This window comes from Bradyrhizobium sp. BRP23, assembly GCF_020194135.1.
Lineage (GTDB): Bacteria > Pseudomonadota > Alphaproteobacteria > Rhizobiales > Xanthobacteraceae > Bradyrhizobium > Bradyrhizobium yuanmingense.
Window position 1 is genome coordinate 115,344 of the sequence record NZ_JADYVW010000006.1, and the last position, 115,104, is coordinate 230,447.

Here is a 115,104-nt window from a genome sequence, read left to right on the forward strand (position 1 = left end):
TGTGCTCCGCGCCTTGTCGTCGGCCATGATCGGGCTCGTGGCCCGCGCGCTCACGGGCGAGAGCGGCGGCAACGGCACCGCGGAAAGCGGGTTGTTCCGCCGCTTCGAGGCGCTGCTGGAGCAGCATCATCTGGAGCGCTGGAGCGTCGCCGACTATGCCGAGGCGCTGTCGGTGACACCGACGCATCTCAACCGGATCACGCGGGCGGCGACCGGCGACACCGCCTCGCATCTGATCCTCAACCGCCTGATCCGGGAGGCGCGGCGCAACCTCGTCTACACCAACCTGCCGGTCTCGACCATCGCCTACGCCCTCGGCTTCGAGGACCCCGCCTATTTCAGCCGGGTCTACGCCGCCGCCACGGGGGTCTCACCGCGCGCTTTTCGCGCCCGGCTCCATGGCGGCGAAGGCTGAACCACCGGACAAAGGATCAGGGCACGTCTGATCGACGCGCCCCGGATCCGCGATGTCTCTCGTTGCCACTTACCTTCGTATATAGCGCCCCATCCTTTGGATAGAGGCGCTTTACCTCCGTACAATTGAGCGGGGCACGCCCTCGCCCTAGCGTGACGGCATTCGGCGCCCTGGCGCTGGTGGCATGGAACCTCCCTAACCTCGGCGCAAGGCGGCCAACCCTGTCCGGTCGTCTGCGCCGCCTTTTCAGCAAAGCCATCGGCGCCTTCAGTTATTCCCGCCGATACGCCGCGCCATTTCGGCTGGACGGTCGGCTTTCGTGCCGAACCCGGGGAGTTGTGCATAATGTCTTCGCTTGGGAAGAGCGCGCTCTTTATCGACGGCTCCAATTTCCATGCCACCGCCAAGGCGCTCGGCTTCGAGATCGACTACAGACGCCTGCTCAGTGAATTTCAAAGCCGAGCTACGCTGTTACGGGCCTTCTACTACACGACCATCATCGAGGATCAGGAATATTCGTCGATCCGCCCCTTGATCGATTGGCTCGACTACAACGGCTTCACCGTCGTCACCAAACTCGCCAAGGAGTTCGTCGACCCCGCTACCGGCCGCCGCAAGGTGAAGGGCAGCATGGATGTGGACCTCGCCGTAAGCGCGATGGAGCTTGCCCAGCACGTCGATCAGATCGTGTTGTGCTCGGGCGATGGGGATTTCCGTTCGCTGGTCGAAGCCTTGCAACGCCGCGGCGTCCGCGTGACCGTCGTCTCCACACTTTCCACTCAGCCGCCCATGATCGCCGACGACCTGCGCCGGCAGGCGGACATATTCATCGATCTGGTGGAGTTGAAACCAAAAGTGGGGCGCGATCCACCCGATCGACCGGTATCGCGCGAAATGCGGCAGCCACCGCAATTCCTCGCGCGCGGAACGATCAGGCGCGACGACCGGGTGGAATGATCGGAGGACGGCCGCCCGGCACCTCACACGTCGAAGAACACCGTCTCCTCCGGCCCCTGCAGATTGATCGTGAAGGAATACACGATCTTGCCGGCGCGCTCGCTGCGGGTTGCGATCAATGTCTTGCGGCGCACCGGCTGCTCGATGAGGTTGAGCACGGGATCGGCGGCGTTGGCCGCCTCTTCGTCCGAGAAATAGAGCCGCGTGTTGAGGCCGATGTTGATTCCGCGGGCGACGATCCAGAGGTTGACGTGCGGCGCGCATTTGCGCCCCGTCCTGTCGGTGATCGCGCCCGGCTTGATGGTCTCGAAAGTGACGAGGCCGCTGTCGAAGTCGGATCCGGAGCGGCCCCAGCCGCGAAACTCGTCCTCCAGCGCGCCGGCCGAGCGATCGGCGGGATGGTTGTAGCGGCCGGCCGCATTGGCTTGCCAGATCTCCAGCAGCACGTCGCGCAACGGCGTGCCGGTGCCGTCGAGCACCTTGCCCTCCAGCGTGATGCGCTCGCCTTTGGTGTTCGGCGTCACCAGGACGTTGGAGAAGTTCTTCTCGAAGATGTCGAAGCCGGCCATGGCCGGGATCAGGCCGATATGGACGTAGGGCCCGGCGGTCTGCGAGGCGGTTTCCTTGAGATAATTGAGCGGCTGCGGCATGGGCTCTAGTTCCCTGCTGTGCGGTTTTCGAAATAGGTGGAGCGCTGGCCGCGCAGCACGATGTCGAAGCGGTAGGCGAGCGAGTCGAACGGCGTCGAGGCGTTGAGGTCGAGCGGCGCCATGAGGCGGTCGAGCGCGTCCTTGTCCGGGATCGTCGTCAGGATCGGACAGACCGGGATCAGCGGATCGCCTTCGAAATACATCTGCGTGATCAGCCGCTGCGCAAAGCCCGAGCCGAACACCGAGAAGTGGATATGGGCGGGGCGCCAGCTGTTGACGTAATTGCGCCAGGGATAGGGGCCCGGCTTCACGGTGCGGAAGTAATAGTAGCCGGTGTCGTCGGTGAGCGCGCGGCCGCAACCGCCGAAATTCGGATCGATCGGCGCCAGATAGGTGTCCTTCTTGTGCCGGTAGCGGCCGCCGGCATTGGCCTGCCAGAACTCGACCAGCGTGTTCGGAACGCCCCGGCCGGTCTCGTCCAGCACGCGGCCGTGGACGATGATGCGCTCGCCGACGGGATCGCCGTCCTTGGCGTAGTTGCGGATCAAATCATTGTCGAGCGGGCCGAGATCGTTGTGGCCGAACACCGGCCCCGTGATCTCCGAGATCGAGTTCTCCAAGGACAGCAGCGACTGGCGCGGCGAGCGCAGCACCGAGGACTTGTAGCCTGGCGCATGCGCCGGCGGATGGATCGCGCGGTCGCGCTGGAAGAAGCCGCCGTCGCCGAGCGGCGGCGTCAAGGGCTCGGGACGATTAAGGCGGGGATCCCGCAAGGCTGGCGCCTGGGCATTCATCGGCGTTGTCTCTCCCTGGGAGCCCGGGGTCGGGCGGCTTATCGGGAGAGCATGAGCCAGCCTATTCTCAAGATAAATAGATGAATTATAATGAATTGCATGAAGGAAATCGATCATTTGGCCCTCGACGGCCATGCCCTCGAGCTGTTCCTGGCGGTGCTGGAGGAAGGCTCGGTGACGGCGGCAGCGACGCGGCTCGGCCTCACCCAGTCTGCCGTCAGCCACGGGTTGAACAAGCTGCGGCGGATTGCCGGCGATCCGCTGTTCGCCAAATCCGGCCGTGGCATCGTTGCGACGGCCCATGCGCAGGCACTGGCCGGCAAGGCACGCGCGCTGATCGACGAGATGCGCAGCTTTGCCGGTGGTGTCAGCTTCGCGCCGGAGGAGGCTCAGCTGTCGCTGACGATCGCCGCCAACGACTTCCAGCGCGACCTGCTGTTGCCGCGGTTCTTCGATCACGTCGCCGCACAAGTGAAGAGCCTGAACCTGCGCGTGATCCCCTCGCAATCGCCCTCGCCCGCGATGCTGCGCGAAAACCGCTGCTACCTCCTGATCACGCCGCTGCCGCCGTCGGGCGTCGACATCGTGCAGAAGCGGCTGCTGAGGGATCACTACGTCTGCTACTACGATCCCAAAGCGCGCGCCGCGCCGGCCAGCCGCAATGCCTATCTCGCGGCGCGTCACATCACCGTGGTCTATACCGACAATGAGCGGCTCGACTTCGACCGCCGGCTGGCAGCGAACGGGCTCCACCGCGACATCGCGATCTCCGTGCCGAGCTTCTCAGGCGTGCCGTCGTTCCTGCGCGCCTCACAGATGCTGGCGAGCATGCCGAGCCTGCTCGCGTCCGGCGTAATGCGCGGCTTTGCGCAAACACCGATCCCACTGGCGTCCCGCACGAAGACCCTGGCCGAGCTGCCGATGTTCATGGTCTGGCACCAGCGCTACCAGAAAGACCCGGCCCACCGCTGGGTCAGGAGCCAGCTCGAGGCCGTCGCGGCGATGGCCGCCACGTTCTGACCTGCCGTTCTCATGCCCTGATAGCAGGCGCCGCGCTCCGCAAGACTGCCCTTCCCAAACCCACTGGTTGCGCAGGGGGAGCCGCGCTAAAATCCCCCCATGACAGTGACTGACATTGCGAACCGGACCTACAATCACAGCTGGCGGCTGGATCCCATTATCCGCAGCCTGCTCGATACCGACTTCTACAAACTATTGATGTTGCAGATGATTCGGGAGGATTACCCGAGTCAGAATGTGACCTTCTCGGTCATCAACCGCTCGCGCCATGTGCGCCTTGCCGAGATCATCGACGAGGGCGAGCTGCGCGCCCAGCTCGACCATGCCCGCACCATCCGCTTCACCAAGAAGGAGCTGATCTGGCTGGCCGGCAACACCTTCTACGGCAAGACCCATATGTTCTCGGCGGATTTCATCCGCTGGCTGGCGGAATTCCGCCTTCCCGAATACGAGCTGCGCAAGGTCGAGGGCCAGTACGAGCTGCATTTCCACGGGCCCTGGACCCACACCACGATGTGGGAGATTCCGGCGCTTGCGATCCTCAACGAGCTGCGTTCGCGTGCGGCCATGAAGGGCCGCGGCCGCTTCGAGCTCGACGTGCTCTACGCCCGTGCCAAGGCCAAGCTTTGGACCAAGGTGGAGCGGCTGCGCAAGCTCGAGAATCTGCGGCTGTCCGACTTCGGCACCCGCCGCCGTCACGGCTTCCTGTGGCAACGCTGGTGCGTCGAGGCGGTGAAGGAAGGCCTGGGATCGTCCTTCATCGGCACCTCCAACGTGCTGCTCGCGATGGACAACGATCTCGAAGCCATCGGCACCAACGCGCATGAGCTGCCGATGGTCGCGGCCGCGCTCGCCAGGGACGACGAGGAATTGCGCTGGGCGCCTTACCGCATTCTCGACCAGTGGCGTCAGACTTACGGCGGCAACCTCCTGATCGCGCTGCCCGACGCCTTCGGTACCAGGACCTTCCTCCGCGATGCACCGGAATGGGTCGCCGATTGGACCGGCTTCCGCCCCGACAGCGCGCCGCCGATCCAGGCTGGGGAGGAGATCATCGCCTGGTGGCAGAAGCAGGGTCGCAACCCCAAGGACAAGCTGCTCGTCTTCTCCGACGCGATGGACGTCGGCTCGATCGAGGACACCTATCGCCACTTCGCAGGGCGCGTGCGGCTCTCCTTTGGCTGGGGCACCAACCTCACCAACGATTTCGTCGGCTGCACGCCGGACGGCTCGATCAGCCTCGATCCGATCTCGCTGGTCTGCAAGGTCTCATCAGTCGACGGCCGTCCGGCCGTCAAGCTCTCCGACAATCCGGAGAAGGCGACCGGCCTGCCCTCGGAAATCGAGCGTTATCTGCGGGTGTTCGGCGACGCCGGTCGCGTACGCAAGCCGGTGCTGGTGTAGGACATACGTCCACGGAGAGCGTGTAGCGCCCGTCCGCCGCTACGTCGTCATTGCGAAGAGCTCTTGCGACGAAGCAATCCAGAATGATGCCGCGGAGGCAGGCTGGATTGCTTCGCTGCGCTCGCAATAACAAGGCATTGGTTCGCGATATCACATCAGCTCCGATTTCGCGGCATTTGAAACGATCTGCGCGCATCCACGTCACATTACCTTCACCCTCCGTCACAATCCCTCGCACTTTTCAGGTCCAGTTAAGCAACCATCTCGTCTACTTTGCGTTGCAGGCGCAACGCCCCTGCCGGGCGCGTCGATCGACTTGGGGACTGGTGTGTTTCGCAGAACAGCGGCGTCGGCGGAGGGCGGCAACCTCCTTCACGTCATCAAGCTCGTCTCGCCTTTCGTGATGGTCGTCGTCCTGCAGGCGGCGATCGCCGGATTCAGTCTCGAGGTGATGTCGTCGGTCCGCGCCTATGTCGCCGGCGAAGCACTCTGGTCGCGCTCGCAGAAGAACGCGGTCTACTTCCTCAATCTCTATCTGCATTCGGGCGAACCGAGCCAGTTCGCGCAATATCAGGCTTCACTCGCCGTCCCCATCGGCGACGAGTTCGCGCGCTGGGCGCTGGAACGCGATCCGGTCGACGTCGAGGCCGCCCGCGTCGGCTTTCTCCAAGGCGGCAACCATCCCGATGACGTCCCGGGACTGATCTGGCTGTTTCGCTATTTCAATCGCGTCAGCTTCCTCCAGGACGCGATCAGGGAATGGACCGCCACCGATCCCATGCTGCTGGAGCTCAGCGTGTTCGGCGAGGTCATCCGATCCGAGCTGAAGAAAGGTCCCATTCAGGACGACGACCGCCTGCAATTCCTGTCGTCGCGGCTATCGGAGCTCAATGCCCAGTTCACGGTGCACGCCAAGCAATTCTCCACCGTCCTCGGCGAAGGATCCCGGGCGATCAAGCTGACGCTGACGGGCATCAACATCCTCACGGCTGCGGCGCTGATCCTGCTCCTGATCTGGCATACGCGGCGCCTGGTGCGGCAACGGCAGACCTTCGAAGACGCCTTGCATGCCGAGAAGGAGCGCCTGGCCTGGCAGGCATCGCATGATTGGTTGACCGGCCTCTCCAACCGCCGCGCCTTCGAGGCGCGCCTGCAAGCCGAGCTGGACAATGCCGCGGCGGGTGCGCTCGCCCTCATCCTGCTCGACCTCGACCAGTTCAAGAGCGTCAACGACAGTTGCGGCCACCTCGCCGGCGACCGCCTGCTCTGCCAGGTCTCGCGCCTGCTGCAGCAGGACCGGCATGCGCATGATCTGGGGGCCCGGCTCGGCGGCGACGAATTCGGCCTGATCCTGCCGCGATGCTCGCCCTTCGATGCCGTCGACATCGCCGAGCGTCTGCGCCGGTCGCTGGAGCTGTTCAATTTCGCGTGGGACGACCGTTGCTTTGCCGTGACCGCCAGCATCGGCGTCGCCTGCATCGCCGACGGCAACATCACGCTCGAGGATGCGATGCGACGCGCGGATGCGGCCTGCTACCGCGCCAAGGAAAAGGGCCGCAACCGCGTTCAGGTCGAGAACGGGCGATCGGACGTTGTCGTCGTTGCGCCACGCCCGCGCGAAGCGGTCGCTGCACGAGGGTAATGGCATCGTCACCGCAGGGGCAGAATTCCAAGTCCTGCGAGATGGGTGTCGACGAATTGTTCGATCTGCTGGCGCAGCATCTGCGACGGCACGGCCACCATGCGCTCCTCGAGGCCGAGCGAGATGATGCCATGCACGGCGGAAAACAGCGTGCGCGACAGCAGCGCAATCTTCACGTCGTCCGCATCCGGCAATATCCGCACCAGGGGCGGATGCATCAGCGCGAACGCATCCATCACCATCTGGAGGATGTCGTCCGGATAGGGGCGATCGTCCTCCATCCGATGCTCGAACAGGGAGCGCAGCAAATTGGCGTGCGCGGCGAAGAAGTCGAGATAAGTCTCGGCGAGCCCATAGAGCTGGCGAACCGGATCCTCGGCAGGAACACCACGGAGGCGGGCCGTGAGCGCCTGAACCGTTTCCCGGTTCACTGTCAGAATGACCCCGTCGAAGTCGCCAAACTCGTTATAGACGCTGCCGACCGAGCAGCCGGCAGCCTCGGCAACATCCCGAACCTTCAACGATCTCAGCCCCTTAGCTGAGATGATGCCGCGGGCAATTTCGACGATCTGGAGCCGGCGCCGAAATTTTTTCTGGTCGCGCAGCGATTCTTCTTGAACATTGTTCATTTTCAGGCTACTCATGTGAACATTGTTCAATCTAACCCGGAGACCTGGAAAATGCAAACCCTTGCTGTCGATATCGCCACCACCTTCGTCGATGACGCCGCCGCCCTCGTCGCCGGCTTTGGCCGGGCCCTGCTGCGGCTGGCCATGGCCCCGGTCAATCGCATCGCCAACGCCTGCGACGTTGCCGGTGTGCTCGCCGAACGCCGGGCGACTCTTCGGATGTGGCGGGCGAGCCGTGCCCGTGCCCGTCACGAGGGCCGCCGGTTCAGCCTGCTCGGCCGCTTCTCGCCGTTTCGCCACCTCGCCCATCTCACCTGAGGCGCGCACGCGGGTCGGCTCGAATGCAAGCGCCGGCTGCAAGGATGGACTTAACCATGTCCGGACGGGCGTGGCCGATCCGGCGGATTTCGACGATGCGGTTCAGTCTTTCCTTCATCGCCCGGCGCCATATCCGGGCGAGCGAGGCCGCTCCGCCCGGCCTCGACCGGATATTTGCGAACCTAACGATGCCGATTGGAGACCAACAGGATCGGAGGAACCGAGGGGACAGAGCAGGCCAGCAACTTCGTTGCCGCGCAATCGTTCGCCCTATGCTTCCGGTCGTGACGTTTCACAGACAACGTAACAACCTCAGTCTGCCTTGCCAAAACAGGACCAGTCATGATCAGGGAATTGATGTCGTCACGCCGCTTTGCGCCGCTGTTCTGGGCGCAATTCTTCTCGGCGCTCAATGACAACGTGCTCAAGAATGCGCTCGTCATCATCCTGCTCTACAGCGCGGCAACGAGCCACGGCGATGCGCTGGTGACGGTGGCAGGCGCCGTCTTCATCTTCCCCTACTTCATCCTGTCCGGGCTCGGCGGCCAGCTCGCCGACAAATACGTCAAATCCGTGGTCGCAAGGCGGCTCAAATTCGTCGAGATCTTTGCAGCTTGCTTCGCCGCTGCCGGCTTCTTCCTGCATTCGGTACCGCTGCTGTTCGCAGCGCTCGCGCTGTTCGGCACCATCGCCGCGCTGTTCGGCCCGGTGAAATACGCGATGCTGCCGGACCAGCTCGAGCTCGGCGAACTCGCGACCGGCAACGCGCTGGTCGAAGGCGCGACCTTCATGGCGATCCTGCTCGGCACCGTCGCCGGCGGCCAGTTCGTCGCCGGCTCCGCGCATATGGGCTGGGTCGCATCCGCCGTGGTCGTGCTAGCCGTATTGTCCTGGGCGTTCGCGTCCCGCATTCCGCAGACGACGCCCTCCGCGCCTGAGCTGCCCGTCGACGCCAATCCCTGGACCTCGACGGTAAGCCTGCTCAGGACGCTTCGTGCCGACCATCGCCTTTGGGACGGCACCGTGATCGTTTCCTGGTTCTGGCTGGTCGGCGCCATCGTGCTGTCGCTGCTGCCGGCGCTGATCAAGGACGTCGTCGGCGGCACCGAGGGCGTCGTGACGCTGTGCCTTGCCATCTTCGCGATCGGCATCGCCATCGGCTCGCTGTTTGCCGCCAGCCTCAGCCACGTTCGCCCGAACCTCGCGCTGGTGCCGATCGGCGCCATCATCATGGGCTTTGCCGGCCTCGATCTCGCCTGGGCCATCGGCGTCACCGCAAAGGGGCACGAGATCACCGCGCTCGGCTTCGCGACTTCGTTCGGTGGCCTGCGCATGCTGGCCGACTTCGTCGCCTTCGCGTTCGGCGGCGGCCTGTTCGTCGTGCCGTCCTTTGCCGCGGTCCAGGCCTGGTCGCAACCTTCCGAACGCGCCCGCATCATCGCCGCCGGCAACGTGCTGCAGGCCGCCTTCATGGTGGTCGGCTCGCTGTTCGTGGCGCTGTTGCAGGCGGCCGGTCTGCATATCGGCTGGATCTTCTTCGGCCTCGGCGTCGCCAGCTTCGGCGCGGTGTGGTTCGTGCTGACCAAGTGGGGCAAGGAAGGCGTGCGCGATGCCGGCGGGCTTCTGTTCCGCGCCCTGTTCCGTACCGAGGTGCGCGGCCTCGAAAACCTGCCGCCTCCGGGCACGCGCATGCTGATCGCGCCGAACCATGTCAGCCTGATCGACGGCCCGCTGCTGCACGCCGTGCTGCCGATCGACGCGAGCTTTGCGGTCGACACCGGCATCGCCAAGGCCTGGTGGGCCAAGCCGTTCCTGCGCGCCGTCAAGCACTACACTATGGACCCGAGCAAGCCGCTGGCCGCGCGCGACCTGATCAAGCTCGTCGCCGCTGGCGAGCCCGTCGTGATCTTCCCGGAGGGACGGATCACCGTCTCGGGATCGCTGATGAAGGTGTATGACGGCACCGCGATGATCGCGGACAAGGCTGACGCCGTGGTCGTGCCGGTCCGGATCGAAGGCGCGCAGCGCTCCTATCTCAGCTATCTCAACTCCAGCCAGATCAAGCGGTCCTGGTTTCCGCGCGTGACGGTCACGATCCTACCGCCGGTCAAGCTTCCGGTCGACGAAACGCTGAAGGGCAAGGCCCGCCGCAACGCCGCCGGTGCCGCGCTGCAGGACGTCATGATCGACGCCCTCGTCAAGAACGCCATGCTCGATCACACGCTGTTCGAAGCCCTCGGACACGCCTATCGCGACCGCGACACCGGCAAGGTCATCATCGAGGACGCGCTCGGCACCAAGCTGACTTATCGCAAGCTGATCCTCGGCGCGCAGGTCCTGAGCCGCAAGCTCGAGAACGGCACCGCAACCGGCGAGAATGTCGGCGTGCTGCTGCCGAACTCCGCGGGCGTCGCCGTCGTCTTCATGGCGCTGCAGAACAGCGGCCGGGTGCCGGCGATGCTCAATTTCTCGGCCGGTCCGGTCAACGTGCTCGCCGCCATGAAGGCCGCGCAGGTCAAGACCGTGCTGACGTCGAAGGCCTTCATCGAGAAAGGCAAGCTCGACAAGCTGATGACTGCGATCTCCGCGGAGGCACGCGTCGTCTATCTCGAGGACGTCCGCGCCTCGATCGGCATCGCCGACAAGATCAAGGGCCTGCTCGCGGGCACGGCGCCGCGCGTGCCCCGCCAGGCCAACGATCCCGCCGTCGTGCTGTTCACGTCGGGCTCGGAAGGTACGCCCAAGGGCGTGGTGCTGTCCCACCGCAACATCCTCGCCAACGCGGCGCAGGCGCTGGCGCGGGTCGATGCCAATGCCAACGACAAGGTGTTCAACGTGTTGCCGGTGTTCCACTCGTTTGGACTCACGGGCGGAATGATGATGCCGATGCTGGCGGGCATTCCGATCTACATGTATCCCTCGCCGCTGCACTACCGGATCGTGCCCGAACTGATCTACCAGACCGGCGCTACGATCCTGTTCGGCACGGATACGTTCCTGACCGGCTATGCGCGCTCGGCGCACGCTTACGACTTCCGCACCCTGCGCCTCGTCATCGCCGGCGCCGAGGCGGTCAAGGACCGCACGCGGCAGGTCTTCATGGAGCGCTACGGCATTCGCATCCTCGAAGGCTATGGCGTCACCGAGACGGCGCCGGTGCTGGCGATGAACACGCCGATGGCCAACCGTCCCGGCACCGTCGGGCGTCTCTCGCCGCTGATGGAAAGCCGCCTCGATCCGATCCCCGGCATCGAGGAAGGCGGACGCCTCTCGGTGCGCGGCCCGAACGTGATGCTCGGCTACCTCAGGGCCGAAAATCCCGGCGTGCTCGAAAAGCTCCCCGACGGCTGGCACGACACCGGCGACATCGTTTCGATCGACTCGGCCGGCTTCATCACCATCAAGGGCCGCGCCAAGCGCTTTGCCAAGATCGCGGGCGAAATGGTCTCGCTGTCGGCGGTCGAAGCCATCGCGACGGCGTTGTGGCCGCAGGCCGCATCGATCGCCGTGTCGATCCCCGACCAGCGCAAGGGCGAGCGCATCGTGCTGCTGACGACGGAGAAGAATGCCGAGCGCAGCGCGATGCAGGCCCAGGCCAAGGCGATCGGCGCCTCCGAGCTGACCGTGCCCGCTGCGATCATGGTGGTCGACAAGGTGCCGCTGCTCGGCACCGGCAAGACCGACTATGTCACGGCCACGACGATGGCCCGCGAGCAGGGATCTCCGCCCGAGCGCGAGGTGGCGTGAGAGGTTGCGAGACGGTCGGCGCGCGGGTCACGCCGCCGTCCGCCGCTCCTGCGCGTAGCGCACCAGCGCGGCGAAGCGATAAAGGCCGTGCACGAACTTGCCGTAGGGCATGGTGATGAACAACGCGAACACGGCGCCGAGATGCAGCGCCAGCAGCGGTCCCATCGCGGCGGTCTCGCGCAGCACCAGCAGCAGCATGCCGGTGAGGCCGGTCAGGAACAGCATGGCGATGAAGCCGACGTCCATGCCGTAGCTGTATTCGTCGAGCAGCGCGGGATCGCGCCGCATCTTGGCGGCGAACAGGCCGATCGGCCCGACGATCAGGCCGATGCCGCCGAGCGTGCCGAGCACCACGGGCAGGTCCCACCACGGATACGGCGCCTCGCGGCCGAGCAGATAGTGATAGAGCGTCGCCACCGAGGTCGCTGCAAAGCATAGGAGGAAGCCGTAGAAGGTCAGGTGGTGATAGAGCTTACGCCGGTCGGTCGGCTTGTCGTCCTCGTTGTAGCAGGCGACGCCACCGCCATGGAGATAGCGCAACTCGCTGGCGTCGCGGATCGCCTGAAAGATCGAGCCACCGTCGGCGCGGCCGCCGATCGGCGGGCTGATGTCGCGCCAGAAGGCACGCACGCTCATGACGAGGGCGAGGATCGCGTAGAGGAATGCGGCGCCAAACAGCGCGACCATCGCGTTGTGCGGCATTAGCTTGTAGAAGGCGCCGGGCCCGGTGTGCACGCCGAACAGCACGCCGCGGTCATTCAAGGCGGCAAAGCCGAGAATGAAGATCGCCATGCTGAGCGCGGCGGTGAGGCTGATGACGAGGCCGTTGCGCGCGAAGGCGCCGGATAGCGGCCGCGGCCAGGCATAGGCCGCATAGGACTCCGCGCGCGCAACCGCCAACGTCTTCGGGACGTTGACGTTGAATTCGTGCGGCGGCGAGAACTGGCAGTCGACGTAGCAGGCGCCGCAGGAATGGCAGAGATTGGCGAGATAGTTGAGATCGCCGTCGGAGAAGGCGCGCCGCATCTCCATGGCCGGAAACACCGCGCACAGGCCCTCGCAATAGCGGCAGGAATTGCAGACCGTCATCAGACGGTCGGCTTCGTCGAGAATCCTAGTTCCGTGCATGTTTCGCCGCTTCCCGTCCTGCGATCCGCCCGAACACGCTGCCGATCGTCATGCCCATGCCGGCCGCATAGCCCTTGCCGAGCACATTGCCGGCCATGATCTCGCCGGCCGCGAACATGTTGGCGGACGGCTTGCCGTCCTTCATCAGCATTCGCGCCTCCTTGTTCACGCGCGTGCCGAGGTAGGTGAAGGTGATGCCGGGCCGCACCGGATAAGCGAGAAAAGGCGGCGTCTCGATCCGGCGCGCCCAATGCGTCTTGGGCGGCGTGATGCCCTCCGTCACGCAATCATCCAGAATGGTGTGGTCGAAGGTCCCGGGCCGCACCGCGGCGTTGAACTCGGTGATGGTCTGTTCCAGCGCGGCCGGATCGAGCGCGAGCTTGCCGGCGAGCTCCGCGATCGTCTGCCCGGCGATCGGCGGAAACAACGTCGGCATGAAGCTGGTCACGACGGTGGAATCGAAGATGATGTAGGCGATCTGGTCGGGCTGCGCCGCGACCAGCCGGCCCCAGATCGCGTAGCGCTTCGGCCAGATGTCCTCGCCCTCGTCGTAGAATCGCTGCGCGTGCTTGTTGACGACGATGCCGAACACCACGGAGTCGTGCCGCGTGATGATGCCGCCGTCGAATTTCGGCGCGCGGGCATCGATCGCGACCGCATGACACTGCGTGGGATCGCCGACCTCCTGCACGCCCTTGTCGAGCAGCATCTTCAGGATCGAGCCGCGGTTATAGGGCGTGCCGCGGATCAGGAAGTTGTCGGCGGCCTCGCCCCAATATTGCTTCAGCCATTCGATGTTGGCCTCGAACCCGCCGGCGGCGGCGACCAATGACGTCGCGCGGATCTCGGTCTCACCCCTGACCGGCCGCTGGAGGCGCGCGGCGAGGAACATGCCGTCCTCGATCACGAGATCGACGACTTCGGCGTCGTATTCGACGTCGACACCGAGCCGCTCCGCGGTGAGATAAAGCGCGTTCAGCATCGCCCGCCCGCCGCCCAGGAAGAAGGAGTTGGTGCGGCCGAGGCTCAGCGTGCCGCCGAGCGAGGGCTGCCAGCGCACACCCTGCTCCACGATCCAGTTCAGGATGTCCTTGGATTCGCGGATCATATGTCGGGCGAGCACCTCGTCGGTCTGCCCGCCGGTGACGCGCAGCAGATCCTCCCAGAATTCCTCCTCGGTGTAGGGGCCGGTCAGGATTTCGGTCGCCGCATCATGGGCGCAGCGCATGTTGCGGGTGTGGCGGGTGTTGCCGCCGCGATAGAATTTCGGCGCGCCTTCGAGCACGAGCACCGAGGCGCCGCCGCGCCGCGCGCTGATCGCCGCGCACAGGGCGGCGTTGCCGCCGCCGATCACCAGCACGTCGTATTTGCTGCTCATCCCGTCTGCCCGATGCGGCCAAATTAGAGACATTCTTCCAGCGGGGCCTCGATCGCGCCGATCGGCCATTGCGCACCTTTGTATACAAAGATATACATCAGCTACGCAAGCGGCATCTCTGCATGGGCAGGGTACGCATCGAGGGACAATGGCCAGGCGTCCGGCAGGCTCAAGTGGAACGATCGCGCGCGGCGGCGGCGTTGCGCTCGGCGAAGCCGTGTTCCGCTCGCTGTGCGAAGCGCTCCAGGCCGGCAGCTACCGCGCCGGCGACCGCCTTCGCGAGGAAGAGGTCGCCCAGCGGCTGAAGGTCAGTCGCACGCCGGTGCGGGAAGCGCTGGGCCGGCTCGCCGCGCGCGGCTTCGTCGCGCCTGCCGGCGGCCGCGGGCTGATCGTCCGCAATCTCGACATCTCCGAGGTGCTTGAGCTCTACGCCATGCGTGAGATCATGGAAGGCGCCGCCGCGCGCCTTGCCGCTGAGCACGCCTCACAGCCGGAGATCGACGCGCTCCGCGATATTGAGCAGGCCTTTGTCGAGGCATCCGCGACGGATGCCGCCGAGATGGCAAAAGAAATGGCAAGGCTCAACCGCGCCTTCCACGAGGCCATCTGCCGCGCAGCGCGCAACCGCTATCTCGACAACGCCTCGCGGGAATTGCAGGACTGGATCGCCCTGCTCGGCCCGACCACCTTCACGGTGGCGGGACGCTCGACGACCAGCCACGGCGAGCATCGGAAGATCCTCGATGCGATCGCCACCCGCAACGGCGACAAGGCGGAGCAGCTCGCGCGTGCACACATCCGCGAAGCTCTCCGCTGCCGGCTGAAACTGTTGCAGAAGCAGTAAGTCGTCTGCCCGATCACGCCTCGAACACTCGCGTCAGCAGCCAATAGCCGCCGAGCAGACCGATCATTGCGGAGATGGCATAGACCAGCCTTGCCGCTCGTGCCGGCTTCTCTCGGCCGGCCGCAGTCACGCGGTCCAGCAGGCCAAGTACCGGCAACATCAGCGCGACGATCGCGATCTGCCCGATCTCGACGCCGACATTGAAGGCGGCCAGCGCCGGAACGATCGCATTGGGCGGCAGGCCGATCTCGCGCAGCACACCGGCGAAGCCGAAGCCGTGGATCAAGCCGAACAGAAAAGCCACCCGCCAGCGCCGGTCGACATCGCGCGAAAAGAAGTTCTCGACCGCGACGAAGACGATCGAAGCCGCAATCGCGGGCTCCACGATGCGGCTCGGGATGACCAGGATGTTCAGGGCCGCCAGCGACAGGGTGATCGAGTGAGCGATGGTGAAGGCGGTCACGATCTTGACGACCGGCAAGAGCCGCCGTGCCCACAAGACAATCGCGACCAGGAATGCGACGTGATCGTAACCGAGGAAGATATGCTCGACGCCGGTGACGAGATAACGCTGCATCGTCGAGAACAGCGACGGCGGCGCCGTCGAGAGGGTCACCGTCGTGTTGTCGGCGTCGAGCAAGGCCTGTGTCTCGGACCTGCCCTGCGCGATCAGCACCACCTGCCGCGCCGCCCTGTCTTTCTCCGTCAGCACGGTGGAGCGATAGATGATATCGCCGGCAGCGTCGGCACAAGCAAAGCTGTTGCGGTAGACGATGCCGTCACCATCCGCCAGGATCGCTGCATTTCCGGCGGAGCAGGCCCTGGCACCTCCTGTAACAGCCAGATGCGTGACCATATAGGCGAGGATCGCGGGCTTGGCCGCTTCGACGGCGGCGGGATCGACCGCGTCCCGTTTCGGATCATAGATCTTCGTACCGATCAGGCGATCGACATCGCTGCCCTTCAACCCGAGCTCGACGCTCACCGAGCGATCAGGGCTCAGCCCCACGCGCGCGGTGACGAGATTGACCTCATGTGCCTCTGCCGGAAACGCGAGGCCGAGCAGCACCGCGAGCCACGCCAGAAGCGGCCACCTCATGATCCCGTCCCATCGCCTTCAAGCCAGCACATCCGCCACGATCGCCTTAAGAACATCCCGCACATCGGTGGGCTTGAGCCGGACCTGCAGGCCGCGCTGGCCTCCATTGAGATAGACGAGATCATGCGCAAGCGCGCTCTGCTCGATCACGGTGCGCACAGGCTTGCGCTGCCCGAACGGGCTGATGCCGCCGACCTTGTAGCCGGTGACGCGCTCGGCCTCGGGCGGCTTCATCATCTGCGCCGACTTGCCGCTCGCCGCCGCCGCCAGCTTCTTCATCGAGACTTCCTGGTCGGACGGCACGACCACGCAGACCGGCTTGCCGTCGACTAGCGCCATTAGCGTCTTCAGGACGCGCGCCGGGTCCTCGCCGAGCGCGGCCGCCGCCTGGAGCCCGATGCTCTCGGCGTCGGGGTCATAGTCGTAGGTGTGAACCGTGAAAGCAACACCGGCGGCCGTGAGTGCGCGTGTCGCGGGGGTGACTTTGGACATGAACGGTATTTACCACCGTCATTGCGAGGAGCGAAGCAACGAAGCAATCCAGAATCTTGCCGCGGAGGCAGTCTGGATTGCTTCGCGGAGCCTGTCATCGGGGCCGCGCTTCGCGCGGACCCGGTGGCTCGCAATGACGGTGTGGGTGGAAATTTCCCGCCACACTCCAGCCGTCGTTCCCGGCGAAGCCTACTCCGCCGCGTCCTGCATCACGGCGCGCTCGGCCCGCGCCGCGCAGAACTTGAACTCCGGGATCTTGCCGAACGGGTCCAGTGCCGGGTTGGTGAGCAGGTTCGCTGCCGCCTCGGCGTAGCAGAACGGCATGAACACCATGTTCTCCGGCACGTCGCGGTCGGAGCGGACCTTGACCTCGACGGCGCCACGGCGGGTCTCCAGGCGAATGAAATCGCCGGGCACCAGCTTCTTGTTGCGCATGTCCTTTGGCGACATGAACGCGACCGCCTCGGGCTCGATCTGGTCGAGCACCTGGGCGCGGCGCGTCATCGAGCCGGTGTGCCAGTGCTCCAGCACGCGGCCGGTCGAGAGCACCATCGGATATTCGTCGTCGGGAATCTCGTCCGGCGGGATGACCTTGGCCGGCACGATCTTGCCGCGGCCGCTCGCGGTCGGGAAGCCCGTGGTGAAGATGATCTCGTTGCCGGGCTTGTTCGGATCGTCGACCGGATAGGTCACCGCGCCTTCGCGCACCAGCCGTTCCCAGGTGATGTTCTTCAGCGACGGCATCAGCTCTGCCATCTCGGTGAAGACGTCGCCGGGTCCGGCATAGTTCCACGGCAGGCCCATGCGCTTGCCGATCTCCTGGATGATCCAGAGATCCTGGCGCGCATCGCCGGGCGGCTTGATCACCTGACGCGCCAGCTGCACGCGGCGGTCGGTGTTGGTGAAGGAGCCGTCCTTCTCGGCGAAAGCCGAGGCCGGCAGGATCACGTCGGCGTGGAACGCAGTCTCGGTAACAAAGAGATCCTGCACCACGAGATGATCGAGCATCGCCAGCGCATGGCGCGCGTGCTGCAGATCGGGATCGGACATCGCGGGATTCTCTCCCTCGATATACATGCCCGTGATCTCGCCGGCATGGATCGCGTTCATGATCTCGACCACGGTCAGGCCGCGGACGGGGTCGAGATCCTGCTGCCAGAGCTTTTCGAAGCTGCCGCGCAGATCATCGCGCCCCACCGGCTGGTAGTCCGGCAGGAACATCGGGATCAGGCCGGCATCGGAAGCGCCTTGCACGTTGTTCTGGCCGCGCAGCGGATGCAGGCCGGTGCCGGGACGGCCGACTTGGCCGGTGATCAGCGCGAGCGCAATCAGGCAGCGTGCATTGTCGGTGCCATGGACGTGCTGGCTGATGCCCATACCCCAGAAGATGATCGACGATTTCGCGCACGCATAGGTGCGCGCCACCTCGCGCAAGGTCTGCGCCGGGACGCCGCAGATCGGCTCCATCTTCTCCGGCGTGAACTCCTTGATCTTCTCCTTGAGGTCCTCGAAACCCTCGGTGTAGCCGGCGATGTACTGGTCGTCGGTCAGGCCCTCAGTGATGATCGTGTTGATCATCGCGTTCAGCATGGCGACGTCGGAGCCGGGCTTGAACTGCAGATGCTTGGTCGCATGCCGCGACAGCGACTGCCGGCGCGGATCCATAACGAACAGTTTTGCGCCGTTCTGCTTGACCGCGTTCTTGATGAAGGTCGCCGCAACCGGATGGTTCACAGTCGGATTGGCGCCGATCACGATGATGACCTCGGCGTCCATGGCGGCAGAGAACGGTGCCGACACCGCGCCCGAGCTGAGGCCTTCGAACAGCGCCGCGACCGACGAAGCGTGGCAGAGGCGCGTGCAGTGATCGACGTTGTTGGAGCCGAAGCCGGTGCGCACCAGCTTCTGGAACAGATAGGCCTCTTCGTTCGAGCCCTTGGCCGAGCCGAAGCCGGCCAGCGCCTTCACGCCCTTCTCGTCGCGGATCTTGACGAGGCCCTTGGCGGCGATGTCGAGCGCTTCCTCCCAGCTCGCCTCGCGGAAATGCGTGAACGGATTGGCCGGATCGACCTGATCGTTCGCATCCTTCTTCGCGTTCGGCAACCGCACCAGCGGCTTCGTCAGGCGATGCGGATGGTGGATGTAGTCGAAGCCGAAGCGGCCCTTCACGCAGAGACGATTGTGATTGGCGGGGCCGTCGCGGCCTTCCGCATAGATCACCTTCTCGTCCTTGACCTCATAGGTGACCTGGCAGCCGACGCCGCAGAACGGGCAGAGCGAATCGACCTTCTTGTCGGCATAGGTGACGCGCGTCTGCTTGTCGTCGAGCATCACGGCCGGCATCAAGGCGCCGGTCGGGCAGGCCTGCACGCATTCGCCGCAGGCCACGCAGGTGGACTCGCCCATGGGGTCGTCGAAGTCGAACACGATCTTGGCGCCGGCATTGCGGTAGGCCATGCCGATGACGTCGTTGACCTGGACCTCGCGGCAGGCGCGCACGCACAGGCCGCACTGGATGCAGGCATCGAGATTGACGCGCATCGCCGGATGGCTGGCATCGGTGGCCCAGCGCTCGGCGGCTGGAAAGCGGCTCTCGGTGACGCCAGTGGTCTCGGCCCAATGCCAGAACTTCGACTCCGGATCGTGGCTGGTCTCGCGCGCCGGCTGGTCTGCGACCAGCAGCTCCATCACCATCTTCTGCGCAGCAGTCGCGCGAGCGCTCTCGGTCTTCACCTTCATGCCGACTGACGGCGTGCGCTTGCAGGACGCGGCGAGCACGCGCTCGCCCTCGATCTCGACCATGCAGGCGCGGCAATTGCCGTCGGGGCGATAGTCCGGCGCCGGCGAATAGCAGAGGTGCGGAATGTCGCGGCCCTGGCGCTTTGCGACCTGCCAGATGGTCTCGCCGGGCTTGGCCTCGACCTGCTTGCCGTCGAGTTCGAACGTAATCTTGGTCATTCGGCCGCTTCCTTGAACTCGTCAGGGAAATATTTGATCACGGAAGACAGCGGATTCGATGCCGCCTGTCCGAGCCCGCAGATCGAGGCATCGCGCATCGCCTGGCTCAATTCTTCCAGCAAGGCACGGTTCCAGACCGGCCTTTGCATCAGCAGCGCCGCCTTCTGGGTACCGACGCGGCACGGCGTGCACTGGCCGCAGCTCTCGTCCTCGAAGAACTTCATCAGGTTCAGTGCGGCCGACCGCACGCTGTCCTTGTGCGACAGGATCACGATCGCAGCCGAGCCGATGAAGCAGCCGTATTTCTCCAGCGTGCCGAAATCGAGCGGGATGTCGTCCATCGCTGCAGGCAAAATGCCGCCGGACGCACCGCCCGGCAGATAGGCGTAGAACTGGTGGCCGTCGGCCATGCCGCCGCAATATTCCTCGATCAGCTCGCGCACGGTGATGCCCGCGGGCGCGAGCTTCATGCCGGGATTCTTGACGCGGCCCGAGACCGAGAAGCTGCGCAGGCCGTGACGCTCGTGGCGGCCATGGCCCTTCCACCAATCGGCGCCCTTCTCGACGATGTCGCGCACCCACCACAGCGTCTCGATATTGTTGATCAGCGTCGGCAGGCCGAACAGGCCCACCTGGAACGGGTAAGGCGGCTTGTGCCGGGGCAGGCCGCGCTTGCCCTCGATGCTCTCCAGCAGCGAGGATTCCTCGCCGCAGATGTAGGCGCCGGCGCCGCGCCGCAGATGCAGCGTCGGGCCGCCCGACGGAAGCTTTGCGATCTCGCGCTGGAGGATCTCGCGCGAGGCCGGATATTCGTCGCGCAGATAGATGTAGACGTCGCTCGCCTGCACCACGTGGGCGCCGATCAACATGCCCTCTATGAAGCGATGCGGATCTGTTTCGAGATAATAGCGGTCCTTGAACGTGCCGGGCTCGCCCTCGTCGCCGTTGATCGCCATCAGCCGCGGCCCGGGCTCGCCCAGCACGGCGCGCCATTTACGCCCGGTGGGGAAGCCGGCGCCGCCAAGGCCGCGCAGCGAAGCGTCGTCGAGCGCTTTCAGGAGATCGTCCTTCGACAATTCGCCGGAGCGCAGACGATTGAGCAGCTTGTAGCCGCCACCGGCGAGGTAGGCATCGTACTCGGTATATCTGGGCAGATGCGCGTGCGTGTCGCCGGCCTTCGCCGCCGCCATGACGTTGGCGATTGTTGCGTGGTCGACGAAATTGTGACCGACTTCCGCGGCGGGCGCAGTATCACAACGTCCGACGCACGGCGCGCGCACGACGCGGATGCCGGGACCTGACGCGCTCTGCAGATCTTCGAGCAGCTTCTCGCCGCCAAGCATCGCGCAGGTGAGCGAATCGCAGACGCGGATCGTCAGCGGGGGAATGTCGGGCTCGCCTTCCTTCACCACGTCGAAATGCGCGTAGAAGGTCGCCGTCTCGAACACCTCGGCGAAGGCGAGCTTCATCTCGTCGGCGAGCGCAGCCAGATGCGCCGCCGAGATCTGGTGATACTTGTCCTGGATCAGGTGCAGATATTCGATCAACAGATCGCGCCGCCGCGGCCTGTCGCCGAGCAACAGCTCGATCTCGTGCGCGGCCGTGGGATCGACCTGCCGCCCCTTGGGGGTCGCCTTGGCGCGTCGGCGTCCCTCACCGGGATGCTCGAAGGAGCGGACCTTGTGCACGTCCTCGTGGCTCATCGCTTCGTCTCGATCTCGTCCTTATCAGAACTCCACTTCTATCCTCTGGCATGCCAGATGCCAAGAAAATTATCACGCTCGCGGAAGTGGTTACGCTGCACGGCTCAACAGAGCCCAGCCGGCCCTGCGTTCTCGAGCAAGGCCGAGCCAAGCCCGAATTGGCCGGGAGATCAATAAAGGCGTCTCATGCTGCGATAGCGAAGTCCTATCGACGTCGCTTGAGGCGCGGCGGGAGCGCAAGGGCCGCCGCCGTGAACATTTCCCTTTCTACGGGGCGTCGCTCTTTTCGACCAGGAACACGATGCGCGCCTCGTTGCGCTCGGTGATCTCGACCTTGTCGCCGGTCTCGCGGATCAGATTGGGAATATCGATCACCGAGAGCGGATCGGTGCAGTGAACTTCGAGCTGGTCCCCTGCCTTGAGCGGCTTGAGCGCCTTCCGCGTCTTGAGGGCCGGCAACGGGCATTTCAACCCGGTGAGATCGAGTGTCGTCCTGGTCATGGCCGCACCATGGCGAGGCGGAGCGGCTGCGTCAACGTTAGGAGGCATCAGATCAGGCTGGCGTAGGGCAGGAAGCCCACGTCCTGCCCCGGCTCGACATTCGTAATGTCCTCGCCGAGCTCGACGAGGCCATCGGTCTCGACCAGCGAGGATAGGAGCCCGGCGCCTTCGCGCGGGAACTTGATCGCCTCGAGCCCGCCGTCCTGCGCGCGCCGCAGCGAGGCGCGCACATATTCACGCCGGCCGGACTTCTTCCTGTAGGTGAACGCCGCGCGCAGCGGGATCGCCAAGAGCGGCTCCGGCAAGGCGCCCGACAGCGCCAACGCCGTCGGTCGCACCACATGGACGAATGTCACGAAGCTCGCGACGGGATTTCCGGGCAGTCCGATCAACGGCGTGCCGTCGATGATGCCCATCGCCACGGGACGGCCGGGCTTGATCGCCATCCGCCACAGCACCAGCGAGCCGATGCTCTCCACCGCCGCCTTGACGTGATCCTCCTCGCCGGTCGAGACGCCGCCGGTGGTGAGGATCAGGTCATGGCCGCCTGCGACCTGCTTCAGGCCGCGCGCCAGCGACGCTCGCTCATCGCGCAGAATGCCGAGATCGCTGACCTCGCAGCCGAGCCGCCGCAGCATCGCCATCAGCATGAAGCGATTGGAATCGAACAATTGCGAGGCGGCGCGCGGCTCGCCGGGCGAGGCGAGCTCGTCGCCGGTCGAGAACACGGCGACACGGATGCGCCTGACGACGTCGAGCCTCGTCAGGCCGAACGCGGCGGCAAGGGCGACGTGCTGCGGCCGCAGGCGCTGGCCGGCGCGCAGCGCGACCTGACCTTGGGGAATGTCCTCGCCTGCAGGCCGCACATTTGCGCCGGGCTTCAGCCCCGGCGGCAGCACGATCCTGCCTGAAGCATCGATGCGGACGTCCTCCTGCATGAAGACCGTCTCCGCATCCGGCGGCATCGGGGCGCCGGTGAAGATGCGCGCGGTGTGGCCGGGCTTGATCGGCGCTTGCGCAAGGCCGCCGGCCTGGATGCGGCCGTCAAGCGGGAAGGCCTGCTCTGCGCTTGCCGGAAGGTCGGCATTGCGCACGGCGTAACCGTCGACGGCGGAGTTGGTGAACGGCGGCAGCGGCAAAGGCGCGGCCAGATCGCGCGCGAGCACGCGCCCGTCGGCATCGACCAGCGCCACCGTCTCGAGATCGACGATGGCGTTGACGCGCGCCGTGATGAGGCCGACGGCTTCGTCGACCGACATCATCGGGCCGCCGAAGGCAAAGCAATCGTCCGACAGTTGCGCCATGGTGCCTCGTCAGCGTGTCGCTGCGCTTCTTGCTACCGCTTCCTCGACCGGCATCGCCGCCCGTATCATCAATGCCGCCGCGCCTTCGATATCGTCGAGATGGACAGTCGGCAGCCTCGTGTCAATCGCGACGTCGGTCGCAATCCCGGCAATTCCGGGATCGTCCGGAAACAGCAGCGGCTTGCCGTTGGCGGCACGATGCACCTCGATCTTGCGGTGCGGCTCGCGCTTGAATCCTTCGACCACGACGAGATCGACCGCGGAGAGCTTGTCGAGCAGCTCCGGCAGTCGCGGCTCCGCCGCCCCGCGCAGCTCATGCATCAGCGCCCAGCGTTTCGACGAGGCCACCAGAACCTCCGCCGCGCCGGCCTCGCGATGGCGCCAGGAATCCTTGCCGGGCACGTCGACGTCGAACTGGTGATGCGCATGCTTGATCACGGAGACGCGCAGGCCCTGCGCGTTGAAGTGCGGGATCAGCCGCGTCAACAGCGTTGTCTTGCCCGCACCGCTCCAGCCTGCAAGGCCGATGACTTTCATTCCAGCTCTCTTTTCCAGCAACCAGCGCTCGCCGATGGAACCACCATCCCCTCCCCTCATTGCGAGCGCAGCGAAGCAATCCAGACTGCCGCTGCGGAAAGATCCTGGATTGCTTCGCTGCGCTCGCAATGACGACAAGGTGGCATTTCGCTCTCTCCCCGCCATGCTTATATCGGCTTGACCCGAATGTCATGCTAACCTCGCCGCCATGATGAAGATCGACAAAGCCCCGGTGCCCCTGATCGTCCCCAATCCGGACGACCCGCGCCTGACCCAGAGCGTGACCGGCACCGACCAGACCGGCGCCAGGGTCGAGATCAAGGTACCCATGGAGCGGCCGCTGACGCTCTATTTGAACGCGCAGGAGATCGTCACCATGATGACGATCGGCGACTACCCGGAATATCTGGCGCTCGGCTATCTGCTGAACCAGAACATGCTGAAATATAACGACGTGGTCACCGAGGTCGAGTACGACGACGACCTCCAGGTGGTCGTCGTGCGCACCTCACACCACACCAATTTCGAAGCCAAGCTGAAGAAGCGCACGCAGACCTCCGGCTGCGCGCAGGGTACCGCCTTCGGCGACCTCTTGGAGGCGGTCGAGAGCGTCGCGCTGCCTAAGGCAGAGCTGCGCACCTCCTGGCTCTACCAGATGACGCAGACCATCAACACCATGCCCTCGCTTTATCTGGAGGCCGGCGCGATCCACGGCTGTGTGCTGTGCAAAGAAGGGACCCCGCTCTGCTACACCGAGGATGTCGGCCGCCACAACGCCGTCGACAAGATCGCGGGCTGGATGTACCGCCACGGCGTCGACGCGTCCGACAAGATCCTCTACACCACGGGGCGCCTCACCTCAGAGATGGTGATCAAGACCGTCCGAATGGGCATTCCGATCCTGGTGTCGCGCTCCGGCTTCACCGCCTGGGGTGTCGATCTGGCAAGGCAGGTCGGCCTGACGCTGGTCGGGCGCACCCGCGGCAAACGCTTCATCGTGCTCGCCGGCGAAGAGCGCATCGTCTACGACCAAAACCTCGCTTATGTCGAAGAGGAATCGGCCAAGCACAAGCGCAAGGGTGAAGGCGGTGACGACTGACATGTCCGCGGCGCGCGTTCCCCCGACTCTCGGCGTGCTGCTCGCCGGCGGGCTCGCGCGGCGCATGGGCGGCGGCGACAAGCCGATGCGCACCATCGGCGGCCGCACCATTCTGGAACGCGTGATCGCGCGCCTTTCGCCCCAGTGCAGCGAACTGATCCTCAACGCCAACGGCGATCCCGCCCGCTTTGCCGCGTACGGCTTGCAGGTCGTCGCCGACGACGTGCCCGGCTTCCCGGGTCCCCTCGCCGGCATCCTCGCGGCGCTCGACTGGACCGCGGCGAACCGGCCGGAGATCGAATGGGTGCTCAGCGCCGCCGGCGATTGCCCGTTCCTGCCGCGCGACCTCGTCGCGCAGCTGCATGAGGCGCGCGCGCGTGAGAATGCGCAGCTTGCGGTCGCCGCATCAGGCGAGCAGTCGCATCCGGTGATCGGCCTGTGGCGCGTCGCCTTGCACGAGGAGCTGCGCCACGCGCTCGTGGACGAAGACCTCCGCAAGATCGACCGCTGGACCGCGCGCTATCCGCTCGCAACGGTGACCTGGCCGAACGAGCCGCTCGATCCGTTCTTCAATGCCAACACGGTCGCGGACATCGCCGAGGCCGAGCGGCTGGCGGCGCTGGATGACGCGTCTTAGCGACTCTATGATTTCGGAAACTCGTTGAGGAGCTGCGCCCAGATGATCGCGAAGGCGATCAGGCCGCAAATGCCGACGGCAGTGGTGAAGCGCGGCAAACGGCCGATCGCAACCAGCAGCCAAGCCGGCAGGAAGAACGCCCCGAAAACCATGCCCAGCGGAAACACCGCGAGCCATTGAAAGCCGCTGCCGTCCCCGGGCGGAACATTCGCGATGTAATGGAAGGTGTAGAGCCAGAACAGCGTGCCGGCCGCCGCGACGAGAGCAGCGATCTTGCGGAAGTTGAGGGGCGTCGATGCAGTCATGACCTGGCTCATGTTCCTTGGTCGCTGCGGCGCCCCGCCAAGTTCATGACGTCTTGAACCGGACCTGGAACGGGAGCGACCACAGGTCTGGACATTCCCCGGACGAAGCCATGGCCGCCCCTCTCTTGAATACTATCTTCGAATTCGTCGACTTCGTCTTCGATCTCTCCGAGACGATCGATCGCACGAGGCAGCTGAGCAAGCCTGACATCGTCGAGGTGCCGCCGGATCCAAAGCCGCTGCCACCCGCCGCGCGGCGCGCGCTTGCCGAGGCCGAGGATCGTGAGCGCAAGCGAGAGCAGGCCGCTCAGGCCGCCAGCCGTACCGACCAGGCATCGTAGCCGTAGACCTCTCATGGCTCGAACGCGTCGTGGTCCCTCGTCTATGCGGGCCGGAAGCCCGCTCGCGCGAGCGACGCGCGTACCTCGTTCGAGCCGAGTGCGTCGAGAAACGCCTGCACTGCCGGCCGTTGCTTTCGCGCACTCACCACCGCGAAGTCATAATGCTCTTCCGCGAGCGGAATGAAACCGAGGCCGACGGCGTGGGCGACCGGCGCAATGGTCATGCCCCAATCGGCCCGGTGCTGCGCGACGGCCGCCGCCACCGCGTTGTGCGAACGCGGCTGGTTCCAGTAGCCTTCCGGCCGCGCGCCGCCGAGCAGCCGGTCGATCAGGATGCGCGTGCCGGCGCCCTGGTTGCGGTTGACCATGATGCAGGCGGGATCAGCGAGCGCCGCCGCAACGGCGTCCTTTCCACCAAGACCTTCGAAACGTTTGTCGTCCTTGCGGAAGACGATGCCCTGCATCCGCCGCCAGCCTGGCACGAGCTCGAGACCTTCGACGAGATAGGGCGTGTTGTAGGTCTCGCTTCTATCGTCGAACAGGTGGATCGGCGCGAGATCGCATTCGCCACGTTTGGCTGCTGCAAGCCCGCCGAGGCTGCCGACCGCGATCGAGCGCACGGTGAGACCAGCATGCGCGAGCTGTGCGGTGACGAGATCGAGGCCGGTGCAATGGCTGCCGACGATGACGAGATCCGGCACGCGCACATGCGGCGTGAACAGCGTCACCTCGGTCTCGGTGCCGGCCGGCATCTGGTCGGCAAGTGCGTCGATGCGCAGAAAGCCGTCCGCCTGAGCAAAGGACGTGATCGCACCAGACCCCTTGCCGGAGGGATAGGCGATGAGGCCCTCCCTGCCCTCAACCAGCGAGACCATGACGAATTCGGTGCGGCCGAGCTCGGAAGCGATGCGTACCGGCACGGTCGCGTTCACCTTGGCATCGGAGCGCCGCGGCAGTCCGGCCATCCTGCGCAGCACCGGCACGATCATGTCGTGGAAGGTGAACATCGCCGAAGTCGGAAAACCCGGCAGGATCACGACAGGCTTGCCGTCGCACACCGCAAGACACAACGGCTTGCCGGGCTTGAGCGCGACGCCATGGGCGATGATGCCGGGTGCGCCGAGCCGGCTGATGATGCGATGAGAGAGGTCGCCCGCGCCTTTCGACGTGCCGCCCGAGAGCACCAGCATGTCGGCTTCCGCAAGCGCGTTGCGCATGGCGGCTTCGAGCCTGGCTTCGTCGTCCGGAACAGCGCCGAGGAAGACGGCCTCGCCACCGTTTTCGTCGACCGCGGCCGCGACGATGGCGCCATTGGTATCGTAGATCTCGGCGGGCCCGAGCACCTCGCCGGGCTGAACCAGCTCATCGCCGGTGGAGATCACGGCAACCCGCGGCCTGCGCGCGACACCCACCTCGGCGATGCCGCAAGCCGCCAGCATGCCGATCTCGCGCGAGCCGATGATGGTGCCGGCGCGCAGCAGCGCCTCGCCCCGCGCGATGTCGGAGCCGGCATACGAGACGAATTGCCCCGGCGAGACGGCGCGACGGACATCGATCGCATCCTGGCCGGCCGGCTGGGTGTGCTCGACCATCACCACGGCATCGGCGCCGCGCGGCAACGGACCGCCGGTGGCGATCGCCGTTGCGGTTCCGGCCGCCACCTGCAGCGTCGGCGCGGTCCCGCAATGAACGGTCTCGCCATTCAGCGCGAGGCGCACGGGCGCGCCCTCGCCGGCCGCCGCAAGGTCGGCGGAGCGCACGGCAAAGCCGTCGACATTGGAGCGGTCGAACGGCGGCACGTCGATCGTTGCCGTGATATCTTCGGCGAGGGCAGCGCCCAGCGCGGCTGCGAGCTTGCGCGTTTCAGTTCGAAGCGCGCGCGGGAACAAGGCCGCCTCGAAGCGCGCCAAGGCCTCTTCGCGCGACAGGATCTTGAGGAACTGCTCCTGCTCGAGCGCGCTGCGGTCCGGTGATTTCGGGATCATCGTCATGCCAGAACCCTTATCACGCCCGCATCAGATACGCATCGATCGGCGTACCTGCCGCAAATCCCTCGTCGCTGGCGGAAATGAGCAGCCATGCGTCCGCACGGGCGATGGCCTGAAGCGGCCATTCGCCCACGGCAAGCGGCATCCAGGCACGATGTTCCTCAGCCAGCAAAGCGATCTCCGTGATGCCGACGCTGGAGGCGATCTTTCGCGCAAGCGGCAGCGACACTTTTCGACGCGGCCGACGCGCCGACAAACGGTCCGCGAGCGGCAGCGCGAGTGCAAGCCAAGCTGCAAGCGCGGAATCGGGCGAGCCGGGCAAGGCGACGACGGGAACCCGTCCCAGCCGTCCGACCGCAGCGGTGCGTCCCGGCTGCAGCGCAAGGCCGTGCGCCATCACCTCGCCGCGCCGGGCGAGGGCGGCGATGGCGGCGTCCTGGCGGCCGACGCCGCTGCCGCCGATGGTCAGCAGGACATCGCAGGAGGACGCATCGAGCGCATCGGCAATCGACGCTGCATCGCGCGCACGCGCTGGACGCGTTTCCACATCCAGTCCCGCTGTGTGCGCGATCCCGGCAATCGTCTGCGCCGCGACCGTCCCACCCGGCACATTGACTATGCGCAGCCGCGGCCGCCTCACGGCGAGTTTGTCCCCGCCCGCCGCACGCGCCAGCAACAGGTCCGCCGCACGGATGGGATGGCCGGCGTCCCCCACGGCCCTACGCGCGGTGATGTCGCTGCCTGCGCGCCTGACACCCTGCCCCGGCGCGCCCTCTGCGAGCACCTGGGCAAGCGGCCCCGACGTCTCCACGGCGTCGGCATCGAGCACGCAGTCGCATCCCGCCGGCATCGCCTCGCCCGCCTCGACCCATGCAGGAGCCATTGCCAGCGGCACGGGCGAGTAAGCGGACGCCCCGACGAGATCGTTGGCAGATAGCGCCCAACCATCTACGGCCGCAACATCCCGGGAAGGATAGGCGGCAAGCAGCGGCGCACCCGCCGCGATGCAGCCGATTGCGTCCGCCAGCGGCACCTCCATCGGCGCGACGGGATCAACGCCCCGTAGCAGCGCGGCGAGCGCGGTGTCGAGCGGCGTGAGCGAAGGCGGCAGGCGCTGGGTCATGCGCCATGAGGACCATGCATCGTCCGGTTTGGCAACCGCCGGCGGTCCCGGCCTCAACCCTCAGCCGCCCGACCTGTCCGAATTGGGGAAGAACAATTGCTGCCCGTCCACCTTGTAGCCGGCAATCGCCGTCTGCCCCTCCGGCGATGTCAGCCAATCGACGAAGGTCTGCGCGAGGTCCTTCTTCACGTTCGGGAACTTCGCAGGGTTCACCAGCATCACACCATATTGGTTGAGCAGCCGCCGGTCGCCTTCGACGACGATGTCGAGATCGCCGCGATCGCTGAACGCGATCCAGCTGCCGCGATCCGCAAGCACATAGGCATTGGCCGCGCGCGCGGCCCCGAGCGATGCGGCCATGCCGGGCCCGGCCTCGCGATACCAGGCGCCCTTGGCGCTCGCGATGTCGATGCCGGCAACGATCCAAAGCGCGAGCTCCGCGGCATGAGTGCCCGACCGATCGCCACGCGTCACGAACGGCGCGCCTTTGGCTTCGATCGCCTTCAGCGCCGTCGCGATGTCCTTGCCCTTTACGCCCGCGGGATCGCTCTTCGGCCCGATCAGCACATAGTCGCTGTACATCACGTCGTATCGCTTCACGCCAAAGCCGTCGGCGACGAACTTCTCCTCCTGAGGCCGCGCGTGCATCAGCACGACGTCGACCTCACCCCGCCGCGCCCCATCGAGCACTTCGTCGGCGCGCCGCGCGATCACGGTGACGTCGATGCCGGTCTTGTCGCGGAAGATCGGCAGCAGATAGTCGAGCAGCCCGGATTCCTGCGTCGCCGTCGTCGAAGCGAGGACAATGCTGCGGTCCTCCGCGGCCGAAGCCGCAACGCCTGCGGCAAGGCCGCAGAGAAGCGCAAGTGCAACGGACAGGCGGCCCATGATCGGATTCCCTCAGGTTTGACGCCGTCATGATGATGATCGATTGCGCCGCACTCGTGACGCGTTTTGCGCTGCCGGCCGGGAAATTTCGGCAAGTTCATCGCGGCGCACCGGGCGCGCGATCTCTTTAGGATCGTTCACCAAAGCAGAGATCGCGCGTGCGGATGTGTTGCAAAGCAGCGAGATGATCGGGCATGGTTCCCTGCGACAAATATCTGAAATGCAGAATTCCACCTGCGTCGGACGTCAAAAAGAAGCAAGAATTTGCATAGGAATGCAGGATGGAATTCCTGACCACCAGCGAAGCCGCCGATTACCTTCGGCTCGGCGAACGCAAGCTTTACGAGCTCGTCACCACCGGTGCGATCCCCTGCAGCAAGGTGACGGGGAAATGGCTGTTCCCACGGCACGAGCTCGACCTCTGGGTCCTGTCGGGCCTCGCGCGCCCGGCCGGCATGTTGATCGCCGAGCCGCCGCCGGTCGTGGGCGGCAGCCACGACGAACTGCTCGATTGGAGCCTGCGCGAGTCCGGCTCCGGGCTCGGATCGATGAGCGAGGGCAGCGCGCGCGGGCTCGAGCGCTTGCAGCGCAATGAGGTGATGGCTGCGGCGGTGCACTTCCACGCGCTCGACGCCGGCGACAATTTCTCTAGCGATGCCAGCATCGAAGCGCTGCGGACCACGCCGGACCTGCATGATGCGGTGCTGATCGCGTTCGTGCGCCGCGAAGAGGGTCTCCTGCTGCCGCACGGCAATCCCAAGCACCTGCACAGCCTGACCGACGTGCTCGCAGCCGGGGCCCGGATGGCGATGCGGCAACAGGGCACGGGCGCGCAGATGCTGCTCGACGTGCTGCTCAAGCGCGCCGGCGCCTCGATGCGGGACTTGCGCCGGATCGAGACGCCGGCGCTGACCGGCCCGGATCTGGCCGAGCTGGTTCGCGCCGGCCAGGCCGATTGCGGCATCGCGACGCGCGCCGCGGCGCGCTCGGCCGGTCTCGATTTCGTGCCGCTGGTCTGGGAGAATTTCGACCTCGCGATGCGGCAGCGCAGCTATTTCCGCCCCGCCATGCAGGCCTTGCTCCGCTTCCTGAACGAGCGGCGGCTGCGCCAGCGCGCGGAGGAGCTGACCGGCTACGATCCCTCCCCCGCAGGACAGATCCGCTTCGCAGCCTGACATTGACGCCAGCCCCCTAATAGTTGCAAAAGAAACCAATTCGACCGGGCCATACCCGGACAAGTAACACCGGCCAATGAGCCGGATCAGGGAGGACAAGCGTGAACCCAATCAGATTTGGAGTGCCCGTCGCGGCCGCCTTGCTGGCGACCCTGCTGTCCGGCGCGGCGTCGGCGCAGGTTTCCGACGACGTCGTCAAGATCGGCGTGCTCACCGACATGAACGGCCCGGCCTCGGCGCCGACCGGCCAGGGCTCGGTGACCGCGGCGCAAATGGCAATCGACGATTTCGGCGGCAAGGTGCTCGGCAAGCCGATCAGCGTCGTGATCGGCGACCACCAACTCAAGGCCGACATCGGCGCTTCGCTGGCGCGGCGCTGGTTCGACGTCGAGCAGGTCGATCTGATCGTGGACGTGCCCGTCTCGGCGGTCGGGCTCGCGGTGCAGACCATCGCCAACGAGAAGAAGCGGCTGTTCATCACCCACTCCACCGGCACCGCCGATTTCCACGGCAAGTTCTGCTCGCCTTACGCCATCCAATGGGTGTTCGACACCCGCGCGCTCGCGGTCGGCACCGCGGACGCCGTGGTCAAGCGCGGCGGCGACAGCTGGTTCTTCATCACCGACGATTACGCCTTCGGCCATTCGCTGGAGCGCGACGCTTCCGCCGTCGTCACCGCCAATGGCGGCAAGGTGCTGGGCTCGGTGCGGCCGCCGCTGGCAACACCCGATCTCTCCTCCTTCGTGTTGCAGGCGCAGGCCTCCAAGGCCAAGATCATCGGCATTGCCGCCGGTCCCCCCAACAACATGAACGAGATCAAGACCGGCGCCGAGTTCGGCGTGTTCAAGGGCGGCCAGCAGATGGCGGCGCTGCTCGCGCTGATCACCGACATCCACGGCATCGGCCTACAGGCGGCGCAAGGCCTGCTGCTGACCACCTCGTTCTACTGGGACATGGACGACAAGACGCGCGAATGGTCGAAGCGCTATTTCGCCAAGATGAACCGGATGCCGTCGATGTGGCAGGCCGGCGTCTATTCCAGCGTGATGCACTATCTCAACGCCATCCAGGAGACCGGCAGCGACGATCCGCTGAAAGTGGCGGCCAAGATGCGCGAGAAGCCGATCGAGGATTTCTTCGCCCGCAACGGCAAGCTGCGCGAAGACAATCTGATGGTGCACGATCTCTGGCTGGTGCAGGTGAAGACGCCGGAGGAGAGCAAATATCCGTGGGACTATTACAAGATCCTCACGACTATTTCCGGCGACAAGGCGTTCGGCCCGCCGGACCCGGCCTGCCCGCTGGTGAAGAAGTGAGATTGGCGAATATGAGGCCGCGATGACGGTGTACCCTCTCCCCTTGTGGGAGAGGGTGGATTCGCGAAGCGAAGCCGGGTGAGGGGTTCTCACCGCGAGCCCAAGTCTCATTTGAATGCGCGGAGACAACCCCTCATCCGGCGCTTCGCGCCACCTTCTCCCACAAGCGGAGAAGGGAAGTAAGAGAGCTACTTCACCACCCCTATCTCGCGAAAATACTTCATCACGCCCGGATGGATCAGCTCCGGCCTCGGCGCGGCCGCGACCGTGTTCGCGGCGGTGGTCTCGCAGGCCTGGGCGAGCTTCTTGCAGAACGTCGCCTCATTGCCGTGCAGCGTCTTGGCGAGGCGGTAGGCGACGTCGTCGGGCAGATCCTCGCGCGTGAGGATGAAGCTCCAGGAACCGAGCGAGGCGATCGGCTCGGTCTGCTTCGGGTAGGAGCCGGCCGGCACGGTCAGCGGCTTGAGGAACGCATGTTTGGCGCGGATGCGGGCGATCTCGTCCGCACTCGGCGCGATGAAGCGCGCGCCTGATGCGCTCGCGGCGACCGCGGCAAAGCCGGGCCAGCCGATGCCGGCGCCCCAGAGCGCAGCGACGCGGCCGTCCTCGACCATCGCGGGGCCGTCGCCGGCGCGGTCGAGATAGACAGCCTTGAAGTCCTCGTCCTGCTTGAGGCCGAGACCATCGAGCACATAGCGCGCCAGGATCGGCAGGCCGGAGCCCCTGGCACCGAATGCGACGGGCTGACCGACGAGATCGCGGATGGTCGTGTAGGGGCTGTCGGCGCGCACCACGAACATGCCGGGGTTGGAATAGATCGCGGTGAGGATCTTCAGCGCTACCTTCGCACGGCCGATGCCGGCGAAAGCCTCGTAGGCCGGCTCGCCCGCAACCAGTGCGAGATCGAGCTCACCCTTCTCTAGAAGCGGAATGTTCTCGTTGCTGCCCTTGGTGTTGCGCGGGGCGATGATGATTTGCGGATCGGCCGCGTTCATTACCTCCGCGAAGGCGTTGCCATAGAGCGGGAAGCCGCCGCCGGGCGTCGCTGTTCCCAAGCTGATCGTCGTGGTCGGAATGACCGTGCCTCCGGTCTGGGCGGCGGCGGGGCTGGCGAGCAGCGCCGCACCGAGAAGGATCATCGCGAATCTCATGGTCGTCCCTGACGGGCCTGCGTCAACACCGACTTGCGGGGATGTAGGCAGCCGCCGGTTTTTATGAAAGCATGCCGCGCAACGACAATAGAACAATGGGAGGTGTCATGTTGCGAATTTTGCGTCACGGTGTTTTCGGGCTCGCAGTCCTGTTGGGTCTTTTCAGCGCCACCCCTCCCGCCGCCGCAGCCTATCCCGATCGTCCCGTACACTGGCTGATCGGCTTTTCCCCCGGCGGCCCGGTCGACATCGTGGCGCGGATCATGGCGCAGTGGCTGTCGGAGCGGCTCGGCCAGCAATTCATCGTCGAGAACCGCACCGGCTCCGGCGGCAACATCGCAGCTGCCGCTGCGATCAACGCCCCGCCGGACGGCTACACGCTGCTGTTCGTCGCGCCCAACAACGCGATCTCGACCTCGCTCTACAAGAAGCTGCCGTTCGACTTTTTGCGCGACACCACCCCGGTTGCGAGCATCATGCAGCTCACCAACATGCTGGTCGTCTCCAACGCGTTTCCGCCGAAATCGGTTCAGGAGTTCATCGATTATTGCAAGGCCAATCCCGGCAAGATCTCCTATGCCTCCTCCGGCAACGGCACCTCGGTGCACATGTCGGCCGAGCTGTTCAAGGTCATGACCAAGTGCGACATGGTGCACGTGCCCTATCGCGGCTCGGCCATCGCCTTCCCCGACATCATCTCCAACAAGGTGCAGCTGATCTTCGACAATCTGCCCTCGGCGATGGAGCAGGTGAAGGGCGGCAACGTCCGCGCGCTGGGCGTGACCTCGCCGCAGCGCTGGCCGAGCGTGCCCGACGTGCCCGCGATCGCCGAGACCGTGCCAGGCTTCGAATCGGTCGGCTTCTACGGCATCTCCGCGCCGAAGGGCACTCCGCCTGAGGTGATCGAGATCCTCAACAAAGCCGTCGGCGAAGCGCTGAAGGACCCGAAGCTGGTGGCAAAGCTCGCCGAGACTGGCGGCATCCCCAAGCCGATGACGCCGGCCGAGTTCGGCAAGCTGGTCGCGGACGAGACCGCGAAGTGGCGCAAGGTGGTCGAGTTCGCCGGGGTCTCGGTGGACTAGGCAGCGGCCGTGCCGCCGAGCTCGCCCGCACCGCATCTGAGGGGGCCAAAAGGCCCTCTCAGACAAAGTTTGCGAAAACAACCCCATGCACAGTAGACGAGACCAGTGTTTTCAATGGGTTACCACCCACGTCGAAAAAACCTGCGAAAACGCGGTTTGCTTCGTCGGGCAAAACAGGGTTATACAGGCATCATCGCCAATTTCGGTTATTCGAAATTTTTCAATGATGCCGTGCCGGCGTTCCCATCCACCAGCGCCAGCATTGCACCCCCGCCTCAGGCCCTGTAAACGAACCGCGCACCGTTGCCGGCCGCGCTACCTGCGGCCGCCTTGCGGCGGGGCCTGTAGCTCAATGGTTAGAGCCGGCCGCTCATAACGGTCTGGTTGCAGGTTCGAGTCCTGCCGGGCCCACCAATAAAATCAGCAACTTATCAGGCCCCGTTTCGTCTGATCGGAATCACCGCACCAGAAACCGCACCAGATACGACCGCTTTTCGTTCGCCCGCGGGCTCGCGCTTGGCGATTTTCTCGACGGCGTCGGACAAATAGTCGGGATGGTGATGGCCATACGTGTTGAGCAGAACCTCAAGCGACATTCCGAGATAGCCTGCCGCCTGCCAAGGATCTGCCCCTCTCTGCATCAGCCAAGTAGCCGCGGTGTGTCGCAGAGTGTGAGGCGAGATGCCCGGACCAAGCCCTGCAAGCCTCACAGCACTCTTGAACGCCGTTTTGACCGAGGTAATCGGCCTTCCGTTGTACTCGACGAAATGCTTCGCCTCTGGATTAATCCGATGCCAGCGCCGCAGATGAGCTAGCAAGCGAAAGGGGATGGGCACCGTCGGTTGCCGCTTGTTGGTTTTGGCGCTGCCCTGTTTCAGACGGTAGTAGCGACCGCGCTCCAGGTCTACATAGGAGCGACCGATCGCCGGAATTGGAGACGAGGCTGCGATAGCTCCCGCACGGGTTCCGCTGTAGATGCCCAGCAAAATGAACCGCGCAAGATGGCGAAGGGGACGCTTGCTTGTGGGGACCTTCACGTCCTCCATCGGTCGGCGAGAGCCTTTTTGCATTTCGCGATAGCGCCAGCAGGTCCAAACCAATTTGGCCGCATCGCTGCGCGTCAGCCACTTGTCTCGGGGTTGCCCCTTCTCAGGCAGCGACACCTTCACGATTTCCCGATGATATCCTTCACCTGCATGGTGACCAATGGCAGCGCGGAGGTCTTCAAGGTCTCTGCGCGCGCCTCCCCTTTTGCCGCGCTTCTTGGCGTACGAGCGACATGCCTCCCCATTTACCTCGCCCAGCATTTTTGCTCCCCACCACTCGTTCAACCGTTCGATCCGCTTCTTGAACTTGCGGATATCGGGAATCGTATCTTCGCTCTCGCTATCGACCTTGAAACGACCGCGAAGCTTGTCCAGCTGCGCGTCCAAATAAATCGAGAGGACATCCGCAATAGCGATATCGTCTATGTGGCGAATTCGTCGCTTCGGGGTGTGTTTAGAGCTTATGTAGTCTCTTAGCTTTTCCTCCGCGGCCGCAATCTCATCTGCAGCGCAGCCTGTGCTGACATCCCGGCCGTTGTCTCTGATGATCCAGGTTGGCTGGTGAGTGATCTTTCCGCTCTTGTTTCGGCGGGCAGCCTTGAGCTGAAGTCGGGCGCCCTTGCTTCTTCGCGGCATAGCTCTCTCATCCGTTCTATATGAGCCAGCGTTGTAAATCTTTGCCGGCAATCTTCTGAATAATCAATTGACTCCGATCGCGCTCGCGACGCAAACCCGCGACCGTCATTCCCCTAAAGGAAATGCGATCTTCACGGCATCAGCAAGGCGAACAGAAGTACCAGGTGTAATTTCAGGTTGCGCTCGATCCTTTCGGACCTGTAACCGTGTGCGGTGTGGCGAGCCTTGCAAACGACTGCCTCGAAATGAAGCCATCACTTCGCTCATCGAACGATCGGGCATGCTAATCGTGCAATCGCGCAAGTACCTGGACGGGATCAGCGAGAGTCGCGTTGGATGGTAAGCGCTCCAAGCATCGATTACCTGCTCCGGTGGGAATGGGTCTTTCCCATTCGGCCACTCATGGTAGGAGGCTGCAGGCTGCTCGAAAGGCCAGGTTCCTGCACTCGAATTCAGCGCGTTAAAACATGGGAGGCTCTGCCGAAAAGAAGAGTCGTTTGCCTGACGACATCATCGGCATTTGGTTGAGCAGACGGCCCGCCTCTATCGCGATGACGCGACGGAATGTCTGGTTTCGGGCTTCTCACCGCTAAGAAACCAATGCCATGGTTTGTCGTCCAGGCGCGCCCTCAATCTCAGTCTCAATGTAGTGAGGCGTGAGTCGAAATGGTTGCCTTACTTGGTCGCGCCCTCGATGATCCACGCTTGGACCCGAGCTGGCGCGACCGAATAATACCAACACTCGCACCTGCAACGCGCGGTGTGAGGCGTCTATCTCGTAAGCGCCATCCAGAATAGACGAGGCTGATCAGAGGAGCCGCCGGTGATCTGCTAGCAGAGCTGGAAGAAAGCAGGCATTGGCACCAGCTTTTTCAAACCCTATCCGAGCAGTGATCGAGACATGCACTTCCCATCTATTGCGGATTACAGAGAAGGATTGATACAGCCATAGTATAAGACCGCCAATGCGCTAACTATACGGCGCACCGAAGACATACTTTTCCCGGATCGCGCCCTCCGCCGCTGGGCGTTGTAGATGCTCCTTGAACGAGCTCCTTAGCACGCGAGCTGCGAAGAGAGGTGGTCGCCCAACTGCGTCGATACCGGCGGCGATGCGGGACTATTTTCTTCAATTGATGTAATTATTGCTGCAAGCGTCGCATAGATGTTTGATTTGCTCCGGTGTAACTTTCGGGAGCGAGAATGATGGCCAACGCGCTCGAGATCTATAAGGCTCATCCGGTACGATCGCAGCTCGGCATGAGAGCGGCACAATATGTCCGCATGTCGACACAACGGCAGCAATACTCGATTCAGAATCAGGCTGCTGTGATTGCAGCATACGCGCACGCCCATAGCCTGACCATTGTACGAACCTATCGCGATGAGGGAGAGAGCGGCCTGCTCATCAAGAACAGGGCCGGTCTTATACAGCTCATCAAGGATGTCCAAACAGGAGCAGCCGATTTCGGTCATATTCTGGTCTATGACGTAAGCCGGTGGGGCCGCTTTCAGGACGTCGATGAGAGCGCGTATTACGAATTCGTGTGCAAACAGGCAGGCATCAACATCGTGTATTGTGCTGAGCAGTTTGATAATGACGGCAGCGTGCTCTCCAGCATCATCAAAAACATCAAGCGCGTAATGGCGGCCGAGTACAGTCGTGAGCTTTCGGCGAAGGTTCACGCTGCGCAGTGCCGGTTCGCCCGACTTGGCTTCAAGCTTGGAGGTCGCCCTGGTTATGCTCTCTTGCGAGAACTTGTCGATCAGAGTCAGCGGTCGCGAGGCGTGCTGAAGAACGGTGACCAAAAATACCTCATGACTGATCACGTCCGAGTGCGCCCCGGCATTCCCGAGGAAGTAGCCGTGGTCAAGTGGATCTTCGAGCGCTTTCTGCAGATAAAGTCGGAAGCGATTATCGCCCGGGAGCTAAACCGGAGGGCCATACTCACGAGCACGGGAGTTCGGTGGACGCGCGCAGCGGTTAACATGGTGCTTAGAAACGAGAACTACATTGGAAACCTGACCTTCAACCGCCGATCACGCAAGCTGCGGCGGACCTGCACCTGCAATCCTCCCGAGCTTTGGATCACCAGCGAGAGATGTATCGAGCCGATCATCGAACGCGAAGTCTTCCTGAAAGTAAACAAGATCATTGAGGAACGGCGTGTCGATATCACTGAAGAGGAGATGCTTGCCCGTCTACGCAAAACGCTGCTCAAGGAAGGGCGCCTGAGCTCTGCTATCATAGCCAGCACGGTCGGCCTTCCCTGCGCTTCCACCTATCAAACTCACTTCGGCAGCATGATGAACGTGTATCGCTTAATCGGCTACACTCCCAAGCGAAACTATGCATTTCTCGAGTCGCGCCCGCGCTGGGCAGAGCAAGAGGCCAAGCTCGGCTCTCACATCGCCATGGCCATCAGGAAAGCTGGTGGTCGCATCATCTCTAGCAACCGGACCGATTACTTGCGCGTGCGTGGATCGGTCAACATCTCAATTCGATCAGCCCTCTGCTGCGGAAGGCAAAATCGAGCGCCGTATTGGTCGATCAAGCGCAGGGCACGCCTGCCTCAGGGCTGGATCGCCGCCATCAGGCTGTCTGAGCATAACGAGTCAGTGCTCGATTACGTGCTGCTGTCGGCCGACGGGAAAGCGAAACGAACCATAAACTTTTCTGAGAGGGCTCGCGTTCGCCGTGGAATCGCTCGCTTCGATACCCCTGACGCTTTGGCTCGAGCGATCGCCAAGCTAGTAACACTTAAAGACCGTTGTGCGCCAGCACCACAGGACAAGCGATCGAGACCAAAGCAGCTCAACACCAAGAACGCCCGCACGCGGCGCTGATCAGACGCAGGCACAAAACTCCGCAAAGCAGTGCTTCTTAATATTTAGAAGCTTGTCCAGATTTCGAGCGCCTTCGCTCTTGCCGCGTGCCGCATCATGTTCCACTCCAAGTCCGTGATCATGCCCTGACCGATTTCCACGCCAGGCTGGCTGAACATACGACAGCCGATCCGACGCTCTTTGTTCAGCCGCATTTTCGGGTTTGCTCGCAATCCGGCGCCATTCACAGCAGTGGAGCACAGGGTGACCGAGCCGCGTGGCATCTCTAAAAAAACAAGCTGCGGCTTACGCTGGCTGCGAGTCGCTTTCGGCGTTCACCGAATGGGTTCGACGCGGAATCATGCCTAGACCGATTCCCGGAACCACGCAAATGGGATAGAAAAGCTATTGACGCGGCCCTTGACCGGCTATCTGGTTTACAGCCTAAGATTGAAGCTCAACTAACACCATACGACGCATGGAAGGCTTCCCAGAATGCGAGTGCGGCTGAAAGGGATCAACTGGTCCATAAAAAGCTCGCTGACGGTACATCGAAGACCTACTGGTACGCTTGGAAAGGAGGCCCGCGCATTGACGCGGAACCCGGCACACCGGAGTTTATGCGGCTCTACAACGAAGCAGTGTCGTCGTACACAACGAAGACTGCCGAGACGTTCAGCTCGCTCATCGACTACTTCAAGGACTGTAGCGAGTACAAAGATCTCGGCGACAAGAGTAAGCGCGCTTACGACGGATATCTCAAGCTCATCGAGGCCAAGTTTGGATCGATGCCAATCGGCGCTCTCGAAGAGGGGTGACTTCAAAGAGTTTCGTGATTCATTCTCCGATACGCCGCGCAAGGCGGACTACGTTTGGACAACGATCGCGCGTGTTCTGTCGGTTGCGAAGGATCGCGGCAAGATCGCAGTGAACGTTTGCGCGCGGCTTTACGACTCTGATCGATCGGAGATCGTGTGGAGCGCCGAGGACATCCGGGCCTTCTGCAGCGTTGCGTCCGTTGAGCTGCAGGCGGCTCTACTGCTTGCACTGTGGACGGGCCAGCGCCAAGGGGACCTGCTGCGCCTAACTTGGAAGGACTACGATGGCACGTACATCCGGATGCGTCAGTCTAAGGGACGCGGCAGCAAGGGCAGGCGCCGTGTAACCATACCGGTGGGGCCGACGCTAAAGGCGGCGCTTGATGCTGCGCTCAAGGAAAAGCGCTCTGCAGTGACCATTTTGGTCAATTCGTTCGGACGGCCGTGGACGGAGGACGGCTTCAGGACGAGCTGGGACAAGACCTTTAAGAAAACGTCCTTGAAGGACCTGCACTTTCATGATTTGCGCGGCACTGCTGTTACGCGCCTCGCGCTATCCAACTGCTCGGTGCCGGAGATCGCCTCGATCACCGGCCACTCGATGAAGACCGTGCAGGAGATTCTGGACGCGCACTACCTGGGTGGCCGGCTCGAACTCGCGGAGTCAGCGATCAAAAAGCTGAGCGAAGTGTACGGGTAGGAACCACGGATTGGGATCTCGGTCGCCAAGGCTTCTGCGTGAGAGAGTGCTCCACGCCGCCGCGGAAACGAGCTAGCCGCTGCGGTAACGCGCAGCCATCCCGCCATCGGCGTACGGACAATGAACAGATTTCTCAAACCGGACGTCAAACCGAATGGTCCGTTCTGACGTGCACTGCTGTAAGTGCTTGATTTGCTTGGTGGGCGCACCAGGGCTCGAACCTGGGACCCGCTGATTAAGAGTCTCGAATTGTCCGTTTTGCACTCGGGAACCGCCAATTGCCGCATGTAATGAGAGGCGCGCTTCTCGAAGAGCAGATTTCGCATACACCTTGGACGGGTGGCCGATCCGAAGGGCCTCGCGCACTCACAAGTACCGCGTTCAAGATATGCCGAAGCGTAAGATCGATAGACTCGCTCGCGCCAAAGCCCGGCCCGATCCTGCACAGTGGGGGGAGGACGAAGTGATGACGCTGATCGAGGCCGTTACCGTATTTTTTCCGCACGGTCCATTGACCTTATCATCGTTGCGCAGGGCCGCAGCGACTGGGACTCTTGAAATTGCCAAAGTGGCAGGCAAAGATTTGACCACACCTCGCGCCATCCGCAAACTGGTCAAGCCGTCATGCCGGGCCGCAAAGCCAAGCCACCACGACTCTGGTTCCGAGACGACGATGAGACCTGGATCATCCTCGACCGCGGCCGGCAGATCCGCACAGGCTTCGGCCGCGACGACATTGATGGCGCTGCGAAGGCACTCGAAACCTACATCGGCGGGCGACATACAAGTACAATCGGCGCCACTGACCCGGGCGCCCTCGCCATAGCTGATGTTCTCACTGCTTACGAGATTGCAAAGCGCCCCAAGGATAAGAGCGACCAACGCGCGTGGGCACAACACGATCTGCTGCTCATTCGCTTGCTCGACCTCAACACCTTCTTTGGCGACAAGACGGTCAGCGAGCTCAAAGCCCAACTCTGTCGTGATTTCGTAGACTGGTCTACTGGCACGCCGAACGAGAACAACAGAAAGGCAGGCATCAAGCCCCGCAACAGCTCGGTCTCAGATCAGACCGCGCGACGCCGACTTGAGGATTTGCGGGCTGCGGTCAACGTCTATCACGCAGAACACACACTTAGCGTGGTCCCAAAGATCACCCTGCCTCCAAAGGCGGAGGGGCGTCACCGGTGGCTAACACGCAATGAAGCCGCTCGCTTACTCGCAGCAGCGATTGGTTACGTGTGGGACAATGAGCGAGAGACCTGGAAGCGTGGTGAAGATGGCAAGCTTTTGAGACGTGAGCGGTGGATCATCCGCCGTCGCTATCCGGCGGCGCGTTTCATGTTGGTCGGCATTTACAGCGCGCGCCGCGAAGAGACGATCCGCCGCACACAGTGGCTATCGACAACGACTCATCCTTGGATGAATCTGGACGCGATGGTGTACCAAGGCAAGGGAGCCTTGGAGCGGTCGACCAAGAAGCGACGCCCGCCCGCGAAGATCGCCAGCCGGCTGCGCCCTCACCTAGTCCGCTGGCGTAAGATCGACGAGAAGCGTTCCTCCGAACTCAGAGCAGCGGGCGTCATGAGGAACGGCGAGCAGATACGATTCATCGTCAACCGCATCCACGATGGCCAGCCGCTTGCCGGCAAGATCAGGTCGGCTTGGGAAGCAATTCTGGAGGATGCGGGACTGGGCGATGATGTGGTTCGCCACTCCTTGCGCCACACCGCCGCGACTTGGCTCATGCAAGCTGGCGTCGATATGTGGGAAGCCGCTGGCTGGCTTGGGATGACCGTGGAGCAGCTGGAAGCCAACTATGGCCATCACCATCCAGATTTCCAGGAAGAGGCGGCCGAAGCGTTTGGGGGACGACGCTAATTCCCCTTGCGGTTAGCAACGTCTGTCAGAAAATAGAGCGACCAAAATACAGTCACCGACAAGAACGATAAAAGCATAGACAGGATCAAGCTACCGATTGCCCAGACCGCTGTTCGAGCCAACGGAGCACTTGCTGTCCAGCTGATAACCGCGTCCCTCATCAAGCCAGCGCCCACGACAGCGAATAGCGTCACAAGGCCCAAGAAGCTCAGATAACCTAGCAGAAAGCAAAGGAATTGGCGCATAGTCAGGGCGTCATTGTCCAGCCAAAGCTCAGCTCCCATTGGCCTTCGATCAATGTTGTTACCTGGCGCGCCCATCGATACTGCCGCCAGCGCCCCCACCATAAACGGTACAGCCATGATCAATAGGTCTCTGGCAAACCGCAATAACCCAGCATCGCCGAACAGTGGGGCGCGTGGTTGGACGCCTACGTAAACGATCCATGCCACCAGTGCGACGGATAATGGAACGATCACGTCATACCGGCGCTTCTCTGGATGACGGATAGAAAGGTAGCGGATAGGAGCAAGCAGGCGCAGTCGCGAATGCGTCCCGCCCTGTTCCACGTCCAGATACTCTATCCGTGACCTTTCCATAGCGAGTCTTTGTCCAGCAAGGCTTCCATCTGCTTCACGACATCGCGGTTGACTGTCGTGTACCACTCTCTGGCTGCCTGGAGAGATATTACATCTTTTGTGCAGATCATCAGATCCGAAGCGCCGGCAAGTGCATCCGGCAACGACCCGGTGATCATCGCACCGTTTACGTGCCGGAATGACACCTTAATCTTGTACCCGCGCTGTGTGTAGTAGGTTCGCAGGGCGTTCATCCATTCGAAACGTGCTTTAGGGTCGTTTGGTCCCTGCTTGGCGGACACCTTCAATTGAACTTGGGCGTCAAATTCCTCATTGATCACATGGGTTTTACCGGCAATCGATTGTTTTTCTTTGCTCTTGGTAAAGATTAGATAGGAAATTTCAGCACCTGGACCAGTGGCAAACCCGACGTTCCGTCCAACATCGGCGTGGAGTTCCAGGCGGGGATTGAATCGGTAGGGCTTGAGCACATTTCCTCGTTTCGGATCTGGCACCGGTACGTCAAATGAGAGTTCGTCCTGCGTTGCCCATCGGCGAAGCTGCCGACACAGGAAATCCTCAATCATTTTCGGTTTATTGAGTGTGCAACTTCGATCACACATCGGTAGTCGCCGCTATCAACGGCCACGACCGGGGTGCGAACGACCACATGGGCTGACACGCACCCGCGTTCATTTTCGTGGCCGGAGATATCCCGTCCGTTCAAGTTTGCCGTGTCGACGACGGAGAATGTTGTCTTTTGCTGATCAACGTATTCCAGCAGAAGCTGATAGTATCGAAAACCGTCGCGTGTATGAGACTTGAGATCTCGGAGCCAGATGAAGTTCAATCCGGCGCACCGGATTTTCCGCTCATCGTCCGTCTCTTCGGACTCTCTCTCGGTCTCTGACTTTCCGAAAAACTCAATAGCCCACGCTGCTTTTCGTCGCTCCTCGAGAGCGTCGAACATGCTCTTGCCGGAGACGATCGGAACTTTGGCGTGGCTCGGAGCCTTTGAAATCGACCGAGCAACCAATCGATTTAAAAGAACAATCCTCTGAAATGGACTCGACACTCAGCCCTCCCTGCGGAAGCTGATATGTCACAACCCACGCTTGAGGAAGAGGTCGTGAGCGCGTTATCCCCGGAGGCAAGAGGCTTTTCATTGCGCATTTCATTGCGGAACGACGCCCCGGAAACTATAAGTAGTTGAAATCTTGGTCGGAGTGGCAGGATTCGAACCTGCGACCCCTGCGTCCCGAACGCAGTGCTCTACCGGGCTGAGCCACACTCCGACAAGAAGGCGGCTTATAGCGTCGGGCTTGACGCACTGCAAGCGGCCGAGGTGAGGAATTTTATCCCTGTGAAAACGGGTGTCGAGACGCTGATTTTGCCGGCCGGCGCGGCCGGCGCGGAAGCCGCCGCCCGGCGACTTGCGGCCGGCGGGCTGGTCGCGTTTCCGACCGAGACGGTCTACGGGCTCGGGGCGGATGCCGCCAATGCCGCCGCGATCGCCCATCTCTACGCCGCCAAGGGCCGGCCGGCGTTCAATCCGCTGATCGCGCATGTCGCGGACCTCAAGGCCGCGAGGCGGATCGGGCGGTTCGATGCGCGGGCGCTGGCGCTTGCGGAGGCGTTCTGGCCGGGGCCGCTGACGCTCGTGGTGCCGAAGGCCGAGGACTGCACGGTGGCGGATCTCGCCACCGCCGGCCTCGACACAGTGGCAATCCGCATTCCCGCCCACCCCGTCGCACAGGCGATCCTGCGCGCCTTCGGCGGCGCCGTGGTCGCGCCGTCCGCCAATATCTCCGGCCACGTCTCGCCGACGCTGGCCGCCCATGTCGAGAGCGACCTTGCCGGGCGGATCGACCTGATCATTGACGGCGGGCCTGTGACGGTCGGCGTGGAATCCACGATTATCGGCTGCTTCGACGCGCCGATGCTGCTTCGTCCCGGCGGGCTGTCGCGCGAGCGGATCGAGGCGGTGCTGGGCGCGAAGCTGGCGCGGCCGCCGGCGGAGGCTGGCAGCGACGACAGCCAGCCGCTGGCCCCGGGCATGCTGGCCTCGCACTACGCACCGCGCGCCCATGTGCGGCTCAATGCACGTGAGGTCGCGCCGGGCGACGCGCTGCTGGCGTTCGGCCCGGAGCGCCTGCCCGGCCTTGACGCCGCCTCGGCCGTCATGAATTTGTCGCCCACCGCCGATCTCGATGAAGCCGCGGCCAATCTGTTCGGCTATCTTCGCAGCCTCGATGCGAAAGCGCCGCGGGCGATTGCGGTGATGCCGATTCCCGAAGATGGTCTGGGCGAGGCGATCAACGACCGGCTGCGCCGCGCCGCGGTGGCGCGTTGAAGCAAGAGACGAGGACATGAACATCAACAAGCCTGCCACCCCGCCGCTTGCGCCCGAATTGATCGAGCAATTCCGCAAGATCGTCGGCGACCGCCATGCCATCACCGACCCGACTGACATCGAGCCTTACGTCACCGAGGAGCGCAATCTGTTCCACGGCCGCTCGCCGCTGGTGCTGCGCCCGGGCTCGACGGCGGAGGTTTCCGCGATCTGCAAGCTCGCCTCCGCGCACAACATCGCGCTGGTGCCGCAGGGCGGCAACACCGGGCTCGTCGGCGGCCAGACGCCGCACAATGGCGAGGTGGTAGTGTCGCTGCGCCGGCTCGATAAGATCCGCGAGGTCGACACCGCCTCCAACACCATGACAGTGGAAGCCGGCGTGGTGCTGCAGATCGCGCAAGCCAAGGCCTCCGAGGTCGACCGGCTGTTTCCGCTGTCGCTCGGCGCGGAAGGCAGCTGCACCATCGGCGGCAACCTCTCGACCAATGCCGGCGGCACCGCGGCGCTCGCCTATGGCGTCGCGCGCGAGATGGCGCTGGGCCTCGAAGTGGTGCTCGCCGATGGGCGCGTGCTCAATTCGCTGTCAAAGCTGAAGAAGGACAACACCGGCTACAATCTACACAACCTCTTCATCGGCGCCGAAGGCACGCTCGGCATCATCACCGCGGCGACGCTGAAACTGTTTCCGAAGCCGCGGGCGATCGAGACCGCCTTCGTCGGGCTGAAATCGCCGGCGGCGGCGCTGAGGCTGCTCACCATCGCGCAAGGCGAAGCCGCCAATGCGCTGACGAGCTTCGAGCTGCTGTCGGAGCTGGCGGTGGATTTCTCGGTCCGCCACGGCATCGACGTGCGCGATCCGCTCGCAGAGAAGCATCCCTGGTACGTGCTGATGGAATTGTCATCGCCGAGCGAGGATGCCCGCACGCCGCTGGAGACGATCCTGGGCCGTGCCATGGAGGAGGAGATCGTCGACGACGCCGTGATCGCGGCGAGCCTCGCCCAGCGCGGCGCGTTCTGGAAGCTGCGCGACGAGATGTCGGCGGCGCAGAAGCCGGAAGGCGGCTCGATCAAGCACGACATCTCCGTCCCGGTTGCGGCCGTGCCCGAATTCATCGCGGAAGCCGATGCGGCCGTGGTGAAGCTGATCCCAGGCGCCCGGCCGGTGCCGTTCGGCCATCTCGGCGACGGCAATCTGCATTACAACGTCAGCCAGCCGATCGGCGCCGACACCGCCGATTTCCTCGCGCGCTGGCATGATGTGAACGCGGTGGTGTTCGAGATCGTGCTGCGCATGGGCGGCTCGATCTCGGCCGAGCACGGCATCGGCGTGCTCAAGCGCGACGAGCTCCCCGAGGTGAAGGACAAAACCGCGATCGAGCTGATGCGCTCCATCAAGACGATGCTCGATCCGCTCGGCATCATGAATCCGGGGAAGGTGCTGTGAGCGCTTCCCTTGCGATCGATGCGATCACCGATGCCGACGTCGAGGGCGTGGTCGCGCTGTGGCAGCGCTGCGGCCTGACGCGCCCCTGGAACGACCCGCATGCCGACATCGCACTAGCGCGGCGGCGCGACAATTCCACCGTGCTGGTCGGCCGCGACAATGGCGCGATCGTCGCCACCGTGATGGTCGGCCATGACGGCCATCGCGGCTGGGTCTATTACGTCGCCGTCGATCCCAGCTGTCAGAAGCACGGCTTCGGCCGCATCATCATGGCGGCGGCCGAGGACTGGCTGCGAAGCGCCGGGATTTTGAAGCTGCAGCTCCTGGTCCGTCGCGAGAACGCGCAGGCCAACGCGTTCTATGGCTCGCTCGGCTTCGAGCTGTCGACATCCCTGATGTTCCAGAAGTGGCTCGACGGCCGTGCGACCACGCCAAGCAATTGAGATCGAGGCATGACCCTTTCCGACCGCGTCCGCATCAAGGACGTCCGCGTGCTCTCGGACGGTTGGACCACGCTGAAGACCACGACCTTCGAATACCGGCGCGCAAGTGGCGAGTGGCAGACCCAGCATCGCGAGACCTATGAGCGCGACAACGCTGCCGCCGTGCTGCCATATAATCTCGCGCGACGGACCGTGATCCTGGTGCGCCAGTTCCGCCTTCCGGCCTTCATCCGCGGTTACGACGACCTCTTGATCGAGGCCGCCGCCGGCGTGCTCGACAACGCCGAGCCCGAGGAGCGCATCCGCGCCGAGGCGGAGGAAGAGACCGGCTATCGCCTGCACCATGTCCACAAGGTGTTCGAGGCCTTCATGAGCCCCGGCGCCATCACCGAGAAGCTGCATTTCTTCGTCGCCGAATACGAGCCCGAGATGCGGGTGAGCGACGGCGGCGGCCTGGAGCACGAGGGCGAGGACATCGAGGTGCTGGAGCTGTCCATCGACGAGGCGCTGGCGATGATCGCCGACGGCCGCATCATCGACGCCAAGGCGATCATGCTGCTGCAGTATGTGGCGCTGCATGTGTTCAGGTGACCTTGCGGCTGTCCTTCCTTCTCCCCTTGTGGGAGAAGGTGGCGCGAAGCGCCGGATGAGGGGTTCTCTCCACTTGTGAGATCGTTCGTGAGGATGGATACCCCTCACCCGTCTCGCCGCTATGCGGCGATCCACCCTCTCCCACAAGGGGAGAGGGGAGGAGCGCAGCTCGCTCTATCAAGCCTGCAATTCAGACCTGCGCCGCCGCTCCCCCCCGGTTGAGCAACCGCAAAACTATCTCTAGTCTGTCGTCAACCAACAACCAGGAGACGCGCCATGTCCGCTCCGCGCGACGATGAATTCGGCTTTGCGCCCGACTACGATTCCCCCGTCCCCTACATGCAGCGCACCCGGGATTATTACGCGGCGATCGGCTACACCACGCCGTACCGCTGGGCGCATTACACCGAGGCACCGTTCCAGCCGCTGAAAAAAACGCTGGCCCAATCGCGCGTCACCATCATCACCACCGCGGCGCCCTACGATCCGGCCAAGGGCGACCAGGGGCCGGGCGCGGCGTATAATGGCAGCGCGAAGTTTTATCAGGTCTATGACGGCGACACGTCGAAAAAGCACGATCTGCGCATCTCGCACATCGGCTACGACCGTAAGCACACCTCAGCCACCGACAGCGGCACTTGGTTTCCGCTGCCGCAGCTGTTGAAGGCGAGCGCCGCCGGCCGCATCGGCGAAGTGAGCCAGCGCTTCTTCGGCGCGCCGACCAACCGCAGCCATCGCGTGACGCTCGACACCGACGCGCCGGAGATCCTGGCGCGCTGCCTCGCGGACAAGGTCGACGTCGCGGTGCTGGTGCCAAACTGCCCGGTCTGCCACCAGACCACTGCGCTGGTGGCGCGGCACCTGGAGCGCAACGGCATTGCCACCGTGGCCATGGGCTGCGCCAAGGACATCGTCGAGCACGCGGCCGTGCCGCGCTTCCTGTTCTCCGACTTCCCGCTCGGCAATTCCGCCGGCAAGCCGCACGACATCGCGTCGCAGGCCCAGACGCTCGAGCTCGCGCTCCGGCTGCTGGAGAGCGCGAGCGGTCCGCAGACCACGATGCAATCGCCGCTGCGCTGGAGCGAGGACGCCTCCTGGAAGCTCGACTACAACAACGTTGCGCAGCTCTCGCCCGAAGAGCTGGCTCGCCGCCGCGCCGAGTTCGACAAGCAGAAGGAGATCGCGCGCGGCAACCGCGCCGCCTGACGTCCTCCAACAACAATAAGCCGAGGGAGAGCGAGGTGACGCGACCGTTCGAGGGCGTGAAGATCCTGGATTTTACGCAAGTGCTGGCCGGCCCCTATGCGAGCTACCAGCTCGCGCTGCTCGGCGCCGACGTCATCAAGATCGAGCGGCGCGAGGGCGAGGACATGCGCCGCACGCCGCTCAGCCGCGAATGGGCCGAGCGCGGGTTGGCGCCGGCGTTTCAGGCCGTCAACGGCAACAAGCGCAGCCTGACGCTCGATCTGCAGAAGCCGGAGGCGATCGCGATCGTGAAGAAGCTCGCAAGCCGTGTCGACGTGGTCATGGAGAATTTCCGGCCCGGCGTGATGGACAAGCTCGGCATCGGCTACGAGGCGCTGGCGGCGATCAACCCGAAGCTGATCTATTGCGCGGTCTCCGGCTTCGGCCAGACCGGCCCCGATCGTTTGCGGCCCGGCTATGACGGCAAGATGCAGGCGCTGTCGGGCATCATGGCGATCACCGGCCACCCCGAGACGGGGCCGACGCGCGCGGGATTCGCCGTGTGCGATGTGCTCTCGGGCGCCACCGCTGCCTTCGGCGTCTCGAGCGCGCTCTATCAGCGCGACCGCACCGGCAAGGGGCAGCTGATCGACGTCTCCATGCTGGAGGCGACGCTGGCGTTTCTCTCGGGCCAGATCGCCGACTGGTCGGTCGCCGGACATCGACAGCAGCTATCGGGCAATCAGGCGGTGAGCCGCCGGACCACGGCGAATTTGTTCAAGTGCGGCGACGGCCATATCCTGCTCGCCGTCAACAACGAGAAGCAGTACCGCGCGCTGATGGCTGCGCTCGGGCGCGAGGATACGCTGTCAGATCCGCGCTTTGCCGACTGGTTCTCGCGCAACGAGAACGAGGGCGCGCTGCGCGCCATCATCGAGCAGGCGCTGGCAAAACGGCCGGCACGCGAATGGGAGACAATTCTTGAGGACGCCGGCGCGCCCTGCGCCAGCATCTGGAAGGTCGAGGAGGTCATCGACCATCCCCAAATCAAGGCGCGCGGCGCGATCCAGGAGCTGGACACGGAATACGGCCGCCTGCGCTTTGCCGGCAGCGGCTTCAAGCTGGCCCATGGCGGCGGCAGGCTGGATCGCATGGCGCCGGAGCTGGGCGCGGATACGGACGCGGTGCTGGGCGAGCTGGGATTCGATGCGGGAGAGATCGCGGGCTTGAGGGCGCGGGAGATTGTGTGACGGCAGCGCCTCACACTCAGTCGTCGTCCCGGGGCGCGCGTAGCGCGAACCCGGGACCCATAACCACAGGATCGCGTTTGACGAAGACTCGTGGTGAACAGTTTGCGCCATAACCTCATCCTGTGGCTATGGGTCCCGGATCGGCGCGCGCTTTGGGCGCGCTTGTCCGGGACGACAGCGGAGTGAGTGGCGGCATCGCGCCTAGAACAACGACCCCTGCCCGTCATCCGCCGGACTAGCGGCAACCTTCCGCACCGCCTTCTTCGGCTTCGCCGCCTCGGCTTCCGCCTCGATCTCCTCCGCACTGATCGGCAGCACGAGCTGCTCGTCATCATTGGCGACGCGGTTGACGCGGGTGGAGACCGGGTGCCAGGCGAATTCGCCGGCGCGCGGGGGCCTCATCAAGGGCAGGATCGCGTCGATCTCGTCGCCCTTGCTGTCGAGCCAGCGCTCGAAGTCGTGCGGGCTGATGGTGACTGGCACGCGGTCATGCAGCGCGGCGAGATCCTCGCCCGCCGCGGCGGTGACGATCGCGACCGTGTCGAGTTCCTCGCCGTTCGGACCGACCCAGGTCTCGAACACAGCGGCAAAGCCGAGCGGCTCACCGTCGGCACGGTGGATGAAAAAGGGCTGCTTGCGGCCGGTTTGCGTCTTCCACTCGTAATAACCATCGGCCGGAATCAGGCCGCGCCGGCGGCGAATCGCGTTCTTGAACGCAGGCTTCTCCAGCACCGTCTCGGAACGGGCGTTGATCAGGAGCGTGAACCCGCGGGGGTCCTTGACCCAGCCGGGCAGAAGACCCCAGCGCATCAGGCGGAAATGGCGCGCGCCGTTCTCGAGCAGCACCACCGGAATCGGTTGCGTCGGGGCGACATTGTACCGGGGCGGGAAATTCGGCTGCTCGACATAGCCGAACAGTTGCCGCAAAGCCGCGGGGGCCGAAGTTATGACGAAGCGTCCACACATCCTTGGAGGCCTATATAGGGTCCGTTCAGGTCCTTTTAACCCCGAACGTTAACACTGCGGCAGATGAGCTCAACGGCCTCCCAACCCGCGCGGACGCATGTACAGACGGGCCCTGAGGCGACCGCCTGGGCCGAACGGCTGCGCGTGGCCAACATCAATCCGCGCACCGGGCTTGCCACCGACTATCTCAACCATTTCAATGAAGCCGTGATGCTGCTCGAAATGGTGCCAGATATGCCGGAATGCGCCGAGGACTTCCTGACCTGGACGCCGCTGTCCTATGCCGAGCATTTCACGGCGTCGAATTTCAAGGCGCGGGATTTGGCGATCGAAGCCTATGAGAAAGCCGATCCCAACGTGCGTGCCCAGTTCGACCACTTGACGGATACCATGACCTCGATTCTGACCGCGGTCGGCTCGGCTATGCGCGAGGTCGAGAAGGACACGACGCGGGTCCGCCTCGCCGAGCAGGCCACGCTTTGGGTCAAGCCCCTGATCGCAGCCTGCGGCGGCATCATCAATGGCGGGGCGGAAGCCGACGTCGACACCATCATGGCGAACTCATCCGGATAGGTGACGCGATTGGCCGCAATCGTCCATCCTGCCCATCCCCAGCTTGCGGTCAGCGCGGCGATCTTCCGCGACGGCAAGGTGCTACTGGTCCGCCGCGCCCGCTCGCCGGCCAAGGGCTTCTATTCGCTGCCGGGTGGCCGGGTCGAGTTCGGCGAATCGCTGCATCAGGCCCTGAGCCGCGAGGTCGACGAGGAAACCGGCCTTTGCATCGAGATCATTGGCCTCGCCGGCTGGCGCGAGGTGCTGCCGGCCGCGGCCGGCGCCGGCCATTACCTGATCATGTCCTTTGCCGCGCGCTGGACGGCCCGGGAGCCGGCGCTGAACGACGAGCTCGACGATCACCGCTGGATCGCCCCTGGCGCCCTGGCAAGCCTCGGCGACCTCAAGCTGACCGGGGGGCTCGAGGAGGTCATCCTGTCCGCTCACCGGCTGCTTGGAGCCTGACCGCCCGCCTTGCGCCAGCCGTCCCGAGGGGGCATACAGCCGCCGATGTCGTCGCGATTTCTGGCCATTTTTGTCCTGATTCTCGCCTGCGCCTCCGTGCCTGCGAGGGCCCAGGACGTGGCGGCGCCGTTTGACGGCGAACTGCAGCGGCTGGCCGAGATCCTCGGCGGCCTGCACTATCTGCGCGGCATCTGCGGGGCCAACGAGGGTAACAAATGGCGCAATGAGATGCAGGCGCTGATCGATGCCGAGACCCCCTCCGGCGAGCGCCGCACCCGCATGATCGCCGGCTTCAACCGCGGCTATAACGGTTTTCAGCAGACCTATCGCAGCTGCACGCCGGCCGCGATGGTGGCGATCCGCCGCTACATCGAGGAAGGCTCGAAGATCTCGCGCGATCTCACGGCGCGCTACGCGAACTAGCTACCCCGTCATTCCGGGGCTCGCGCGCGAGAGCCCGGAATCCATTCATCCACCGTCTCTGATGCCCGATGGATTCCGGGCTCGCGCGAGGCGCGCCCCGGAATGACGGCGCGGTCGACGCATGTGCGGGCCTGGAACCCTGTCATCGACTTTGTTCACAGCCGTTAACCGTTCTTAAAGATGTGGCCTAGCGGTCGTTAACGCCCGTGCTACACCTCTCGCACAGCGCATCGCCGTGGATCGCGCCCCAGCCTGACCGAGTTTCATGAGCCAGCCGATTTCCTACGCCCCCGCCCGCGCGCCGCTGCCCGATCACGAGCAGAAACAGGCCGCACTGAGCTATCTCAACGAGGCCTGGGCCGAGGCGCGTCATGACGGCGTCGACGGCGACTGCCTGGCGCAGGCGAGCCTGTTCGCGGCCCTCGCCGAGCTCGTCGGCACCTATGGCGAGGACGCAGTGGCAAAGTTCGTCGAGGGCTTTCCCGGCCGCATTCGCAACGGCGAATTCTCGGTCGGCATCTGCAGGCAGTAAGCCGTCCTGAAAATGACCCCGCCACGCGGGCGGGGCCAGTTGACGGATGAATGACTTGGCGAAAGGCGTCGCGAAGTCTGCCGCTCTTATCGCACGGAAGCCGTTGCCGGCGGACAAGCATTAGTCTCGCGATGACCGGGAGATGTTCCCGACAGACCCGGGAACGCGCGCCTCAGTCCGTCTCGATCGGCAGCGCCGGATCCCTCGCCCATTCGCCGATCGAAGCGTCGTAGAGCGTCAGCTTGTCGTAGCCGAGCTGCGTCAGCAGCAGGAGGTCGATCGTCGCCGAGATGCCGCCGCCGCAATAAAGAATCACGTTCTTTTCGCGCGTGACGCCCTGGGCGGCGAACTTCGCTTGCGCATCCGCAAGATCCGCCAGCGTCTTGTCGGCATTCACGAGTGTGGCTGCGGGAACGTTGACGCTGCCGGGAACGCGGCCCGGCCGGCCATAGCGGCTCGGCTCGAGGCCGCGGTGAAACTGCGGCCCGAGCGCGTTGACGATGATGGTTGCGGGATCGCCGATCTTCGCCAGCACGGCTTCCTTGTCGACGAAGCAGCCTGGGCGCGGCGCCGCCTTGAAGGCCGTCACCGGATAGCCTTTCGGTGCGCCCGTCTCGGTCGGCCGTCCCTCCTGCTGCCATTTGTCGAAGCCGCCGTCGAGCACGTGGGCATCGACGCCGAGCGCGCGCAGCATCCACCAGAACCGTGTTGCCCACATCATCGTCCCGATGCTGTAGAGCACGATTGTTTTGCCCGCATCGAGGCCGTGGCGGCCGAAGGCGGCCTCCAGCTGGGCGACATCGGGCATCATGAAGAAGTGTTGCGACGAGGCGTCAGAAAACTCGCCTTGCAGGTCGAGGAAATCGGCGCCGGGGATATGGCCGGCGGCGAACGTCTTGTCACCGGGCACCGCGCGATACGGCACGTCGCTGCCCGGCGGGACTGGTTCGTTGTACGTCGTGCAGTCGTAGAGGCGAAGTTTGGGATCGCCGAGCATGGCAGCGAGTTGCTCGGTGGTGATGAGGGCGGTTGGCTGTGACATCCGACTACACTCCCGTTCGAGAGGAAGTGTAGACCGCTCCTCTCGTCATTGCGAGCGCAGCGAAGCAATCCAGAGTCTTTCCGCGGCGACAGACTGGATTGCTTCGCTGCGCTCGCAATGACGTGTGGGGAAGCAGTGTGCATCCCCACACGTCACCCTACTGCTTCAGCGTCTCCAGGAACCGCACCGGCTCGCCCTGCGCGGCCGCCACCAGCTCGCCCTGCCACATCACGCGACGGCCGCGGATAAAGGTGCCGACCGGCCAGCCGGTGACGCGAACGCCATCATAGGGCGTCCAGCCGGCCTTGGACGCCACCCATTTGTTGGTGATGGTCTCGCTGCGCTTCAAATCCACGATGGTGAAGTCGGCATCGTAGCCGGCGGCGATCCGGCCCTTGCAGGCCATGTTGTAGAGGCGCGCGGGACCGGCACTAGTGAGGTCGACGAAACGTGCCAGCGAGAGCCGGCCCGCATTGACGTGATCGAGCATCACAGGCACCAGCGTCTGCACGCCGGTCATGCCGGAAGGCGAAGCGGGATAGGTCTTCTGCTTCTCCTCCAGCGTATGCGGGGCGTGGTCGGAGCCGAGCACGTCGATGATGCCCTGTTCGATGCCGCGCCAAATGCCGGCACGATGATCGGCGCCGCGCACCGGCGGGTTCATCTGCGCCAGCGTGCCGAGCCGCTCGTAGCATTCCGGCGCGACCAGGGTGAGATGGTGCGGCGTCGCCTCGCAGGAGGCGACATCCTTGTGGTCGCGCAGGAACTCGATCTCCTCCTTGGTGGAGATGTGCAGCACGTGAATACGCTTGCCGGTCTCGTGCGCGAGCTTGACGAGGCGCTGCGTCGCCATCAGCGCCGCGGTCTCGTCGCGCCAGACCGGATGCGAGCGCGCATCGCCCTCGATGCGCAGCGATTTGCGCTCGTTGAGGCGGTATTCGTCCTCGGCGTGGAAGGCGGCGCGGCGGCGGATCACCTGGAAAATGCGGCGCAGGCTCTCGTCGTCCTCCACCAAAAGCGCGCCGGTGGACGAGCCGATAAACACCTTGACGCCGGCGCAGCCGGGTGCGCGCTCCAGCACAGGCAGGTCCTGCACGTTCTCGCGGGTGCCGCCGATGAAGAAGGCGAAATCGCAATGCATGCGGTGATGGGCGCGCTTCACCTTGTCGGTGAATTCCGCCTCCGTCACGGTCAGCGGCGAGGTGTTCGGCATCTCGAACACGGCGGTGACGCCGCCCATCACGGCGCTGCGCGAGCCGGTCTCGAGGTCTTCCTTGTGCGTCAGCCCGGGCTCGCGGAAATGCACCTGCGTGTCCATCACGCCGGGCAGGATGTGCAGACCCTTGCAGTCGATCACCTCGGCGGCCGAGCCTTGCGACAGCGGACCGAGCTCGGCGATGCGGCCGCCCGTGATGCCGATATCCCGCACGCCCTCGCCGTCCTGGTTGAAGACGGTGCCACCCTTCAGGATCACATCGAAACGCTGGGTCATTGGGCCTCTCTCATCCTCAGGGCGCAGGGCTCGAGGTCTTGTCGTTTATGCGTTGCGGGCTTACGTTCCGGAGCAACATGTCGCAAGAGATTTTCGCATGAAATCGGCGTTTCTTCCCGACCGGGGCGTGATCAAAGTCGCGGGTGAGGATGCGCGCAACTTCCTCAATGGCCTCGTCACCACCGACCTGGACAGGCTGAAACCTGGTCTGGGGCGATTCGGCGCATTGCTGACGCCGCAGGGCAAGATCATCGTGGATTTCCTGATCACGGAAGCGTCCGCGGGCCACGGCGGCGGGTTCCTGATCGACTGCCCCAAGGCGCTGGCGGACACCCTCGCCACCAAGCTGAAATTCTACAAGCTGCGCGCCAAGGTCACCGTGGACAAGCTCGACCTCGGCGTGCTCGCGGCCTGGGACGGCGAGCCGACGGCGCAGCCCGACCTTGCCTTTGCCGATCCGCGGGCTGAGGGGCTCGGCACCCGCATCCTGGTCCAGGAAGATCTCAAGCAGAAACTGTCCGATCTCATTGGCGCCGAGCTGGTCGATGCAGCCGAGTACGAGGCGCATCGCATTGCGCTCGGCGTGCCGCGCGGCGGGCTCGATTTCATGTACAGCGATGCGTTCCCGCATGAGACCAACATGGACCGCCTCGCCGGCGTCGATTTCGACAAGGGCTGCTATGTCGGCCAGGAGGTCGTCTCGCGCATGCAGCATCGCGGCACCGCGCGCACGCGCAGCGTGAAGGTGCTGCTCGAGGACGCCTCGCCCGAGCCTGGCACAACCATTCTCGCCGGCGACAAGCCGGTCGGCACCATCGGCTCGACGGCCGGCGGCAAGGGCATCGCGCTGGTGCGCATCGATCGTGTCGCCGATGCACTCGATGCAGGCCAGCCGCTCACCGCTGGGGGGCTGGCTTTGACACTCGCTGAACCAGACGTCGTTCGCATTCCAGCCAAGCAGCCGATCGCATGAGCCGCGCTGCCCGCTTGCATCCCGATGGTCTGACCCGCTGCCCCTGGCCGGGCGAAGATCCGCTTTACGTCGCCTATCACGACACCGAATGGGGCGTGCCGGAATACGACGACCGCGCGCTGTACGAGAAGCTGATGCTGGACGGCTTCCAGGCCGGCCTGTCCTGGATCACGATCCTGCGCAAGCGCGACAATTTCCGCAAAGCCTTCGACGATTTCCAGCCGGAGAAGATCGCGCGTTACACGCCCAAGAAGGTTCACGCGCTGATGAACGATGCGGGTATCGTGCGCAACAAGGCCAAGATCGAAGGCGCGATCCTGAGTGCAAAGTCATATCTCGACATCATGGAGAAGGGCCCGGGCTTCTCGAAGCTGCTGTGGGACTTCATGGACGGACGGCCCAAGGTCAACCAGTTCAAGACCACGGCAAGCGTGCCGGCCTCGACGCCGCTCTCGGTGCAGATCTCCAAGGAGCTGTCCTCGCGCGGCTTCAAATTCGTCGGCCCGACCATCGTCTATGCCTTCATGCAGGCGACCGGCATGGTCAACGACCACCTGGTCGACTGCCACTGTCATGCGACTTGCAGCAAGACCCAGCGCAAGCTGCGCCTCAAGGCCAAATGACGGCGAAGAAGGCAGCGCGCAACGAAGAGGTCCGCGCCTGGCAGCGCATGCTGTCGGGCCGGCGGCTCGACCTGCTCGATCCTTCCCCGCTCGACATCGAAATCGGCGACATCGCGCACGGGCTGGCGCGGGTGGCGCGCTGGAACGGACAGACCCTCGGCGCGCACATCTTTTCGGTCGCGCAGCATACGCTGCTGGTAGAGACCGTGCTGCGGCATGAGATACCCCGCGTCGACCAGCGCGTGCGGCTCGCGGCCCTGCTGCATGATGCGCCGGAATATGTGATCGGCGACATGATCTCGCCGTTCAAGGCCGTGCTCGACGGTCATTACAAGGCCGTCGAGAAGCGGCTGCTCGGTGCCATCCATATCCGCTTCGGTTTGCCGCCGGTATTGCCAGATGACATCACGCAGGCCATCAAGGCCGCCGATCGCGGCGCGGCCTATCTCGAGGCGACCGAGCTCGCCGGCTTCAGCGCAAGCGAAGCGCGGCGCCTGTTCGGCAAGGATCCGGGTCTCTCCGACAGCGTCCGACGCGACTATCTGACGCCCTGGACCGCGGCGCGGGCCGAGAAGCAGTTTCTGGAGCGGTTTGGCGCCGTGTTTGCGTAGCATTATTCCTTCGTAGGGTGGGCAAAGCGAAGCGTGCCCACCGAACCAAGCGACATGCGCGCAATTGCGAAATGGTGGGCACGGCGCGATGCGCCTTTGCCCACCTACGAGCGCTCGCTATAATCGGGCGCAAAAAGGTTCGCCATGATCCACGTCTGTTCCCTCGCCGCGCTTCCCGAGACCGTCCGCCTCACCAAGGCCAGTCACGTGCTAACCGTGATGGCCAATGTCGAGCAGGTGGCGCGTCCGGTCTCGGTGCTCCCGGCCAACCACCTCAAGGTGTCGATGGACGACATCACCGAGGAAATGGACGGCTTCGTCGCGCCGTCGGAGACGCATATCGAGCAGGTGCTCAACTTCGTGCGCGGCTGGGACCGCAGCGCCCCGCTGGTGGTGCATTGCTACGCCGGGATCAGCCGCTCCACCGCCAGCGCGTTCGCGGCCGTTTGCGCGCTTAATCCAAATCGCGACGAGATCGAGATCGCCAGGAAGATTCGCGCGGCCTCGCCGATCGCCTCGCCCAATCGGCGCATCGTCGGCCTCGCCGATCGTGCACTCGGACGCAACGGCCGCATGCTGCGCGCGCTCGACGAGATGGGCCCCGGCGCGATGATGGTGGAAGGCCGCCCCTTCGCGATCGAGCTCGAATGACAGCTGGTTGTCACGATGGAGGTGCGCCCCCTCTCCCGCCTGCGGGAGAGGGTTGGGGAGAGGGTATCTCGGCGACGAAGACTCCCCCAGAGGATAGAGCCCCCTCCCGCCTCGCATCTGTCGATGCGACGCGACCTCTCCCGCAAGCGGGAGAGGTGCACCGAGTCCGCGGATGGGCCGTCTTAACCAAGCGGCATTCTGTTCAATTCAACGACACGGCAGCCGCATGAGCGAGACGCTGCTGACGCCAATCGAAATCGGCCTCACCGCCGCTATCGTCGCGATCGAGAACCACGAGCCGTTGATCCTCACTGCGCATAGCAGCGACGGGCTTGCCGGCCTGCCGTTCGGCCCGTTCGACGCGGTGAGCCATCGCACGTTCGAGATCGGCCTGCGCGCTTGGGTCGAGCAACAGGCGGGGCTGCGGCTCGGCTACGTCGAGCAACTTTACACGTTCGGCGATCGCGGCCGTCATGCCGAGGCCGGCGACACCGGCGCCCACATCGTTTCGATCGGCTATCTCGCGCTGACGCGCCCGGCGGGCGGCGAGCTCGCGACAAACGCGGCGAGCTTCGCGCCCTGGTATCGCTTCTTCCCCTGGGAAGACTGGCGGGACCAGCCGCCGGCGATCATCGCCCGCGACATCATCCCTGCGCTGACCGAATGGGCCGAGGAGGAGACGGCGGAGACGATTCGCGCACTGCCGCGGAAGGATCGCGTGCGGTTCTATTTCGGTCTCGACGGCGCACCCTGGGACGAGGAGCGCGTGCTCGACCGCTACGAGTTGCTCTACGAGGCCGGGCTGATCGAGGAGGCCCGCCGCGATGGCCGTCCTGCGGCATTGGCGCGCAAGACGCTTCCCCCGCTCGGGACCTCGATGCGGTTCGACCACCGCCGGATTCTCGCCACGGCAATCGCGCGGCTGCGCGCAAAGCTGAAGTATCGTCCTGTGGTCTTTGAACTTTTGCCGACCGAATTCACACTCACTGAACTGCAGCACACGGTGGAGGCGATCTCCGGCCGGCACCTGCACAAGCAGAATTTCCGCCGCCTGGTCGAGATGGAAGCCCTGGTCGAACCGACCGGGGTGATGTCGACACAGACGGGCGGACGGCCGGCAGCGCTCTACCGCTTCCGCCGCGAGGTGCTCCAGGAGCGGCCCGCGCCGGGCTTGCGCGTTCGCTCCCGGCGCTAGAGCATGATCCGGAAAAGTGCGTTGCGGTTTTCCGGTAAGATCATGCTCAAGAAATTAAGATCCTGATATCAGTGGTATCGGCCCCTGCCCGCCGATTGCCTGGAGGCTTCATGCTCGACGGCCCGTTTGACGTCTTTGCGCTGATCATTGCGATCATCGCCTTCCTGATCGCGATCAAGGCGTCCAGCCAGGCGACCGAGTTGCGCCGCCGGATCAGTTCGCTCGAAGAGATGCTTTACGCGCAGCGGACGGTGCAGCCGCCCCCGCTGATGCCGGCGCAGGCCGAAGCCCCCGCCACGACTGCAGCCGCCGAGCCGCCGCCGCTGGCGCCGGAAACCGAAACGACGCCGCCTCCGCTCGTCACGGAAGAGATTTCGCCGCCCCCGCTTGAGCCGAGCACGGGCGCCACCGCGCCCCCTCCGGTGCCGGAGGCAGCACCCGGCTTCGAGGAGCGGCTCGGCACCCGCTGGGTGGTGTGGATCGGCGGGCTTGCGCTCGCGCTCGGCGGCTTCTTCATGGTGCGCTATTCGATCGAGGCCGGTCTGCTCGGCCCCGGCGTGCGCGTGTTCCTCGGCGGCCTATTCGCCGCTGCGCTGCTTGGCGCCAGCGAATGGACGCGGCGCAAGGAGAGCATTTCGAGCATCGCCGCGCTGCCGATCGCCAACATTCCCGCGATCCTCACCGCGGCCGGCACGGCGGTGGCGTTCGCGACCATCTACGCGGCGTACGCACTCTACGACTTCCTCGTGCCTGCGACAGCCTTCGTGCTGCTCGGCATCGTTGCGATGGGCACGCTGGCCGCAGCGCTCCTGCACGGCCCTGCGCTCGCCGGGCTCGGCGTCGTCGGCGCCTTCGTGACGCCGATCCTCGTCTCCTCCGGCAAGCCGGATTATTGGGCGCTCTACATCTATCTTGCGGTCGTGACGGCCGCGAGTTTCGGGCTCGCCCGCATCAGGCTATGGCGCTGGCTTGCGGTCACGACCATTGCATTCGCGGTGCTCTGGATCTTCCCGGGTCTCGATACCGAACAGGTGCAGGTCGCGCCGCACGCCTTCCATGCCATCGCCGGCTTCGTGCTCGCAGCACTGCTCGTCGTCTGCGGTTTCATGTTCGGACCCAGCATGGAGGACGGCGAGATCGAGCCGGTCTCATCGGGCGCGCTCGGCGCCTATTTGTTCGGCGCGATGCTGGTCGTGCTGTCGAGCGCGCATGCGGATCTCGCGCTGATCGCCTTCACGCTCCTGGTTGGGGGCACGCTGTTCGTCGCCTGGCGCGCACCGGCGGCGACCGGCGCGCTGGGCGCGGCCGCGGCGGCCGTGTTCATCGTGTTCGCCGAATGGGCGGTGCGCGCCAACCCTGATATGCTGGTGCTGCCGGGCGGCCCAATGCCCGGCGTCGGCCCGGTCGCGATTGATAGCGCGGTGACGCTGCATCTGGTGACGGCCGCGATCTTCGCCGCCGGTTTCGGCGTCACGGGCTTTTTCGCGCAAGGCCGCTCGAACTCGGTGATCATTCCCGTGGTGTGGTCGGCAGCGGGCGTCGCGACGCCGATCGCCATCCTGGTTGCGCTCTATGCGCGCATTGCCCATCTCGACCGCTCGATCCCGTTTGCGATCCTCGCCGTGCTGCTCGCTGCGGCCTTTGGCGCCGCGACCGAAGCGCTGATGCGCCGCGAAGAGCGGCCCGGCGTTGCAACCTCGGTCGCGCTGTTCGCGACCGGTACGCTCGGCGCGCTGGCGCTGGCGCTGACCTTCGCCCTGGAGAAGGGCTGGCTTACCATCGCGCTCGCGCTGATGTCGCTCGGCACCGCCTGGATCTCGTTGCAGCGGCCGATTCCGGTGCTGCGCCGGCTGGCTGCGGCCTTCGCTGCGATCGTCACCGCGCGTATCGTCTATGATCCGTGCATCGTCGGCGATGCCGTCGGCACCACGCCGATCTTCAACTGGCTGTTGTGGGGCTATGGCCTGCCGGCCGCCTCGTTCTGGGGCGCGAGCATCTTCCTGCGCCGCCGCGCCGACGATCCGCCGCTGCGCGTGGTCGAGACCGCGGCGATCCTGTTCACCGCGCTGCTCGCCTTCATGGAGATCCGGCACTTTGCGACCGGCGGCCGCATGACCTCGCCGCCCTCGCTGCTCGAGTTCGCGCTGCAAGTCTGTGTCATGCTAGCCATGGCAATCGGCCTGGAGCGCCTGCGGCTGCGCAGCCACAGCATCGTGCACAATGTCGGCGCGGTCGTGCTGACGGCGATCGCCGGCCTCATCAGCGTGTTTGGCCTCCTGATCCTGGAGAACCCGCTGCTGCTCTCCAGCGTCAATGTCGGCGGCCTCGTGTTCAATCTGCTGCTGCTCGGCTATGCGCTGCCGGCGGTGCTGATGCTGCTGCTCTCCTACGCAGTGGCAGGACACCGCAGTGTCGCATATGCAAACACGATTGCGGGTGGTGCCCTGGTGTTCGCGCTCACCTATGTGACGCTGGAGATCCGCCGCTTCTATCACGGCCCGGTCCTGCTCTACGGTGGCACCACGAGCGCCGAGCAATATACCTATTCGATCGGCTGGCTCGCTTTTGGCGTGGCGCTGCTCGGCGTCGGCATCCTGGTCAATTCGGAGCGTGCGCGGCTGGCGTCCGCCGCCGTCATCGCGCTGACGATCTTCAAGGCCTTTGCCGTCGACGTGTGGACGCTGACCGGCGTCTATCGGGCGCTCTCGTTCATGTGCCTTGGCGTCGTGCTGGTCGCGATCGGCTGGCTCTACCAGCGCATCCTGTTCCGGCGGCAGATCGCACCGCCGCCGGCTGCGCCGCAGACGGGCAGCTAGACTGGATCGTCGGGCGGGCACTCCACCTCTCCCCAGCGGGGAGAGGTCAACAACGATCGAGCGGGGTGCCTCTACGCCGCGCGGACCGATTCCAGGAACTGCGCGACCTCGACCTTCAGGCGGGTGCTGTCGGTCGCCAGCGACTTCGCCGCCGACAGCACTTCACTCGAGGCCGAGCCGGTCTCGATCGCACCGCGCTGCACGTTGGTGATGTTGGACGACACTTCCTGCGTGCCGAGCGAGGCCTGCTGAACGTTGCGCGAAATCTCCTGCGTGGCCGCGCCCTGCTCCTCGACGGCGGCGGCGATCGCGGCCGACACCTCGGACAGCCGCTCGATGGTGCCGCCGATCTCCTGGATGGCGTTGACGGATTCTTGCGTCGCCGCCTGGATGCCCGAGACCTGCGCCCCAATTTCGCCGGTCGCTTTCGCGGTCTGCTCGGCCAGTGCCTTGACCTCGGAGGCGACGACGGCAAAGCCGCGGCCGGCTTCGCCCGCGCGCGCCGCCTCGATGGTCGCGTTCAGCGCGAGCAGATTGGTCTGGCCCGCGATGGTGTTGATGAGCTCGACGACGTCGCCGATGCGGGCGGCCGCCTGCGACAGCGCGTTGACGCGCTCGTTGGTCCGCGCCGCCTGCTCGACCGCTTCCGCTGCCATCCGCGCCGAATCCTGCACGCGGCGGCTGATCTCGGTGATAGAGGACGACAGCTCCTCGGAGGCCGAGGCCACCGCCTGGACGTTGGTGGAAGCTTCTTCCGACGCCGCCGCAACGACGGTTGCGAGCTCCTGGCCGCGCTGCGCGGTGCCGCTCAGCGTCGCCGCGGAGGCCTCGAGCTCGGTCGAGGCCGACGACACGGTCTCGACGACCTCCCCAATCATGACCTCGAAATTGCGGGTGATGGCATCGACACGTCGGCCGCGTTCGATCTTGGCCTCGGCGTCGCGCGCCGCCGCAGCGTCGGCCGCCTTCTTGGCGATCAGCGCCTCCTTGAAGATCTGGAGCGCATCCGCCATCGAGCCGATCTCGGTCTTCTCGCCGCGATGCGGCACCTCCACCGCAAGGTCGCCCTCGCCGAGCGACTGCATCGGGCGGATGATCGAAGCGATGCCACGCGAGACGTCGCGCACGAGATAGTAGGCGGCGCCGATCGCGATCACGACGGAGGCCACGATGATCCCGACCAGCACACGGAAGATCGTAGCGTAGCTGTCGGCGGCCTGCTTCGTCTCCAGCTCGGCGCCCTGATTGTTCATTTCGATGCCCTTCTGGAGCAGCGGATCGGCGGCCTGAGCCATCTTCGCGACCTTGGTCTGCAACATCTCGTTGGCATCGGTCGGGAAGCGGCCGACACTCTTGCGCGACAGCGCCATTACATCCTGCACGCCGTTCAGGTACTCGGCCCAGGCCTTGGTCCATTGCTCGTAGAGCGAGCGCTCCTCTGCGCGCGTGATCAGCGGCTCGTAGATCTTGCGGGTCTTCTCGATCCGTTCGCGCAAGCCTGCCAGGCGCTTCTCGGCGGCCTCCTTGCCTTCGGCAGTATCCTGCATCAGGTGCAGACGCAGCGCGACGCGGAGCTCGTTGATGTCAGCACGCATCGAGCCGAGCGCACGCACGCTCGGCAACCAGCCCTGCGCGATCTCGACCGTATGGGCGTTGATGTTCTGCATCGTGCCGATCGCCATCACGCCGACGCCGGCGAGCGAGAGCACGAGGACCGACAGCACGGTCAGCAGCTTGAAGACGATCGACAATTTCGACATCACGACAATCCCGATGATTACCCGGCAACGCGCACATCATCTGCGCCGCAGACGTCACGACGGACGACCCGGGCGAAGGTCAGTTCAACAATGCTGGCTGGTTCTTTTCCCGAAGGATTGCGCGCATAATCGCAAACAGGCGTTAACAGGAGGCTACGTAAAAATACGGCTCGTGCGCAGCGATCGTGGTTCGCTGCAACTCTCTGTTGCAGCCGCACCGGCATCTCCCGTTACGATGCGGACGCAAAGGCACGTGTCAGGCCGCGCGGACGGTATCGAGGAACTTTCCGACTTCGAGCTTCAGCCGGTTGCTGTCGCCGGACAGCGATTGCGCGGCGCCCAACACCTGCGAGGATGCCGAACCGGTCTCACTCGCGCCGCGCTGCACGTCGGTGATGTTGGACGACACCTGATGGGTGCCCGTCGCCGCCTGCTGCACGTTGCGGGAGATCTCCTGCGTTGCGGCCCCCTGCTCTTCCACCGCGGCTGCGATGGTCGAGGAGATCTCCGACAGCTTCTCGATGGTGTGGCTGATGTCCTTGATCGCGCCGACCGAATGCTCGGTGGCGGTCTGGATGCTGGCGATCTGCTGGCCGATCTCGCCGGTCGCCTTCGCCGTCTGCTCGGCAAGCGCCTTGACCTCCGAAGCGACGACGGCAAAGCCGCGGCCTGCCTCGCCGGCGCGCGCGGCCTCGATGGTTGCATTGAGCGCCAGGAGGTTGGTCTGGCCGGCGATGGTGTTGATCAGCTCGACCACGTCGCCGATCCGCGCCGCAGCAGCGGAGAGCTCCCCGACGCGATCGGTCGTGGTGCGAGCCTGGTTCACCGCATCGCCGGCGACGCGGGCGGATTCCTGCACCTGCCGGCTGATCTCGGTGATCGACGACGACAGCTCTTCGGTCGCCGACGCGACCGACTGCACGTTGGTGGACGCTTCCTCGGAAGCGGCAGCAACCATGGTCGTGAGCTCCTGGCCGCGCGCCGCGGTCGCGGTCAGCGTCGAGGCGGAAGCTTCCAGCTCGGTCGCGGCCGAGGACACGGTATCGACGATCTCACCGATCGCGGCTTCGAAGCTGTCAGCCAGCTTGTGCATCTCGGCCTTGCGCTGCGCGGCCGCAATCTGGTCCTGCCTGATCTTGGCTTCGGCGTCCTCGCGCGCCTTCTGCTCCGACACGACCTTGAACTTTTCAACGGCCGCCGCGACGCCGCCGACCTCGTCCTTGCGGCCGAGACCGGGCAGAACCACGGAGAAATCGCCGCCGGCGAGCTTGTCCATGGCGACCGTGAGCGCACGGATCGGCCGCGCGATGGTCAGGAACGACATCAGCCAGGAGCCGACGAGGACGAGCATGGCGAGTGCGCCGACCAGGATCGCGAGCTGCTCGCTCGATCTCATTTGGGCCGCGGCCGCGGAATTCTTCTCCTCGGATTTGTGCCTTGCGTAGTCGGCGATCTGGCCGATCAGCACGTCGAGCTCGCCGGCAATCGGCAGGGTCACCTCGCGTGCGATGCGAACGACGTCTTCATTGAGCTTCGCAGCGCGGGCCGCTCCGTCTGCACCGCTGGCGGCCAGGGCTTCGCCGCGCACGCCGGCGATCTGCTGCGCGGCCTTTTCGTAATTCGCAGCCAGCGATCTCAGTTTCTCCATCCGAGCGCGGTTCTCCGCCTCGTGAGAAAGCTTCAGCATTTCATCGACCAGCGCATTCGTCGATTTTTGCCGGTCGCCCAGATTCTGGACGGCCTTCTGAATGTCAGCCGGGCTATTGGCAAGACGAAGGTCTCGTACCGCGAGCTGCATGCCGCGAACCGCAGCCTCGGCCTTGACTGCGTCGCGCGCGATCTGCTGCTGCGCAAGCGCGCTCTGGCTGCTCTCGCGAATTCCCGCATTGCCGAGCATCTGGCTTGCAATCATGGCCCCAACCAGGAGCACACCGAGCGCCGACGCAATCGCCAGCTTGGTCCCGATCCTCAGATTCTGAACTAGGCTCAACATGGGCATGCTTCCCCCGAAGGAACGCGCAGCCGAGTCATTGTCGGCTTCCCCTGACTGCGCCATTGCCCAAAAAATGAGCTTCTCACATTCCGATTTGGTTAACGAAATCCCTCGCAGAAATACGGACTTTGCACGCTAAATGATTGAGCGCGAAAGGAAACGATCCCGTCATAGTTGTAAATTGCAGCTTCAAGTCGGAGCTAGGACGCTTTACATCCGATGGCCTCGCCGACGAGGCTGATTCGAAAGACCGGCTGCTTGTCCTCATCGAGCAACTCCATGCACCACTCGGCGTTCGGCTTCAGGCCGCGCGCGATGCCGCTGAGCAGATTGGCGCACACCTCGGTCATCTCGGTCCAGGCGGCTGCGCGATCCTCGAACTCGTACGGCAGGTCGGCGGCGCCGGAATAACGGCCGGTGCTGATGCGGAAGAAATAGAGCGACATGGTTGAACCCTTGCGTGGGACCGCCCCCCGGCGCGCGCAAACTGCGGCCCGAACAGCTACCAAGGCATGAAAGCCGCCGTCCGTATGACTACGGCGCAGGCGGCTTGATGTTCGATGATGCCTTCGACGATCAATGGCGCGGGTTGTCTCGCGCAGACGAACTCACTGCGTGGAGCGGCGCAGCTCCAGCGGTCCCTCGTTCTTCGCCGGCTCGGACTTCACCGGCTCGAGCCGGCTGCCCTCGACACGCGGCGTCTCGACGCGCGCGGCTACCTCGGTGGTCGAGGCGGCGACCGTGCCGGTGTGCTCCGGCTTGTGCAGCGAGCGCGGCCGCGCCGCAGCGCGCGCCATCAGCATTTGGTTGCCGCCCTGGTGACGGAAGTCGCAATAGGCGAAGCCCATGCCCGACACCGAGCCGCGGAAGCTGCGATCGTCGGTCTTTTCGAGGTTGAAACAGGGCTCGAACGGAATGCCCTTGATCGAGGCGCAGACGTTCTGGCCGCGGATCTGGAGCGTATTGCCGGGAAGTCGGAGGTGCTTGACCGGGCCCGAGCCCGAGAATTGCACCGCACCGGCGGCGCCGAGATCGTCGAGGATGCGGCCTGCACCGCGGGTGCCGTCGAAACAGGTGAAGGCGAACACCTTGCCGGCCACGAAGCGGCGCGCCTCGTCGGCGTTCATGCTTCCAGCGATGGCCGGCGCAAACGTCGCTGCCGCCGTGACAGCCCCCAACACAATACGCGCAAGCATGCTCAACTCCGAACCAACCCCCGCAGCGGGCGATGCCTTTATCTCTTTACCCGCTGCTTACCATACGAACCATGGCGAGATTGAAGCAGCTTGGTTGGTAAAGTCTGAACGCCGTCAGACAATTTTTACCACGACGCGGCCGCGAACCTGGCCGGCGAGGATTTTCGCGCCCCAGCCCTGAACCTCGCCGAGCGAAATTTCCTCTGTGATTTCAGTCAGTTTGGTCCGATCCAGATCGGAGGCCAACCGCTGCCAGGCGGCCTTCCTTGGCTCGATCGGGCACATCACCGAATCGATGCCGAGAAGGCACACTCCGCGCAAAATAAACGGCGCCACCGAGGACGGCAGGTCCATGCCGGCGGCCAGGCCGCAGGCCGCGATCGCGCCGCCATATTTCGTCATCGAGAGCAGGTTGGCGAGGGTGGTCGAGCCGACGCTGTCGACGCCGCCGGCCCAGCGCTCCTTGGCGAGGGGTTTTGCCGGGGCCGACAATTCATTGCGATCGATGATCTCGGCAGCCCCCAGCTGCTTCAGGTAGTCGGCCTCGGAGGCCCGCCCGGTCGAAGCGATGACGTGGTAGCCGAGCTTCGAGAGCACGGCGATCGCGACCGAGCCGACGCCGCCGGCAGCGCCCGTCACCACGACCGGGCCGCTCTTCGGCGAGATGCCATGCTTCTCCAGCGCCAGCACCGAGAGCATCGCCGTGAAGCCGGCGGTGCCGATCGCCATGGCATCGCGCGCCGATAGCCCTTGCGGAAGAGCGACCAGCCAGTCGCCCTTCACCCGCGCCTTCTCCGCATAGGCGCCGAGATGGGTCTCGCCCATGCCCCAGCCGGTGCAGACGACCTTGTCGCCCGCCTTCCACTGCGGATGCGAGGAGGCTTCGACCGTGCCGGCAAAATCGATGCCGGCGATCATCGGGAAGCGGCGCACCACCGGCGCCTTGCCGGTGAGCGCAAGGCCGTCCTTGTAGTTCAGCGTCGACCATTCGACTCGAACGGTGACGTCGCCCTCCATCAGCTCGGTTTCGTCGAACTGCGCGAGCTGCGCGGTGGTGCCCTTGTCCGCCTTGTCGATCCTGACAGCCTTGAATGTGGCCACGACTGAACTCCCTGACTTTGTTTGTCGGGGATGTTTAGCCGATCAGGCGGGCTGCGCAACCGCCCGCTGAACGGGTTTTTCCACGATCGGAAGATTGATCAGCGCCGAGAGCACGCCGAACAGGATCGAGAGCCACCAGATCGGCGTGTAGGACCCGAACTTCTCGAACACGATGCCGCCGAGCCAGACGCCCAGGAAGCCACCTACCTGATGGCTGACGAAGGCAAAGCCGTAGAGCGTCGCGAGCCAGCGCGTTCCGAACATCAGCGCCACCAGCGCCGAGGTCGGCGGCACCGTCGACAGCCAGGTCAGGCCGGAGATTGCACCGAACGCGATCGCCGAGAACGGCGTGATCGGGAACGAGATGAAAGCGAGGATCGCCAGCGCGCGCGTGAAGTAGATGGCCGAGAGGATGTAGCGCTTGGGAAGGTAGTTCTGGAGATACCCCACGCTCAGCGATCCGATGATGTTGAACAGGCCGATCGCCGCGATCACCCAGCCGCCGGTTTGTGCGGTGATGCCGCGATCGACCAGGAACGCCGGCAGATGCACGGTGATGAAGGCGAGCTGGAAGCCGCAGGTGAAGAAGCCGAGCACCAGGAGCACGTAGGAGCGATGACCGAAAGCTTCGGCAAGCGCCTTGGTGATGGTCTGGTCATCCGCGGGCGTTGCGCTGTTCACGCTTGTCACCGGCGGCGTCGAGAGCGCCAGCGACAGCGGGATGATCAGCAGCATCAGGAAGCCGAATACGGAGAGCGCCTGCTGCCAGCCGAAATTGTCGATCAAGGCAACGCCGATCGGTGCGAACAGGAACTGCCCGAATGAGCCCGCGGCCGTGCCGGCGCCGAGCGCGATGCCGCGCTTCTCCGCGGGCAAGAGCTTGGTGAAGGCCGACAGAACCAGATTGAACGAACAGCCGGCGAGGCCAAAGCCGATCATCACCCCGGCGCCGATGTTGAGCGACAGTGGCGTCGAGGAATAGCGCATCAACAGCAGCCCGCCGGCATAGAGCAGCGCGCCGACGCACATCACCCGGAACAGGCCGAAGCGATCCGCGACCGCACCGGCGAACGGCTGGCCCAGTCCCCACAACAGATTCTGCACGGCGATGGCGAGGCCGAACACGTCACGGCCCCAGCTGAATTCGTGACTCATCGGCTGCACGAAGAAGCCGAGCGCCGAGCGCGGACCGAAACCGAGCATGCCGATGGCACAACCACAGAGGATGATGACGGCCGGGGTACGCCAGTTGGAGGAACGCGAGGCCGGAGCGAGCTCGCCGATCTGTGTCGACATGGTTGTCCTCGTCTTGTCCTTGGCGGAGCCGCAAATCAGCAGCCGCGGGACAGCCCGTTTAATGCATATGCATGAAAATCCCAAGGCCAAAACGATTGCATTCCACGAAGAGCTGACGCGGGAGCATTGCGTTTCAATCTGACCTCGCCTGGCAGGCGCGCAGTGACGGGAATGTGTGGGGCAGGCCCTAGCGGCAAGCAGCGACGCGTGCTATGTTCGATCTACTCAGGTTGAGCATATGCCGACCGCAGCGACGTTCGCCCGGCCTCCTAGGCCGGATTTCTCGGGTCCCATATATTCTCAAACTGAGCATAACGCCACGCATAATTGGCCACACTTGGGAGGCTTCAATGCCGATCACTGCAATTTACGGTCGCGACGACTTTGCCAACCGGCCGCAAGGCCAACCCACCGTCTCCCCGCGCCCCGTCCCGGTGCCTCCGGGACCGACATGGCCGATGCCCTCCCTAGAATGGACGCCGGCGGTCGAACGCGCCACTGCGCCGCTCTATAACCGCGTCAAGCACGTGATCCCGTCGATCGAATGGCCGCTGATGGCGCCGACGATTCACGCGATCAACGAGCTCAAGCGCGCGCGGGGCGCGGTCATCCTCGCCCACAACTACCAGACCCCGGAGATCTTCCACTGCGTCGCCGATATCGGCGGCGACTCGCTCCAGCTCGCGGTCGAAGCCACCAAGGTGAAGGCCGGCATCATCGTCCAATGCGGCGTGCACTTCATGGCGGAGACCTCGAAGCTGCTCAATCCGGACAAGACCGTCTTGATCCCGGATTCGCGTGCGGGCTGCTCGCTCGCCGCCAGCATCACCGGTGCGGACGTGCGGCTGCTGCGGGAGAAGTTCCCCGGCGTGCCTGTTGTCGCCTACGTCAACACCTCGGCGGAGGTGAAGGCCGAGGTCGACATCTGCTGCACGTCCTCGAACGCGGTGCAGGTGGTCGAGAGCCTGAACGCCCCGACCGTGATCTTCCTGCCCGACCGATACCTCGCCACTTACGTGGCGTCGAAGACCTACGTGAAGATCATCGCCTGGAAGGGCGCCTGCGAGGTGCACGAGCGCTTCACGGGCGAGGAGCTGCGGAGCTTTCGCGAAGCCGATCCGTCCGTGCAGATCATCGCGCATCCGGAATGCCCGCCGGACGTGCTGGCGGAAGCCGACTTCACCGGTTCGACCGCGCACATGATCAACTGGGTACGCGCGAAGCGGCCGCGGCGGCTCGTCATGATCACGGAATGCTCGATGGCCGACAATGTCCGGGCCGAGCTGCCCGACGTGGAGATGCTTCGCCCCTGCAATCTCTGCCCGCACATGAAGCGCATCACGCTCGCCAACATCCTGGAAAGCCTGCTGACGCTTGGCGAGGAGGTGACGATCGACCCCGCGCTCGCGGAACGCGCGCGGCACTCGGTCGAGCGCATGATCAATCTGAGAAATTGAGGGCGAGCAACATGCAACACGACATCCACGACCTCGCCAGCACCGACAACGTCGTCATCGTTGGCGGCGGCCTTGCCGGACTGTTCTGCGCGCTCAAGCTCGCGCCGCGGCCAGTGACCTTGATCTCTGCGGCCCCGCTCGGGCACGGTGCTTCCTCGGCATGGGCGCAAGGCGGCATCGCGGCGGCCGTCGCCGAAGGCGATACGCCGGAGGCACACGCTGCCGACACCGTCGCGGTCGGCGGCGGCCTCGTCGACGAAGCCGTTGCGCTCGGCATTGCGCGGGAGGCTGCGCCGCGCATCCACGATCTTCTCGCCTATGGCGTGCCGTTCGACCGCGATCTCGACGGCAGGCTTGCGGTCGGACGCGAAGCTGCGCATTCCGCGAGTCGCATCGTGCATGTGCGCGGCGATGGCGCCGGCGCCGCGATCATCGCGGCCTTGAGCGAGGCCGCGCGCCGCACGCCCTCGATCCGCCTGATGGAAGGCTTCGTCGCCGAAGCACTGCTGACCGAGGACGGCGCGGTCACTGGGCTTCAATTGCGCGAGGCCGGCAATCCTGCGGCACGGCCGCTCGTGCTCGCCTCACGCGCGGTCGTGCTTGCGACAGGTGGGCTCGGCCATCTCTACGCCGTCACCACCAACCCGTCGGAAGCGAGCGGCTCGGGCCTTGCGATCGCCGCCCGCGCCGGCGCCGTGATTGCCGATCCTGAATTCGTGCAGTTCCACCCGACCGCCATCATGGTCGGCCGCGACCCGGCACCGCTCGCCACCGAAGCGCTGCGCGGCGAAGGGGCAACGCTGATCAATGGCAACGGCGAGCGCTTCATGAGCGCCCGCCACCCGCTCGCGGAGCTCGCGCCCCGCGATATCGTGGCCCGCGGCGTGTTCGCCGAGATCGCGGCCGGGCGCGGCGCCTTCCTCGATGCGCGACAGGCGCTGGGCGCGCGTTTCGCGACGAGTTTTCCGACCGTGCATGCGAGCTGCATCGCCGCCGGCATCGATCCCGCGACGCAACCGATTCCGATCGCGCCAGCCGCGCATTACCACATGGGCGGCATCGCGGTGGACGCGCGCGGTCGCAGCTCGATCGAGGGCCTCTGGGCCGCCGGCGAAGTCTCCTCCACGGGCGCGCATGGCGCCAACCGGCTTGCCTCGAATTCGCTGCTCGAAGCCGTCGTCTATGCCGCCCGCATTGCCGATGACATCGCCGGCCGCACTGTGCCCCCGCCGGCACGCCTTCCCGAGTCTTTGGTGACACCACGCGCCGGCACGCCGGATGCTGCGGAGGTGAAGCGGCTGCGCGCAATGATGAGCGCGCATGTCGGCGTGATCCGCGACGGTGATGGGCTTGCGCAAGCCGTGCGCCATTTCGTCAGGCTCGAGCGCGAGGCCGGACGCAGCGTCCTCGGCAACATGGCGATTTCGGCCCTGCTCGTCGCCGCTGCGGCCTGGACGCGGCGCGAAAGCCGCGGTGCGCATTGCCGTTCCGATGATCCGGCCGAGAACCCAGCGCTGGCGCAGAGAACGATGACCACACTCGCCGCGGCGCGCGAGGTCGCGGAGAGCCTCGACGAGCGCCCGCGGCCACGCCTTGCGCAATCCATGATCGCCTGAAGGAGGCCCCATGATCACCCCGACCTCACTGCTCTATCCCGATGCCTTCCTCTCGCCGCTCGCGATCGAGGCGGCCGTTGAGCGCGCGCTCGACGAGGATCTCGGCCGCGCCGGCGACATCACCTCGCTGGCGACGATCCCGGAGGCGACGCGTGCGCAAGCCATCCTGGTCGCGCGCCAGTCCGGCGTGATCGCCGGATTGCCGCTGGCGCTCGCGACCTTGCAGAAGCTTTCGCCCGAGATCGAGGTGCGCGCACATGTCCGCGATGCCACGGGGGTTGCGCGCGGCCAGCACGTGCTGACGATCTCGGGCCCGGCGCGCGCCATTCTCACGGCGGAGCGCACCGCGCTGAACTTCGTCGGCCGGCTGTCGGGCATCGCCACGCTCACCGCGGACTATGTCGCCCGCACCGAAGGCACCAGGATGCGCATCTGCTGCACGCGCAAGACCACGCCGGGATTGCGGGCGCTGGAGAAATACGCGGTGCGCTGCGGCGGCGGCTTCAACCACCGCTTCGGGCTCGACGATGCGATCCTGATCAAGGACAACCACATTGCGGTGGCCGGCGGCATCCGCCCGGTGCTGGAGCGCGCCCGCGCCCATGCCGGCCATCTCGTCAAGATCGAGATCGAGGTCGACACGCTGGCGCAGCTGCGCGAGGTGCTCGAGAGCGGGATGGCCGATGCGGTGCTGCTCGATAATATGGACCTTGCGACGCTGCGCGAGGCGGTGAGGCTCAACGCGGGCCGCGTCGCGCTGGAGGCGTCCGGCGGCGTCACGCTGGACACGATCGCCGCCATCGCGGCCACCGGCGTCGACTATGCGTCGGCCGGCGCCCTGACGCATTCTGCGCCGAATTTCGATTGTGCGCTGGACATCGAGGCGTGATGGCACCTCTCGCGTCATGGCCGGGCTTGTCCCGGCCATCAACGTCATGCGTTACGAAGAACGTGGATGCCCGGGACAAGCCCGGGCATGACGATCACTTGTAGGCGCTACCGCCGCTCGCCCAACTCCGCGGAGCTCTTGGCTTCCTGCGCGAGCGCGGCGGAGAGCGCGGCGGTTTGCGCCGGCGTGCCCCAGCTCGGCAACTCGCTGCCGTCGCCCCAGTTGCGCGGCCGATAGAAGGTGTGCACGCCGGTCTTGTACAGCTTCTTCATCTCGGCGACCCAGGACGGGCGCACCCAGTAGGCGTGATAGTGCGTGGACTTGCCGACCTCGGGCAGCCAGATCTGTCCGTCGAGCATCGCCTTGGAGATCTTCTTGGCGCGCTCCCACATTTCGGGCTCGCGGATCACGTCGGCATTGTTGTCGCAGGCGAAGGTGAACTGGCAGGCCAGGTGACGGTGCTTGTTCTGGTAGACCGCGCCGCACACGGTGTCGGGATATTTGCCGGAGAAGACGCGGTTCATCACCACTTGCGCCACCGCAATCTGGCCGCGCACGGCTTCGCCGCGGGCCTCGAAATAGACGGCTTCGGCAAGACACTTCTCGGACTTGGCGCGCGACTTGTCGTCGAGCGCGAGTCGCTCCGCCGGCGACTTGCCGCGCTGGTTGTCGGCGTTGACCTCGCCCTTCGGCGCGACGCTCTCGCCGCTCTCGATGTCCTTGGCGATCTCCGCCGTCGGCGGGGTTAGCGAGGCCGTCACCTTCATGTCGGGGTCGGGCATCACGATCAGCGGCTCGGCGCCGGGCTGCCAGCTCTCGATGGTCTCGAGATTGCCGCCCAGCGAGGAGCTGCCGAAGAACAGGCTCGATGTCTTGACGCTGAAAGGATCGCGCGCGGGAACAGCCGGCGCCGTGGCGCGCTTCAGCGCTTCTAGCGGCTGCACCGCGAACGCGCGCGCAGCCTCGCTCGCCTGCGGCGGATTGGAATATTGCGGCAGCGGCGGCGCGCGCATCGCCTCCTGCAGCTCGGGATCGAGCGGGGCCGCGGATTCCGGCGACATCGCCGGCGGCAATGCGGCGGTCTTGGCGCCGAACACCGAGCTGTTCGAGGTCGCGGGATCTTCCTTGGCCGGTGCTGCAGCCGGCGCGGCCGTCTCAGGCGACTGAGTCGGCGGGACGATTGCGAGGCGATCGCCCTTCAGGGCGCGATCGACCTTGGGAAAGTCGGATGCGTGGTAGCGCGGCGGTGCCTGAAGCGCCGGATTGCGGCGGATCGCGCCGGTGACGTCGCCGCCGTCGAGGCTCGCGAGCCGAACCATCGCGCTCTGCGGAACCGAGGTGCCGATGGGGCGGGAAAAACTGTAGGTGGCAAGCTGGATCGAGGACGCAGCGGAGAACACCTGCTTCTGCCACCGCTCGGCGACGCCGGGTTGGCGCGCCAGCAGCGAGGCAATGTCCTGATAGCCGGTCTCTCTCGGCATCAATGCGAAGATGCAGAGACCGATGCCGAAGGACGCGAACCGCGCGCCCTTCGGATGGTTACGCAACACAGACATCGATACGCTCACGCTACGCTTACGCTGGTTCGATCGAACTCAGTACATCCGTGCAATTCGATCTTTATTGTGAGTATCCAATTTAGGTTGCCGGGGCGTTAATCGGCGTTGCGCAGGCGGCACACTCAAGCGAATGCAGGTGTTTTCACGGGGCGACGTCGCGCATTGGTAAATGCGGCCTCACGTGAAGCGGTAAACATCGGGTCAACGCGAATGGTGAAGGAACTCTTGCGCCCCCGCGTACCATCACGGGAAGCTGTTGGGGGAGCGCCTGTGCGATGACGACGGTTGCGAGGGGCCAACGCGCCCCTCACTCGGCGATCAGCTTCAACCACTCGTCTTCGGTCAGCACCTTGACGCCGTGCTTGTTGGCGTCCGCGAGCTTCGAGCCGGCGCCGGGGCCCGCGACGACGAGATCGGTCTTTTTCGAAACCGAGCCCGACACCTTGGCCCCGAGCCGCTCGGCCGTCGCCTTGGCTTCATCCCGTGTCATCTTCTCCAGCGAGCCCGTGAACACCACGGTCTTGCCGGCGACGGCCGAATTGCTCTTCGGCTTCTCGGCGTCGACGATCTCGACCTCCTTGGTCAGGCGTTCGACAATGCCGCGATTGTGACTCTCGCCGAAATAATCGGCGATGCTCTTGATCACGGTGTCGCCGATCTGGTCGAGCGCGTCCATGTCCGCGATCGCCTCCTCGTTGCCCTTGGCAACCTTGAGGCAGGCATCATGGAAGGCGTCCCACGAGCCGTAGCCGCGCGCCAGCGCCAGCGCCGTGGTCTCGCCGACATGGCGCATGCCGAGCGCGAAGATGAAGCGCTCCAGCGCGATTCTGCGCCGGCTCTCGATGGCGCCGAACAGGTTGCGCACCGACGTCGCGCCGTAGCCATCGATCTCCTCGAGCTTCAGCTTCGAATTGCGCTTCTCCAGCGTGAAGATGTCGGCGGGCTCCTTCACCCAGCCCTCGTCGAAGAAGTACTGGAGCTGCTTCTCGCCGAGGCCGTCGATGTCGAAGGCCCGCCGCGACACGAACAGCTTCAGATGCTCGATCTTCTGGTAGGGACAGGCGAACTCGCCGGTGCAGCGGGCGCGCGAGCCCTCCTCGCCCGTCGCCGTCTCCTCGCGCACGACGTCGGTGTGCAGCGGACACGGGCACTTCTTCGGGAAGTGGAATTCCCTGGCGCTCTTCGGCCGCTTGTCGAGGACGACGTCGACCACCTGCGGAATGACGTCGCCGGCGCGCTGGATGACGACGGTATCGCCGATCCTGATGTCGCGCCCCTCGCGCAGCACCTCGCCCTTGTTGCCGATGCCCTTGATGTAGTCCTCATTGTGCAGCGTGACGTTCTGCACGATGACGCCGCCGACACCGACCGGCTCGAGCTTGCCGACCGGCGTGAACGAGCCGGTGCGGCCGACCTGGATCTCGATGTCGCGCAGCACCGTCATGGCGCGCTCGGCCGGGAATTTGTGCGCGATCCCCCAGCGCGGCGTGCGCGAGACGAAGCCGAGCCGCTCCTGCCAGTCGATGCGGTCGACCTTGTAGACGACGCCGTCGATGTCGTAATCGAGCCGCGCGCGCTGCTCCTCGATCGCATGATGAAAGGCGAGCAACTCATCCACCGAGTGACAGAGCTTGGTCAGCGGATTGGTCTTGAAGCCGCAGCGCTCGAACCAGCCGATCATGCCGCTCTGCGTGTCTTCCGGCATCGCGCTCATCTGCCCCCAGGCATAGGCGAAGAAGCCGAGCGGGCGGGAGGCGGTGATGGTCGGGTCCTTCTGCCGCAGCGAGCCGGCGGCCGAATTGCGCGGATTGGCGAAGATGGTGTCGCCTGCCGCCTTCTGCCGCTCGTTGAGCGCCAGGAACGCCTTCTTGGTCATGTAGACTTCGCCGCGCACCTCGCAGATGTCGGGAATGTTGCGGCCCTTCAGCTTCTGCGGCACGTCTTCGAGCGTACGGATGTTGGCGGTGACGTCCTCGCCGACCGCACCGTCACCGCGCGTCGCGGCGGTGACGAGCTCGCCGCCCTCGTAGCGCAGCGACATCGAGAGGCCGTCGATCTTCGGCTCGGCGGAGAAGCCGATCTTGTCGTCGTCGAGCTTCAGGAAGCGCACGATGCGGCCGACGAAGTCGCGCACGTCCTCCTCCGCAAAGGCGTTGTCCAGCGACAGCATGGGCACGGCATGCGGGACTTTCTTGAAGCGTCCTGACGGCGCGGCGCCGACCTTCTGCGAGGGCGAGTCCGCGGTGACGAACTCGGGAAAACGCGCCTCGATCGCGTTGAGGCGCTGGCGCAGCGCGTCATATTCGGCGTCGGTGACGGTGGGCGCGTCCTCCTGATAGTAGCGCTCGTTGTGCCCCTCGATCTCGAGGGCGAGCCGCTTATGCTCGACCTTGGCCTGCGCCTTGGTGAGCTCGACGACGTCGCGTAGCGGTGTTGCTTTGGATTTTGCTGCTCTGGCCATGGCGCTTGGATACGACGGAGCGGGCGGGAGGGTAAAGGCTTGTGGAAATCTCGTGCCCCGGACGCAGCGCAGCGCTCCTTCAGCGGTGCGCTGCAGAGCCGGGGCCCATGTCGCGGCAGGCATTCTGGGTCCCGGCTCGCGCTACGCGCGTCCGGGACACAAGCCTAAGCCGTCGCCGCCTTGAGCAGCCGTTCCGCCGCAGCCCTCGCCTCGGCCGTGATCTCGGCGCCGGCGAGCATGCGGGCGATCTCCTCGCGGCGGTGGTCGGCGGCGAGCGCATTGACGCGGGTGGCGACGCGCTTGCCCTTGTCGAGGGCGTCCTTGGAGATCAGCAGGTGCTGGTCGGCGCGGGCGGCGACCTGCGGGGCGTGGGTCACGGCCATGACCTGGACCTTGCCGGCAAGCCGCGCCAGGCGCCCGCCGATGGCATCGGCCACCGCGCCGCCGACGCCGGTATCGATCTCGTCGAAGACGAGCGTCGGCGCCGAGCCGCGGTCGGACAGCACGACCTTGAGCGCGAGCAGGAAGCGCGACAGCTCGCCACCGGAGGCGACCTTCATGAGGGGACCCGGCTTGGTGCCCGGATTGGTCTGCACCCAGAACTCGACGCGATCGAAACCTTGCGGCCCAGGCGCGGCCTCGTCGGTCTCGACCTGGGTCATGAACCTGGCGCGTTCGAGCTTGAGCGGGGCGAGCTCGGCATTGACCGCCTTGTTGAGCTTCTCCGCCGATTTCTGCCGCGCCAGCGACAGCTTCTTGGCGGCCGCCGCATAGCTTCTGTCCGCCTCGATCGCGGCCTGCTCCAGCTTCTTCAGGCGCGAGGCGCCGGCATCGATCAGGACGACGTCGGCGGCGTATTTGGCCGCCAGCGCGGCGAGGCCGTCGACCGGCGTCGAATATTTGCGAGATGCCGCACGCAAAGCGAACAGCCGTTCCTCGATGCGCTCGAGCTCGGCCGGATCGAAATCGGTTGCAGCCAGCGCCGCCTGGAGATGCTGATCGGCCTCCTCCAGCGCGTTGATCGCCGCGTCGATCGCCTTGACCGCCGGCTCGACCAGCGCCGGCGAATTGACGCCGCGGCGCTCCAGCCGGCGCACCGCCGCCGAGAGCGCTGCGACCGGCGAATGATTGCCGCCGACCGCCTCCTGCGCCTCGCGCAGGTCGGAGGCGATCTTCTCGCCCTGCATCATGGTGGTGCGGCGAGAGGCCAGCGCAGTCTCCTCGCCGTCCTTGGGCGCGAGCTGCTTCAGTTCGTCCGAGGCGTGGCGCAGATAATCGGCCTCGCGCGCCGCGCGCTCCATGGCGGCGCGATGCTCCTCCAGCGCGGTATTGGCGGTGCGGCGCGCGTCCCAGAGCGCTTCGACCGCCGCGACGTCCTTTTCGAGGCCGGCAAAAGCGTCGAGCAGGCGGCGGTGGGTGGCGGCATCGACCAGCGCGCGCTCGTCGTGCTGGCCGTGGATCTCGACCAGGGCGGTGCCGACCGCCTTCAGCGTCTGCACGCTGATCGATTGGTCGTTGATGAAGGCGCGGGTGCGGCCGTCGGCGAGCTGCACCCGGCGCAGGATCATCTCACCGGTATCGTCCAGACCGTTCTCGGCCAGAATCTTCGTCGCAGGGTGATTCTTCGGGACATCGAACACCGCCGTGACCTGCCCCTGCTCCGCGCCGTGACGCACGAGGCCGGCGTCGCCGCGGCCGCCGAGCGCCAGCGCAAAGGCATCGAGCAGGATGGATTTGCCCGCACCGGTCTCGCCGGTCAGAACCGCGAGGCCGGAGGCGAATTCGATATCGAGCCGTTCGATCAGGACGATGTCACGGATCGACAGACGCGCCAGCATGGAACCAAATTTCCTAGCCGAGACCCATCTTCTTGAAGGTCCGGCTGATCCAGGACCCCTGATTCTCGCTCGGCTCGAGACCGCCGGATTTTACAAGATTATAGGCGTCCTTGTACCAGCGGCTGTCAGGAAAATTGTGCCCAAGCACCGCCGCCGCGGTCTGCGCTTCGCCGACGATGCCGATCGCCATATAGGCCTCGGTGAGCCGGAACAGCGCCTCCTCGACATGGCGGGTGGTCTGGTACTGCGTGACGACGGTCTTGTAACGATTGATGGCGGCCGTGTAGTCGCGCTTCTGCGCGTAGTAGCGGCCAACATTCATTTCCTTGCCGGCGAGCTGGTCGCGCGCGCCCTCGATCTTGGCCTTGGCCGAGGTCGCATATTCCGAGTTCGGATATTTGCGCACCACCTCTTCGAGCGCGGCGATCGCCTTTTCGGTGCGGGTCTGGTCGCGGCTGATGTCCGGGATCTGGTCGTAATGGGAGGCGGCGATCAGGTATTGCGCATAGGCCGCATCCGGGCTGCCGGGATGCAGCGTGACGTAGCGGGTGGCGGCGCCGATGCAGCCGTCATAATCGCCGCCCTGATAGGACGCATAGGCCGACATCAGCAGCGACTTGCGGGCCCAGTCGGAATAAGGATGCTGGCGGTCGACCTCCTCGAACTTCTTGTTCGCCGCCTTCATGTCCTTCTTCTCGTTCATGAGGTACAGGCCCTCATTGTAGATCTTGTCGGCGGGCTCCTCGACGAAGGTGTCGTCCTTGGCGGTGAACTTGTCCCAGAGCGCGCCCGTGCCGCATCCGGCGAGCGGCAGCGCGAGCATGATGAAGGTGACGGCCTGAAGCAGCCCGCGGGCTCGCGAGGAGACCGAGAAATATCCGCGCGTCATACGCTGTGCCGACATGAGTTTAAGCCCTGACGCCCTGTGATGCGGTGTCCGCCAGCCCACGAACCCCTCATGGGCGCGAAATGTAATCGTGGTGCCTGCCATGCGACCACGCCGATGTATCCGAAAACGATCGTTAACGAACCGGATAGGGAGGCATTTCGCCCGGATTAAGGCGAACCCGCCGCAATGCTAGCCGATCATGGTTACCAGGAGTTTCCCGGGGGCCGCCAACACGTTCCAAAGGCGGCAAGGCTGCGTCAGGACACATCCGGTCCGAAGGCCGCGGCGACCCGGCCACCGACGATGCCGCGACCGACCTCGCCCACGGCACGCGTGGTGCGGCGGGCAGCCTCGCCCTCGACCACCCGCCAGGCGGTCCGGTCGGCGAGCAGCGCCGTCAGGACGGCGTGGTTGAGCTTGTGGCCGCCACGCACCGAGCGGTAGGCGCCAAGCAGCGGCAAGCCGGCCAGCGAGAGATCGCCGATCACGTCCAGCACCTTGTGACGGGCGCATTCATCGGCGTAGCGCAGGCCTTCGGTGTTGAGCAGGCGCTCGTCATCGAACACGACGGTATTGTCGAAGGAGGCGCCAAGGGCATAGCCCGCGCTCCAGAGCCGCGCGACATCGCTCATCAGGCCAAAGGTCCGGGCCCGGCCGACTTCGCGGCGGAAACCTTCCGGATTGAGGTCGAAGGCATAAGCCTGCTGGCCGATGACGGGATTGGTGAAATCGATCTCGACCTCGACGCGGAACCCGTTGGTGTGGGGCCTGATCTCGCCGAAGGAGTCGCCGATCTTGACGGAGATCGGCTTCAAAACCTGGATGAAGCGGCGCTGCGCCGGCTGGGTGACGATGCCGGCCTGGTCGATCGCCGCGATGAAGGCGGCGGCGCTGCCGTCCATGATCGGGACTTCGGGACCGTCGATCTCGATGGTGGCGTTGTCGACCCCCATTCCCCGCAGTGCAGCAAGCACATGCTCGGCGGTGGACACCAGCGGACCGTTGCGGTCGCCAAGGACGGTGGCAAAGTCGGTCGCGATCACCTGCTCGGCGGTGGCCTGAACTTCGCGGTCACTTCCCTCAAGTCCGGTCCGGACAAAAATAAAACCCGCGTCGACAGGCGCAGGCCCAAGCGTGAGAGTGACGGGAAGACCGGAATGAACGCCTACGCCTGCCACAGAGGCTTGCGCACGAAGCGTTGTTTGCCGGCTAAATTTCATCAGGAACCCGCCCCACTACGACCCACTGCGACTTATACGAGACCCGCTTGGCCGGCCAGAGCCGACGCTACCGAATCTCCGTATCCCCAAGTCACGGCAAACCATAGTTGCAGCCTCAAACAGCGCCAACTCACGCTTTTTTACCGATTGTTACCCCAAACCCGCCGTATTCGCGCCAAGGCTTAACCAAATTGCGCCGGGTTTCGGGACTGTTATCGGCAGTTTTACTGAACCACCGAAGTCGTAATTAATGATTTAAAATCAGTTGGTTGGCTGCGCAATCCGAGCATGTCCGGAGCAAAAGGAAAGGTCCCGGCAAGCTTCTCGCCGGGACCTTTTTTCGTCTGCCTTATTGTAACAATCCTCAGGTCGCCTGCCGCCGCAGGAAGGCCGGGATATCAAGATGGTCGTCACCCTGTGGCGCCGGCGCAACAGGCGCGGGACGGCCGTGGACGTCCAGACCCTGCGGCGCGGGACGGCGAGCATACTCCGATACCGGCTCATTGGACGCGATTTGCTGCGCGACGGTCTTCTGCGGCCGGCGCTCGGGCAGCGGCGGCATGGCGGGACCGGCGGTGCGGGCCGCGACCGGCGGCTCGCTTTCCTCGTCGCGACGGCCGAGGCCGACATTGGCGAGGCGCTGCAGCAGCGACAGGCGGGTCTTCTGCGGGGTCTCCTCCTCGGCTTCGCCGCGGGCCTGCCGAATCTCGGCCTGCGCCGGCATCGGCAGCTCTTCGATTCGGGGCATGCGCGGCGCGCGGGCCGGACGCTCGGCTTGCGGCGGGATGAAGGTATCGGGCGTCATGGGCTCCTGCACCGCGACCGGGGCCATGTCGGCCTCCGGGAACAGGGTCGGCTTCTGCGCGATCGGACGAACGGTGACGTCGCCATAGGTCTGCGGCGCGGGCGCTTGCGGCACCTCGGAAACGGCAGCGGCGATCGCGGCGAGCGCCGCGCGCTCGACGTTCGGACGGGGCGCGGCGGCAGCCGGAGCCGGCGCGGCGGCCGGGGTCTGGGCTTCCAGCTTCTGGGCGCGCTCGGCCAGGCGCTGGTTGTCGGCACGCAGCCGGGCGGTCAGGTCGGCGAGGCGGCTCTCGGCGGCGACGGCCGGGGCGGCAGCCTGCTGCATCTGCGGGGCCGGGTTGGCGACGGGCGCGGAGGTCGCCTGGCTGTTGCGGGCGATCGCCGCCTGCTCGATGCCGGTGGCGACCACCGAGACGCGGATCAGGCCGTCGAGCGCTTCGTCGAAGGTGGCGCCGACGATGATGTTGGCGTCCTGATCGACTTCCTCGCGGATGCGGGTCGCGGCTTCGTCGACCTCGAACAAAGTGAGGTCCTTGCCGCCGGTGATTGAGATGAGGAGGCCCTTGGCGCCCTTCATCGAGCTGTCGTCGATCAGCGGGTTGGCGATCGCGGCTTCCGCGGCGGTCAGCGCGCGCTTGTCGCCGGAGGCTTCGCCGGTGCCCATCATCGCCTTGCCCATTTCGCGCATGACGGCGCGGACGTCGGCGAAGTCGAGGTTGATCAGGCCTTCCTTGACCATCAGGTCGGTGATGCAGGCGACGCCCGAATAGAGCACCTGGTCGGCCATCGCGAAGGCGTCGGCGAAGGTGGTCTTCTCGTTGGCGACCCGGAACAGGTTCTGGTTCGGGATGATCAGGAGCGTATCCACGACCTTGTGCAGCTCGGCGATGCCGGCTTCGGCCGTGCGCATGCGGCGCTGGCCCTCGAAGTGGAACGGCTTGGTCACCACACCGACGGTGAGGATGCCCATGTCGCGCGCGGTCTTGGCGATGACGGGAGCAGCGCCGGTGCCGGTGCCGCCGCCCATGCCGGCGGTGACGAACACCATGTTGGCGCCCGACAGATGGTCGCGCAGCTCGTCGATCACCTCTTCCGCCGCCGCGGCGCCGACGTTCGGCTGCGAGCCGGCGCCGAGGCCTTGCGTGACGGCCGTGCCCATCTGCACGATGCGCTGCGCCTTCGACATCGTCAGCGCCTGCGCGTCGGTGTTGGCGACCACGAAGTCGACGCCCTGCAGGCCCGCCGTGATCATGTTGTTGACGGCGTTGCCGCCGGCGCCGCCGACGCCGAACACGGTGATCCGGGGCTTCAGTTCGTGAATATCAGGAACATTGATGCTGATGGTCATGGTTGCCTCTCGATCACGCGCGCGTGGGTTCGCCCCGGCCGGCGGCCGCGGGAGTTGGTGAAAATCGAAGATTGCGGAAAGCGGTCATCAGAAGCCCTCGCGTAGCCATCGTCCGACCTTTCCGAAATATCCGCCGGTCCCTGTCTTGATCTGCTGCCGCGTATGCCGCGGTTCGACATGTTCGAGGTGAACATATTGCGGGTAGACCAGAAGTCCGGCCGGCACCGCGAACGCGGCGTTCTTCGCCTCGTTGGGCAGCCGGCCGAAGCCGAGCGGACGACCGACCCGCACGGGCCGGCCGAGAATCCGGGTGCCGAGATCGACGAGGCCGGTCAGCTGCGAGGCCCCGCCCGAGAGCACGACGCGGCCGTTCGGCTCTGCGGCGAAGGGCGAATCCTTCAGCTTGTCCCGAACCATTTCGAAGACTTCCTCGGCACGGTGCTTGACGATGTTTGCGATGGTGGCGCGGGAGACGATCTGCGGCAGATCCTGCTCGTCACCGGCTGTCGGCACAGACATCAGCTCACGCGAGTCCGATCCGCCGGTGATGACGGTGCCGTATAAGGTCTTGATTCGCTCGGCATCGGCAATGGTCGCCGAGAGTCCGCGCGCAAGATCCATCGTGATGTGTTGCCCGCCGACCGCAAAACCCGCCGCATGCACGAAGCGGCCGCCCGAATAAACGGCAATCGTGGTGGTGCCGGCGCCCATCTCGACGACAGCGGCGCCGAGATCGGCCTCGTCGTCGGTCAGCACCGAGAGTCCGGCCACATAGGGGCTCGCTGCCATGGCTTCGACATTGATGTGGCAGCGCTCCACCGCCAGCATCAGGTTCCGCGCCACGGTGGCGTCGCAGGTGACGACGTTCATGTCGACGCCGAATTGGTGCGCGACCATGCCGCGGGGATCGCGGATGCCTTTGACACCGTCGAGCGTGTAGCCGACCGGCAGGGCGTGCAGCACGGTGCGGCCTTCGCCGGTGGCGTGGCGCATGCCGGTGGAGGTGACGCGGCTGACATCGGCCGGCGTCACGGCGCCGCCACGAATGTCGGCGGCAGCCTCGACCAGCTGGCCGGCGAGCCGGCCGCCGGAGACCGACAACAGCACGGACTCGACCCGCACCTTGGCCATCTTCTCCGCAAGCCCGACGGCCTGGCGCACCGCCTGCTCGCATTCGCCGAGATCGATCACCGCGCCGGCCTTCATGCCGCGCGCCTGGATCTGGCTGTAGCCGATCAATTCCACCGCATGGGTGCGGCCGCGCAGCGCATCGCTCGGCGGCGACGGCTTCAGCCGCGCGATCATGCAGGCGATCTTGCTGGTGCCGATGTCGAGGCAGGCGACGATGCCGCCGCGCTTGTGCGGCATCGGGCGCGTCTTCGGCGTCTGGGTGCGATCGAGACCGGTCATGCGGAATCCCCGGCCTTCTTTTTCTTCTTGTCCTTGAACAGCTCCTCGCGCGCCTTGGCGGCGTCCTCGGAGAGCTGCACCACCAGCCGGTCCGGCAGGCGCATGTCGACGGCGACGATATCGCGCGAGAACAGCCTGTCCTCCTTGTCGAGCTTCGACAGCATCGCAAGCGCGTTGCCGACGTCCTGCTCGGGCAGGCGAATGTCGAGACCGTCCTTGAGCCGCAGGTTCCAGCGCCGCTCGCCGACGTAGATCGCGGCCTTGGTCACCGAATGGACCTGCGGGTAGCGCGCCAGCAGCGCCAGGAAATCGCGGGCCTGGGTCTCGGCGCCCTTGCCGACCACGAGCGGCAGCGACAGGAAGCGGCGCGAGACATAGGGCTCGAGCACGGCGCCGTCGTCGGCGATGACGGAGAGCCGGCCGGCCTCCTGCCACAGCGCGAACGCCTTGCGCTCGGTGAGCTCGATCATGAGCTGGCCCGGATAGAGCTTCAGCACGGTCGCATCCGCGATCCAGGGATTGGCCTTGAGCTTGTCGCGCACCGCCTCGGCATCGAGGAACAGCAGCGAGGAGCGGCCGCTGACGCCGCCGATCGCGAGGATCTCGTCCTGGGTCAGCTGCTTGCGGCCGTTGATGACGACGGAGGTGATGCGGAAGCCGGCGGAATTGGCCAGCGCATTGCGGGCATCGCTGACCGCGGTGACGAAATCCTGGAGGTGGCCGCCCTTGACAATGCCGAAGCCGCAGCTGCCGATCAACAGCAGCACGGTCATGCTGAGGCCGACCCGGCGCGGCAGATAGCGCTCGACCAGCGCGACCAGGCGCGGCGGCGGCTCGCGCTCGACGGCGGCCTTGGCCTGGGCTTTGGCTTTGGCCTTGTCCCTGGCGGCAGCGCGCGCCTCTTCGCGCTTGACCTGCGCCCACTCGCGCAGAAGCACGACCGCTCCGATAGCGGCCGCCTTCAGGTCAGCTTGGGGCCTCAGCGATCCGAAAAGCGATCGGGTGAGGCGTCCTGCACCATCCATTGCACGAGCTCGTCAACAGTTTGCCCGCGACATCGCGCGGATCCTGGCGAACATGACGTCTCGGACTTGCCGGGCCGGGTGCTGGTCTTCAGCAGAAGAAAACCTCTCCCCTTCAAAGCGTTCGCTGGAGGTGACATCACCCGCGACAGCTCACGCGCCGGCAGCCAAAGCGCCATATGCGCCGCCAGCGTTAACCTTCGGACGTCCTGGTAAACAAAAGGTAAAATTCGTTAACGACCTGCGCATTTTGCCTCGCGATATCTGGCATTTGCGCCGCCATGTCCGGCATTTTACCGGTTTTGGCCACCAAACCGGCCCGTTTCGCCGGTCCGGCCGTTAACCAGTCCTGACTATTTCCGCACGCGCTGGCAGGCGAGCTCGACCAGGCCGCGCAGGAAGTCGACGAACTCGATGCCTTCGGCTTTCAGCGCCTTGGGGTAGAGCGAGGACTTGGTCAGCCCGGGCAGCGTGTTGGTCTCGAGATAGACGAGGCCCTTGTCCGAGACGATGAAGTCAGAGCGGGAATAGCCGGTGCAGGACATTGCGCGATGGGCCAGCATCGCCTGCGCCTGGAGCGCGGCGGTGATCTCGGGTGCGAAGCGGCCGGGGCAGATCTCCTGGGTCGACTTCAGAAGATATTTCGCCGCGTAGTCGAAATTGCCCTCGCCCGGAATGATCTCGATCGGCGGCAGCGAGATGATCGAGCCGTCGGTGCGCTCCAGCACGCCACAGGTCGCCTCCACGCCGGCGATGTAGGGCTCGATGACGTACTCTTCATGCTTCGCTGCGTTGCGGACAGCGACGAGGTCCTGCTTGGCATTGACGAAGATCAGGCCGTAGCTCGACCCGTCGCGCGCGGGCTTTGCGATCAGCCTTCCATACTCGGCGAAAGCCTCGTCGATATCATCGAGCGCAAGATTTTCCGGCGGCGTCACGCCGCCGAGCGCGGCGAAGCGCTTGGCTGCGATCTTGTCGAAGGCCAGATGCGACGACGCCGAGCCCGAGCCGGTGAAGGGCACGCCGCGCGCCTCGCACATCACCTGCAATTCGCCGTTCTCGGCACGCCCGCCGTGCAGGCCGAGCACCAGCACGCGATCCTCAGCCTTGGCCCGGTCGAGCGCCTGCGCGAGCGGGACGCCGCGCGTGCCCGGCTTGAATTCGTCCTCGAACGGGCGGGCATGCTCGAGCAGCTGCTTCGACTGCACGACGTGCACCTTGTCCTCGACGTCCCACCACCAGAGGTCAGCCTCGGGCAGCGCCTGATGCAGCGCCTGGGCTGTGGCAACCGAGACGAGACGCTCGCGGTTGGAGCCGCCGAAGAGGATGGTGATGCGCATGTTCATAGTCTCTCTCGTTCCGTCATTCCGGGGCGCGACGTAGTCGCGAACTACGGTGCGCAATTGCGCACCTGAGAATCCATTCATCCACGAACTCCGCCGCCCTATGGATTCCGGGCTCTCGCTTCGCGAGCCCCGGAATGACGGAAATCATGAAACCCCGATCCGCTTGATTTCCCAGTGTAGCTCGATTCCGGAATTCGCCTTCACGCGTGCACGTACCGTCTCGCCCAGCGTCTCGATGTCGTGCGCGGTGGCCTCGCCGGTGTTGATCAGGAAGTTGCAATGCATCTCCGAGACCTGCGCGCCGCCGACGCGCAGGCCACGGCAGCCGGCGGCGTCGATCAGCTTCCAGGCGGAATGGCCGGGCGGATTCTTGAAGGTCGAGCCGCCGGTTTTCTCGCGGATCGGCTGCGCGGTCTCGCGATGGCTCTGCACCTCCGCCATGCGCGCGCGGATCGCCTCCGCGTCCCTGATCTCGCCGCGAAAGCGCGCGGAGGTGAAGATGATGGAGGGATCGACGCCGCTGCTGCGGTAGACGAACTTCATGTCGGCGTTGGAGAAGACGTGCCTGGTGCCGTCGCGCCCGACGCCCCTCGCCTCGAGCAGCACGTCCTTGGTCTCGCCGCCATTGGCGCCTGCATTCATGCGCAGCGCGCCGCCGATCGTGCCGGGAATGCCGAAATAGAATTCGAGCCCGCCGATATTGGCCGACGCGGCAACCTCTGCCACGCGCCTGTCGAGCGCAGCCGTGCCGGCCGTGACGATGTCGCCGCTCGCAGTCGCCTCGCCGAAGGCGCGCGGCGCAAGCCGGATCACCACGCCGGCAATGCCGCCGTCGCGCACGATCAGGTTGGAGCCGACCCCGATGACGTAGACGGGAACGTCGGAAGCCAGATGGGCGAGGAAGTAAGCGAGATCGTCCTCGTCCGCCGGCGTGAACAGCACCTGCGCAGGCCCGCCGACGCGAAACCAGGTGAGTTCGGCCAGCGACTGGTTTGCCAGCAGCCGCCCGCGAAGCTCGGGCATCGCGGCTTTGAGCGAAGGGGTGATGTCGGGGAATCCCACCGCCCTACCCCAGCGCCTTCAATTCGCCGGGCAATGTATAAGCCCATTGCGTGATGTTGCCGGCGCCCAGGCACACGACGAGATCGCCTGGCTTCGCCAATCCCTTGACGATGCCGGCAAGCTCCGTCGCTGCCGGTAGCGGGACCACCTCGCGATGGCCGTGGGCGCGCAGGCCGGCGACGAAATGATCGCGGTCGATACCTTCGATCGGCGCTTCGCCGGCGGCATAGACGTCGGCGACGACGACCGCGTCGGCATCGTTGAAGCAGGTGCAGAACTCCTCGAACAGCGATTGCAGGCGGGTGTAGCGATGCGGCTGCACCACCGCGATCACCTTGCCGGTGTAGGAATCGCGCGCGGCCTTCAGCACGGCTGCGATCTCCACGGGGTGATGGCCGTAATCATCGATCACGGTGACGCCGTTCCACTCGCCGGTCTTGGTGAAGCGGCGCTTGACGCCGCCGAAGCCGGCCAGCGCCTTGCGGATCGCCTCGTCCGACACGCCGAACTCGTGCGCGACCGCGATCGCCGCCGTCGCATTCGAGGCATTGTGCCGGCCCGGCATCGGCAGCGCGAGATCGGCGATCTCGTGCGTGGTGCCGTTCTTGCGGTCGCGGATCACGACCTTGAACTTCGAGCCGCCGCCGCCGGCGGTGAGATCGACCAGCCGCGCATCGGCCTGCGGATTCTCGCCATAAGTGATGATGCGGCGGTCCTCGATCTTGCCGACGAGGCTCTGCACCACGGGATGATCGATGCACATCACGGCAAAGCCGTAGAACGGCAGGTTCTCGACGAAGTGACGAAACGCGTCCTGCACCGCCTCGAAGGTCTTGAAGTGATCGAGATGCTCGGGGTCGACATTGGTGACGATCGCGACATCGGTCGGCAGCTTCAGGAACGTGCCGTCGCTCTCGTCGGCCTCGACCACCATCCAGTCGCCGGCGCCAAGCCGCGCGTTGGAGCCGTAGGCGTTGATGATGCCGCCGTTGATCACGGTCGGATCGAGCCCGCCGGCGTCGAGCAGCGTGGCGACCATCGTCGTCGTGGTGGTCTTGCCGTGGGTGCCGGCGATGGCGACGCAGCTCTTCAACCGCATCAGCTCGGCCAGCATCTCGGCGCGGCGCACCACGGGAATGCGCCTCTCGCGCGCCGCCATCAGTTCCGGATTGTCGCGCTTGATCGCGGAAGACACGACCACGACCTCGGCGCCGTCGATATTCTCGGCCTTGTGGCCGACCGAGACTTTCGCGCCCTTCTTGCGCAGACGGTCGAGATTGTAATTGTCGGCGGCGTCCGAGCCCTGCACGGCATAGCCGAGATTGGCCAGCACCTCGGCGATGCCGCTCATGCCGATCCCGCCGATCCCGACGAAGTGGATGGGTCCGATCTCGCGCGGCAGTCTCATGTGGTTTCCTTGGGGTCATCGTCCGCGAAGGCGGACGATCCAGTACTCCGCGACGCCAGAGATTCAAATCAACTGCGTCGGATACTGGATGCCCCGCTTTCGCGGGGCATGACAAGTGGCTTTTTTGGCCATTCGGGCCGGAACAGGCGTCAGATTCCCGCGGTCTTCACCACGAGATCCGCCAGCCGCTCGGCCGCATCGAGCCGCCCCGCCCCCTTCGCCGCCGCCGCCATGGCGGCAAGCCGTGCCGGCTCGGCGGCGAAGCCAGAAATTTCGGATGCCAGCCGGTCGGAGCTGAACTCGGTCTGCGGGATGCGGATCGCGCCGTCGACCTTGGCCAGCACGCCGGCATTGGCGAACTGGTCCTGGTCGATCGAGCCCGGCAACGGCACCAGGATGGAGGGGCGACCGATCGCGGCGAGCTCGGCCACGGTCCCCGCACCGGAGCGCGATACCACGAGATGATTGGAGGCAAGCCGCGCCGGCAGATCCGTGAAGAACGGCGCGAGCTCGGCCTTGATCTTGAGCTTGTCGTAGACGGCGCGCACGCGGCTCATGTCCTCTTCGCGCACCTGCTGGGTGAGGACGAGACGGCTCCACAGCGCAGGCTCGAGCCGCTCGATCGCGCTAGGCACGATGTCGGCCATGATGCGCGCGCCCTGGCTGCCGCCGACGACGAGCAGACGCAGCGGACCGTTCGGCTCGGGCGCGGCATACTTCACCGCGGCGGCCGCGAGGATCGCCGGACGCATCGGCGTGCCGACGGTCGTCGTCTTGCCTGCCAGCGCCGGATCGCGATCGAGCACACCGGGCAAGGACGTCGCGATGGCGCGCACGCGGCTCGACAGGAACCGGTTGGCGCGGCCGAGCACGGCGTTGGCGTCGTGGATGATGCCGGGCACGCCGGCGAATTTCGCCGCGACCAGCGGCGGCAGCGTCGGATAGCCCCCGAAGCCGACGACGGCGACGGGCTTCAGCCGCTTGATCAGCGCGTAGGCGGACAGCGTGCCGGCGGCAAGCGTGAGGCCGGCATAGGCCAGCTGAAGCGGATTGCGGCCGCGCGCGGTCTCGCTTCTGACGACGTCGATCATGTCCTTGCTGAATAGCCCGCTATAGCGCAGCGCGCGCTCGTCGGTGACGAGGCGGACGCGATAGCCGCGCCGGATCAATTCGACGCCGAGCGCCTCGGCCGGGAACAGATGGCCGCCGGTGCCGCCCGCGGCGAGAAGAATCAGGGGGGACGTGTCCATAATGAGGGCGTTTTACAGGGTCTTTCTCGTCATTGCGAGCGAAGCGAAGTAATCCAGACCACCTCCGCGGAGACAGCCTGGATCGCTTCGTCGCTTCGCTCCTCGCAAATGACGGCTCACGCGTAACTGCGCATCGCCTCGGCGTGGCCGCTCGCCTCGACCTCGGTGCGCGGGCGCAGCCGCGTCAGCGCCAGCATCATGCCTATGCCATAGGCGAGCGAGACCATCGAGGAGCCGCCATAGGAGATGAAGGGCAGCGTCATGCCCTTGGCGGGGATGAGCTGCAGGTTCACCGACATGTTGATCGCTGCCTGCACGCCGAACAGGATCGCGAGCCCGGAGGCCGCAAAGCGCGAGAACATGTCCTCGTTGGCATAGGCGCGCGACAGCGTGCGCATGACGACGAAGGCGAACAGCGCCAGCATCGCAAGGCACAGGATGATGCCGAACTCTTCGCCCGCGACCGCGAAGACGAAGTCGGTGTGGCTGTCCGGCAGGCTGCGCTTGGCGATGCCCTCGCCCGGTCCGAGCCCGAACCAGCCGCCGTTGTAGAAAGCCTCCATGGCGGTATCGACCTGGAAGGTGTCGCCGGAGGCCGGGTTCATGAAGCGCTTGATGCGCCCCGCGACGTGCGGAACGAACAGATAGGCGCTGAACAGGCCGGCCGCGCCGAGACCTGCGAGGCCGAACACCCAGATCATCCGCATGCCCGCGATGAAGAACAGCGAGCCCCACACCATCAGGACCAGCATGGTCTGGCCGAAATCCGGCTCCATCACCAATAGCGCGACCAGCATCAGCAGCAGCACCACCGCCATCGAGGTCGCCGGCATCTCCGGGCGCCTCGTCGATTCCGCGAACAGCCAGGCCGCGATCACGACGAAGGACGGCTTTGCGATCTCGGAGGCCTGGATGTTGACGCCGAGCAGCGTGATCCAGCGGCGCGAGCCCTTCACCTCCGGGCCGAAGGCGAGCGTGAGCACGATCAGGACGATGCTCGCCGCGAAGATGATCAGCGCCGAGCGGCGGATCGCGCGCGGCGACAGGAAGGACACCCCGAGCAGCACGATGCAGGACGGCACCAGGAACAGCACGTGGCGGCTGAAGAAATGGAAGGCATCGAGCCCGATGCGGGTCGCAACCGGCGGGCTCGCCGCCAGCGACAGGATCACCCCGGTCAGCATCAGCCCCAGGATGGCGCCCATCAGCGGCTTGTCGACGGTCCACCACCACTCGGAAAAGGGGGTGCGTTCTTCACGGGAGAGCATGGGCGGCCGCTTTCGGACAGAGGTCCGTTCATTGGTCGCCGAGGTTGGTTACCGGGAGGTTAAAGGGACGGGTAACTTTTGAGCGAAGCGTTGGTGCCGGGCTACGAACCGGGAGCCCTGACGAATCGATAGGGTATGCCGCCAAACGCCAGAGTGAGAACGCCATCCTCGGCGAATGAGAACTGGGTTCGTTCAACTTGTGGAGCTGAGGGCTGGTCGGTGACAATCGTCGAGCCCTCCACCCGATATCGAAGATTGATGATTTGTCGCTTGTCGTGCTCACGAATTGTGTAGCGCAACCCACCGCTCTCATCGAACTCGAGCAGGACATTTCCCAGGCGGGCTAGCGCCAGTTCATCGGTCTCGTCTACAAGCCAGGCGCCTACCAGAGTCATTATGTCATTCAATCGTTGGTGTCGGTGTCCTCACACCACCGGCTGCACACCCGGCAGCGCCTGCACCAGCTCGCGGAACTTGGTGCCGCGGATCTCGAAATTGCGGTACTGGTCGAACGATGCGCAGGCCGGGGACAGCAGCACGACGGCGTCGGTGAGGCCCGACGCTTCCGCATCGCGGGCCGCGTGTTCGACCGCAACGTCCAGGGTCTGGCTGATCTCATGCCCGACCTGTGTGCCCAGCGTGCCCGAAAACTCCTGCGCAGCTTCGCCGATCAGATAGGCCTTGCGGATGCGCGGGAAGAAGCCGGTCAGGCCAGTGATGCCGCCCGCCTTCGGCTTGCCGCCGGCGATCCAGAAGATCTCCGAAAACGACGACAGCGCATGCGCGGTGGCGTCCGCGTTGGTGCCCTTGGAATCATTGACGAACAGCACGTTGCCGCGGCGCCCGACTTGCTCCATGCGATGCGCCAGGCCCGGAAAGCTGCGCAGGCCGTTCTGCAGCACGTCCTGGCTGATGCCCATGGCGAGCGCGACGGCGGCCGCGCAGGCCGCGTTCTGCGCGTTGTGCTGGCCGCGCAGCGAGCCGATGCCGCCGAGCGCGGCGATCTCGCTGCGGGCGCCGCCCGCGGCGCGCACGATGGTGCCGTGCTCGACGTAAATGCCCGACGCGAGCGGGTTCTTGACCGAGATGCGCACCAGGTTCTTGCCAGCGCGGTCGAGCCGGTCGGCGATGTCGCGGCAAAAGCCGTCATCGACACCGACAATCGAGGTGCCGCCGCCTTGCACGCCGGCCACAAGGCGCTCCTTCACCGCGGCGTAATGCTCGATCGTGCCGTGGCGATCGATATGGTCCTCACTGACATTGAGCAGGATGCCGACGGAGGGATCGAGCGAGGGCGTGAGGTCGATCTGGTAGGACGACATCTCGATGACGTGGACGCGGCCCGTGCGCGGCGGCTCCAGCGACAGGATTGCGGTGCCGATATTGCCGCCCATCTGGGTGTCGTAGCCGGCGACCTTGGTCAGATGCGCAATCAGCGCCGTCGTGGTCGACTTGCCGTTGGTGCCGGTGATGGCGACGAACGGCGCGTCCGGCGCATGGCGGCGCCGCTCACGGCAGAACAGCTCGATGTCGCCGATCACCTCGACGCTTGCCTCGCGCGCCTTCAACACGCTCCAATGCGGCACCGGATGGGTCAGCGGCACGCCGGGCGCGAGCACCAACGCGGCGAACTGCGCCCAGGAGACGTTGCGCAAGTCCGCGGTGATGAAGCCGGCCTGCGCGGCCTTGGCGACGTTCTCGGCATTGTCGTCGGCGGCTATCACGTCGGCGCCGCCGGCCTTCAACGCATGGCAGGAGGCGAGCCCCGAGCCGCCGAGGCCGAACACCGCGACCGTCTTGCCGGCGAAGGACGTGACGGGGATCATCGATCGGTCACCGCAGCTTCAGCGTCGAGAGGCCGGCGAGCGCCAGCATCACCGAGATGATCCAGAATCGGATCACGATCTGCGGCTCGGTCCAGCCCTTCTGCTCGAAGTGATGGTGGATCGGCGCCATCGCGAACACGCGCTTGCCCGTGAGCTTGAAGGACACGACCTGCACGATGACCGAAACCGCCTCGAGCACGAACAATCCGCCGATCACCGCGAGCACGATCTCGTGCTTCACCGCGACCGCGATCGCGCCGAGCATGCCGCCGAGCGCGAGCGAGCCGGTGTCGCCCATGAAGATCGAGGCCGGCGGCGCGTTGAACCAGAGGAAGCCGAGCCCGGCGCCGAGCAACGCGCCGCAGAGCACCGCGAGCTCGCCGGTGCCGGCGACATATTTGATCTGGAGGTAATCGGCGAACACCAAGTTGCCGGTGAGATAGGCGATCATCGCGAAGCTCGCGGTGGCGATCATCACCGGCACGATGGCGAGGCCGTCGAGGCCGTCGGTGAGGTTCACCGCATTGCCGGCGCCGACGATGACGAAGGCGCCGAAGACGACGAAGAACCAGCCGAAATGCAGCACGGTATCCTTCAGGAAGGGAATCGTCAGCGCGGTGGAGGCGGGATCGCGGTTGAGCCGCACCAGCGCATAGCAGGCGACCAGCGCGATCACGGCTTCGATCAAGAGGCGCAGCTTGCCGCCGAACCCGGTCGTGGTCTGCTTGGTCACCTTGAGGTAATCGTCATAGAAGCCGACGAAGCCGAAGCCGAGCGTCACCGCCAGCACGATCCAGACATAGGGGTTGAGCGGATTGGCCCACAGCACGGTGCCGACCGTGAGCCCGGACAGGATCATCAGCCCGCCCATGGTGGGCGTGCCCTTCTTGGAAAGATGCGATTGCGGACCGTCGGTGCGGATCGGCTGGCCCTTGCCCTGACGGATGCGCAAGTGATCGATGATCCAGGGGCCGAACAGGAACACGAACAGCGCGCCGGTCACGATGGCGCCACCGGTGCGGAAGGTGATGTAGCGGAAGACGTTCAGGAAGGTGCGAAAGGCACCGAAGCCCGGAAATGTGTTGGAAAGCTCGATCAGCCAGTAAAACATTCAGACGGTCCTATGGCGCCTTTGCACGTCCAGGTGCTTCACGCGCATTCGCTGGTCTTCGTCATGGGCCGCGCGTTTCGGGAAACGGACGGCTTCCGCCGCAAAGGGTGGGATTCGGGAACGGCGTCTTCCAAGCAGTTTACGCCTTTGCCTGCAAGGCGGCCACCAGCCCCGGCACAAACTTGTTGACCCAGAACATCTTCTTGCTGCCCTTGACAACCACGACGTCGCCTGCCTTCAGCAGATTTGCGACCTCGTCCGGCTTCAGCGTGGCGGGATCGTCGTGCCAGCCAAGACCCTTGCCCGAGGGCAATGCGTCGAACAGGTGGCGCATCAGCGGCCCGACGCAATAGACGCCGTCGATGCCGTCGAGGTGGCTGGCAAGGCCGGTGTGATAGCTCGTTGCGTCCGCACCGAGCTCGAGCATGTCGCCGAGAATCGCGATGCGGCGGCCGCCGCTCATGTTGCGCGCCTGCAGACTTTGCAGCGCCGCGGCCACGCTGGCCGGATTGCCGTTGAAGCTGTCGTCGATCACGGTGATGTCGCCGACCGCCTGCTCGACGCCGCGGCCGGTCATGATGCCGACGCGGTCGAGCTTGACCGCGAGCGTCGCGACGTCGAGATGCGCGGCATGAACCGAGGCGAGCGCTGCCAGCGCATTGTGCACCCGGTGCGGCGCGCCAGGGGTGAGGCTGAAGGCGATCTCCTTCCTGCCGATCGCGGCCACGACCTGCCAGCTCTCGCCGTGCGGCGCGTGCGCGACCTCGTGCACCTCGGCATACTCGCCGCCGAAGCGCACGACCTTGCCCTTCCACTCGGAAGCCTTGATTCCGGCGGGCAGCACCAGCACGCCGTTCTCGGGCAGTCCGAGCGCGATCGATACCTTCTCGCGCCGGATGGCTTCGAGCGAGCCGAGCTTTTCCAGATGCACCGGCTGGACGTTGACGACGAGCGCGACGGTCGGCTGCGTGAGCTCGCTGAGACGGGCGATCTCGCCCTTCTGGTTCATGCCCATCTCGACGACCCAGAGGCTGGCGTCCCGCCTGGCATTGCACAGCGTCAGCGGCACGCCCCAGAAATTGTTGAAGCTCGAGGGGCTCGCATAGGCGTTCGGATAGGCGGCGATGAATTCCTTGGTGCTGGTCTTGCCGGCGCTGCCGGTGAGCCCGATCACCGGGCCGTTGAAGCGCGCGCGTGCGGCGCGCGCGAGGCCCCAGAGGCCGTCGATCAGCGTGTCCTTGACCACGATCTGGGGGATGCGGATGCCCGCGATCTCGTGCGGCACGATCATCGCCACTGCGCCTGCGGCTTCCGCCTTGTCGGCGAACTCCCAGCCGTCGCGCGCGCTGGCGAAAGCCGAGATGAAGCCGCCGCTCGGCGTGCCGCTCAGCGCAACGAACAGGCTGCCCGGCTTCACCAGCCGACTGTCCTGGGTGACGAAGTCTATTGCCGTGTCCGGGAAAGATCCCGTAACACCAAGCGCGCGCGCGACCTCGGCAACCGTCCATATTGGCCCGCTCATGCAACCCTCGACGCTAGTGCGGCGGCGACCGCCTCGTGATCACTGAAAGGCAGCACCTCGCCGCCGACGATCTGCCCGGTCTCGTGGCCCTTGCCGGCGATGAGCAGCGCATCGCCCTCCTGCAAGTCCTCGATCGCGGCGCGGATCGCCTCGGCGCGGTCGCCGATCTCGCGGGCGCCCATGGCGGCGGCGAGGATCGCGGCGCGGATGGCTTCCGGCTTCTCGCTGCGCGGATTGTCGTCGGTGACGATGACGGCGTCGGCGTTCGCCGCCGCGATCTCGCCCATGATCGGACGCTTGCCGGCATCGCGGTCGCCGCCGGCGCCGAACACGACGACCAGCTTGCGTTTCGCATAAGGCCGCAGCGCCTGCAGCGCCTTCGCGAGCGCATCGGGCTTGTGCGCATAATCGACGAAGATCGGCGCGCCGTTGCGCTCGCCGACGCGCTCGAGCCGGCCCTTGGCGCCTTCGAGATGTTCGAGGCTCGCAAACACGTTTTCAGCATCGCTGCCCGTGCCGATGGCGAGGCCGGCCGACACCAGCGCATTCTCGATCTGGAATTCGCCGACCAGCGGCAGCCGGATCGCGTGAGCCCTGCCGCGATGTTCGACCGTAAGCTTTTGCGAGAAGCCTTCGACTACGGCCTCCGTGAGGCGAATGCCCTCGCCGGCGCCATCGCCGTTGCGGCCGACCGCCATGACGCGCAGGCCGCGCGATGTTGCCGCATCGATCGCCTCCGCCGAGCAATCATGATCGGCCGAGATCACCGCCGCGCCATCAGGCGGCACCAGCTCGCGGAACAGGCGGAGCTTGGCCGCGAGGTAATGCGCAACGGTCGGATGGTAATCCATGTGGTCGCGCGAGAGATTGGTGAAGCCGCCGGCCGAGATCCGCACACCGTCGAGGCGATATTGGTCGAGCCCGTGCGAGGACGCCTCGAACGCGAGATGCGTGACGCCCTCGCGCGCGATCTCGTCCAACTGCCGGTGCAGCACGATCGGATCCGGCGTAGTCAGCGAGCCATAGACGGTGCGCTTCTGCGACACGAGACCGATGGTGCCGATGCTGGCGGAGGCGTGCCCGAGCCGCTCCCAGATCTGGCGTGTGAACGCGGCGACCGAGGTCTTGCCGCTGGTTCCGGTCACCGCGGCGATCGTCGCAGGCTGCGCCGGGAAAAACCTCGCTGCGGCCAGCGCCAGCGCCCGGCGCGGATTGGCGCTCGTGATGAACGGCACCTTGCAGGCGGCCGGCGCATGGTCGCCGACGACCGCCACCGCGCCCGCCGCAATCGCAGCATCGATGAAACGGGCGCCGTCAGTCTTGCTGCCTGCGAGCGCGAAGAAGAGATTGCCCGGCTGGACCACGCGGCTGTCGAGCGCAACGCCGCTCACCTCGAGCGCCGCAGCGGCGGGCTCGATCGCGGCATCATTGCCCTTGACATCCTGACCTAAGAGGTCGCGCAGCTTCATGGTGTTCCAGTCGACATGCCGTGCCGGAAAGCCGAATCCTCCGGGGAAAATCCCGACTCAGCAGCGGCGATGGCCCACCCGGTTGATTACTGGGTTGTCCTGGATGCTGCAAGAATAAGGCGCTCCGCAGGCGGCAGCTCGAACCGCGGCTCGACCCCCAGAAGCGGCGCGATCCGCTCGATCACCTTGCCGCCGGTCGGCACCGCGTTCCAGCCCGAGGTGATGAAACCATGCGTTTCCGGCAGTGCCTGCGGCTCGTCCAGCATGATCAGGACGTGATATTTGGGATCATCGCAGGGCAGGATGGCGGTGAAGGAATTGAGCACGCGCTTCTTGGCGTAGCGGCCGTTGACGACCTTCTCGGACGTGCCGGTCTTGCCGCCGACGTAATAGCCCTTGACGTCCGCCTTTCTCGCCGAACCGACTTCGGCATTGAGCCGCATCAGGAACCGCATCTTGTCGCTGGTCTCCGGCTTGATGACGCGCTTGGCCATCGCCTGGGCTTCGGATTCGCTGCGCTTCAGGAACGTCGGCGGAATCAGATAGCCGCCGTTCACCAGCGCGTTGATGCCCATCACCGCCTGCAGCGGTGCCACCGACAGGCCCTGGCCGAACGCGGCGGTGACCGTGTTCAGCTCGCTCCAGCGCCGCGGCAGCAGCGGCGCCGCACTCTCCGGCAATTCGGTGCGCAGCCGCGTCGTCTGGCCCAGCTTGGCGAGGAACGCCTTGTGCGCCTCGACACCCTGGTTGAGCGCAATCCGTGCCGCCCCGATGTTGGACGAGTAGGTGAACACTTCCTTGGTGTTGATGAAGCGCCCGACCGGATGGCTGTCGTGGATCGTGAACTTGCCGTAATGCAGGTTTCCGCGCGCGTCCCACATCGAGTTCAGATTGATCTTGCCGGAATCGAGCCCCATCGCCAGCGTGAACGCCTTGAAGGTCGAGCCCATCTCGTAGACGCCGGTGGTGAGGCGGTTGATGCGGTCGGGGTCGTGCGCTTCCTTCGGATTGTTGGGATCGAAGTCCGGCAGCGAGACCATCGCCACGATCTCGCCGGTCTTGACGTTTGAGACGATGCCTGACGCGGCCTTGGCGCGGAACTTGTCCTTGGCCTTCAACAGCTCGTCGCGCAGCGCGTGCTCGACGCGCAGATCGACCGCGAGCTCGATCGGCTTCTGCAACCGGTCGGTGGCAAAGCCGGCGCGGTGGAGGTCGGCGAGCCCTTGATTGTCGAGCCACTTCTCGAGGCCGGCGATGCCCTGGTTGTCGATATTGACGAGACCGATGAGGTGAGCGACCTCGTTGCCGGTCGGATAGACGCGCTTGTTCTCGCGCAGGAATCCGATACCGGGAATGCCGAGCTTGTGGACGGCCTGCTGCTGCGCCGGCGTGACCTCGCGCTTGAGCCAGACGAAGCCCTTGCGTGTCCTCAGGCGCTCGCGCACCTCGGCCTCGTCGAGGTCGGGAATGGTCGCGGTGAGGAGCTCGATCGCCTCGTCCTTGTCGATGATGCGGCGCGGCTCGCCGAACAGGCTCGCCGCCTTGACGTCGGTCGCAAGGATGGCGCCGTTGCGATCGACGATGTCGGGCCGCGCGGTCGCAACCACCTCTTGCGCTGCGGCGCGGCGCGCGCTGTGGGCGTCGGCGCCGATCGCGAACATCACGAGCCGCCCGCCGATCAGGGCATAGACCGAAGCGAAGGCGAGCATGGCGAGGCCGACACGCGCGCGCGCCTTCGCGGCGCGATCGACGTTGCGCCCGTAGAGCAGGCTTCGGATCAGCCGCCGCCGCCAAGGTTCACCTGACCGCTCGGTCGACTTTTCGGTAAGTTTTGCAGGCGTTGCCGGGCTCATTGCTTGTCCTCGCGCTGAGGCACGGAGCCCGTCACCGCATCAGGGTCGCTCGCGGCTTCGATGGTCTTGAGCATGGCCCCGATCGGATCGGGCTCGCCCGGCCTGAACATCCGGGGCGGACGCTCCGGCAGGCTCTTCAGCGAATCATATTGCGTGCCGTTGACCGGCTTGAGGTGCAGATGCCGGTCGGACAGGCCCTGCAGCCGATGCGGCGCATCGAGCTTGGCCCATTCGGCCCGCAGCCCTGCGATCGCATCGCGCTGCTCGCGGATTTCCGCACGCAGCCGCAGCACCTTCTCGGTACGCGCCGTGGAGTCCATCTTGATCCGGTAGACATGAGCGGCTGCGAAGATCAGCGCCCCGATGACGAGGAGGTGAATGATGCGCATGCGCTAGCCGCCCCTCATCACGTCGGCGAGCTTCGGCCAGGACGATGCCTCATTGGTCTCATGCGCCGGCGCCGAGCTGCGCTCGGCCGCGCGCAGCTTTGCCGAGCGCGCGCGCGGATTGTGCGCAACTTCGTCCTCGCCGGCGACGACCGGTCGCCGCGTCAGCAGCTGGAAGCTCGGCGCAATTTGCGCGACTTCCGGCAGATGCCGCGAGCCACCGCCGGTCTTCGAACGCTCGGAGAGGAAATTCTTGACGATGCGGTCTTCCAGCGAATGGAACGAGACGACGACGAGGCGGCCGCCGGGCTTGAGCACGCGCTCGGCCGCAGCGAGCGCGGTCTGGAGCTCCTCGAGCTCTTCGTTGACGAAGATGCGCAGCGCCTGGAACGTCCGTGTCGCCGGGTGAATGTCGCCGGGCTTCGATCGCACCACCCTGCCGACGAGATCGGCGAGCGCGCGCGTGGTCGTGAACGGAGTTTCCTGCCGGTCCGCCACGATGGCGCGGGCGATGCGACGCGAATGCCGCTCCTCGCCGAAGAGATAGATGATGTCGGCGAGATCGCCTTCCGAGGCGCGCGCGACGATTTCGGCCGCGGTCGGACCTGTCTGTCCCATCCGCATGTCGAGCGGACCGTCGAGGCGGAAGGAGAAGCCGCGGCCGGCCTGGTCGAGCTGCATCGAGGACACGCCGACATCCATTACGACGCCGTCGACGCCATCGACGCCTTGCGCCGCGCAGACTTCGGCGAGGTTGGAGAAGCGGTCCTCGACCAGCGTCAGCCGGCCCGCGGCGCGTTCGACCAGTTCGGCACCGCCGGCAATCGCGGTGCGGTCGCGATCGATGGCAATCACTCGGGTTCCCGGCACGTCCAGGATCGCGCGGCTATAGCCGCCGGCGCCAAACGTGGCATCGACATAGACGCCGCCCTCGCGCGGGGCGAGATGCGCGATGGCCTCACGGCCAAGAACGGGGATGTGCGGAACCGAACTCATGCGCGACGCCTGCCGGCCGCCGGCCGAGATACCCAAGCGGAATCGAGGCCGAACAAGCCCATAACGCCTCGAATCATTGCGCGTCGCGGCGGTTCCACGACAAAGCCCTCGTCCAGCATGGTTACCGAGCCCGATCGTCCCGGGCCACAAACCCAGTGTTCCCAGCGGAATTTGTCGGGCAGCCATGGGATTTCGAGCCAAAATACGCTTTGGCCGCCTCCGGACGCGGGTCGGCTCTTCATCTCTCAGTAACGGCCCTTAGCGTTAAGAAAGCGTTGCTCGGTTCGTGACAAGTGGAAAAGGTGACGAGGGGAGTGATGCGTCATCCACACACATTGCCAAAATGAATCCGTTAACCGCGCCGCGCGATTGCGCGCGATGAAGGGTAAAGGAATAGTAAAGAGAAGGGCTTGCCCCACTCTCCGTCCATTTGAGCTGCTCATGCCCTCGGGTTCGTCCACGCCTGGATCTGATTCGAAGCGTCACCGCGTTCTCCCGGTTCCCAAGACCGTGGCGGGCCTGCGCACCTTCGAGCCCGATTCCTCGATCGTCTCCGACATCATCCCCTCCCCGAACCATGGCGAGCGCAACAAGGGACGGCAGCCGGACATGATCGTGCTGCACTACACCGGCATGCCCGATGTCGAAGGCGCACTGGCGCGCCTCTGCACCGCCGGCACCGAAGTGTCGGCGCATTATGTCGTGCTGGAGGACGGCCGCATCGTGCAATGCGTGCCTGAGGCCAAGCGTGCCTGGCACGCCGGCGTCTCCTCTTGGGCCGGCGAGGACGACGTCAACTCCTGCTCGATCGGAATCGAGATCATCAATCGCGGCCATGACTGGGGCTATCCGGAGTATCCGCTGCGCCAGATTGCCGCCGTGATCGCGCTGTGCCGCGGCATCATGCTCCGCCGCAAGGTGCCGGCGCACCGGGTGCTCGGCCATTCCGACGTCGCGCCCGCCCGCAAGAAGGATCCCGGCGAGAAATTTCCGTGGCATTCGCTGGCCAATTCCGGCGTCGGCCACTGGGTGACGCCCGCGCCGATCGTCCGCGGCGAGACTCTCATGCTCGGCACCATCAGCGACGCGGTGCTGAGCATGCAGCAGGCGCTCGCAAGGTACGGCTATGGCGTGCCCCTGAACGGCAAGTACGACGCTGCGACAATGGAAGTCGTCACCGCCTTCCAGCGCCATTTCCGCCCGGCGCGGCTGGACGGCGTCGCCGATCACTCGACGCTGTCGACCTTACAGGCGCTGCTGTCGAGCCTGCCGGCGGAAGGAACGCCGGTGGCGTCGAAGTGACGGAGTAGCCGTACACGCCGTCATTGCGAGGAGCTCTTGCGACGAAGCAATCCAGACTGTCTCTACGATGACAGTCTGGATTGCTTCGCGGAGCCTGTCATCGGGCCGCGCTTCGCGCGGACCCGTTGGCTCGCAATGACGGCGTGTGAGGCTCCTACCCCATCTCCCTCATCCTTCGCGCATAGAGCCTTCGCAACGGCTCGAGCTGCGTCGCCACCGTCGCCGCACGATAGGCCTCGCGCGCCTCCTCCGTCCTGCCGAGCCGCCGCAACAGATCCGCGCGCACGGCGGGCAACAGCTCATAGCCGCGAAGCCCGCCGCGCGCGGCGATCGCATCGACGAGATCGAGCGCTCGTGCCGGCCCATCGACCATCGACAGCGCCGCGGCGTGATTGAGCTCGATCACGGGCGACGGATTGATGCGCAGCAGCACCTCGTACAGCCCCGCAATCTGCGGCCAGTCGGTCTCCTCGAAGCTCGGCGCACGCGCATGCAGCGCCGCGATCGCGGCCTGCACCGCATAGGGTTGTGGCCGGCCCGGCACGCGCAGCGCGTGCTCCACCAGCCGCAGCCCCTCGTCGATCTGCGCGCGGTGCCACAGCGAGCGGTCCTGCTCTTCGAGCAGGACGATGTCGCCGGCCGGCGTCTGTCGCCCGGCGCGGCGCGCGTCGTGCAGCAGCATCAGGGCCAGCAGGCCCTTGATGCCGGCGCGGTCGGGCATCAGCCGGTTCAGCAGGCGGCCAAGCCGGATGGCTTCGCTCGCCAGATCAGGCCGCATCAAGTCCGCGCCCTCGGTTGCGACATAGCCTTCGGTGAAGACGAGATAGATCACGGCGAGCACGCCATCGAGCCGCGGCGCCAGCATCTCGCGTTCCGGCACCTCATAGGGGATTCCGGCAAGCCTGATCTTCTGCTTGGCGCGGACGAGCCGTTGCGCCATCGCCTCCTCGCCGACGAGGAAGGCGCGCGCCACCTGCATTGTCGACAGTCCGCACACGGTGCGCAGCGTCAGCGCGACCTGCACCTCGGGCGCGAACGCGGGATGGCAGCAGGTGAAGATCAGCCGCAGCATGTCATCGTCGAGCGTTGCTGTCGGCTCGTCCGGGCCCAGCGCGTTGAGCTCGAGCTCGTGCACCAGCGCCTGCTGCTTGCCGCGGAAGACAGCCTGACGGCGGATGCGATCGATCGCCTTATGCTTGGCGACGTTGACGAGCCAGGCGCGCGGATTGTCGGGGACCTCACACGCCCAGCGTTCCAGCGCGACCGCGAACGCATCCTGCAGCGCGTCCTCGGCGAGATCGAAATCGCCGACGAGACGGATCAGCGTGGCTAGCGCCCGCCCCGCCTTGTCGCGGAAGATTTTGTCGATCTCGCCAGGGGTCATGTCACGCGATCACCCCCCTCTCGTCATTCCGGGGCGCGGCAAAGCCGCGAGCCCGGAATCCATAACCACGATTCGGGGATATGGATTCCGGGCCTGTGCCTTGCGGCGCACCCCGGAATGACGAAGGTGAGAGAGCCGTCACTTCTCATAGACCCAGATCGGCCGCACCTCGATCGAGCCGATGCGTGCGCTCGGAATCCGCGCCGCGATCTCGATGGCGGCGTTGAGATCCTTGGCTTCGATCAGGTAATAGCCGCCGAGCTGCTCGCGCGTTTCCGCGAACGGACCATCGGTCGTCAGCGTCTTTCCGTCGCGCACGCGCACCGTTGTCGCGGTCGTGGTCGGCTGCAAGCGGTCGCCGGCCTTGAAATTGCCGTTCTGGATGATGTCTTGCGTGAAGGATTGATAGTCGGCCAGGATCTTCTGGCTGGTCGCCGCGTCGATCTTCGCGTACTCGACCTCGTTCTGGTAGATCATCAGCAGATATTGCATTGCTTCACTCCTGTGTTCGGCTGTGTTGCCGACAACCAGTCGAACGGGCGGCGCGCCAAACGACATCTTCAGGATAAAATATTTCGGGCGGGCCGTGCACGGCGATATCGGCTTGACGAAACCGTCACAAATGCCCCATGCGTTATCAGTCAGTCGGCCGGACGGCCGCTCCGGCAGGTGCCGAAAGGCCGCCGGGGAGGAAAGTCCGGGCTCCCTTGACATGCGGTGCCGGATAACGTCCGGCGGGGGTGACCCCAGGGAAAGTGCCACAGAGAATGAACCGCCCGCCTTCGCCCTTCGGGGCTTCGGCGCGGTAAGGGTGAAAAGGTGCGGTAAGAGCGCACCGCGGGTCCGGCAACGGAGCCGGCATGGCAAACCCCACCGGGAGCAAAACCGAATAGGGACGGCTTAAGCGGGCTGTTCGCGAAAGCGATAACGCCGCGGGGCGATGTCAGGCCCGCCGTCCGGGTAGGTTGCTCGAGGCCATGTGCAAACATGACCCCAGAGGAATGGCCGTCACGTATCGTTCGCGCAAGCGGACGGTGCCCTACAGAACCCGGCTTACAGGCCGGCTGATGTGCGACGAGGGGTTCGGTGCCAACGCATCGGACCCCTCACCATTTTGGCCGATCACCTCGCCAGCCAACCGCCGTCATTCCGGGGCTCGCGAAGCGAGAGCCCGGAATCCATCAGGCGGCCGGCGCGGAGGAGAAATGGATTCCGGGCTCGTGCTGCGCACGCCCCGGAATGACGGCTGCGACCTATGCGACGATCTCGTCCAACACCGCCATCAACGCCTCCGGCGCCGTCACATTCGGCGCGTGGCTAGCGTCGAGCTCGACATAGCGCCAGCCCTCCTCGCTCTTCGTGCGCTGGGCAAACTGCCCGAACACATCGCCGGGCGGAAGGCGCGTGCAGTAGATGTAGCTGCGCGGCATCGCCGGCTCGCCATGTTCGAGCCTCAGGCGCGTCTCGAAGCACTTGATCGGCATCGGAACACGGCGCGCGTTGAGCCAGTCGAGATCGGCCGGCGAGGTGTCCGGCGGCGGCGGGTTCGGCGGGATGCGATAGCCGTCGCCCGAGCTGACTGCCTTGCGCATCGGCTCGCGCCCGCCCTCGTTGAGGTCGAACAGCGACTGGCCGTCACGCGGCACGAAGGCGTCGAGATAGATCAGTTCCGTTACGCGCTCGCGCGCACGGTCGGCGACGCCGGTCGCAACCATGCCGCCATAGCTGTGCCCGAGCAGCACGATGTCGCTGAGATCCTCGAACGCGATGACGTTGAGGATGTCCTGGATATGGGTGTCGAGATCGACCGAAGGATTGGCCAGATGCGCGCGCTCTCCGAGGCCCGTATAGGTCGGCGCCACCAGGCGGTGGCCGGCCTGCACCATCAGCGGGTGCATCTTCTTCCAGGCCCATCCGCCGGACCATGCGCCGTGACAGAGCAGGAAGGTCTTCGCACGCGGGGCCATCGGCGTTTCCATCGTTCTTGCTTGATACGATGGAGTGTAGCGGCATGCCGCGCGATGTAAACGCCGCCTCAGGCGGCGCGCGTGTCCTTCACCAGCACCGGCGCAAGCTCGCCGGCCTCGCGCCGCAGCTTGCCCGCCTCGAAACCATGCATGCCGAGCTGCCATTGCAGGCCGACGATGGCGCCCTTGGTCGGTTGCAGCAGCGCGAGTGAGGCGAACAGCGTCACCGGCAGCCACACCGCGAGCTGCAGCCACTCCGGCGGCGCGTAGGCGGTCTCGACCGCGAGGATTGCCGGCACCACGAGATGGCCGACCACCACCATCACGAGATAGGCGGGAAAATCGTCGGCGCGCTGGTGGAACAGCTCCTCGCCGCAATGGTCGCAAGCCTGCGTCACTTTCAGGAAGCGGCCGAACATGTGCCCTTCTCCGCAATTCGGGCATTTGCCGCTGAAGCCGCGCCACATCGCCTTGGCCAGAGAGACCGTCGCCAGAGAGACAGACATGACCACACCTCTTCCTTTTCGATGATCCATACAATAATATCTTGCATCCATACATTCAAAGGTTATAGGCCTAAATTGCATGGAATGGATCCCTACAATCTCGGAGCTTTCGGGCCCGCGCTACCAGCGCATCGTCGAGGCCATGGAGGCCGATATTGCCGCCGGCAGGCTGGTGCGCGGTCAGCAGCTGCCGACGCAGCGCGCGCTGGCAAGGGCCCTCGGCATCGACCTCACCACGGTGACGCGCGCCTACACCGAGGCGCGGCGCCGCGGCATCATGGAAGCCAGGGTCGGACAGGGCTCGTTCGTCTCGGAGACCAGCGCGCGGCGCGCGGTTGACCTGCCGCACCCGGTCGCGATCGACCTGTCGATGAACGTGCCGCCGCACCCGCTGGAGGCGCAGCTCGACGAGCGCATCATCGCCGGGCTCGAAGCCCTCCGCGCGCAATCGGGCCTGACGGCGTATCTCAACTACCAGCCGCCCGGCGGCAGCGCGCATGAGCGCGAGGTCGCGACGCGCTGGATGCGCGCCCGCGTTCCGCATGCACAGGCCGACCGGCTGGTGATCTTTCCCGGCGCTCAGACGATCCTCTTCAACCTGCTCGCCCATCTTGCGCGACCCGGCGACACCGTACTGACCGAAGCGCTCACCTTCCCCGGCATCAAGGCCGCCGCGGCACTGTTCGGTGTCAAGCTCGTCGGTGTCCCCATGGATGAGGACGGCATCCTGCCGGATGCGCTGGCAAAGGCGTGCCGCGTGCATACGCCGAAAGCCGTCTATCTCATTCCGACGCTGCACAATCCGACCACGGCGACGCTTTCCGCCGAGCGGCGCGGCACTATTGCGAAGATCATCCGCGATGCCGGCACCATCCTGATCGAGGACGACGCCTACGGGCTGCTCGACCGCTCGGCCTCGCCCATCGCGAACCTCATTCCGGAGCGGACTTATCTTGCAACCACGCTGTCAAAATGCATCGCGCCGGCGCTGCGCGTTGCCTATCTGGTGACGCCCGACAGCGGCGCGCAGCGGGACATGCGCACCTCCTTGCAGGCGACCGTGCAAATGCCGGCGCCCTTGATGGTCGCGCTGGTGACGCATTGGATCGAAAACGGCATCGCCGATCGCATCATCAGCGCCATCCGCAACGAAGCGGTCGGGCGCCAGCAGCTCGCGCAACGCGCGCTGAAAGGCTTTCAGTTCCTCGCCAGGCCCGCGGCGCATCATCTCTGGCTGCGGCTGCCGGAGGAGCGGCCCGATCTTGCCGCACATCTGCTGCGGAACGGGCTTGCCGTCGTCGCCGGCGATGCCTTCACCGTCGACGGGGCACCGCCGCATGCGGCACGCGTCTCGCTCGGCGCGGCCCGAAACAGATCGGAATTGACGGAAGCGCTGCGTATCCTGGTCGGCGCGCTGCACAAGCCTGCCGATACGAGGCAGATCGTCTAGTCTTTGACGATCGCGGCGCTGGAAAGCCGCAGATCACGCTTGCGTGCGGCATGGATTGACCTCGATGCCGGCAGGCATGTTATGCGAGCCGTGCGATCAACCGTTCAGGGTCGCCCCTTGCGACAAGGACAATCCGTTGGAAACGCTCACCTACGTCCTGCTGCTGCTCGGCGCGCTCGCCGGCGGCTTCGTCTCGGGACTGGCCGGTTTCGGCACGGCGCTGATGGCGCTCGGCATCTGGCTCTACGTGCTGCCGCCCTCGCTCGCGGTGCCCCTGGTGCTGATCTGCTCGGTCATCGCGCAGACCTCGACGCTGCCCTCGATGTGGAAGAATTTCGATCTCTCGCTGGTCTGGCCGTTCCTGATCGGTGGACTGATTGGCGTGCCGCTCGGGACCATGATGGTCGCCTCCGCGGACCCGGAGGTGTTCAGGCTGAGCGTCGGCGTGCTGATCCTGATCTTTTCGAGCGCACTGTATCTGAACAAGAGGCCGCTCGCGATCAAGATCGGCGGCCGGATCGCAGACGGTGCGATCGGCTTTGCCGGCGGCATTCTGGGCGGACTTGCCGGATTGTCCGGCCCGCTGCCGATCCTGTGGGCCAACATCCGCGGCTGGAACAAGCACGAGCGGCGCGGCATCTTCCAACTCTTTAACTTCACGGTGCTCGCCACCGCGCTGGTGTTGCAGACGGCATCAGGTCTCGTCGCCCTCAAGGTGGTCTGGCTCGCGGCCGTCGCGTTTCCGGGCACGCTGATCGGCGCATGGGCGGGCGCGCGCGTCTACCATGCGCTGAACGACAAGCATTTCGGCGATGTCGTGCTCGGCCTCTTGTTTCTGTCGGGCCTGACGCTCGTCTGGAACAGCCTTGGCGCGCATTAAAGCGCCGCGAACTCGCGGGAGGTCACTTTCGCTACGCGGGAGCACGGGCGGAAGGCGCGACCGGCTTGGCTTCCACCGTCTCCGCGGCCTGGTCCCGCGGCGCGAAGCGCTTGCCGAACTCGCGGCGCAGCAGCCATAGGCTCAAGCCGGCCTGCAGCGTCGTCGCCGCGATCGAAAGATACCAGACGTGCTCGATGCGGAATCCGGGTCGCGTCGACAGCCAGAGCACCGGCAGCGAATAGGTGAGCACGCGCGTCATCGAGCTCAGCAGCACAGGCTTGGTGTTGCCGAGGCCCTGGAACATGCTCGAGCAGGTGAAGATGAGACCCTGCGCCACCATGTTGAGCGAGATGATCCGCAGGAACAGGTAGGCGATCTCCATCGTCTCCCGGTCGTTGGAGAATCCGGCCAGCAGCAGCTCCGGCTTCAGCTGCGCGAGGATCATGAAGCCGACCGCCACGATGGAGGTGATCAGCACCGATTTGACGAAAGTCTCTCGCACCCGCGCGGCGTTGCCGGCGCCGAAATTCTGGCCGGCGATTGGCCCGGCCGCCAGTGCAACCGCGAGCGCCGGCATCTGGATGAGGGCGAGGACGCGCTGACCGATACCGAATCCTGCCTGTGCCGCCGCGCCGAAGTCGCGCAGCACGTAGTAGACTACCGCCATGAAGATAAACATCATTGCGAACTCGCCGCCGGCCGGCAGACCGACATTGAGGATGCGCTTGAAGTGGCGTGGTTGCGGACGCCACTGCACCGGATTGAATGCAACGTAGCGCTCGACCTTGCGAAAATACGCCAGCAGCATCAGGACGCCGGCGCCCACCGCGATCGTGCTCGCCAGTCCGGCGCCGGCGACACCGAGCGGATAACCCGTGCCCCAGCCGGAGATCAGGACCGGCGCCAGTGTAATGTTGATGATGACGGCAAGGACCCGCACCAACATGGCGGGGCGCACGATGCCGGTCGCGCTGAGCGCGGAGGCAATGACTTGCATGACGAATTCCAGCGCGAGCGCCGGCATGAACCACAACAGATAAGTGGTCCCCGCCTCGATCGTGGCCTGGTCAGCGGCGATCGAACGCATGTAAAGACGCGACAGCACCGCTCCCGTGACCAGGGTCAGCAGGCCGAACAGCACCGACAGCGCGACCGCCTGATTGAAGATCAGATTGGCGTCCCGCCGGTCCTTGCGTCCCACCGCATGCGCAATCAGCGCCACTGTCCCGACGCCGAGCACCTGTATCAGGCCGTTGACGAGAAAGCCGGCATTTCCCGCGGCGGCCACGCCTGCCACTGCGGCATCACCCAGCCCCGACACGAAGTAGAGATCGACCAGCTGGCAGATCATGATCGAGATCATGCCGGCCATGATCGGAGGCGCCATGCTCAGGATGTGGCTAGCGATGGAGCCGCGCGTCAGGTCTTTCATCTCATTCCATCCCTCGACGCCGTGACGGCGGGACTTCGCCCCGCCGCCGCGCGCCTCACTCCGCTGCTGCGATCTGTCCGAGCTCCACCACCTGACGCTCGAACAGGCCGCGATAGATGCCCCCTTGCTTGGCTGCGAGCACCGTATGCGTGCCCTGCTCGACGATCTCGCCGCGGTCGAACACCAGGATGCGATCGAGGCTCCTCACCGTCGACAGCCGGTGCGCGATCACGATCGAGGTGCGCCCCTTCATCAGCCGCTCCATCGCCTCCTGGATCAGCGCCTCCGATTCCGAATCGAGGCTCGAGGTCGCCTCGTCCAGGATCAGCACCGGCGCATCCGCCAGGAAGGCGCGCGCCAGCGCGACGCGCTGCCGCTCGCCGCCCGACAGCTTGACGCCGCGCTCGCCGACCAGCGTGCCGTAGCCCTTCGGCAGGCGCAGGATGAAGTCATGCGCGTTGGCGAGGCGGGCCGCCTGCTCGATCGCTTCAAGGCTGGCACCGGGCCGGCCATAGGCGATGTTCTCGGCGAGCGTGCGGTGAAACAGGATCGGCTCCTGCTGCACGATCGCGATCTGGCTGCGCAGCGATTGCTGCGTGGCGAGCGCGATATCCTGCCCGTCGATCAGCACGCGGCCGCCGGTGACGTCGTAGAGCCGCTGCACCAGCTTGACGAAGGTGGTCTTGCCGGAGCCGGAGCGGCCGACCAGGCCGACCCGCTCGCCGGCGCGGATCCTGACCGACAAGCCGTCGTACAGCGGCACGCGATGGCCGCCATAGCGGAACGTGACGTCGTCGAACACGATCTCGCCGCCCTCGATCGCGATCGGCCGCGCGTCGGCCGCATCGGCAATGCCGATCGGCTCGTCATGGATCGCCACCAGCTCGTCCATGTCGTTGACCGAGCGCTGGAGGTTGTTGATGTGCATGCCGACGTCGCGCAAATAGGCGTGGATGATGTAGTAGCTGGTCAGCACATAAGTGACGTCGCCGGGCGAGGCGTGACCTGACATCCACAGCAGCACCGATCCGCCGATCACGGACGCGCGCAGGCACAGCAGCAGCGAGAGCTGCGACATCGCCGTGTAATTATAGCGGTACCAGGTCCGCCGCACGCGCACGCGCCAGCGGTTGATGACACCGGCGAGCCGCGTGTCCTCGCGCGACTCCGCGCCGAAGGATTTCACCACGGCATTGCAGGTCAGCGCATCCGCCAACGTGCCGCCGACCTTGGTGTCCCAGGCATTGGAGACGCGGGCCGCCGGCGCGATGTAGCGGGTCGAGAGCACCACCGTGATCGTGACGTAGAAGATCGCCCCGATCGCGATCACCACGCCGAGCGAGGCCCAGTGCATCCCGATCAGGATCATCGAGCCCACCAGCACCAGCAGCGAGGGCGCCAGCGCCATCAGGATGGTGTCGTTGAGCAGGTCGAGCGCCCACATGCCGCGAGTGATCTTCCGCACCGTGGAGCCGGCAAAGGAGTTCGCATGCCAGTCGGTCGAGAAGCGCTGCACGCGGGTGAATGCCTCTTGTGCGACGTCCGACATGGTTTTGAGCGTGAACGGCACGATCGCCTGCAACCCTGCGAGCCGCAGCACCACCGAGGCCGCGCCCAGCGCCACGATGGCGCCGAACGCGACCAGCGCGGCATGGCGCGCATCGGGATCGGACGGTCCGCGGGTCAACGCATCGACCAGATGTCCGGAGAAGACCGGCATGAACAGGTCGGCGACGGTTGCGCCCAACAGGCCGCCGGCCACGACGAGGCCGCGCACCGGCTGCTTCAGCCAGTGCCGGAAGACGAAGGGCAGCACCACGCGAATGGCGGCGGGCTTCTTTGACAGAGCGGTCATGGCATCATCCGGCCGCTTCGCGCGGGCCGGCTCCATCGATGGACGCAGGCCGGCCGCGAAGGCCGCGACGGCGTCACGTAAGACTGACTTTGACTTGGGAAACGAAGCGATCGGGACGCTTGGCCAAAACCTTGGCCCAATCGAAGCTGGCGGAAGAGGCCTCTAACAGGCCGCGTACATACCGAGCCAGAACGTGATCGAGGTCATCATCGAGCGCGGGCGTACGATCTGCGATTGCGACGACATCATGCAAATCTCTCCCCGGTTCGAATGAATGAGGTGCGCTTTATAGATGTGTCGCCAGCCGATTGCAACGGGGCTCGCGCGAGATCACGCACGAGTGTTGCAAATTAGTGCGCGTCGCCGGCCGCGCCGAACGGGGAAGCCGGCTTGTTCAGCAGCGCGACCAGCAGGCTGAGACCGAGATAGAACAGCGCCAGCATGAGGAAGACATCGCCGAAGCTCATCACCACGGCCTGACGATGCACGATCTGGCTGAGCTGCTTCATCGCCATCAGCGCGGAATCGCCGAGCCCCTGGAACTTCTGCATCAACATGGTCAGGGTTTCAGTCGCGGTCGCGTTGCCCCAGGTCACCCGCTCCTGCAGGCGGACGATGTGCAGGTCGGTGCGTTCGTTGAGCACGGTGTTGATGACGGCGAGGCCGACCGCGCCGCCGAGATTGCGCATCAGGTTGAACAGTCCGCTCGCGTTCTTCACCTTCTCGGGCGCGAGCGTGCCGAGCGCGATGTTGTTGGTCGGCACCATCGCGAACATCATGCCGATGCCGCGCAGGATCTGCGGCACCAGCAGCTCGTAGAAATCGTATTCGCGCGTGATAAAGGTCATCTGGTAGGAGCCGATCGCGAACACGATGAGGCCGAATGCGATCATGTAGCGCATGTCGACCTTCGCCATGAGCCGGCCGACCAGCGGCGCGACCAGGAACATGGTGATGCCGGAGACGAACATGGTCTCGCCGATCATCAGCGCGCTGTAGCCGCGCACTTCGGCGAGATAGCGCGGGTAGATGTAGGTCAGGCCGTAGAGGCCGATGCCGATGCAGAATTGCAGCGTGCATCCGACGGCGAAATTGCGGTCGGAGAAGGTGCGCAGATTGACGATCGGCTCGGCCGCCGTGAACACGCGCCAGAAGAAGGCGATGGCCGAGAGACCGCTGATCCAGGCGCAGATCGCGACCGACGTGTCCTGCATCCATTGATGTTGCGATCCTTCCTCCAGCACGTATTCCAGCGTGCCGAGGAAGCTCGCCATGAACAGCAGGCCCCACCAGTCGAAGCGGTCGAGCAATTCGAAATGCGGCTCGTCGAAATCGACCAGCGCCAGCACACCTAATGTAATGCCGATGCCGGGCACGACGTTGATGAAGAACAGCCAGTTCCACGACATCAGGTCGGTGATGTAGCCGCCGACCGTCGGCCCGATGGTCGGGGCCAGCGTCGCGACGAGGCCGATGATGGGTCCGACGATGTGGAATTTGGTGCGCGGGAAGACGGTGTAGGCCGAAGCGAACACGGTCGGGATCATGCCGGCGCCGAGAAAGCCCTGCAGCGCACGCCAGAGGATCATCTCCTCGATCGTCGTGGCGAAGCCGCAAAGCAGGCTTGCGGCGGTGAAGCCCGCCGCCGAGATCGCGAACAGCAGCCGCGTGCCGAAGGCGCGCGACAGGAAACCCGACAGCGGGATCGCGATCACCTCGGCGATCAGATAGGCGGTCTGAACCCAGGACACCTCGCTGGAGCTCGCCGACAGCCCGGCCTGGATTTCGCTCAACGAGGCCGAGACGATCTGGATGTCCAGGATCGACATGAACATCCCGAACACCATGATGATGAACGCGAACAGCCGCTTCGGCGCAATGCGCTCCGAAGCGGGATCCGCCATCATGGCAGGTGAAGCGGTGGTGGCGGTGGCCATGTGTCAGCTCGGACTCATCTCACCTCTCCCGCAAGCGGGAGAGGGAGCGCACCTGCATTCGGGGCAGCGGCGCGGCTCATGTCATCGTCCCTACTGCGGATGAACCGCGGTGGGATGGTCGAGGTCGACCTCGCTGTCGGCGTCGGCAGCGCCCTTGTTGGTGTCGACGGTGGCGTAGACCGACATGCCGGCGCGGAGCAGGTTCTGCTTCGCCACCGATTTGGGCACGCGAATGCGGACCGGCACGCGCTGCACGATCTTGGTGAAATTGCCGGTGGCGTTGTCGGGCGGCAGCAGCGTGAACACCGAGCCGGCGCC

General features: G+C 65.2%; 99 protein-coding genes, 2 tRNA genes and 1 other RNA gene (2 of these 102 running past the window's edge). 42 read left to right on the forward strand and 60 right to left on the reverse strand.

The window, feature by feature from the left end:
• On the forward strand, nt 1–415 hold the end of the coding sequence (locus I6F24_RS18095; protein ID WP_109145101.1) for a helix-turn-helix domain-containing protein. 491 nt of this gene lie to the left of the window's left edge; 415 of the gene's 906 nt are visible here — the last part of the coding sequence; its start codon lies beyond the left edge, outside the window; its stop codon occupies nt 413–415.
• A 345-nt stretch (nt 416–760) separates the two neighbouring features.
• Nucleotides 761–1,372 (forward strand): NYN domain-containing protein, encoded by a 612-nt coding sequence (locus I6F24_RS18100; protein ID WP_109145102.1) that lies wholly within the window; start codon nt 761–763, stop codon nt 1,370–1,372.
• Between the two features lie 23 nt (nt 1,373–1,395).
• Here the strand turns inward: I6F24_RS18100 and pcaG are convergent, their stop codons facing one another.
• Nucleotides 1,396–2,022 carry a protocatechuate 3,4-dioxygenase subunit alpha gene (pcaG, locus tag I6F24_RS18105; protein ID WP_225148882.1) on the reverse strand — a complete coding sequence of 209 codons (627 nt, stop codon included), beginning with the start codon at nt 2,020–2,022 and terminating at the stop codon, nt 1,396–1,398.
• A 5-nt stretch (nt 2,023–2,027) separates the two neighbouring features.
• On the reverse strand, nt 2,028–2,816 hold the full coding sequence (gene pcaH / locus I6F24_RS18110) for a protocatechuate 3,4-dioxygenase subunit beta (protein WP_225148883.1): 789 nt from the start codon (nt 2,814–2,816) through the stop codon (nt 2,028–2,030).
• A gap of 90 nt (nt 2,817–2,906) precedes the next feature.
• On the opposite strand from pcaH, the gene I6F24_RS18115 reads away from it, so the two are divergent.
• From I6F24_RS18115 to I6F24_RS18125, 3 genes are all read left to right on the forward strand, one after another.
• The gene (locus tag I6F24_RS18115; protein WP_225148884.1) at nt 2,907–3,836 is read left to right on the forward strand and encodes a LysR family transcriptional regulator; all 930 of its coding nucleotides are present in this window, start codon (nt 2,907–2,909) and stop codon (nt 3,834–3,836) included.
• Between the two features lie 99 nt (nt 3,837–3,935).
• Entirely contained in the window at nt 3,936–5,240 is a 1,305-nt protein-coding gene (pncB, locus tag I6F24_RS18120) for a nicotinate phosphoribosyltransferase (RefSeq protein ID WP_225148885.1), read from the forward strand.
• Nucleotides 5,241–5,568: 328 nt separating this feature from the next.
• The gene (locus I6F24_RS18125; protein ID WP_225148886.1) at nt 5,569–6,882 is read left to right on the forward strand and encodes a GGDEF domain-containing protein; all 1,314 of its coding nucleotides are present in this window, start codon (nt 5,569–5,571) and stop codon (nt 6,880–6,882) included.
• A gap of 8 nt (nt 6,883–6,890) precedes the next feature.
• Here the strand turns inward: I6F24_RS18125 and I6F24_RS18130 are convergent, their stop codons facing one another.
• Nucleotides 6,891–7,511 (reverse strand): TetR/AcrR family transcriptional regulator, encoded by a 621-nt coding sequence (locus tag I6F24_RS18130; RefSeq protein WP_225149384.1) that lies wholly within the window; start codon nt 7,509–7,511, stop codon nt 6,891–6,893.
• Nucleotides 7,512–7,562: 51 nt separating this feature from the next.
• Here I6F24_RS18130 and I6F24_RS37780 point away from each other — a divergent pair, with 51 nt between their 5' ends.
• Nucleotides 7,563–7,829 carry a hypothetical protein gene (locus tag I6F24_RS37780; protein ID WP_074448103.1) on the forward strand — a complete coding sequence of 89 codons (267 nt, stop codon included), beginning with the start codon at nt 7,563–7,565 and terminating at the stop codon, nt 7,827–7,829.
• A 342-nt stretch (nt 7,830–8,171) separates the two neighbouring features.
• The gene (locus I6F24_RS18135) at nt 8,172–11,576 is read left to right on the forward strand and encodes an acyl-[ACP]--phospholipid O-acyltransferase (RefSeq protein ID WP_225148887.1); all 3,405 of its coding nucleotides are present in this window, start codon (nt 8,172–8,174) and stop codon (nt 11,574–11,576) included.
• Between the two features lie 27 nt (nt 11,577–11,603).
• Here I6F24_RS18135 and tcuB read toward each other — a convergent pair whose 3' ends face one another.
• On the reverse strand, nt 11,604–12,704 hold the full coding sequence (tcuB, locus tag I6F24_RS18140) for a tricarballylate utilization 4Fe-4S protein TcuB (protein WP_225148888.1): 1,101 nt from the start codon (nt 12,702–12,704) through the stop codon (nt 11,604–11,606).
• Nucleotides 12,691–14,082 carry an FAD-dependent tricarballylate dehydrogenase TcuA gene (gene tcuA, locus I6F24_RS18145; RefSeq protein WP_036026604.1) on the reverse strand — a complete coding sequence of 464 codons (1,392 nt, stop codon included), beginning with the start codon at nt 14,080–14,082 and terminating at the stop codon, nt 12,691–12,693. Before tcuA ends, tcuB begins: the two co-directional genes overlap by 14 nt.
• Before the next feature lie 148 nt (nt 14,083–14,230).
• On the opposite strand from tcuA, the gene I6F24_RS18150 reads away from it, so the two are divergent.
• On the forward strand, nt 14,231–14,926 hold the full coding sequence (locus tag I6F24_RS18150; RefSeq protein ID WP_036026606.1) for a GntR family transcriptional regulator: 696 nt from the start codon (nt 14,231–14,233) through the stop codon (nt 14,924–14,926).
• Between the two features lie 13 nt (nt 14,927–14,939).
• Here the strand turns inward: I6F24_RS18150 and I6F24_RS18155 are convergent, their stop codons facing one another.
• The 7 genes from I6F24_RS18155 to mobB all read right to left on the reverse strand — a co-directional run bounded on the left by I6F24_RS18155 (nt 14,940) and on the right by mobB (nt 23,520).
• The gene (locus tag I6F24_RS18155) at nt 14,940–16,025 is read right to left on the reverse strand and encodes a HupE/UreJ family protein (protein ID WP_036026607.1); all 1,086 of its coding nucleotides are present in this window, start codon (nt 16,023–16,025) and stop codon (nt 14,940–14,942) included.
• 18 nt (nt 16,026–16,043) lie between these two features.
• A complete protein-coding gene (ybaK, locus tag I6F24_RS18160; protein ID WP_225148889.1) occupies nt 16,044–16,517 on the reverse strand; it encodes a Cys-tRNA(Pro) deacylase in 474 nt (157 codons plus the stop codon).
• A gap of 189 nt (nt 16,518–16,706) precedes the next feature.
• Nucleotides 16,707–19,475 (reverse strand): formate dehydrogenase subunit alpha, encoded by a 2,769-nt coding sequence (fdhF, locus tag I6F24_RS18165; RefSeq protein ID WP_225148890.1) that lies wholly within the window; start codon nt 19,473–19,475, stop codon nt 16,707–16,709.
• Complete coding sequence (locus I6F24_RS18170) at nt 19,472–21,178, reverse strand: NADH-ubiquinone oxidoreductase-F iron-sulfur binding region domain-containing protein (protein ID WP_036026612.1); 1,707 nt, start codon at nt 21,176–21,178, stop codon at nt 19,472–19,474. Before I6F24_RS18170 ends, fdhF begins: the two co-directional genes overlap by 4 nt.
• A 267-nt stretch (nt 21,179–21,445) precedes the next feature.
• The gene (locus tag I6F24_RS18175; protein WP_036011410.1) at nt 21,446–21,679 is read right to left on the reverse strand and encodes a sulfurtransferase TusA family protein; all 234 of its coding nucleotides are present in this window, start codon (nt 21,677–21,679) and stop codon (nt 21,446–21,448) included.
• A gap of 47 nt (nt 21,680–21,726) precedes the next feature.
• Entirely contained in the window at nt 21,727–22,983 is a 1,257-nt protein-coding gene (gene glp, locus I6F24_RS18180) for a gephyrin-like molybdotransferase Glp (RefSeq protein ID WP_036026614.1), read from the reverse strand.
• A 9-nt stretch (nt 22,984–22,992) separates the two neighbouring features.
• Complete coding sequence (mobB, locus tag I6F24_RS18185; RefSeq protein WP_036026615.1) at nt 22,993–23,520, reverse strand: molybdopterin-guanine dinucleotide biosynthesis protein B; 528 nt, start codon at nt 23,518–23,520, stop codon at nt 22,993–22,995.
• A 208-nt stretch (nt 23,521–23,728) separates the two neighbouring features.
• Here mobB and fdhD point away from each other — a divergent pair, with 208 nt between their 5' ends.
• Nucleotides 23,729–24,619, forward strand: coding sequence for a formate dehydrogenase accessory sulfurtransferase FdhD (gene fdhD / locus I6F24_RS18190; protein ID WP_036026616.1), 891 nt, complete (start codon nt 23,729–23,731; stop codon nt 24,617–24,619).
• 1 nt (nt 24,620) lies between these two features.
• Nucleotides 24,621–25,256, forward strand: a complete 636-nt coding sequence (gene mobA / locus I6F24_RS18195; protein ID WP_036026651.1) for a molybdenum cofactor guanylyltransferase MobA — start codon at nt 24,621–24,623, stop codon at nt 25,254–25,256.
• Nucleotides 25,257–25,261: 5 nt separating this feature from the next.
• Here the strand turns inward: mobA and I6F24_RS18200 are convergent, their stop codons facing one another.
• On the reverse strand, nt 25,262–25,561 hold the full coding sequence (locus I6F24_RS18200) for a hypothetical protein (RefSeq protein ID WP_036011456.1): 300 nt from the start codon (nt 25,559–25,561) through the stop codon (nt 25,262–25,264).
• Nucleotides 25,562–25,671: 110 nt separating this feature from the next.
• Between I6F24_RS18200 and I6F24_RS18205 the strand changes: the two genes are divergently transcribed.
• Complete coding sequence (locus I6F24_RS18205) at nt 25,672–25,902, forward strand: hypothetical protein (protein WP_036011421.1); 231 nt, start codon at nt 25,672–25,674, stop codon at nt 25,900–25,902.
• 41 nt (nt 25,903–25,943) lie between these two features.
• On the opposite strand, the gene I6F24_RS18210 is transcribed toward I6F24_RS18205, so the two are convergent.
• From I6F24_RS18210 to I6F24_RS18220, 3 genes are read right to left on the reverse strand one after another with little or no spacing between them, the layout of a single operon-like run.
• Nucleotides 25,944–27,893, reverse strand: coding sequence for a molybdopterin biosynthesis protein (locus I6F24_RS18210; protein WP_036026617.1), 1,950 nt, complete (start codon nt 27,891–27,893; stop codon nt 25,944–25,946).
• 13 nt (nt 27,894–27,906) lie between these two features.
• Nucleotides 27,907–29,013: a molybdopterin-binding protein gene (locus tag I6F24_RS18215; protein ID WP_036026618.1), complete on the reverse strand. Its 1,107-nt coding sequence runs from the start codon at nt 29,011–29,013 to the stop codon at nt 27,907–27,909.
• 60 nt (nt 29,014–29,073) lie between these two features.
• Nucleotides 29,074–29,901 (reverse strand): substrate-binding domain-containing protein, encoded by an 828-nt coding sequence (locus tag I6F24_RS18220; RefSeq protein ID WP_036026620.1) that lies wholly within the window; start codon nt 29,899–29,901, stop codon nt 29,074–29,076.
• Between the two features lie 281 nt (nt 29,902–30,182).
• Between I6F24_RS18220 and I6F24_RS18225 the strand changes: the two genes are divergently transcribed.
• Together I6F24_RS18225 and I6F24_RS18230 are read left to right on the forward strand one after the other, a co-directional pair.
• Nucleotides 30,183–31,076, forward strand: a complete 894-nt coding sequence (locus tag I6F24_RS18225; RefSeq protein ID WP_036011436.1) for a helix-turn-helix transcriptional regulator — start codon at nt 30,183–30,185, stop codon at nt 31,074–31,076.
• Nucleotides 31,077–31,177: 101 nt separating this feature from the next.
• Nucleotides 31,178–32,392 carry an ABC transporter substrate-binding protein gene (locus I6F24_RS18230; protein ID WP_036026621.1) on the forward strand — a complete coding sequence of 405 codons (1,215 nt, stop codon included), beginning with the start codon at nt 31,178–31,180 and terminating at the stop codon, nt 32,390–32,392.
• A gap of 188 nt (nt 32,393–32,580) precedes the next feature.
• Here I6F24_RS18230 and I6F24_RS18235 read toward each other — a convergent pair whose 3' ends face one another.
• Nucleotides 32,581–33,543, reverse strand: a complete 963-nt coding sequence (locus I6F24_RS18235; RefSeq protein WP_036026623.1) for a TAXI family TRAP transporter solute-binding subunit — start codon at nt 33,541–33,543, stop codon at nt 32,581–32,583.
• A gap of 107 nt (nt 33,544–33,650) precedes the next feature.
• Here I6F24_RS18235 and I6F24_RS18240 point away from each other — a divergent pair, with 107 nt between their 5' ends.
• Together I6F24_RS18240 and I6F24_RS18245 are read left to right on the forward strand one after the other, a co-directional pair.
• Complete coding sequence (locus I6F24_RS18240) at nt 33,651–34,625, forward strand: tripartite tricarboxylate transporter substrate binding protein (RefSeq protein ID WP_225124547.1); 975 nt, start codon at nt 33,651–33,653, stop codon at nt 34,623–34,625.
• A 338-nt stretch (nt 34,626–34,963) separates the two neighbouring features.
• Nucleotides 34,964–35,039: transfer RNA gene (locus tag I6F24_RS18245), tRNA-Ile, on the forward strand.
• A 17-nt stretch (nt 35,040–35,056) separates the two neighbouring features.
• On the opposite strand, the gene I6F24_RS18250 is transcribed toward I6F24_RS18245, so the two are convergent.
• Nucleotides 35,057–36,307, reverse strand: coding sequence for a site-specific integrase (locus tag I6F24_RS18250; protein ID WP_225128271.1), 1,251 nt, complete (start codon nt 36,305–36,307; stop codon nt 35,057–35,059).
• A gap of 1,203 nt (nt 36,308–37,510) precedes the next feature.
• Here I6F24_RS18250 and I6F24_RS18255 point away from each other — a divergent pair.
• The 4 genes from I6F24_RS18255 to I6F24_RS18270 all read left to right on the forward strand — a co-directional run bounded on the left by I6F24_RS18255 (nt 37,511) and on the right by I6F24_RS18270 (nt 42,532).
• A complete protein-coding gene (locus I6F24_RS18255) occupies nt 37,511–39,154 on the forward strand; it encodes a recombinase family protein (protein ID WP_225128272.1) in 1,644 nt (547 codons plus the stop codon).
• A 599-nt stretch (nt 39,155–39,753) separates the two neighbouring features.
• Complete coding sequence (locus I6F24_RS18260; protein WP_225128273.1) at nt 39,754–39,951, forward strand: hypothetical protein; 198 nt, start codon at nt 39,754–39,756, stop codon at nt 39,949–39,951.
• Complete coding sequence (locus tag I6F24_RS18265) at nt 39,914–40,651, forward strand: tyrosine-type recombinase/integrase (protein ID WP_225128274.1); 738 nt, start codon at nt 39,914–39,916, stop codon at nt 40,649–40,651. Before I6F24_RS18260 ends, I6F24_RS18265 begins: the two co-directional genes overlap by 38 nt.
• Nucleotides 40,652–41,275: 624 nt before the next feature.
• On the forward strand, nt 41,276–42,532 hold the full coding sequence (locus tag I6F24_RS18270) for a tyrosine-type recombinase/integrase (protein ID WP_225128275.1): 1,257 nt from the start codon (nt 41,276–41,278) through the stop codon (nt 42,530–42,532).
• Here the strand turns inward: I6F24_RS18270 and I6F24_RS18275 are convergent.
• The 4 genes from I6F24_RS18275 to I6F24_RS18290 form a co-directional block, all read right to left on the reverse strand.
• On the reverse strand, nt 42,529–43,101 hold the full coding sequence (locus I6F24_RS18275; protein WP_225128276.1) for a hypothetical protein: 573 nt from the start codon (nt 43,099–43,101) through the stop codon (nt 42,529–42,531). The genes I6F24_RS18270 and I6F24_RS18275 overlap by 4 nt on opposite strands.
• 11 nt (nt 43,102–43,112) lie before the next feature.
• The gene (locus tag I6F24_RS18280) at nt 43,113–43,697 is read right to left on the reverse strand and encodes a hypothetical protein (RefSeq protein WP_225128277.1); all 585 of its coding nucleotides are present in this window, start codon (nt 43,695–43,697) and stop codon (nt 43,113–43,115) included.
• Nucleotides 43,694–44,185: a hypothetical protein gene (locus I6F24_RS18285; protein ID WP_225128279.1), complete on the reverse strand. Its 492-nt coding sequence runs from the start codon at nt 44,183–44,185 to the stop codon at nt 43,694–43,696. Before I6F24_RS18285 ends, I6F24_RS18280 begins: the two co-directional genes overlap by 4 nt.
• Nucleotides 44,186–44,328: 143 nt before the next feature.
• Nucleotides 44,329–44,405, reverse strand: a tRNA-Pro gene (locus tag I6F24_RS18290).
• A gap of 68 nt (nt 44,406–44,473) precedes the next feature.
• Between I6F24_RS18290 and I6F24_RS18295 the strand changes: the two genes are divergently transcribed.
• The 6 genes from I6F24_RS18295 to I6F24_RS18320 all read left to right on the forward strand — a co-directional run bounded on the left by I6F24_RS18295 (nt 44,474) and on the right by I6F24_RS18320 (nt 50,376).
• Nucleotides 44,474–45,463, forward strand: a complete 990-nt coding sequence (locus tag I6F24_RS18295; RefSeq protein WP_225149071.1) for an L-threonylcarbamoyladenylate synthase — start codon at nt 44,474–44,476, stop codon at nt 45,461–45,463.
• 16 nt (nt 45,464–45,479) lie between these two features.
• Nucleotides 45,480–46,907, forward strand: a complete 1,428-nt coding sequence (locus I6F24_RS18300) for an FAD-binding oxidoreductase (protein ID WP_225149072.1) — start codon at nt 45,480–45,482, stop codon at nt 46,905–46,907.
• A complete protein-coding gene (locus I6F24_RS18305) occupies nt 46,904–47,350 on the forward strand; it encodes a GNAT family acetyltransferase (RefSeq protein ID WP_036028283.1) in 447 nt (148 codons plus the stop codon). Before I6F24_RS18300 ends, I6F24_RS18305 begins: the two co-directional genes overlap by 4 nt.
• Nucleotides 47,351–47,359: 9 nt before the next feature.
• Entirely contained in the window at nt 47,360–47,941 is a 582-nt protein-coding gene (locus I6F24_RS18310) for an NUDIX domain-containing protein (protein WP_036028286.1), read from the forward strand.
• A gap of 276 nt (nt 47,942–48,217) precedes the next feature.
• Nucleotides 48,218–49,147, forward strand: coding sequence for a glycine/sarcosine/betaine reductase selenoprotein B family protein (locus I6F24_RS18315; RefSeq protein WP_225149073.1), 930 nt, complete (start codon nt 48,218–48,220; stop codon nt 49,145–49,147).
• A 35-nt stretch (nt 49,148–49,182) separates the two neighbouring features.
• Nucleotides 49,183–50,376 (forward strand): CoA transferase, encoded by a 1,194-nt coding sequence (locus I6F24_RS18320; RefSeq protein WP_225149074.1) that lies wholly within the window; start codon nt 49,183–49,185, stop codon nt 50,374–50,376.
• 201 nt (nt 50,377–50,577) lie between these two features.
• Here I6F24_RS18320 and I6F24_RS18325 read toward each other — a convergent pair whose 3' ends face one another.
• Nucleotides 50,578–51,342 (reverse strand): SOS response-associated peptidase, encoded by a 765-nt coding sequence (locus I6F24_RS18325; RefSeq protein WP_225128292.1) that lies wholly within the window; start codon nt 51,340–51,342, stop codon nt 50,578–50,580.
• A gap of 63 nt (nt 51,343–51,405) precedes the next feature.
• On the opposite strand from I6F24_RS18325, the gene I6F24_RS18330 reads away from it, so the two are divergent.
• The 4 genes from I6F24_RS18330 to I6F24_RS18345 all read left to right on the forward strand — a co-directional run bounded on the left by I6F24_RS18330 (nt 51,406) and on the right by I6F24_RS18345 (nt 53,314).
• Complete coding sequence (locus I6F24_RS18330; protein WP_036003651.1) at nt 51,406–51,915, forward strand: hypothetical protein; 510 nt, start codon at nt 51,406–51,408, stop codon at nt 51,913–51,915.
• A 9-nt stretch (nt 51,916–51,924) separates the two neighbouring features.
• A complete protein-coding gene (locus tag I6F24_RS18335; protein WP_036003648.1) occupies nt 51,925–52,359 on the forward strand; it encodes an NUDIX domain-containing protein in 435 nt (144 codons plus the stop codon).
• Nucleotides 52,360–52,404: 45 nt separating this feature from the next.
• Nucleotides 52,405–52,782 carry a TIGR02301 family protein gene (locus tag I6F24_RS18340; protein WP_036003646.1) on the forward strand — a complete coding sequence of 126 codons (378 nt, stop codon included), beginning with the start codon at nt 52,405–52,407 and terminating at the stop codon, nt 52,780–52,782.
• A gap of 265 nt (nt 52,783–53,047) precedes the next feature.
• Nucleotides 53,048–53,314: a hypothetical protein gene (locus I6F24_RS18345; RefSeq protein ID WP_036003643.1), complete on the forward strand. Its 267-nt coding sequence runs from the start codon at nt 53,048–53,050 to the stop codon at nt 53,312–53,314.
• Nucleotides 53,315–53,486: 172 nt separating this feature from the next.
• Here the strand turns inward: I6F24_RS18345 and I6F24_RS18350 are convergent, their stop codons facing one another.
• Both I6F24_RS18350 and I6F24_RS18355 read right to left on the reverse strand, forming a co-directional pair.
• Nucleotides 53,487–54,356 (reverse strand): sulfurtransferase, encoded by an 870-nt coding sequence (locus I6F24_RS18350; RefSeq protein ID WP_036028297.1) that lies wholly within the window; start codon nt 54,354–54,356, stop codon nt 53,487–53,489.
• Between the two features lie 157 nt (nt 54,357–54,513).
• Complete coding sequence (locus I6F24_RS18355; RefSeq protein WP_036028299.1) at nt 54,514–55,848, reverse strand: dihydroorotase; 1,335 nt, start codon at nt 55,846–55,848, stop codon at nt 54,514–54,516.
• 97 nt (nt 55,849–55,945) lie between these two features.
• Here I6F24_RS18355 and I6F24_RS18360 point away from each other — a divergent pair, with 97 nt between their 5' ends.
• From I6F24_RS18360 to I6F24_RS18385, 6 genes are all read left to right on the forward strand, one after another.
• A complete protein-coding gene (locus I6F24_RS18360) occupies nt 55,946–56,821 on the forward strand; it encodes a folate-binding protein YgfZ (protein ID WP_036028301.1) in 876 nt (291 codons plus the stop codon).
• Nucleotides 56,818–57,444, forward strand: a complete 627-nt coding sequence (locus I6F24_RS18365) for a DNA-3-methyladenine glycosylase I (protein WP_036003631.1) — start codon at nt 56,818–56,820, stop codon at nt 57,442–57,444. Before I6F24_RS18360 ends, I6F24_RS18365 begins: the two co-directional genes overlap by 4 nt.
• Complete coding sequence (locus I6F24_RS18370) at nt 57,441–58,055, forward strand: HD family hydrolase (RefSeq protein WP_036028303.1); 615 nt, start codon at nt 57,441–57,443, stop codon at nt 58,053–58,055. Before I6F24_RS18365 ends, I6F24_RS18370 begins: the two co-directional genes overlap by 4 nt.
• 144 nt (nt 58,056–58,199) lie before the next feature.
• The gene (locus I6F24_RS18375) at nt 58,200–58,706 is read left to right on the forward strand and encodes a protein-tyrosine phosphatase family protein (protein ID WP_036028306.1); all 507 of its coding nucleotides are present in this window, start codon (nt 58,200–58,202) and stop codon (nt 58,704–58,706) included.
• Nucleotides 58,707–58,932: 226 nt separating this feature from the next.
• Nucleotides 58,933–59,901 carry an NAD regulator gene (locus I6F24_RS18380; RefSeq protein WP_036028309.1) on the forward strand — a complete coding sequence of 323 codons (969 nt, stop codon included), beginning with the start codon at nt 58,933–58,935 and terminating at the stop codon, nt 59,899–59,901.
• A gap of 110 nt (nt 59,902–60,011) precedes the next feature.
• On the forward strand, nt 60,012–62,717 hold the full coding sequence (locus I6F24_RS18385) for a DUF2339 domain-containing protein (protein ID WP_036028311.1): 2,706 nt from the start codon (nt 60,012–60,014) through the stop codon (nt 62,715–62,717).
• Nucleotides 62,718–62,788: 71 nt separating this feature from the next.
• Here the strand turns inward: I6F24_RS18385 and I6F24_RS18390 are convergent, their stop codons facing one another.
• From I6F24_RS18390 to I6F24_RS18415, 6 genes are all read right to left on the reverse strand, one after another.
• Complete coding sequence (locus I6F24_RS18390) at nt 62,789–64,477, reverse strand: methyl-accepting chemotaxis protein (RefSeq protein ID WP_036038279.1); 1,689 nt, start codon at nt 64,475–64,477, stop codon at nt 62,789–62,791.
• Between the two features lie 256 nt (nt 64,478–64,733).
• Nucleotides 64,734–66,470, reverse strand: coding sequence for a methyl-accepting chemotaxis protein (locus I6F24_RS18395; protein ID WP_050996044.1), 1,737 nt, complete (start codon nt 66,468–66,470; stop codon nt 64,734–64,736).
• Nucleotides 66,471–66,670: 200 nt separating this feature from the next.
• Nucleotides 66,671–66,916, reverse strand: coding sequence for a hypothetical protein (locus tag I6F24_RS18400; RefSeq protein WP_036003604.1), 246 nt, complete (start codon nt 66,914–66,916; stop codon nt 66,671–66,673).
• 162 nt (nt 66,917–67,078) lie between these two features.
• A complete protein-coding gene (locus I6F24_RS18405; protein ID WP_036028315.1) occupies nt 67,079–67,666 on the reverse strand; it encodes a hypothetical protein in 588 nt (195 codons plus the stop codon).
• 114 nt (nt 67,667–67,780) lie between these two features.
• Entirely contained in the window at nt 67,781–68,767 is a 987-nt protein-coding gene (locus I6F24_RS18410) for an MDR family oxidoreductase (protein WP_036028317.1), read from the reverse strand.
• 42 nt (nt 68,768–68,809) lie between these two features.
• Nucleotides 68,810–70,063, reverse strand: a complete 1,254-nt coding sequence (locus tag I6F24_RS18415) for an MFS transporter (RefSeq protein WP_036028320.1) — start codon at nt 70,061–70,063, stop codon at nt 68,810–68,812.
• A gap of 350 nt (nt 70,064–70,413) precedes the next feature.
• Between I6F24_RS18415 and nadA the strand changes: the two genes are divergently transcribed.
• From nadA to nadC, 3 genes are read left to right on the forward strand one after another with little or no spacing between them, the layout of a single operon-like run.
• Nucleotides 70,414–71,520 (forward strand): quinolinate synthase NadA, encoded by a 1,107-nt coding sequence (gene nadA, locus I6F24_RS18420; protein WP_036028322.1) that lies wholly within the window; start codon nt 70,414–70,416, stop codon nt 71,518–71,520.
• 11 nt (nt 71,521–71,531) lie between these two features.
• On the forward strand, nt 71,532–73,136 hold the full coding sequence (locus I6F24_RS18425) for an L-aspartate oxidase (protein WP_225149075.1): 1,605 nt from the start codon (nt 71,532–71,534) through the stop codon (nt 73,134–73,136).
• A gap of 10 nt (nt 73,137–73,146) precedes the next feature.
• Nucleotides 73,147–74,025 (forward strand): carboxylating nicotinate-nucleotide diphosphorylase, encoded by an 879-nt coding sequence (gene nadC, locus I6F24_RS18430; protein ID WP_109144665.1) that lies wholly within the window; start codon nt 73,147–73,149, stop codon nt 74,023–74,025.
• Nucleotides 74,026–74,132: 107 nt separating this feature from the next.
• Here the strand turns inward: nadC and I6F24_RS18435 are convergent, their stop codons facing one another.
• The 21 genes from I6F24_RS18435 to rsmH all read right to left on the reverse strand — a co-directional run bounded on the left by I6F24_RS18435 (nt 74,133) and on the right by rsmH (nt 102,073).
• A complete protein-coding gene (locus I6F24_RS18435; RefSeq protein WP_036028330.1) occupies nt 74,133–75,581 on the reverse strand; it encodes a cell wall hydrolase in 1,449 nt (482 codons plus the stop codon).
• Nucleotides 75,582–75,891: 310 nt separating this feature from the next.
• Nucleotides 75,892–78,045 carry an NAD-dependent DNA ligase LigA gene (gene ligA, locus I6F24_RS18440; protein WP_225149076.1) on the reverse strand — a complete coding sequence of 718 codons (2,154 nt, stop codon included), beginning with the start codon at nt 78,043–78,045 and terminating at the stop codon, nt 75,892–75,894.
• 164 nt (nt 78,046–78,209) lie between these two features.
• The gene (gene recN / locus I6F24_RS18445; RefSeq protein WP_225149077.1) at nt 78,210–79,883 is read right to left on the reverse strand and encodes a DNA repair protein RecN; all 1,674 of its coding nucleotides are present in this window, start codon (nt 79,881–79,883) and stop codon (nt 78,210–78,212) included.
• Nucleotides 79,884–79,896: 13 nt separating this feature from the next.
• Complete coding sequence (locus I6F24_RS18450) at nt 79,897–80,787, reverse strand: outer membrane protein assembly factor BamD (RefSeq protein WP_197961958.1); 891 nt, start codon at nt 80,785–80,787, stop codon at nt 79,897–79,899.
• A 242-nt stretch (nt 80,788–81,029) separates the two neighbouring features.
• A complete protein-coding gene (gene lpxC, locus I6F24_RS18455; protein ID WP_225149078.1) occupies nt 81,030–81,992 on the reverse strand; it encodes a UDP-3-O-acyl-N-acetylglucosamine deacetylase in 963 nt (320 codons plus the stop codon).
• Nucleotides 81,993–82,356: 364 nt separating this feature from the next.
• Nucleotides 82,357–84,144 (reverse strand): cell division protein FtsZ, encoded by a 1,788-nt coding sequence (ftsZ, locus tag I6F24_RS18460; protein WP_225149079.1) that lies wholly within the window; start codon nt 84,142–84,144, stop codon nt 82,357–82,359.
• Nucleotides 84,145–84,231: 87 nt separating this feature from the next.
• Nucleotides 84,232–85,554, reverse strand: coding sequence for a cell division protein FtsA (gene ftsA / locus I6F24_RS18465; RefSeq protein ID WP_036003557.1), 1,323 nt, complete (start codon nt 85,552–85,554; stop codon nt 84,232–84,234).
• Nucleotides 85,551–86,579, reverse strand: a complete 1,029-nt coding sequence (locus tag I6F24_RS18470; RefSeq protein WP_036028353.1) for a cell division protein FtsQ/DivIB — start codon at nt 86,577–86,579, stop codon at nt 85,551–85,553. Before I6F24_RS18470 ends, ftsA begins: the two co-directional genes overlap by 4 nt.
• 350 nt (nt 86,580–86,929) lie before the next feature.
• The gene (locus I6F24_RS18475) at nt 86,930–87,916 is read right to left on the reverse strand and encodes a D-alanine--D-alanine ligase (protein WP_036028358.1); all 987 of its coding nucleotides are present in this window, start codon (nt 87,914–87,916) and stop codon (nt 86,930–86,932) included.
• 150 nt (nt 87,917–88,066) lie between these two features.
• The gene (murB, locus tag I6F24_RS18480; RefSeq protein WP_225149080.1) at nt 88,067–88,984 is read right to left on the reverse strand and encodes a UDP-N-acetylmuramate dehydrogenase; all 918 of its coding nucleotides are present in this window, start codon (nt 88,982–88,984) and stop codon (nt 88,067–88,069) included.
• 4 nt (nt 88,985–88,988) lie between these two features.
• Nucleotides 88,989–90,392 carry a UDP-N-acetylmuramate--L-alanine ligase gene (gene murC / locus I6F24_RS18485; RefSeq protein WP_225149081.1) on the reverse strand — a complete coding sequence of 468 codons (1,404 nt, stop codon included), beginning with the start codon at nt 90,390–90,392 and terminating at the stop codon, nt 88,989–88,991.
• A 149-nt stretch (nt 90,393–90,541) separates the two neighbouring features.
• The gene (murG, locus tag I6F24_RS18490; RefSeq protein WP_199751031.1) at nt 90,542–91,645 is read right to left on the reverse strand and encodes an undecaprenyldiphospho-muramoylpentapeptide beta-N-acetylglucosaminyltransferase; all 1,104 of its coding nucleotides are present in this window, start codon (nt 91,643–91,645) and stop codon (nt 90,542–90,544) included.
• Nucleotides 91,646–91,758: 113 nt separating this feature from the next.
• On the reverse strand, nt 91,759–92,910 hold the full coding sequence (ftsW, locus tag I6F24_RS18495) for a putative lipid II flippase FtsW (RefSeq protein WP_036003534.1): 1,152 nt from the start codon (nt 92,908–92,910) through the stop codon (nt 91,759–91,761).
• Between the two features lie 101 nt (nt 92,911–93,011).
• The gene (locus tag I6F24_RS18500) at nt 93,012–93,305 is read right to left on the reverse strand and encodes a hypothetical protein (RefSeq protein WP_036003531.1); all 294 of its coding nucleotides are present in this window, start codon (nt 93,303–93,305) and stop codon (nt 93,012–93,014) included.
• Between the two features lie 30 nt (nt 93,306–93,335).
• A complete protein-coding gene (murD, locus tag I6F24_RS18505) occupies nt 93,336–94,736 on the reverse strand; it encodes a UDP-N-acetylmuramoyl-L-alanine--D-glutamate ligase (RefSeq protein WP_036028364.1) in 1,401 nt (466 codons plus the stop codon).
• A 7-nt stretch (nt 94,737–94,743) separates the two neighbouring features.
• Nucleotides 94,744–95,847: a phospho-N-acetylmuramoyl-pentapeptide-transferase gene (gene mraY, locus I6F24_RS18510; protein ID WP_036003524.1), complete on the reverse strand. Its 1,104-nt coding sequence runs from the start codon at nt 95,845–95,847 to the stop codon at nt 94,744–94,746.
• Nucleotides 95,848–95,986: 139 nt separating this feature from the next.
• Nucleotides 95,987–97,369, reverse strand: coding sequence for a UDP-N-acetylmuramoyl-tripeptide--D-alanyl-D-alanine ligase (gene murF / locus I6F24_RS18515; protein WP_225149082.1), 1,383 nt, complete (start codon nt 97,367–97,369; stop codon nt 95,987–95,989).
• Nucleotides 97,366–98,838, reverse strand: a complete 1,473-nt coding sequence (locus I6F24_RS18520) for a UDP-N-acetylmuramoyl-L-alanyl-D-glutamate--2,6-diaminopimelate ligase (protein ID WP_036028372.1) — start codon at nt 98,836–98,838, stop codon at nt 97,366–97,368. Before I6F24_RS18520 ends, murF begins: the two co-directional genes overlap by 4 nt.
• An 86-nt stretch (nt 98,839–98,924) precedes the next feature.
• Entirely contained in the window at nt 98,925–100,691 is a 1,767-nt protein-coding gene (locus I6F24_RS18525; RefSeq protein ID WP_036003486.1) for a penicillin-binding protein 2, read from the reverse strand.
• A complete protein-coding gene (locus tag I6F24_RS18530) occupies nt 100,688–101,080 on the reverse strand; it encodes a hypothetical protein (protein WP_036028375.1) in 393 nt (130 codons plus the stop codon). The genes I6F24_RS18525 and I6F24_RS18530 overlap by 4 nt, the downstream gene beginning before the upstream one ends.
• A gap of 3 nt (nt 101,081–101,083) precedes the next feature.
• On the reverse strand, nt 101,084–102,073 hold the full coding sequence (gene rsmH / locus I6F24_RS18535) for a 16S rRNA (cytosine(1402)-N(4))-methyltransferase RsmH (protein ID WP_036028388.1): 990 nt from the start codon (nt 102,071–102,073) through the stop codon (nt 101,084–101,086).
• 441 nt (nt 102,074–102,514) lie between these two features.
• Here rsmH and I6F24_RS18540 point away from each other — a divergent pair, with 441 nt between their 5' ends.
• Nucleotides 102,515–103,375 (forward strand): N-acetylmuramoyl-L-alanine amidase, encoded by an 861-nt coding sequence (locus I6F24_RS18540; RefSeq protein ID WP_193375204.1) that lies wholly within the window; start codon nt 102,515–102,517, stop codon nt 103,373–103,375.
• Between the two features lie 154 nt (nt 103,376–103,529).
• Here I6F24_RS18540 and I6F24_RS18545 read toward each other — a convergent pair whose 3' ends face one another.
• On the reverse strand, nt 103,530–104,759 hold the full coding sequence (locus tag I6F24_RS18545) for an RNA polymerase sigma factor (protein WP_225149083.1): 1,230 nt from the start codon (nt 104,757–104,759) through the stop codon (nt 103,530–103,532).
• Nucleotides 104,760–104,897: 138 nt separating this feature from the next.
• On the reverse strand, nt 104,898–105,251 hold the full coding sequence (locus I6F24_RS18550) for a YciI family protein (protein ID WP_158284423.1): 354 nt from the start codon (nt 105,249–105,251) through the stop codon (nt 104,898–104,900).
• 149 nt (nt 105,252–105,400) lie between these two features.
• On the opposite strand from I6F24_RS18550, the gene rnpB reads away from it, so the two are divergent.
• Nucleotides 105,401–105,831, forward strand: an RNA gene (rnpB, locus tag I6F24_RS18555) — RNase P RNA component class A.
• Between the two features lie 181 nt (nt 105,832–106,012).
• On the opposite strand, the gene I6F24_RS18560 is transcribed toward rnpB, so the two are convergent.
• Together I6F24_RS18560 and I6F24_RS18565 are read right to left on the reverse strand one after the other, a co-directional pair.
• Nucleotides 106,013–106,726, reverse strand: a complete 714-nt coding sequence (locus tag I6F24_RS18560; RefSeq protein ID WP_225146928.1) for an alpha/beta hydrolase — start codon at nt 106,724–106,726, stop codon at nt 106,013–106,015.
• Nucleotides 106,727–106,794: 68 nt separating this feature from the next.
• Nucleotides 106,795–107,262, reverse strand: coding sequence for a DUF983 domain-containing protein (locus tag I6F24_RS18565; RefSeq protein WP_193374953.1), 468 nt, complete (start codon nt 107,260–107,262; stop codon nt 106,795–106,797).
• A 49-nt stretch (nt 107,263–107,311) separates the two neighbouring features.
• Between I6F24_RS18565 and I6F24_RS18570 the strand changes: the two genes are divergently transcribed.
• Together I6F24_RS18570 and I6F24_RS18575 are read left to right on the forward strand one after the other, a co-directional pair.
• Nucleotides 107,312–108,682, forward strand: coding sequence for a PLP-dependent aminotransferase family protein (locus tag I6F24_RS18570; protein WP_225149084.1), 1,371 nt, complete (start codon nt 107,312–107,314; stop codon nt 108,680–108,682).
• Between the two features lie 136 nt (nt 108,683–108,818).
• Nucleotides 108,819–109,562: a sulfite exporter TauE/SafE family protein gene (locus I6F24_RS18575; protein ID WP_036038352.1), complete on the forward strand. Its 744-nt coding sequence runs from the start codon at nt 108,819–108,821 to the stop codon at nt 109,560–109,562.
• A gap of 31 nt (nt 109,563–109,593) precedes the next feature.
• Here the strand turns inward: I6F24_RS18575 and I6F24_RS18580 are convergent, their stop codons facing one another.
• The 4 genes from I6F24_RS18580 to I6F24_RS18595 all read right to left on the reverse strand — a co-directional run.
• Complete coding sequence (locus I6F24_RS18580) at nt 109,594–110,994, reverse strand: MATE family efflux transporter (protein ID WP_225149085.1); 1,401 nt, start codon at nt 110,992–110,994, stop codon at nt 109,594–109,596.
• A 55-nt stretch (nt 110,995–111,049) separates the two neighbouring features.
• A complete protein-coding gene (locus I6F24_RS18585; protein ID WP_225128341.1) occupies nt 111,050–112,849 on the reverse strand; it encodes an ABC transporter ATP-binding protein in 1,800 nt (599 codons plus the stop codon).
• Nucleotides 112,850–113,199: 350 nt separating this feature from the next.
• Nucleotides 113,200–114,786, reverse strand: a complete 1,587-nt coding sequence (locus I6F24_RS18590) for a DHA2 family efflux MFS transporter permease subunit (protein ID WP_057026936.1) — start codon at nt 114,784–114,786, stop codon at nt 113,200–113,202.
• A gap of 90 nt (nt 114,787–114,876) precedes the next feature.
• A protein-coding gene (locus tag I6F24_RS18595; RefSeq protein WP_225149086.1) for an HlyD family secretion protein crosses the window boundary here: on the reverse strand, nt 114,877–115,104 show its 3' end. 1,086 nt of this gene lie beyond the right edge of the window; the window shows 228 of its 1,314 coding nt (coding positions 1,087–1,314); the start codon falls outside the window, past its right edge — the gene reads right to left on this strand; it ends in the stop codon at nt 114,877–114,879.

Coding starts and splice junctions, on each gene's coding strand:
- I6F24_RS18570 (WP_225149084.1), top strand. CDS start 107,312: ATGGAATGGATCCCTACAATCTCGGAGCTTTCGGGCCCGCGCTACCAG.
- I6F24_RS18405 (WP_036028315.1), bottom strand. CDS start 67,666: ATGCTTGCGCGTATTGTGTTGGGGGCTGTCACGGCGGCAGCGACGTTT.
- murD (WP_036028364.1), bottom strand. CDS start 94,736: ATGATCCCCGTCACGTCCTTCGCCGGCAAGACGGTCGCGGTGTTCGGC.
- I6F24_RS18205 (WP_036011421.1), top strand. CDS start 25,672: ATGGCCGCCCCTCTCTTGAATACTATCTTCGAATTCGTCGACTTCGTC.
- I6F24_RS18585 (WP_225128341.1), bottom strand. CDS start 112,849: ATGACCGCTCTGTCAAAGAAGCCCGCCGCCATTCGCGTGGTGCTGCCC.
- pncB (WP_225148885.1), top strand. CDS start 3,936: ATGACAGTGACTGACATTGCGAACCGGACCTACAATCACAGCTGGCGG.
- I6F24_RS18315 (WP_225149073.1), top strand. CDS start 48,218: ATGTCCGCTCCGCGCGACGATGAATTCGGCTTTGCGCCCGACTACGAT.
- murC (WP_225149081.1), bottom strand. CDS start 90,392: ATGAGACTGCCGCGCGAGATCGGACCCATCCACTTCGTCGGGATCGGC.
- I6F24_RS18260 (WP_225128273.1), top strand. CDS start 39,754: ATGCGGCTCTACAACGAAGCAGTGTCGTCGTACACAACGAAGACTGCC.
- murF (WP_225149082.1), bottom strand. CDS start 97,369: ATGAGCGGGCCAATATGGACGGTTGCCGAGGTCGCGCGCGCGCTTGGT.
- tcuA (WP_036026604.1), bottom strand. CDS start 14,082: ATGAGCAGCAAATACGACGTGCTGGTGATCGGCGGCGGCAACGCCGCC.
- I6F24_RS18350 (WP_036028297.1), bottom strand. CDS start 54,356: ATGTCACAGCCAACCGCCCTCATCACCACCGAGCAACTCGCTGCCATG.
- I6F24_RS18330 (WP_036003651.1), top strand. CDS start 51,406: ATGAGCTCAACGGCCTCCCAACCCGCGCGGACGCATGTACAGACGGGC.
- I6F24_RS18360 (WP_036028301.1), top strand. CDS start 55,946: ATGAAATCGGCGTTTCTTCCCGACCGGGGCGTGATCAAAGTCGCGGGT.
- I6F24_RS18385 (WP_036028311.1), top strand. CDS start 60,012: ATGCTCGACGGCCCGTTTGACGTCTTTGCGCTGATCATTGCGATCATC.
- I6F24_RS18345 (WP_036003643.1), top strand. CDS start 53,048: ATGAGCCAGCCGATTTCCTACGCCCCCGCCCGCGCGCCGCTGCCCGAT.
- I6F24_RS18370 (WP_036028303.1), top strand. CDS start 57,441: ATGACGGCGAAGAAGGCAGCGCGCAACGAAGAGGTCCGCGCCTGGCAG.
- I6F24_RS18395 (WP_050996044.1), bottom strand. CDS start 66,470: ATGTTGAGCCTAGTTCAGAATCTGAGGATCGGGACCAAGCTGGCGATT.
- I6F24_RS18115 (WP_225148884.1), top strand. CDS start 2,907: ATGAATTGCATGAAGGAAATCGATCATTTGGCCCTCGACGGCCATGCC.
- I6F24_RS18365 (WP_036003631.1), top strand. CDS start 56,818: ATGAGCCGCGCTGCCCGCTTGCATCCCGATGGTCTGACCCGCTGCCCC.
- I6F24_RS18135 (WP_225148887.1), top strand. CDS start 8,172: ATGATCAGGGAATTGATGTCGTCACGCCGCTTTGCGCCGCTGTTCTGG.
- I6F24_RS18520 (WP_036028372.1), bottom strand. CDS start 98,838: ATGAAGCTGCGCGACCTCTTAGGTCAGGATGTCAAGGGCAATGATGCC.
- I6F24_RS18470 (WP_036028353.1), bottom strand. CDS start 86,579: ATGGATGGTGCAGGACGCCTCACCCGATCGCTTTTCGGATCGCTGAGG.
- I6F24_RS18225 (WP_036011436.1), top strand. CDS start 30,183: ATGGAATTCCTGACCACCAGCGAAGCCGCCGATTACCTTCGGCTCGGC.
- I6F24_RS18500 (WP_036003531.1), bottom strand. CDS start 93,305: ATGACTCTGGTAGGCGCCTGGCTTGTAGACGAGACCGATGAACTGGCG.
- I6F24_RS18340 (WP_036003646.1), top strand. CDS start 52,405: ATGTCGTCGCGATTTCTGGCCATTTTTGTCCTGATTCTCGCCTGCGCC.
- I6F24_RS18540 (WP_193375204.1), top strand. CDS start 102,515: ATGCCCTCGGGTTCGTCCACGCCTGGATCTGATTCGAAGCGTCACCGC.
- I6F24_RS18590 (WP_057026936.1), bottom strand. CDS start 114,786: ATGGCCACCGCCACCACCGCTTCACCTGCCATGATGGCGGATCCCGCT.
- nadA (WP_036028322.1), top strand. CDS start 70,414: ATGCCGATCACTGCAATTTACGGTCGCGACGACTTTGCCAACCGGCCG.
- I6F24_RS18100 (WP_109145102.1), top strand. CDS start 761: ATGTCTTCGCTTGGGAAGAGCGCGCTCTTTATCGACGGCTCCAATTTC.
- I6F24_RS18150 (WP_036026606.1), top strand. CDS start 14,231: ATGGCCAGGCGTCCGGCAGGCTCAAGTGGAACGATCGCGCGCGGCGGC.
- ftsW (WP_036003534.1), bottom strand. CDS start 92,910: ATGCTCTCCCGTGAAGAACGCACCCCCTTTTCCGAGTGGTGGTGGACC.
- fdhF (WP_225148890.1), bottom strand. CDS start 19,475: ATGACCAAGATTACGTTCGAACTCGACGGCAAGCAGGTCGAGGCCAAG.
- ftsZ (WP_225149079.1), bottom strand. CDS start 84,144: ATGACCATCAGCATCAATGTTCCTGATATTCACGAACTGAAGCCCCGG.
- ybaK (WP_225148889.1), bottom strand. CDS start 16,517: ATGTCCAAAGTCACCCCCGCGACACGCGCACTCACGGCCGCCGGTGTT.
- I6F24_RS18210 (WP_036026617.1), bottom strand. CDS start 27,893: ATGACGATGATCCCGAAATCACCGGACCGCAGCGCGCTCGAGCAGGAG.
- I6F24_RS18565 (WP_193374953.1), bottom strand. CDS start 107,262: ATGGATCATCGAAAAGGAAGAGGTGTGGTCATGTCTGTCTCTCTGGCG.
- lpxC (WP_225149078.1), bottom strand. CDS start 81,992: ATGAAATTTAGCCGGCAAACAACGCTTCGTGCGCAAGCCTCTGTGGCA.
- I6F24_RS18130 (WP_225149384.1), bottom strand. CDS start 7,511: ATGAACAATGTTCAAGAAGAATCGCTGCGCGACCAGAAAAAATTTCGG.
- I6F24_RS18310 (WP_036028286.1), top strand. CDS start 47,360: ATGACCCTTTCCGACCGCGTCCGCATCAAGGACGTCCGCGTGCTCTCG.
- I6F24_RS18525 (WP_036003486.1), bottom strand. CDS start 100,691: ATGAGCCCGGCAACGCCTGCAAAACTTACCGAAAAGTCGACCGAGCGG.
- I6F24_RS18530 (WP_036028375.1), bottom strand. CDS start 101,080: ATGCGCATCATTCACCTCCTCGTCATCGGGGCGCTGATCTTCGCAGCC.
- recN (WP_225149077.1), bottom strand. CDS start 79,883: ATGCTGGCGCGTCTGTCGATCCGTGACATCGTCCTGATCGAACGGCTC.
- I6F24_RS18375 (WP_036028306.1), top strand. CDS start 58,200: ATGATCCACGTCTGTTCCCTCGCCGCGCTTCCCGAGACCGTCCGCCTC.
- I6F24_RS18200 (WP_036011456.1), bottom strand. CDS start 25,561: ATGACTGCATCGACGCCCCTCAACTTCCGCAAGATCGCTGCTCTCGTC.
- I6F24_RS18220 (WP_036026620.1), bottom strand. CDS start 29,901: ATGGGCCGCCTGTCCGTTGCACTTGCGCTTCTCTGCGGCCTTGCCGCA.
- I6F24_RS18155 (WP_036026607.1), bottom strand. CDS start 16,025: ATGAGGTGGCCGCTTCTGGCGTGGCTCGCGGTGCTGCTCGGCCTCGCG.
- I6F24_RS18475 (WP_036028358.1), bottom strand. CDS start 87,916: ATGCGCATCACCATCCTCTTCGGCGGCTCCAACCGCGAGCGTCTCGTC.
- I6F24_RS18425 (WP_225149075.1), top strand. CDS start 71,532: ATGCAACACGACATCCACGACCTCGCCAGCACCGACAACGTCGTCATC.
- fdhD (WP_036026616.1), top strand. CDS start 23,729: ATGATGAAGATCGACAAAGCCCCGGTGCCCCTGATCGTCCCCAATCCG.
- I6F24_RS18380 (WP_036028309.1), top strand. CDS start 58,933: ATGAGCGAGACGCTGCTGACGCCAATCGAAATCGGCCTCACCGCCGCT.
- I6F24_RS18560 (WP_225146928.1), bottom strand. CDS start 106,726: ATGGCCCCGCGTGCGAAGACCTTCCTGCTCTGTCACGGCGCATGGTCC.
- I6F24_RS18400 (WP_036003604.1), bottom strand. CDS start 66,916: ATGTCGCTCTATTTCTTCCGCATCAGCACCGGCCGTTATTCCGGCGCC.
- I6F24_RS18240 (WP_225124547.1), top strand. CDS start 33,651: ATGTTGCGAATTTTGCGTCACGGTGTTTTCGGGCTCGCAGTCCTGTTG.
- I6F24_RS18235 (WP_036026623.1), bottom strand. CDS start 33,543: ATGAGATTCGCGATGATCCTTCTCGGTGCGGCGCTGCTCGCCAGCCCC.
- tcuB (WP_225148888.1), bottom strand. CDS start 12,704: ATGCACGGAACTAGGATTCTCGACGAAGCCGACCGTCTGATGACGGTC.
- pcaH (WP_225148883.1), bottom strand. CDS start 2,816: ATGAATGCCCAGGCGCCAGCCTTGCGGGATCCCCGCCTTAATCGTCCC.
- ligA (WP_225149076.1), bottom strand. CDS start 78,045: ATGGCCAGAGCAGCAAAATCCAAAGCAACACCGCTACGCGACGTCGTC.
- ftsA (WP_036003557.1), bottom strand. CDS start 85,554: ATGACCGGTCTCGATCGCACCCAGACGCCGAAGACGCGCCCGATGCCG.
- I6F24_RS18390 (WP_036038279.1), bottom strand. CDS start 64,477: ATGTCGAAATTGTCGATCGTCTTCAAGCTGCTGACCGTGCTGTCGGTC.
- I6F24_RS18255 (WP_225128272.1), top strand. CDS start 37,511: ATGATGGCCAACGCGCTCGAGATCTATAAGGCTCATCCGGTACGATCG.
- I6F24_RS18215 (WP_036026618.1), bottom strand. CDS start 29,013: ATGACCCAGCGCCTGCCGCCTTCGCTCACGCCGCTCGACACCGCGCTC.
- pcaG (WP_225148882.1), bottom strand. CDS start 2,022: ATGCCGCAGCCGCTCAATTATCTCAAGGAAACCGCCTCGCAGACCGCC.
- I6F24_RS18300 (WP_225149072.1), top strand. CDS start 45,480: ATGAACATCAACAAGCCTGCCACCCCGCCGCTTGCGCCCGAATTGATC.
- I6F24_RS18545 (WP_225149083.1), bottom strand. CDS start 104,759: ATGACCCCTGGCGAGATCGACAAAATCTTCCGCGACAAGGCGGGGCGG.
- I6F24_RS37780 (WP_074448103.1), top strand. CDS start 7,563: ATGCAAACCCTTGCTGTCGATATCGCCACCACCTTCGTCGATGACGCC.
- glp (WP_036026614.1), bottom strand. CDS start 22,983: ATGGCGCAACTGTCGGACGATTGCTTTGCCTTCGGCGGCCCGATGATG.
- I6F24_RS18550 (WP_158284423.1), bottom strand. CDS start 105,251: ATGCAATATCTGCTGATGATCTACCAGAACGAGGTCGAGTACGCGAAG.
- I6F24_RS18175 (WP_036011410.1), bottom strand. CDS start 21,679: ATGACCAGGACGACACTCGATCTCACCGGGTTGAAATGCCCGTTGCCG.
- I6F24_RS18355 (WP_036028299.1), bottom strand. CDS start 55,848: ATGACCCAGCGTTTCGATGTGATCCTGAAGGGTGGCACCGTCTTCAAC.
- I6F24_RS18280 (WP_225128277.1), bottom strand. CDS start 43,697: ATGATTGAGGATTTCCTGTGTCGGCAGCTTCGCCGATGGGCAACGCAG.
- mobB (WP_036026615.1), bottom strand. CDS start 23,520: ATGAAAGTCATCGGCCTTGCAGGCTGGAGCGGTGCGGGCAAGACAACG.
- I6F24_RS18580 (WP_225149085.1), bottom strand. CDS start 110,994: ATGAAAGACCTGACGCGCGGCTCCATCGCTAGCCACATCCTGAGCATG.
- I6F24_RS18435 (WP_036028330.1), bottom strand. CDS start 75,581: ATGTCTGTGTTGCGTAACCATCCGAAGGGCGCGCGGTTCGCGTCCTTC.
- I6F24_RS18250 (WP_225128271.1), bottom strand. CDS start 36,307: ATGCCGCGAAGAAGCAAGGGCGCCCGACTTCAGCTCAAGGCTGCCCGC.
- nadC (WP_109144665.1), top strand. CDS start 73,147: ATGATCACCCCGACCTCACTGCTCTATCCCGATGCCTTCCTCTCGCCG.
- I6F24_RS18450 (WP_197961958.1), bottom strand. CDS start 80,787: ATGTCGGCACAGCGTATGACGCGCGGATATTTCTCGGTCTCCTCGCGA.
- I6F24_RS18270 (WP_225128275.1), top strand. CDS start 41,276: ATGCCGGGCCGCAAAGCCAAGCCACCACGACTCTGGTTCCGAGACGAC.
- rsmH (WP_036028388.1), bottom strand. CDS start 102,073: ATGAGTTCGGTTCCGCACATCCCCGTTCTTGGCCGTGAGGCCATCGCG.
- mraY (WP_036003524.1), bottom strand. CDS start 95,847: ATGTTTTACTGGCTGATCGAGCTTTCCAACACATTTCCGGGCTTCGGT.
- I6F24_RS18415 (WP_036028320.1), bottom strand. CDS start 70,063: ATGTCGACACAGATCGGCGAGCTCGCTCCGGCCTCGCGTTCCTCCAAC.
- I6F24_RS18325 (WP_225128292.1), bottom strand. CDS start 51,342: ATGTGTGGACGCTTCGTCATAACTTCGGCCCCCGCGGCTTTGCGGCAA.
- mobA (WP_036026651.1), top strand. CDS start 24,621: ATGTCCGCGGCGCGCGTTCCCCCGACTCTCGGCGTGCTGCTCGCCGGC.
- I6F24_RS18170 (WP_036026612.1), bottom strand. CDS start 21,178: ATGAGCCACGAGGACGTGCACAAGGTCCGCTCCTTCGAGCATCCCGGT.